This window comes from Chryseobacterium jejuense (assembly GCF_900100075.1).
GTDB classification, from domain to species: domain Bacteria; phylum Bacteroidota; class Bacteroidia; order Flavobacteriales; family Weeksellaceae; genus Chryseobacterium; species Chryseobacterium jejuense.
In genome coordinates this window covers 288357-403699 of record NZ_FNEG01000006.1, presented here as the reverse complement: position 1 = coordinate 403699, position 115343 = coordinate 288357, and the positions used below count along the sequence as shown (strand labels likewise).

The 115343-nt window shown below is 33.6% G+C and carries 111 protein-coding genes, 1 pseudogene and 1 riboswitch (2 of these 113 cut by a window edge); of the genes and pseudogenes, 87 read left to right on the top strand and 25 right to left on the bottom strand.

Going from position 1 to position 115343, the window contains the following annotated elements; translation table 11 throughout:
- Positions 1–1277: the 5' portion of a hypothetical protein gene (locus BLS98_RS19120; protein ID WP_089738448.1), read on the bottom strand. Its footprint begins 478 nt before the window's first position; 1277 of the gene's 1755 nt are visible here — the first part of the coding sequence; it begins with the start codon at positions 1275–1277; the stop codon falls past the left edge of the window.
- Between the two features lie 571 nt (positions 1278–1848).
- Here BLS98_RS19120 and BLS98_RS19115 point away from each other — a divergent pair.
- On the top strand, positions 1849–3273 hold the full coding sequence (locus BLS98_RS19115; RefSeq protein ID WP_089738447.1) for a tetratricopeptide repeat protein: 1425 nt from the start codon (positions 1849–1851) through the stop codon (positions 3271–3273).
- A gap of 84 nt (positions 3274–3357) precedes the next feature.
- Here BLS98_RS19115 and BLS98_RS19110 read toward each other — a convergent pair whose 3' ends face one another.
- The 10 genes from BLS98_RS19110 to BLS98_RS19065 form a co-directional block, all read right to left on the bottom strand.
- A complete protein-coding gene (locus BLS98_RS19110; protein WP_089738444.1) occupies positions 3358–3990 on the bottom strand; it encodes an HdeD family acid-resistance protein in 633 nt (210 codons plus the stop codon).
- A 360-nt stretch (positions 3991–4350) separates the two neighbouring features.
- Positions 4351–5454, bottom strand: coding sequence for an agmatine deiminase family protein (locus BLS98_RS19105; RefSeq protein ID WP_089738529.1), 1104 nt, complete (start codon positions 5452–5454; stop codon positions 4351–4353).
- 4 nt (positions 5455–5458) lie between these two features.
- Positions 5459–6073 (bottom strand): hypothetical protein, encoded by a 615-nt coding sequence (locus BLS98_RS19100; protein WP_089738442.1) that lies wholly within the window; start codon positions 6071–6073, stop codon positions 5459–5461.
- 104 nt (positions 6074–6177) lie between these two features.
- Positions 6178–6981 carry an AraC family transcriptional regulator gene (locus BLS98_RS19095; RefSeq protein ID WP_228425381.1) on the bottom strand — a complete coding sequence of 268 codons (804 nt, stop codon included), beginning with the start codon at positions 6979–6981 and terminating at the stop codon, positions 6178–6180.
- A 122-nt stretch (positions 6982–7103) separates the two neighbouring features.
- Entirely contained in the window at positions 7104–8063 is a 960-nt protein-coding gene (locus tag BLS98_RS19090; RefSeq protein ID WP_111994835.1) for a gliding motility protein GldB-related protein, read from the bottom strand.
- Between the two features lie 85 nt (positions 8064–8148).
- Entirely contained in the window at positions 8149–9567 is a 1419-nt protein-coding gene (locus BLS98_RS19085) for an amino acid permease (protein ID WP_089738436.1), read from the bottom strand.
- 246 nt (positions 9568–9813) lie between these two features.
- Entirely contained in the window at positions 9814–10740 is a 927-nt protein-coding gene (locus BLS98_RS19080) for a hypothetical protein (protein WP_089738434.1), read from the bottom strand.
- A gap of 181 nt (positions 10741–10921) precedes the next feature.
- On the bottom strand, positions 10922–11536 hold the full coding sequence (locus BLS98_RS19075) for a response regulator transcription factor (protein ID WP_089738432.1): 615 nt from the start codon (positions 11534–11536) through the stop codon (positions 10922–10924).
- Positions 11533–14502: a sensor histidine kinase gene (locus BLS98_RS19070; protein WP_089738430.1), complete on the bottom strand. Its 2970-nt coding sequence runs from the start codon at positions 14500–14502 to the stop codon at positions 11533–11535. Before BLS98_RS19070 ends, BLS98_RS19075 begins: the two co-directional genes overlap by 4 nt.
- Positions 14503–14782: 280 nt before the next feature.
- Positions 14783–15082 (bottom strand): helix-turn-helix domain-containing protein, encoded by a 300-nt coding sequence (locus BLS98_RS19065; protein ID WP_228425383.1) that lies wholly within the window; start codon positions 15080–15082, stop codon positions 14783–14785.
- A gap of 180 nt (positions 15083–15262) precedes the next feature.
- Between BLS98_RS19065 and ccoN the strand changes: the two genes are divergently transcribed.
- The 5 genes from ccoN to BLS98_RS19040 all read left to right on the top strand — a co-directional run bounded on the left by ccoN (position 15263) and on the right by BLS98_RS19040 (position 27036).
- The gene (gene ccoN / locus BLS98_RS19060) at positions 15263–17542 is read left to right on the top strand and encodes a cytochrome-c oxidase, cbb3-type subunit I (RefSeq protein WP_089738527.1); all 2280 of its coding nucleotides are present in this window, start codon (positions 15263–15265) and stop codon (positions 17540–17542) included.
- A gap of 18 nt (positions 17543–17560) precedes the next feature.
- Positions 17561–18448: a cbb3-type cytochrome c oxidase N-terminal domain-containing protein gene (locus BLS98_RS19055; RefSeq protein ID WP_089738426.1), complete on the top strand. Its 888-nt coding sequence runs from the start codon at positions 17561–17563 to the stop codon at positions 18446–18448.
- Positions 18449–18744: 296 nt separating this feature from the next.
- Positions 18745–23772, top strand: a complete 5028-nt coding sequence (locus BLS98_RS19050) for a translocation/assembly module TamB domain-containing protein (RefSeq protein ID WP_089738425.1) — start codon at positions 18745–18747, stop codon at positions 23770–23772.
- Positions 23772–26099 carry a translocation and assembly module lipoprotein TamL gene (tamL, locus tag BLS98_RS19045; protein ID WP_089738422.1) on the top strand — a complete coding sequence of 776 codons (2328 nt, stop codon included), beginning with the start codon at positions 23772–23774 and terminating at the stop codon, positions 26097–26099. The genes BLS98_RS19050 and tamL overlap by 1 nt, the downstream gene beginning before the upstream one ends.
- A gap of 1 nt (position 26100) precedes the next feature.
- Positions 26101–27036, top strand: a complete 936-nt coding sequence (locus tag BLS98_RS19040) for a YihY/virulence factor BrkB family protein (RefSeq protein WP_089738420.1) — start codon at positions 26101–26103, stop codon at positions 27034–27036.
- Between the two features lie 122 nt (positions 27037–27158).
- Here the strand turns inward: BLS98_RS19040 and argS are convergent, their stop codons facing one another.
- Positions 27159–28919, bottom strand: coding sequence for an arginine--tRNA ligase (gene argS, locus BLS98_RS19035; RefSeq protein ID WP_089738418.1), 1761 nt, complete (start codon positions 28917–28919; stop codon positions 27159–27161).
- A gap of 162 nt (positions 28920–29081) precedes the next feature.
- On the opposite strand from argS, the gene BLS98_RS23415 reads away from it, so the two are divergent.
- Positions 29082–29237 carry a bacteriocin-like protein gene (locus tag BLS98_RS23415; RefSeq protein WP_167356254.1) on the top strand — a complete coding sequence of 52 codons (156 nt, stop codon included), beginning with the start codon at positions 29082–29084 and terminating at the stop codon, positions 29235–29237.
- 87 nt (positions 29238–29324) lie between these two features.
- Here BLS98_RS23415 and BLS98_RS19030 read toward each other — a convergent pair whose 3' ends face one another.
- The 3 genes from BLS98_RS19030 to BLS98_RS19020 are packed head-to-tail and all read right to left on the bottom strand — an operon-like array spanning position 29325 to position 34225.
- Positions 29325–29771, bottom strand: coding sequence for a lipocalin-like domain-containing protein (locus BLS98_RS19030; protein ID WP_089738416.1), 447 nt, complete (start codon positions 29769–29771; stop codon positions 29325–29327).
- A 22-nt stretch (positions 29772–29793) separates the two neighbouring features.
- Positions 29794–31260, bottom strand: coding sequence for a SusD/RagB family nutrient-binding outer membrane lipoprotein (locus BLS98_RS19025; protein ID WP_089738414.1), 1467 nt, complete (start codon positions 31258–31260; stop codon positions 29794–29796).
- 4 nt (positions 31261–31264) lie between these two features.
- Positions 31265–34225, bottom strand: a complete 2961-nt coding sequence (locus tag BLS98_RS19020) for a SusC/RagA family TonB-linked outer membrane protein (protein WP_089738413.1) — start codon at positions 34223–34225, stop codon at positions 31265–31267.
- Between the two features lie 621 nt (positions 34226–34846).
- Between BLS98_RS19020 and BLS98_RS19015 the strand changes: the two genes are divergently transcribed.
- Positions 34847–35431 carry a ribonuclease HII gene (locus tag BLS98_RS19015; protein ID WP_089738411.1) on the top strand — a complete coding sequence of 195 codons (585 nt, stop codon included), beginning with the start codon at positions 34847–34849 and terminating at the stop codon, positions 35429–35431.
- Between the two features lie 84 nt (positions 35432–35515).
- Here the strand turns inward: BLS98_RS19015 and yidC are convergent, their stop codons facing one another.
- The gene (gene yidC, locus BLS98_RS19010) at positions 35516–37309 is read right to left on the bottom strand and encodes a membrane protein insertase YidC (protein ID WP_089738409.1); all 1794 of its coding nucleotides are present in this window, start codon (positions 37307–37309) and stop codon (positions 35516–35518) included.
- Between the two features lie 228 nt (positions 37310–37537).
- The gene (locus BLS98_RS19005) at positions 37538–39148 is read right to left on the bottom strand and encodes a CTP synthase (protein ID WP_089738406.1); all 1611 of its coding nucleotides are present in this window, start codon (positions 39146–39148) and stop codon (positions 37538–37540) included.
- 417 nt (positions 39149–39565) lie between these two features.
- Here BLS98_RS19005 and radA point away from each other — a divergent pair, with 417 nt between their 5' ends.
- The 5 genes from radA (at position 39566) to BLS98_RS18980 (ending at position 44081) form a co-directional block, all read left to right on the top strand.
- Positions 39566–40915: a DNA repair protein RadA gene (radA, locus tag BLS98_RS19000; protein WP_089738404.1), complete on the top strand. Its 1350-nt coding sequence runs from the start codon at positions 39566–39568 to the stop codon at positions 40913–40915.
- Between the two features lie 10 nt (positions 40916–40925).
- Positions 40926–42032, top strand: a complete 1107-nt coding sequence (locus BLS98_RS18995) for an AraC family transcriptional regulator (RefSeq protein ID WP_089738402.1) — start codon at positions 40926–40928, stop codon at positions 42030–42032.
- Between the two features lie 86 nt (positions 42033–42118).
- Entirely contained in the window at positions 42119–42787 is a 669-nt protein-coding gene (locus BLS98_RS18990) for a class I SAM-dependent DNA methyltransferase (RefSeq protein ID WP_089738400.1), read from the top strand.
- Positions 42784–43491: a VanW family protein gene (locus BLS98_RS18985; protein ID WP_089738398.1), complete on the top strand. Its 708-nt coding sequence runs from the start codon at positions 42784–42786 to the stop codon at positions 43489–43491. Before BLS98_RS18990 ends, BLS98_RS18985 begins: the two co-directional genes overlap by 4 nt.
- Positions 43488–44081 carry an acyl carrier protein phosphodiesterase gene (locus BLS98_RS18980; protein ID WP_089738397.1) on the top strand — a complete coding sequence of 198 codons (594 nt, stop codon included), beginning with the start codon at positions 43488–43490 and terminating at the stop codon, positions 44079–44081. The genes BLS98_RS18985 and BLS98_RS18980 overlap by 4 nt, the downstream gene beginning before the upstream one ends.
- 128 nt (positions 44082–44209) lie before the next feature.
- On the opposite strand, the gene BLS98_RS18975 is transcribed toward BLS98_RS18980, so the two are convergent.
- Positions 44210–45754 (bottom strand): hypothetical protein, encoded by a 1545-nt coding sequence (locus BLS98_RS18975; protein ID WP_139166160.1) that lies wholly within the window; start codon positions 45752–45754, stop codon positions 44210–44212.
- A 528-nt stretch (positions 45755–46282) separates the two neighbouring features.
- Positions 46283–46783 (bottom strand): DUF6702 family protein, encoded by a 501-nt coding sequence (locus BLS98_RS18970; protein WP_089738394.1) that lies wholly within the window; start codon positions 46781–46783, stop codon positions 46283–46285.
- Positions 46784–46853: 70 nt separating this feature from the next.
- Between BLS98_RS18970 and BLS98_RS18965 the strand changes: the two genes are divergently transcribed.
- Both BLS98_RS18965 and BLS98_RS18960 read left to right on the top strand, forming a co-directional pair.
- The gene (locus tag BLS98_RS18965) at positions 46854–47432 is read left to right on the top strand and encodes a HupE/UreJ family protein (protein WP_089738393.1); all 579 of its coding nucleotides are present in this window, start codon (positions 46854–46856) and stop codon (positions 47430–47432) included.
- 67 nt (positions 47433–47499) lie between these two features.
- Positions 47500–49884 carry a M1 family metallopeptidase gene (locus tag BLS98_RS18960; protein WP_089738391.1) on the top strand — a complete coding sequence of 795 codons (2385 nt, stop codon included), beginning with the start codon at positions 47500–47502 and terminating at the stop codon, positions 49882–49884.
- A 38-nt stretch (positions 49885–49922) separates the two neighbouring features.
- Here BLS98_RS18960 and BLS98_RS18955 read toward each other — a convergent pair whose 3' ends face one another.
- Positions 49923–50621, bottom strand: coding sequence for a LytR/AlgR family response regulator transcription factor (locus tag BLS98_RS18955; RefSeq protein WP_089738389.1), 699 nt, complete (start codon positions 50619–50621; stop codon positions 49923–49925).
- A complete protein-coding gene (locus BLS98_RS18950; RefSeq protein ID WP_089738525.1) occupies positions 50621–51649 on the bottom strand; it encodes a sensor histidine kinase in 1029 nt (342 codons plus the stop codon). The genes BLS98_RS18955 and BLS98_RS18950 overlap by 1 nt, the downstream gene beginning before the upstream one ends.
- A 229-nt stretch (positions 51650–51878) precedes the next feature.
- On the opposite strand from BLS98_RS18950, the gene BLS98_RS18945 reads away from it, so the two are divergent.
- From BLS98_RS18945 to groEL, 13 genes and pseudogenes are all read left to right on the top strand, one after another.
- Positions 51879–52571 (top strand): DUF2490 domain-containing protein, encoded by a 693-nt coding sequence (locus BLS98_RS18945; protein WP_089738387.1) that lies wholly within the window; start codon positions 51879–51881, stop codon positions 52569–52571.
- Positions 52572–52589: 18 nt separating this feature from the next.
- Complete coding sequence (locus BLS98_RS18940; protein ID WP_089738385.1) at positions 52590–53876, top strand: CitMHS family transporter; 1287 nt, start codon at positions 52590–52592, stop codon at positions 53874–53876.
- Between the two features lie 89 nt (positions 53877–53965).
- Positions 53966–55186, top strand: coding sequence for a cation:dicarboxylate symporter family transporter (locus BLS98_RS18935; protein ID WP_089738383.1), 1221 nt, complete (start codon positions 53966–53968; stop codon positions 55184–55186).
- An 82-nt stretch (positions 55187–55268) separates the two neighbouring features.
- A complete protein-coding gene (locus BLS98_RS18930) occupies positions 55269–55991 on the top strand; it encodes a DUF3108 domain-containing protein (RefSeq protein ID WP_089738380.1) in 723 nt (240 codons plus the stop codon).
- A gap of 162 nt (positions 55992–56153) precedes the next feature.
- Entirely contained in the window at positions 56154–56291 is a 138-nt protein-coding gene (locus BLS98_RS23410) for a hypothetical protein (RefSeq protein ID WP_167356253.1), read from the top strand.
- Between the two features lie 235 nt (positions 56292–56526).
- A complete protein-coding gene (locus tag BLS98_RS23695) occupies positions 56527–56661 on the top strand; it encodes a hypothetical protein (RefSeq protein WP_262483762.1) in 135 nt (44 codons plus the stop codon).
- A 180-nt stretch (positions 56662–56841) separates the two neighbouring features.
- Positions 56842–57120 (top strand): co-chaperone GroES, encoded by a 279-nt coding sequence (locus BLS98_RS18925; RefSeq protein ID WP_045500963.1) that lies wholly within the window; start codon positions 56842–56844, stop codon positions 57118–57120.
- 100 nt (positions 57121–57220) lie between these two features.
- Positions 57221–58846: a chaperonin GroEL gene (gene groL / locus BLS98_RS18920; RefSeq protein ID WP_045500964.1), complete on the top strand. Its 1626-nt coding sequence runs from the start codon at positions 57221–57223 to the stop codon at positions 58844–58846.
- A gap of 423 nt (positions 58847–59269) precedes the next feature.
- A complete protein-coding gene (locus BLS98_RS18915) occupies positions 59270–59893 on the top strand; it encodes a DUF6037 family protein (RefSeq protein WP_089738378.1) in 624 nt (207 codons plus the stop codon).
- A 376-nt stretch (positions 59894–60269) separates the two neighbouring features.
- The gene (locus BLS98_RS18910; RefSeq protein ID WP_089738376.1) at positions 60270–61658 is read left to right on the top strand and encodes a DUF3696 domain-containing protein; all 1389 of its coding nucleotides are present in this window, start codon (positions 60270–60272) and stop codon (positions 61656–61658) included.
- A 140-nt stretch (positions 61659–61798) separates the two neighbouring features.
- Positions 61799–62509 carry a hypothetical protein gene (locus tag BLS98_RS18905; RefSeq protein ID WP_139166159.1) on the top strand — a complete coding sequence of 237 codons (711 nt, stop codon included), beginning with the start codon at positions 61799–61801 and terminating at the stop codon, positions 62507–62509.
- A gap of 272 nt (positions 62510–62781) precedes the next feature.
- Entirely contained in the window at positions 62782–63738 is a 957-nt protein-coding gene (locus BLS98_RS18900) for a hypothetical protein (RefSeq protein ID WP_089738372.1), read from the top strand.
- A 276-nt stretch (positions 63739–64014) separates the two neighbouring features.
- A pseudogene (gene groEL, locus BLS98_RS23690) lies at positions 64015–64193 on the top strand (chaperonin GroEL); the annotation flags it as partial.
- 398 nt (positions 64194–64591) lie between these two features.
- Here the strand turns inward: groEL and BLS98_RS18895 are convergent.
- The 3 genes from BLS98_RS18895 to BLS98_RS18885 all read right to left on the bottom strand — a co-directional run bounded on the left by BLS98_RS18895 (position 64592) and on the right by BLS98_RS18885 (position 66930).
- Entirely contained in the window at positions 64592–65314 is a 723-nt protein-coding gene (locus tag BLS98_RS18895; RefSeq protein WP_089738370.1) for a hypothetical protein, read from the bottom strand.
- Complete coding sequence (locus BLS98_RS18890; protein WP_089738368.1) at positions 65307–66419, bottom strand: AAA family ATPase; 1113 nt, start codon at positions 66417–66419, stop codon at positions 65307–65309. The genes BLS98_RS18895 and BLS98_RS18890 overlap by 8 nt, the downstream gene beginning before the upstream one ends.
- Positions 66420–66672: 253 nt before the next feature.
- The gene (locus tag BLS98_RS18885) at positions 66673–66930 is read right to left on the bottom strand and encodes a helix-turn-helix transcriptional regulator (protein ID WP_089738366.1); all 258 of its coding nucleotides are present in this window, start codon (positions 66928–66930) and stop codon (positions 66673–66675) included.
- A 518-nt stretch (positions 66931–67448) separates the two neighbouring features.
- Here BLS98_RS18885 and BLS98_RS18880 point away from each other — a divergent pair.
- From BLS98_RS18880 to BLS98_RS18590, 59 genes are all read left to right on the top strand, one after another.
- Positions 67449–67973, top strand: a complete 525-nt coding sequence (locus BLS98_RS18880) for a hypothetical protein (RefSeq protein ID WP_089738364.1) — start codon at positions 67449–67451, stop codon at positions 67971–67973.
- 204 nt (positions 67974–68177) lie between these two features.
- Complete coding sequence (locus BLS98_RS18875; RefSeq protein ID WP_089738361.1) at positions 68178–68957, top strand: hypothetical protein; 780 nt, start codon at positions 68178–68180, stop codon at positions 68955–68957.
- Positions 68958–69130: 173 nt separating this feature from the next.
- The gene (locus BLS98_RS18870) at positions 69131–69628 is read left to right on the top strand and encodes a hypothetical protein (RefSeq protein ID WP_139166158.1); all 498 of its coding nucleotides are present in this window, start codon (positions 69131–69133) and stop codon (positions 69626–69628) included.
- Between the two features lie 160 nt (positions 69629–69788).
- Entirely contained in the window at positions 69789–70817 is a 1029-nt protein-coding gene (locus tag BLS98_RS18865) for a hypothetical protein (RefSeq protein ID WP_089738358.1), read from the top strand.
- Positions 70818–71199: 382 nt separating this feature from the next.
- Positions 71200–71607, top strand: a complete 408-nt coding sequence (locus BLS98_RS18860) for a helix-turn-helix domain-containing protein (protein ID WP_089738356.1) — start codon at positions 71200–71202, stop codon at positions 71605–71607.
- 34 nt (positions 71608–71641) lie between these two features.
- Complete coding sequence (locus tag BLS98_RS18855; RefSeq protein WP_089738354.1) at positions 71642–72262, top strand: hypothetical protein; 621 nt, start codon at positions 71642–71644, stop codon at positions 72260–72262.
- Between the two features lie 383 nt (positions 72263–72645).
- A complete protein-coding gene (locus BLS98_RS18850; protein ID WP_089738353.1) occupies positions 72646–73101 on the top strand; it encodes an NTF2 fold immunity protein in 456 nt (151 codons plus the stop codon).
- Positions 73102–73484: 383 nt separating this feature from the next.
- On the top strand, positions 73485–74390 hold the full coding sequence (locus tag BLS98_RS18845) for a Kelch repeat-containing protein (protein WP_139166157.1): 906 nt from the start codon (positions 73485–73487) through the stop codon (positions 74388–74390).
- Positions 74391–74539: 149 nt separating this feature from the next.
- The gene (locus BLS98_RS18840) at positions 74540–75376 is read left to right on the top strand and encodes a hypothetical protein (RefSeq protein WP_089738349.1); all 837 of its coding nucleotides are present in this window, start codon (positions 74540–74542) and stop codon (positions 75374–75376) included.
- Between the two features lie 40 nt (positions 75377–75416).
- Entirely contained in the window at positions 75417–76229 is an 813-nt protein-coding gene (locus BLS98_RS18835; protein ID WP_089738347.1) for a hypothetical protein, read from the top strand.
- Positions 76217–76837 (top strand): hypothetical protein, encoded by a 621-nt coding sequence (locus BLS98_RS18830; RefSeq protein WP_089738344.1) that lies wholly within the window; start codon positions 76217–76219, stop codon positions 76835–76837. The genes BLS98_RS18835 and BLS98_RS18830 overlap by 13 nt, the downstream gene beginning before the upstream one ends.
- A 76-nt stretch (positions 76838–76913) precedes the next feature.
- Positions 76914–77315, top strand: a complete 402-nt coding sequence (locus tag BLS98_RS18825) for an SMI1/KNR4 family protein (RefSeq protein WP_089738343.1) — start codon at positions 76914–76916, stop codon at positions 77313–77315.
- A 265-nt stretch (positions 77316–77580) separates the two neighbouring features.
- Positions 77581–78081 (top strand): DUF2004 domain-containing protein, encoded by a 501-nt coding sequence (locus BLS98_RS18820; RefSeq protein WP_089738341.1) that lies wholly within the window; start codon positions 77581–77583, stop codon positions 78079–78081.
- A 334-nt stretch (positions 78082–78415) separates the two neighbouring features.
- A complete protein-coding gene (locus BLS98_RS18815) occupies positions 78416–78823 on the top strand; it encodes a hypothetical protein (RefSeq protein WP_089738339.1) in 408 nt (135 codons plus the stop codon).
- A gap of 49 nt (positions 78824–78872) precedes the next feature.
- On the top strand, positions 78873–79397 hold the full coding sequence (locus BLS98_RS18810; protein ID WP_089738336.1) for a hypothetical protein: 525 nt from the start codon (positions 78873–78875) through the stop codon (positions 79395–79397).
- 168 nt (positions 79398–79565) lie between these two features.
- Complete coding sequence (locus BLS98_RS18805; RefSeq protein WP_139166156.1) at positions 79566–79784, top strand: exonuclease domain-containing protein; 219 nt, start codon at positions 79566–79568, stop codon at positions 79782–79784.
- Between the two features lie 135 nt (positions 79785–79919).
- Positions 79920–80426, top strand: coding sequence for a hypothetical protein (locus BLS98_RS18800; RefSeq protein ID WP_089738332.1), 507 nt, complete (start codon positions 79920–79922; stop codon positions 80424–80426).
- 99 nt (positions 80427–80525) lie between these two features.
- Entirely contained in the window at positions 80526–81035 is a 510-nt protein-coding gene (locus tag BLS98_RS18795; RefSeq protein WP_139166155.1) for a hypothetical protein, read from the top strand.
- Positions 81036–81115: 80 nt separating this feature from the next.
- On the top strand, positions 81116–81811 hold the full coding sequence (locus tag BLS98_RS18790) for a hypothetical protein (RefSeq protein ID WP_089738327.1): 696 nt from the start codon (positions 81116–81118) through the stop codon (positions 81809–81811).
- A 9-nt stretch (positions 81812–81820) separates the two neighbouring features.
- A complete protein-coding gene (locus BLS98_RS18785) occupies positions 81821–82372 on the top strand; it encodes a bifunctional (p)ppGpp synthetase/guanosine-3',5'-bis(diphosphate) 3'-pyrophosphohydrolase (RefSeq protein ID WP_089738325.1) in 552 nt (183 codons plus the stop codon).
- A gap of 5 nt (positions 82373–82377) precedes the next feature.
- Positions 82378–83079 carry a hypothetical protein gene (locus tag BLS98_RS18780; RefSeq protein ID WP_089738324.1) on the top strand — a complete coding sequence of 234 codons (702 nt, stop codon included), beginning with the start codon at positions 82378–82380 and terminating at the stop codon, positions 83077–83079.
- A 16-nt stretch (positions 83080–83095) separates the two neighbouring features.
- Positions 83096–83557 carry a hypothetical protein gene (locus BLS98_RS18775; protein ID WP_089738322.1) on the top strand — a complete coding sequence of 154 codons (462 nt, stop codon included), beginning with the start codon at positions 83096–83098 and terminating at the stop codon, positions 83555–83557.
- A 40-nt stretch (positions 83558–83597) separates the two neighbouring features.
- On the top strand, positions 83598–84257 hold the full coding sequence (locus BLS98_RS18770; protein WP_089738319.1) for a DUF2461 domain-containing protein: 660 nt from the start codon (positions 83598–83600) through the stop codon (positions 84255–84257).
- A 10-nt stretch (positions 84258–84267) separates the two neighbouring features.
- Positions 84268–84921 carry a DUF4919 domain-containing protein gene (locus BLS98_RS18765; RefSeq protein ID WP_089738317.1) on the top strand — a complete coding sequence of 218 codons (654 nt, stop codon included), beginning with the start codon at positions 84268–84270 and terminating at the stop codon, positions 84919–84921.
- Positions 84922–84950: 29 nt separating this feature from the next.
- The gene (locus BLS98_RS18760) at positions 84951–85637 is read left to right on the top strand and encodes a hypothetical protein (protein WP_089738314.1); all 687 of its coding nucleotides are present in this window, start codon (positions 84951–84953) and stop codon (positions 85635–85637) included.
- A gap of 55 nt (positions 85638–85692) precedes the next feature.
- Positions 85693–86151 (top strand): hypothetical protein, encoded by a 459-nt coding sequence (locus BLS98_RS18755; protein ID WP_089738313.1) that lies wholly within the window; start codon positions 85693–85695, stop codon positions 86149–86151.
- A gap of 47 nt (positions 86152–86198) precedes the next feature.
- Complete coding sequence (locus tag BLS98_RS18750) at positions 86199–87221, top strand: serine hydrolase domain-containing protein (RefSeq protein ID WP_089738311.1); 1023 nt, start codon at positions 86199–86201, stop codon at positions 87219–87221.
- Between the two features lie 51 nt (positions 87222–87272).
- Complete coding sequence (locus tag BLS98_RS18745; RefSeq protein ID WP_089738309.1) at positions 87273–87677, top strand: NUDIX hydrolase; 405 nt, start codon at positions 87273–87275, stop codon at positions 87675–87677.
- A 193-nt stretch (positions 87678–87870) separates the two neighbouring features.
- A complete protein-coding gene (locus tag BLS98_RS18740; protein WP_089738306.1) occupies positions 87871–89241 on the top strand; it encodes a hypothetical protein in 1371 nt (456 codons plus the stop codon).
- 9 nt (positions 89242–89250) lie between these two features.
- A complete protein-coding gene (locus tag BLS98_RS18735) occupies positions 89251–89676 on the top strand; it encodes a DUF1801 domain-containing protein (RefSeq protein ID WP_089738305.1) in 426 nt (141 codons plus the stop codon).
- A 32-nt stretch (positions 89677–89708) separates the two neighbouring features.
- Positions 89709–90005: a hypothetical protein gene (locus BLS98_RS18730; RefSeq protein ID WP_089738303.1), complete on the top strand. Its 297-nt coding sequence runs from the start codon at positions 89709–89711 to the stop codon at positions 90003–90005.
- A gap of 25 nt (positions 90006–90030) precedes the next feature.
- The gene (locus BLS98_RS18725) at positions 90031–90705 is read left to right on the top strand and encodes a hypothetical protein (RefSeq protein ID WP_089738301.1); all 675 of its coding nucleotides are present in this window, start codon (positions 90031–90033) and stop codon (positions 90703–90705) included.
- A 72-nt stretch (positions 90706–90777) separates the two neighbouring features.
- Positions 90778–91785, top strand: coding sequence for a metallophosphoesterase (locus BLS98_RS18720; RefSeq protein WP_089738299.1), 1008 nt, complete (start codon positions 90778–90780; stop codon positions 91783–91785).
- Positions 91786–91800: 15 nt separating this feature from the next.
- Positions 91801–92466 carry a hypothetical protein gene (locus tag BLS98_RS18715; RefSeq protein ID WP_089738297.1) on the top strand — a complete coding sequence of 222 codons (666 nt, stop codon included), beginning with the start codon at positions 91801–91803 and terminating at the stop codon, positions 92464–92466.
- A gap of 79 nt (positions 92467–92545) precedes the next feature.
- The gene (locus BLS98_RS18710; RefSeq protein ID WP_089738295.1) at positions 92546–93265 is read left to right on the top strand and encodes a phosphodiester glycosidase family protein; all 720 of its coding nucleotides are present in this window, start codon (positions 92546–92548) and stop codon (positions 93263–93265) included.
- Positions 93266–93363: 98 nt separating this feature from the next.
- Positions 93364–93903 carry a dihydrofolate reductase family protein gene (locus BLS98_RS18705; RefSeq protein ID WP_089738293.1) on the top strand — a complete coding sequence of 180 codons (540 nt, stop codon included), beginning with the start codon at positions 93364–93366 and terminating at the stop codon, positions 93901–93903.
- A 34-nt stretch (positions 93904–93937) separates the two neighbouring features.
- Positions 93938–94312 carry a VOC family protein gene (locus BLS98_RS18700; protein ID WP_089738291.1) on the top strand — a complete coding sequence of 125 codons (375 nt, stop codon included), beginning with the start codon at positions 93938–93940 and terminating at the stop codon, positions 94310–94312.
- A 48-nt stretch (positions 94313–94360) separates the two neighbouring features.
- Entirely contained in the window at positions 94361–95140 is a 780-nt protein-coding gene (locus tag BLS98_RS18695; RefSeq protein WP_089738289.1) for a hypothetical protein, read from the top strand.
- Positions 95141–95203: 63 nt separating this feature from the next.
- On the top strand, positions 95204–95707 hold the full coding sequence (locus BLS98_RS18690; protein ID WP_089738287.1) for a hypothetical protein: 504 nt from the start codon (positions 95204–95206) through the stop codon (positions 95705–95707).
- A gap of 18 nt (positions 95708–95725) precedes the next feature.
- Positions 95726–96058 (top strand): hypothetical protein, encoded by a 333-nt coding sequence (locus BLS98_RS18685; RefSeq protein WP_089738286.1) that lies wholly within the window; start codon positions 95726–95728, stop codon positions 96056–96058.
- Between the two features lie 8 nt (positions 96059–96066).
- Positions 96067–96744 (top strand): hypothetical protein, encoded by a 678-nt coding sequence (locus tag BLS98_RS18680; RefSeq protein WP_089738284.1) that lies wholly within the window; start codon positions 96067–96069, stop codon positions 96742–96744.
- A gap of 85 nt (positions 96745–96829) precedes the next feature.
- Complete coding sequence (locus BLS98_RS18675; RefSeq protein ID WP_089738282.1) at positions 96830–98215, top strand: serine hydrolase; 1386 nt, start codon at positions 96830–96832, stop codon at positions 98213–98215.
- Between the two features lie 66 nt (positions 98216–98281).
- Positions 98282–99892 carry a serine hydrolase gene (locus BLS98_RS18670; RefSeq protein WP_089738281.1) on the top strand — a complete coding sequence of 537 codons (1611 nt, stop codon included), beginning with the start codon at positions 98282–98284 and terminating at the stop codon, positions 99890–99892.
- Between the two features lie 194 nt (positions 99893–100086).
- A complete protein-coding gene (locus BLS98_RS18665; RefSeq protein ID WP_111994839.1) occupies positions 100087–100926 on the top strand; it encodes a hypothetical protein in 840 nt (279 codons plus the stop codon).
- A 97-nt stretch (positions 100927–101023) separates the two neighbouring features.
- Complete coding sequence (locus tag BLS98_RS18660) at positions 101024–101434, top strand: 5-carboxymethyl-2-hydroxymuconate Delta-isomerase (protein ID WP_228425385.1); 411 nt, start codon at positions 101024–101026, stop codon at positions 101432–101434.
- A gap of 32 nt (positions 101435–101466) precedes the next feature.
- Entirely contained in the window at positions 101467–101970 is a 504-nt protein-coding gene (locus tag BLS98_RS18655; RefSeq protein WP_089738276.1) for a DinB family protein, read from the top strand.
- A 221-nt stretch (positions 101971–102191) separates the two neighbouring features.
- Positions 102192–103250 (top strand): hypothetical protein, encoded by a 1059-nt coding sequence (locus BLS98_RS18650; RefSeq protein ID WP_089738274.1) that lies wholly within the window; start codon positions 102192–102194, stop codon positions 103248–103250.
- A gap of 19 nt (positions 103251–103269) precedes the next feature.
- The gene (locus tag BLS98_RS18645; protein ID WP_228425387.1) at positions 103270–104286 is read left to right on the top strand and encodes a DUF2268 domain-containing putative Zn-dependent protease; all 1017 of its coding nucleotides are present in this window, start codon (positions 103270–103272) and stop codon (positions 104284–104286) included.
- A 386-nt stretch (positions 104287–104672) separates the two neighbouring features.
- Entirely contained in the window at positions 104673–105662 is a 990-nt protein-coding gene (locus BLS98_RS18640) for a dienelactone hydrolase family protein (protein ID WP_089738270.1), read from the top strand.
- A 69-nt stretch (positions 105663–105731) separates the two neighbouring features.
- Positions 105732–106478 (top strand): CHM family subclass B1 metallo-beta-lactamase, encoded by a 747-nt coding sequence (blaCHM, locus tag BLS98_RS18635; protein ID WP_089738268.1) that lies wholly within the window; start codon positions 105732–105734, stop codon positions 106476–106478.
- A 183-nt stretch (positions 106479–106661) separates the two neighbouring features.
- Complete coding sequence (locus BLS98_RS18630) at positions 106662–107441, top strand: alpha/beta fold hydrolase (protein WP_089738266.1); 780 nt, start codon at positions 106662–106664, stop codon at positions 107439–107441.
- Between the two features lie 15 nt (positions 107442–107456).
- On the top strand, positions 107457–107807 hold the full coding sequence (locus tag BLS98_RS18625; RefSeq protein WP_089738265.1) for a DUF2200 domain-containing protein: 351 nt from the start codon (positions 107457–107459) through the stop codon (positions 107805–107807).
- A gap of 62 nt (positions 107808–107869) precedes the next feature.
- Positions 107870–108508: a DUF4272 domain-containing protein gene (locus BLS98_RS18620; protein ID WP_089738263.1), complete on the top strand. Its 639-nt coding sequence runs from the start codon at positions 107870–107872 to the stop codon at positions 108506–108508.
- Positions 108509–108583: 75 nt separating this feature from the next.
- Positions 108584–109552, top strand: coding sequence for a DUF2157 domain-containing protein (locus BLS98_RS18615; protein ID WP_089738261.1), 969 nt, complete (start codon positions 108584–108586; stop codon positions 109550–109552).
- Positions 109542–110618 carry a DUF4401 domain-containing protein gene (locus BLS98_RS18610; protein WP_089738258.1) on the top strand — a complete coding sequence of 359 codons (1077 nt, stop codon included), beginning with the start codon at positions 109542–109544 and terminating at the stop codon, positions 110616–110618. The genes BLS98_RS18615 and BLS98_RS18610 overlap by 11 nt, the downstream gene beginning before the upstream one ends.
- A complete protein-coding gene (locus BLS98_RS18605) occupies positions 110605–111093 on the top strand; it encodes a GDYXXLXY domain-containing protein (protein ID WP_089738255.1) in 489 nt (162 codons plus the stop codon). Before BLS98_RS18610 ends, BLS98_RS18605 begins: the two co-directional genes overlap by 14 nt.
- 1 nt (position 111094) lies before the next feature.
- Entirely contained in the window at positions 111095–111595 is a 501-nt protein-coding gene (locus BLS98_RS18600; RefSeq protein ID WP_111994842.1) for a toxin-antitoxin system YwqK family antitoxin, read from the top strand.
- A 200-nt stretch (positions 111596–111795) separates the two neighbouring features.
- Positions 111796–111921: riboswitch (FMN riboswitch) on the top strand.
- A 92-nt stretch (positions 111922–112013) separates the two neighbouring features.
- Entirely contained in the window at positions 112014–112661 is a 648-nt protein-coding gene (ribB, locus tag BLS98_RS18595) for a 3,4-dihydroxy-2-butanone-4-phosphate synthase (protein WP_089738250.1), read from the top strand.
- A 133-nt stretch (positions 112662–112794) separates the two neighbouring features.
- A complete protein-coding gene (locus tag BLS98_RS18590) occupies positions 112795–113793 on the top strand; it encodes a T9SS type A sorting domain-containing protein (protein ID WP_089738249.1) in 999 nt (332 codons plus the stop codon).
- 114 nt (positions 113794–113907) lie between these two features.
- Here the strand turns inward: BLS98_RS18590 and BLS98_RS18585 are convergent, their stop codons facing one another.
- A protein-coding gene (locus BLS98_RS18585; RefSeq protein ID WP_089738247.1) for an outer membrane beta-barrel protein crosses the window boundary here: on the bottom strand, positions 113908–115343 show its 3' portion. 649 nt of this gene lie beyond the right edge of the window; the window shows 1436 of its 2085 coding nt (coding positions 650–2085); the start codon falls outside the window, past its right edge — the gene reads right to left on this strand; it ends in the stop codon at positions 113908–113910.

Below are 115343 nucleotides of genomic sequence, written 5' to 3'. Positions count from 1 at the left end.
GAAGCGGGAATCCGCCATTCAGCAGTACCATTAGTATCAGTTGCCGTTAGTACAGCACCCACAGCTACAGAGCCGCTTGTAGCATTCTCAAATCTCCTTGTTCCGATGGTATGAAAATTAGCTTGGGGGTTAGTAGTTCCAATACCCACCCTTCCATTTTTATTTAAAGTCATCAGCGCATTTCCTATAGTTGGAACCCCCGCAAAAAGTTGTAAAACATTTTGTGCCGCTCCAAATCCATAAAAATCATCGCCAGCAGTACTGTTCCAAATCGCTAGTTTTTTTCCCTGAGAGGCACCCAAATCCAAAAGGTTATTGGGAGATGCAGTACCAAGGCCAATTCTGTTATTTCTTGCATCAACATTAAAAGTGGTCCCATCTACAGTAAAATGACTAGTTCCGGCTGTAGCAGTACTTGTAAATGCTAAAGTATTCCCTGCTTGTGCAACGGTTCGGTTAGCCGACAACGTTCCATTACTATTATAGATACTTGTATCAGTAACATTATCTTTCCATGTAGCCACACCATTAGCGTCTGAGGTTAAAACTTTATTGGCTCCCTGTGTTCCATCTACAATTTTAACGGCTCCGTTAATTGCAGAACGAATATCGAGCTTATGGGTAGGGCTGATTGTTCCTATTCCTATATTTCCAGAGGTGTTAACCACAATATCATTTACTTGCTGCGCAGATGTTGGAGCTGCATTAATATTATTATCTCTTGCTCCATCAATGTGAAACATTGCCTGGGGAGTAGCTGTTCCAAAACTTACATTTTGAAAATCTGAAACAAAAATGCCGGGACGTGCCGGATTATATGTATACTTCCCTGTTTGTGCAGCACCAATCGCTAAACCATCGGAACCATAAGTATTTCCTGCTTCTGTATTTTGTCTTATATAATATCCAAAAGTCTCCATATTCTCACTGAAAAGCAGTGAACCTCCTGAACCATCAGTATTTGCATTAGAATGAATTCTTAAAATTGGATTGGCAACACTCCCAAGTTGTGAGGATGTCCCGCCAACCCTCAATTCATCTCCAATAACCTGCAGGTTTGATTTCGGAATAGCAGCTCCGATTCCCACTTTCCCCGCATCAGTAATGGTAACCATTTCTGTATTATTTGAGTTATTGATTCTCATAGCTTTAGTAGCGGAAGTATTTCCTTTGCTTTGGATATCCAATGATGCTTGTGGATTAGGGGTATTAATACCTACTTGAGAAAAGGCAAAATTCGCGACAAATATCGCAGATGAAATTATTATTTTTTTCATTGTTTAATTTTTTCTTGTGTGTATTTAGAATCGTACTGAAAAACATGACCGGTCTGAAATCTCCAGTGTTCGAACTTGATGATGCAAACTTACAGCACGCAAACAAAAAAAAATCTACACCAAAGACACTTCAATAAACAATACTCTGTAAAACAAATAGTTACAACAAAGATGAAGTAACTTTGAAGTAAGTCGAAAAAGTGAATTATTAGTATTTTTGAGCAATATTCAGAGGAAAGAGGATAATTATAAACACTTTAGAACTCCAATAGTTCTCTTATTTAAAAAGCAGGGATCATCAATATCCCTGCCTCTAAACACAAACACTTTTCAAACGTGAAAGAATGAAAAAATTATTTCGTGATAAATCTATCAATATTATCTACACTAAGCATTACTTCAAATACACTTCACAACACAATGAATTAACAAACAATACTTTACTTATTTAAATGGAGTGTTTTTGAAGTACATTTTTGCTATATGTCAAAATAAAAAATTACATGCAGCTGATTAATTTCTTAATCATATTCATAAAAAAGTTATTTTTGTGTTAATAATTTTAAAAAATATGTTCCAAAATTTTAGAATTAAAATATTATATCTGATTTTCTTTTCCTTCTCAGTATTTTTTGACGCTCAGGACTTCTCTTTTCAACCCGAACCTATAAAAACGACATTAGAATATCGAAAGAGACTAGACGCCGAAGGAGCTTTAAAATACAATATTAACGCTCTTACACAATATGAAAAAAATGATGACACCAAGGGTGTTATTATGGTATATACCAATATAGGAAGCATATTATCCGGACTTGACAGGAATAAAGAAAGCCTTGAGTATCTTGACAAAGCTAAAAAAGAGCTGCTGCATAGTAATGATCCTTTTCTGAAGGCCAATTTATACAATGAATACGGAAGGAATTATACACGGCTGGGACTTTATGAACAATCCAATGCAGCCTTTGATCAGGCAGCATCTTATATAAAGAAAATTACCAATCTTAAACAGAGAGAATTTGCCCTGGCCTACAACTATTCATGGAAACAACAGAACTTTCCCAAAGATAAAAACCTTGATTCTTTACAAGCTATAAAGAAGAAAATACTGGGTTCAAAACCCAATATCACGTCTTATACAAGAACAGCAGATAAATTTATTGCTGAAAAAAAACATTTAGACTCTGCTGAATACTATATGAATAAGGCTTTTGCCTATTCTAACAATGCATCTGATATTGAAAAAGCCACTGCATGGTTCAGCTATGGAGATCTATATAATATAAAAGGAAATAAAGAAAAAGCACTTGAATATTATTTGAAATCGCTAGACGTATTTCAAAAAACGAAAAATAACCCAGGCTCCTTACTGACTGTTTATGACACACTTTCCAGTGTTTATAAATCTTTAAATGAAATTGAAAAATCTAATGAATTTCTAAGAAAATATACCCTTCTTCATGACGATATCAGTAAAAACGAAAAAGAAGCCGTAAATCTTGCCGTTAATACATTGATTGATTTAAAGCATGAGGAAAAAGGAAAAGAAAGAAGGATGTTCTACTTTATAGTCATGCTCATTGTAGTATCATTTGGCCTGTTATTATATTTCATCAGAAAAATCTATATTAAAAAAGCCCTGAAAAAGGACCAAATTCTAGAGAAAAAGATCATAGAAACGGATGTTCTTAAATTGAAAGTAAATAATTCATTTGATGAAATCATTCAGCTTATGGAGAGCAGAAGCCCTCTGTTTCTGGTACGTTTTAAAGAAGTATACCCTGAATTCTATGAAAAACTAATTACACATACTCCTGAACTTACAGAACATGATATAAAATTCAGTGCTTATATCAGATTAAATCTTACGAATAAAGAAATCTGCCAATATGAAAACATTAGTGTCCGTGGGATAGAGACAAAAAGATACAGACTTAAGAAAAAGCTTAAATTATCTTCGAACACTGATCTTCAGAAATGGATTCTGGACCTGTAACTTAATTTTATACAGAAAAATGCTGATAAAAAACAAAAAGACCTCTTATTAAGGTCTTTTTACATTTATAAATATAAGGTATACTTACTTTTTCACATGATCAATTTCATCCTGAATAGATTTAATCCGATCCCTCAGTTCCTGGCTCACTTTTCCAGGAATTTTTTTAACCTTTCTAAGATCTAAAGCCAGCATAATAGAAGCTATCCCCATAAAGATAAAAGAAACGCCGGTTAATGTCACCAGAGAAATCCCAGTAAATATGGGATTAAATATCAGCAGTAAAGAAAAAATAATTCCTCCTACACTTGCTAAAGCTACATTTCCCCAGCTCATAATTCTCATACTCTTCAAATCAAAAGCGAATCCTAACAACTGGAAAGAACGGAATAAAAGGGTAAATCCTACTACAAACGGAAGAATAGACATTGAAATCTGCGGATAGGCGATCAGATAAACTCCAATTGCTGTGGTCAGAAGCCCACTTACAAGGAACCAACCCCATCCCTGAAGAGATTTACAATTCTGTATGGAAAAGAAAATTTCCGTGATCCCCGAGAACAGGAACGAAACACTAAAAAATATGGAAAGTGTTACATACGTTGCAAGTGGCACACTGAATACATAAAAACCGCAGATCAGAAAGAGAATTCCAAAGATCAATGGAATATACCAATGTTTAACTGTGTTGGTAAGTGTTTGAAATAGATTAGCCATAGGTGTGTTTTTAGGTGTGCCTACTTTGTGATGCGGTGTTCGGCTTGTCCGCCGGAATTTCAAAATCAGATGACAATTTTCACCCGAAATTGAATAATACCGTCTTACTAATTTACGAAAAATTAATACAATACACCACTAAACACTAAGTAAATCAATGATCAGACTATATCATATTTTAATAACAAAATCTATCGAATAGCTACTTATTATATTTTTTTACTAGTATCTTCCACAAATACAGAAAATGAAATAAGTAAACCTATCTTTTCCGTAAAAAATCAACATAAAAAAAACATTATGATACCCCGAAATTCTAAATTATCGTTTGTACCATAATGTTTTACTGAGGTTTTACTATTACTTCATTAAATTTCCGGCAGGCTGCTGTTGGGTAACACAATGTACCATCCCTCCGTTTTCATATAGGTTTCTCACATCTATTCCTATCACTTTTCTGTTTGGATATTGCTTCTGAATAATCTGATTCGCAATCTGGTCATTAGGATCTCCATAATTAGGAACAAGGACTACAGTGTTGGCTACATAATAATTAACATAGGAACCTTTTTCATCCAACTGCTTTCCATAAGCTGTTTTTACTTTATTTTTGGTAGCCGGTAGGTATACTTTCTTATACTCTTTACCATCAACATTGGATGCGGTATACAATGTATTGATATCTTTATCGGAAAGTCCAAGCTCTGCAAGATCATCTTCCTTCATTGTAATCATGGTAGAAGAGTTGACAAACTTCATGAAACCATCAATGTGCATATCCGTAACATCTAATCCGGTAACCCCATCCAGCCATATCACTTTGGATACTCCATAGTAAGTTTCAAACATTTCTTCAGCTTCCTGTTGGGTAATTCCTTTGTTTCTTGTAGCATCTTTTTTCTGACTGATAACTGAACTTTTACAAGCCATCAGAACTCCGCTTCCATCTGTTTCCACTGATCCACCTTCATTAACCATTTCTTCATTCAGATCTATCACTTTTACACCCAGATCTTTTCCTATTCGTTGTGGAATTTCATCACAATTTTCAAAGTCGAACTTTTCACCCCAACCGTTGAACCCCCAATCTTCAATCAGTACATTCCCTTTGCCATCCTTTACGAAAATAGGTCCGTTATCTCTGATCCAAACATCATCGGTAGGATAAATTCTGAAGTCTACATTCTTCATCGGAACCTTATTGTCTTCTAAAAGTTTGATGATTCTTTTTTTCTCATCTACATTATAAGCTATAATGTGTACTTTTTCTCCTGATTGTAATCCTTTTGTCATATCAATCCAGGTTTGTTCTACTCTTTGGCGGTAAGTGGTACCATGTTGATAATGGTGAGGCCACTGCAGCCAGGTTCCTTCATGAAGTGAAGATTCTTCAGGAAAATGATAGGTTTGTCCCATAGTATACATACAACCTAATATAAAAGTAAGTGTGAATAATTTGTTCATATCGTTAAAATTTCTTTCCAATAAATACTCCAAAGTTGATATCAGTTTCATAGCTGCTTCCCGTCTGGGAAATATTACTTCCTATTCCAAACTGCATTTTCTTTCTGTTCTCCAGCCCGAGACGAATAACCTGACTGCTGGCTTGGTGTTCTTTGAAACTAAAATCAGATTCTACAATCAACATACTGTAAAAATTAAACCGTTCATTGATCTTTGGAGTGTATTCCAATAAGGTATATAAGCCTAATCCGAATTGTTTTGCATCTGTAGAATAAGTAAGGGCAGGAAATACATTGATTCCAAAAACTTCATTCCCTTTTCCATAAGCCAATCCTATGGATGGCATGATATCTTTATCTGAAATATGAACTCCTGCAGAAACACCTAAATTCTTACCAATTCCATAATTAATATTTTGATAGAGTTCAGGGTTCACTTTTTTCAGATCATAATCGTAGCCAATGGTTCCTGAGGCAAAATAATTCCATTTATTTCCAAAATCTTTATCATAGATTCCTAGTACCTCTGTTTCTTTATTGCCGGCATAAGCCTGAACAGAGATCTGCGCTTTACCATAGAAAGGAAGCAATAAGCCCAGGAGAAATATACTTTTTTTCATTATCCTTTGTCTTTTTAAGTGTTACATTAACAATTCTCGTTGTGGTCATTTACTGGTGCAAAATTAAAGACTCAAAAAAGCAATTATTGTCCTAAAAAGACATTTCACTCATACAATGGAAAATAAATATGGGTAAGCTCTATTTCTTCATATTCTTCAATAACATCAGAGTTATCCAGCAAAAACTGTTTTCCAGAAAGCCAGTATTGATAAAATGAGCGATAGGTTTCCAAAATATTTCCATAAGGACCATAATGGGTGAATTTTGCATATTTCCCACCAAAAATTTCATTTTTCACAAGCCCACTTATCACCTCATCAGAGATTACTGCGGCACCATATCTGCAATGTGAATGACTGGTAATTAAAGGCTGATCGCGAATAATTCCGTAGGCAGCTTCAAATATTCCTGCATCGGGTTCAATTTCATTCCACAATGCATCAATTTCTTGGTTATTATAATCTTTAGCCTTAATAAATTTACAGTAAACTGATACTGCATCTTTATATTTGATCTCTACTTTCAGATCGGCATGATGGCTTTCTATGAATTCTTTGAAGATATCTTGTTTCTGTTTTCTCGCTTCAGCAGGAGAAACTGAATATTGTTTTTTGAATGCTTTTGAAAAGGATTGAATATTGAAATATCCTACTTGCCAAGCAATTTCAGAGAGGTTATCTTCCGTGTAGATGAGTTTTTTATAAGCATTCTCAAGACGCAGACGTTTTTGAAACCCGGAAATAGTCTCATTGAAAAGTTTGAAAAAAATACGCTGGAAATTACGGTAAGAATAATGAGAGATAGACTCTATCTCATGAGCAGTGACTTCCCTATCAAAATTGATTTCAATATGGTCGATAATCTTTTGTATGTCACTAAAATTAGCCTGCATATCACAAAATTTCATTCTGAAAATGGTTTTGATCCACGAAACTATTTACACTGAAAGCTGTAAACAAGTTATCTTTTTAACCTTATCAGCAATATATTTCATTACTAAGGTAAGAAAAAAACAAACCTATCCAATATTTACTTAACGTCAGTTTTATATCCTGACTGTTCTAAAAAATTTTCTGTTTCTGCTGCATTGCTAAAATCCAGATTCATCATGATGTTGATTGCAGATTTCTTATCTTCTGATTTTTCATACAATTTCTTGGTAATTATATACCCCATAAAATATCCCAGATCTGCAGGTCTGTCTTTTATAGTGGCCGTATTGGACAACCAGTTTTGATAATCTTCACTACCCATTTCTTTTTGAAAATCATTCCACAAAGATTTCTGATGCTGCATTCCATATTCAATATAAGGAGCTTCAACCTTTTTTCCTGTTAAAAGTTCAGCTATAAAATCAGCGGAACCTTCTTTTAAGCAGAGCCCTAATAAATTCGTTTTGATGTCTTTTAAATTTTGTTGAGTATGCACCAACTCATGAGCCGTAAGAAAAATAACCCCTGAATTAATCTTCATCCTGTCCTGATAGTTTTTGGAAAGTTCCAAATAATCCACTGTTGCATCGGAAGCTGCTAATTCAGAACCAATGATTAGATTTCCGTTAATGACCGTTCCACCACCTTTAAGATTCCCTATTGTAAAGTAGATCTTTGGCGGAGAAAAATCAGCATATAAATGGCTGAAATTTTGATAAAGATTTTCTATATTTTTAAAATCTTTTTGAATCTTCTTAGTCTTATTTCTAATCGATTTCCAGAACTTTGGTTTTGAATCAAAGGATTCAATCCATTGTTCAGCGGTAAAATTTCTGGACCTGATAAAATCCTTCAACCCTGGACTTGCTTTATCAACATACAGCTTTTGAAATGTAGATATCTTTTGTTCCGAATTATTAATCTTCTGAGCCTCATCATAAGCATTCCAAAAGTTTCTGATATCGGAAGTCTCAATATAAATAGTAAAATCATCCTTCTGAGCAACAGCTGAAACTGAAAACAAACAAATAAACAGAAGACAAAATACATGTTTCATCAATCGTACTTTTTAAAATAAAATATGGTTTTTGTACCACTAAAAAGTTTCCAAAAACCATATTCTTTATTGTATTTAAAACCTGTTAATTCGGTTTATATAATTTATACATAGCAAATAAAAATCCTATCCAGACCGGAATCAGGACTACCTGAATTTCCATTCCTGTAATACTCATCAATCCTAAAATCAGCACTAAAAATATAATACAGATGTAATTGGAAATCGGATAAAATATAGATGGAAATTTCGATTGAACACCTTCTTTAGTGATGGATTTTTTAAATTTCAAATGCGTGTAACAGATCATCAGCCAGTTGATAATTAATGTAGAGACTACCAAGGCCATCAGATACTGAAATGCTTTTTCCGGCACCAGTTTATTAATGATAATGCAGATTCCTGCAAAACAAGAAGAAATAAGGATCGCATTGATAGGAACTGAATTTTTATTCAATTTCTTCAGAAACTTAGGAGCATTTCCTTGCTGAGCCAACCCGAAAAGCATACGGCTATTACTATAAACACTACTGTTATACACTGATAAAGCAGCCGTTAATACAATAACATTAAGAACATTTGCAATCAAAGTATTGAACTGAATCACTTTACCAAAAAGACTGAATTCCAATCCATTCAAGTTTTGAAATACCATTACAAACGGGCTTGAACCTTCTGTAATTTCTCTCCATGGACTTAACGAGAACAGGATTACTAAAGCTCCTACATAAAAAATTAAAATTCTATAGATCACCTGATTGGTTGCCTGTGGAATTGTTTTTTCAGGGTTTTTAGCTTCAGCAGCCGTAATTCCGATCAGTTCCAATCCTCCGAAAGAGAACATAATCATGGCCATTGCCGCAAATAATCCGGAAAACCCGGTTTCGGTTTTATTGAATAATCCTTTCGGGAAGAAACCGCCATCATTCCATAAATTGGTAACCGTTGCTTTTTCTCCTCCAGTTCCACTTATCAACAGATAAACTCCAAAAACAATCATTGCAATAATAGCTACTACTTTAATGATGGAGAACCAGAACTCAGTTTCCCCATACACTTTTACAGAAGCAAGATTAAGGGCAGTGATGACTACAAAAAAGAATAAACTGGACACCCAAAGTGGTATTTCCGGCCACCAGAAATGGATGTAATGGCCAATGGCTGTAAGTTCAGCCATACTTACAAGGATATACAGAATCCAGTAGTTCCATCCTGAAGCAAAACCTGGAAAATTTCCCCAATATTTATAGGCGAAGTGACTAAAACTTCCCGATACCGGTTCCTGAACGACCATTTCACCAAGCTGACGCATGATAAAGAAGGCAATAATCCCGGCTAAGGCGTACCCTAAAATTACTGAGGGCCCAGCCAGTACTGCTGCCGGCCCGATTCCCAGAAATAATCCTGTTCCTATGGCACCTCCAAGGGCAATTAATTGTATATGTCGATTTGTTAATCCTCTAACTAAAGTCTCGTTTTGTCCTGTATTTTTTTCGTTGCTCATTGAATGAATTATTCGGTCGCTAAATATATAAAAACTTTTCAGAGAAATTCACATTCCATGGGGCAAATTGAGAATTCAGACTTCAATAGCATGATCTATTTTCTACTCTAACCCTAATTGTCTTTAATTTGCATGGACTATATAAATAACATTCTCACCGAAAACACCACTGTTCAATCTCACAAAATAAGTAGCCGATGCCTGAGTTCCTTCAACAACATTACTATGCAAACTCTATTTAATCTGTTAATTGGCTATTTTATAACCATAAATAGAAGTGGCAGTTACCTGATATTGAGATCCGGCATTAGTTAATCTGGCAGCTGAAGCCATACTTACTGTCTCATCCTTATTCAGATGAACAACCGCTGAAACAATACCAGATGCAAAAACACCGGGATTAGTGTGAAAATTCTGCACAAGCTGGTTGTTGGGAGTCGTCAAAAAGTTCTTTACAAGATACAATACACACCAAGCAAAACCCGGCTGTCCGGCAATTTCTGAATTATCAAACTGGGCAGAACCGTAGATCATGTAAAACCCATCTGTAGGCGCTTTAAATCTTCCTGATAACCCATCGAATGCACTCCCTGTGTTAATGGCCATACCTTGGTTGTATTTAATCTCTTCATTCTGCCATGCTGGTCCTGTGGTAGCCGGGCACGTCTGTTTAAATGCATTTTGCTGTGCAGACGAAAAAAGATAAGTTTGATTTACAGAAGGCATACTGTTAGAACTCGAAAACAATACAAGCTCCCATGTTGTTCCTGTAATAGTACCCTTATTGACCAAAAATGCATAATATCCTGTTGGAATGGTAATATTAGGAGCTCCTGTTCCGTTTTGAGTATCAATTAACTCTGCACCATTAGCTGCAATAATAAGATTTCCGGCTCCTGTATTTTTAAAATGATAGGTTCTTCCAGCAAAATTACCTGCTCCACTAATGGCTGCCGGCAAGGTTAAAGTTCCATTACCTGCTGAATTATATGCGGTATAATAATCATCCGCTCCTACAGTTCCGCTTGCAGACACTGTTTTATACGTTGCAGCAAAGGAACCATTAACCGTCAGGCTACTGGTAGGATTAGGAGTATTTACCCCTACTTGGGCATTCACCGTCAAACCAGTTACCGCTGCTAAAAAAGCAGTGAAAAATAAAATTGTTCTCATAATCAAAAAATGTATTTAGAATCTAAAGAAATTGTAAGTACCAATATAGCCTCCCAATTGTTTATCAGATGGGATTTTCATGAGACTAACTTACTGTGAAAAATAAAGATTCCGTTTACAGGCTCTGTACACATTTTTCCACAAAACTGTAAGAGTTTTATGACATGATAAGTATTATATATTAATGGATTTCGTTGTAAATTTCCAACAGTTCAACAAGGTTCGTGATTTTTAATTTCTGATAGACTCTTCTTTTGTAAGTTCCCACAGTGGATTCTTCAATATTGAGTGCATTAGCTATTTCAAGATTTCCGTTTCCTTTTGCCAGGAGATCAAAGACCTGCAGCTCTCTTTCGGACAGAATTTCCAAAGGACTTTTCTTGTGCATTCGTACGACCATTTCATTGAGTACTTCAGGAGTATAGTAATAACCATCTTTAAAAATACCTTCAATTGTTTTCACAAACGTTTCCGGGTTGCTGAGTTTATTTAAAAAGCCATTCACTCCCTCTTGAATATATTGCATCGCGACGGTTTCTTTGTAAGAGGTAAAAATTAAGATCAGAGTATCTTCCCTAATGTTTTTAATTTCTTTAACCATTGACTTGAAAGTACTTCCCGGAAGCTCAATATCCAATATCACAAGGTCAAATTTTCCAGTCTCCACTTTCTGCTTTACCTCATCGTATGTTTCTGCAAAATCAATTTCAAATTCATTAAAATTCTTTTCCAGAATCAAAGCAGTTCCGATTCTTACTACATGATGGTCATCTGCAATTAATATTCTCTTTGTCATAGTGTAATATGGATTTTAATGAGTGTTCCCTTCGGTATATTTTCATGAAAAGTAATTTCTCCATTGATTTTCATCATCAACTGAATAACCATGTGTAGGCCCAGTCCATAATTTTTAAAAATAAGATGCTCACTTCCCTTTTTTCTGGAAAGCTCAGAATAATAAGTTCTCTGTTCGGCAGACATTCCACTTCCTGTATCTGCAATATTGATTTCTACATACTGCTCCGAAGATGCTGAGGTAATAATAATTTCTCCATCTGAAGTATTTTTCACTGCATTATCTATAATATTATGAAAAACGGCAAGAAGAATATTTTTATTGGTTTTTACAGTAAGATGATGATCACAGAAATTATAGATGAAAGTATGTTTCTGAGCAGCAATCTCTTCAAACAGTAACTTTTTAGTTTCAATCAAATCATAAATCTGATATTCATCTTTCATATTATTTTCCTGTTTGTAGAGCTCTGTATATTCTTTTAAACTTAATGTAAATTTATAGAGCTGTTCCGAGGTTTTATAAATACTGTCAAAATACTTTTTTTGAGTTTTAGCATCATCAGATTGGGTAAGTTCTTGCGAAAGAAGAGCAATAAATTTAACCGGAGTTGTAATATCATGACTAATACTTTCTACCAGTTTTTTTTGATAATCGGACTCGCTTTTAAGCTTATTATTGGTTTCCTGCAGTTCTTTATCCCTGTGAACCAACGTATTTTCCAGCACCTTATTTTTTAATCTTAAAAAATTGGTTCTGATCTGTATTCCAATCACAAAAATTAAAATAATCAATCCAACAACCAGGATTTTAAAAGATAAAGTCTGATAAAAATAAGCCTCAACTTCTATAGGAAAGCTTTTATACACAAATTTCCCTGTTTCTGAAGATAAAAATCTTATGAGTAATTGATATTTCCCTGGTTCTGTATTGGATAATCTGAATTTTCTGTCATTTTTAATATTGATCCATTGGCTATTCTCTTCGCCTATTAGCTTCGCCTGCAGATAAATATTTTCCAGATTAGAATAGTAAGGAATATCAATATATATATCTGCATTTTTATAGCCACATTCCAGAAGAAGGTCATCTTTCAAACGAATCATTTTACCATCTACTTTTGCTCTTTCCACATACAGATCGTGTGCTGCAGGAAAATACGCTTTCACATTCTGAGGGGTAAAAAACACAAACCCTTCCATGGAAGGAAATACAAATTGTCCATCCTCAAGAATATTGGCATCAGGATCAGCACTCCCGTTGAATTCATTATTCAAAAAGCCATGTTCTTTGGTATACCGGTAATAAGTAACAGGCTCCTGGGGAGCTTTCAGGGATCTCAAAATTTTGGTCTTATTAATTTTAAATAATCCGTTATTAGACGAAATCCATAAATTTGAATTTTTATCTTCCAGGATATGGTGAGCATTAGCCAAAAAATCATTTTTATCTGCAGGAATCCTGATAACTTTGTGATCTTTTAATAAATACATTCCTTGGTTATACGTCGTAAGCCAAATATTTCCATCCTTGGTTTTTATAATTTGCTTTACCGGAAGATTCTGCCCAATTCGTTCTATAATTTTATTTTGAGAAAGGGAAAAAACACCTATACCATTACTCCCACCTAAATAAAGAAGATCTTCATTATATCTGAGAATAGTATCTATATTATCTTCACAAGGAATAATTCTCTCCGTTTTCTTAAAATTATCGCGGTCAAATATATAGAGATAAAATTTATTTCTGTCCGAAACAGATACCATATACAGCCCTCCATTTTTATACAACCCGTCAATTTCTTTCCTGTCAAAAGAGATAGAATCATACTTTGTAAATCCTGTATTTTTATACCTTATATGAATGGAATTATTTTCCCGATACACAAGATTTCCCGAGTCATCCCAAAAAATATAACGTTTATCATAGGATTGAGGAGCCTTATATAATTTTTCCGATCTATTATTATAATATCTGATACCTTCCTGGGTTAAAACAGAATTTTCACCAAAGGGAAGAGCCGCATAGCAAACCTCATCCTGATAAGGTAAATTCTTTTTGGAAACTGAAAAATCAGATAGACTTAGAATTTTAAGACCATTAATGGGACTGCCAATATATAATTTACGGGGAGCGTCATCATAAAACATTGCTCCCGATATTTCTTTATCTATATTCATATATTCCAACAGATAGGTAAGACTTAGTTTCCCTTCTGAAAATTGGCTTCTATATATTTTACCATGGTTAATCATGAAAACCTGCCCCGTAATCTGCTGCCAATATATCTTTGTTTCAGGATCTGTATACATAGCAGCTGCATCAACATAAGAATACTTCCCCCGATACAGTTGAAGAAGTTTTTTATTCCGGGAATCGGCAACAAAAATATTTTCTCCATGAACAAACAGACGTTTTAACCTGTTTCTTGGAAAATCAAGATTAAGTTTTATCCGTTGATTACTTTTCCGGTCAACGTAAATAATGCTGTTGTTTTCAAAATAATAGATTCCTGTCTTCAACTGAACAAAATAAGAATCTATAAAAGAAACATATCTGACAGTGACGTTATTTTTAACAAGTCTTTTATATATCCCAGTGCCACTAGGCCCATCCGGATAAGATTCTTTTTTATGAGAAATAACCTTTGGTTGTCTTCGAGAAATCAGGAGATTTTTTTTTTCAGAATTATTGAAGACAACCATACTGTCATTATTGATACTTCCATAAAAATCACCAAAACTCAGATTATTAAGTTTAAAGTCTTTATATCGAACAAAATTGCTGCCGTCATACCGTAGAATTTGCCCTTCCATGGACAGCCATATGAAACCATACTTGTCTTTTACAATATCTTTGATACTGTTTTGAGGCAGCCTATTATCCATGGTATACCGTTGCATAGTATAGCTTTGTCCGTTGCTACATAGAAACAACAACAATACAATAAGGGACAAAAGCTTCATTCCGATTAGGCTACATTATTTTCATGACAAATATATCATAGAAAATCAAAATTATTGTAAATATTTATCCACAAACATGTGATTTTTTTTCTACATAATTATTTATGAACATTTTATCCATTATAATACATTTGAAATACTCAAGGCTTGTTCCTTCATCACAGTCTTTATCATCAGGTTCATTACTAGAAACACAATTTTACTACAAAAAAATAATGGCCTTCTCAATTATATCGAGAAGGCCATTATCATATGTTGATAGAATGTAACACTGAAAATACTAAAGAAACTCTTTCGGAATCGAAATATCATTCTTTTTCATATACTCTACAAGACCCTGATATTTATCTTCATAACCACCATCTGTCCCACATTTATGAGAGATACTACAAATATCGGAAGGTTTGATTTCTAAAATATCTGATATTTTAGTCAGGATTTCAAGATTGATTTTCACTTTGGAATTTTCAATATCGGAATATGCCTTTTGGGAAATCCCCATTTCGAAAGCCATATATTCCTGCGTAAGATCTTTACCCCTCCGGATTTTCCTGATATTTTGTCCACATATTTTCATCATTTCTGTTTTAGTAGTTTTCGGTATATTTTAGAAGTTTAGCTATTAGCCTCCAACAAAGTTAATAAATACCTTTGGCAAAACATTATACACGTTACATGATATTTACTTTTAACATAGAAAATGGAGAAAAATAAACCCTTTTCAAAGCAAATATCACTTCGGTAAACACTATTGGAATTTATGGAGACGCAAAAATTTAATTATGACAATAATATTGTCAGGGCATTCCTCTATGCAACAGTTGCATTCGGACTCGTCGGATTTCTGCTTGGGCTTACTGCCGCATTGATGCTTTTTTATCCTGAGTTACCAGAATTTTTATTCGGTACAGATGATACAACTATTAAAAGTTTAGCTTCGGGCAATATTCAGGGATTAATTAACACTCAGGGAGCAATGGGATTCGGAAGAATCAGAATGCTTCACACAAGTGCCGTTATTTTTGCTTTCGTTTGTAACTCCTTTTTCTGCGGTGCTTACTATAGTATGCAAAGATTGCTGAAAACAAGAATGTATAGTGACACCCTTTCATGGATTCACTTCTGGTCATGGCAGTTTATGATTGTTACTGTAGTGATTACATTCTTAATGGGAATCAATACTTCTAAAGAATATGCTGAACATGAATGGCCTATTGATATATTAATTGCCTTCTCATGGATCGTATTCGGAATCAATATGTTCGGAACTATTGCTAAAAGAAGAGTAAGACATTTGTATGTAGCGATCTGGTTTTATCTTGCCACATGGATTGCTGTAGCAATGCTTCACATCTTCAATAACCTTGAAGTTCCGTTATCTTTCACAAGCTGGAAATCTTATTCTGTATATGCAGGTGTAAAAGATGCATTAGTACAATGGTGGTATGGTCACAATGCAGTAGCATTCGTATTAACTACCCCTGTACTAGGTCTGATGTATTACTTTATGCCAAAAGCAGCTCAACGACCGGTATTCTCATACAAATTATCCATTATTCACTTCTGGTCATTAATCTTTGTATACCTTTGGGCCGGGCCTCACCACCTGCAATATACAGCATTACCGGCATGGGCACAGGCTGTAGGAACCGGTTTCTCTATCATGCTGATTGCTCCATCATGGGGAGGAATGCTGAACGGTCTCCTTACCTTAAGAGGAGCCTGGGATAAAGTAAGAGAAAACCCGATCCTTAAATTCTTTGTGGTAGCAATTACCTGTTATGGTATGGCCACCTTCGAAGGACCTTTATTAGCAACAAAATCTTTAAATAAAATTGGACACTATACTGACTGGGTTATTGGTCACGTACACTTAGGAGCTCTTGGATGGAATGGTTTCATGGCCTTCGGAGTGGTATATTACCTGGTTCCGATCATGTGGAGAACTAAACTATGGTCTGTAAAACTCGCTAACTGGCATTTCTGGTTAGGAACATTAGGAATTATTTTCTACGCAGTACCCATGTATATTTCAGGGTTTACCCAGGGATTAATGTGGAAGCAGTTCAATCCAGACGGAACATTATTGTGGAAAAACTGGTTGGATACAGTAACTGCGATTATTCCTTACTTTAAAATGAGATTCTTAGGAGGTATCCTATATCTTTCAGGAGCAATCTTAATGGTTATCAACGTTATCAAAACCATTAAAGTGGGTTCATTCCAGAAAAATGTACCTGCAGAAGCACCTGCATTAGCCAATATCGGGGGAACAAGAAAAGAAGGAGAAGGCGTACACCTTTGGTTAGAAAGAACACCTACCCTACTTTCTATCCTGGCCTTCATTACCATTGCGATTGGTGGGTTAGTGGAAATTGTTCCTACACTATCACTGAAGCAGAGTGTTCCTACTATCACTGCAGTGAAACCATACACCCCATTGGAGTTGGAAGGAAGAGATTTATATATCCGTGAAGGATGTAACTCCTGCCACTCTCAGATGATCCGTCCTTTCCGTGATGAAGTAGTAAGATTTGAAGGAAAGAATGGGCAATACTCAAAAGCTGGGGAATTCATCTACGACAGACCATTCCTTTGGGGCTCTAAGAGAACAGGACCGGATCTTCACAGAGAAGGAGGCAGAAACCCGGATTCATGGCACTTTAAACATATGTACAACCCAAGAATTACCTCTGCAGGTTCTATCATGCCACGTTTCCCTTGGTTAATTACCAATAAACTGGACCGTACTCAAATGGTGGATAAAATGAAATTAATGAAAAACACATTTGATGTTCCTTATACAAAAGCTCAGATTGATTCTGCCAACCAATGGGCAGACAACCAGTCAAAAGCTATTGTACAGAGAATTTACTCCGAAGCTAATGATGTAAAAGATCAGATGGTAAAAGAAAAAACTGCAAAAGGAGCTTCTTATGTACCGCTTGAACAAAGAGAAATCGTAGCAATGATCGCCTATCTGCAAAGATTAGGAACCGATATTAAAACAACGCAGATCCAAACCGCAAGTGCAGAGTAATCATTAAAAATTGATGTAATGAAAACGAGAACCCCAATTTCAATATATATCGCAACAACGATAGGCTTAACAATTATGGCCTTTGAAATGTTCGCCAGTGATTCAGGATATTTTTCCTCACCCTTTTTCTGGGCACTGATATTGATTGCGATTATCCTTCTGATGATTATGAACTCCATTGGAGATATGATTGAAAACGAAAGTTTCAGCAGACTTTCCGAGGAAGAGAAGAAACAGTATCTGGAAGAAAAAAGTGTTCCTTATTATCAGAAACTATGGAATTCTGCTTTCAAAAAGCAATCTGCTACTGAAGAAAAAGATATCCTGATCGACCACGGTTTTGATGGAATTACAGAGCTTGACAATTCTCTTCCAAAATGGTGGATAGGCCTATTCTGGTTCGGATGTATTTTCTGTGTAGTGTATTTAATGGCCTTTTCTTTCACAGATTATGCCCACCCGGAAGCAGAATACACAAAAGAATCTAAATTGATGCTGGCTTCTATAGCAGAATATGAAAAAAGTGCTCCGCAGATCAATCTAGAGTCAGCAAAATACAGTGCAGATAATATCGCTGAAGGTCAGGAATTATTCAAAACCAACTGTGTAACCTGCCACGGAGATGGAGGAAAAGGAGGTATTGGTCCTAACCTTACCGATACACACTGGATCAACATCAAAGAAAAAAGTTTATTTAAAAATGTTTTCTGGATGCTTGAAAACGGATCTCCAAATAATCCTACAATGAGACCTTTCATTAAAGAAGGAACCATTACTGGAAGAGATGCAGAAAAAATTGCAGCCTATATTTATCATATCAACCAGGAAACTGCTCCTATTACACAGGCTCAAGGTGGTGCTGCACCACAGGGAGAAGACGTGAAATGGGAAAACGAAAATAACTAGAAAATTATTATCTGATTAATACAAACCATGCCAAGCCCCCTTTGCAACTATACTAACATTTGAATTTTCATTTTTGCTAACTAACCTTTTCAACATTCAAAAAATGATATAAAGGGGGCTTTTTAAAAAATAAAATCCGCACCTTGGCTCGTCTTACTCAACTATTCACTTGACAACTACACAACTAAAAATTCCATAATAAGGCAGCCAAGGCAGGATTTTTGTATTCATAAGGGATACCACAACAAAGACTGAATCAAATAGTATTATTATCTTTGTTACAAACCTCATCGCTTTTGAAACTGAAAATCAACACTACAAAACTTTTAAGGCGTATTGTAATAACCTTTATTTCAATATTGGTAATTCTTACCCTGTTGATCCTAAGCTTAAGACTTCCAGCCGTTCAGAACTTTATTAAAGACAGACTGATTGTTTATCTGGAGCAAAAAATCAAAACCAAAGTAAGCTTAGAGCGAGTCTATATTGCATTCCCCAACAGTCTTGTGATGGAAAACCTTTATCTCAAAGGACAAGATGTAGACACACTCTTAGCTGTAAAAAAACTGGATGTGGGCTTACACATGCTAAAGCTCATCAACTCAACAGCAGATATTACCTCTGTAGATTTGGAAGGCGCCCGAGCCAATGTAGTTAGAAAACCGGATGGCAAATTCAATTTTGATTATATTATTGACGCCTTTGCCACTACTGATAAGGAAGAAAGCACTTCCAAACCATTCATTATTTCCCTTGATAAAATTAATTTAAAAGATGTTGGCGTTACTTTCAATGACCAGCAGTCGAAAAATGATATTAATCTTTATTTTAAATCTTTTGATACCAGAGTAAAGAAATTCGATCTCAACAAAAATACCTATGCTGTTAATGATATTAATCTTGATGGATTAAAATTAAAGCTTAAGCAGGGTATTGTAGAGGAAGTTTCCAAAAAGGTTGAGAAAAAAGTAGACTCTCTTAATGATAAAAAGCCGATGAATATTGGTTTAAGAGGAATCAAGCTTACTCACTTTGATATTGATTACGGTGACGAGAATACCAAAACTTACGCTAAAGTTTTATTCAAAGAATTAAGCACAAAAATCAACAAGCTTGATCTGGAAAATAATGCCTTCAACGTTGGTAATGTATTTCTTTCCGGGGCAGATATCAATGCCAATCTTTATCTTCCGGCTCAAAATGCCAATCCGAAAAATAAAAAAGAACCGGAATTATCCAAAGTTTCCGATCAGGATAAGGCTATGAATCTCCTTTTAGGAAAATTGGTTTTAAATGATGTAAAAGTAGCTTACAACAATACTGCGATTGCTCCTACCCAACAAGGAATGGATTTCAATCATCTGAATTTTTCCAAAATGAATGTTGAGGTGAGAAGTTTCAAAATGGAGAACAACACTTTCGCGGGAACGGTTAATTCAGCAGAAATTCAGGAGGCAAGAGGATTGAATATTCAGAAATTCAATACAGATTTCGTGTATGCAGAAAAAGAAGCGTATCTGAAAGACCTGTATCTTCAAACTCCAAAAACTTTATTGCGTGATGAGGTTATTTTAAACTATAACTCCATCGATCAGCTGACTTCCAATTTAGGTGCTGTAAAGATTTCCGCCAATATTAAAGATTCCAAAATCGGGTTTTCCGATATTTTAAATTTGGTTCCTACTTTAAAAAATACAGTTCCATTTAATAAATATCCAAACGCTATCCTAAACGTTAATGCCAATGTGAAAGGAAGTGTGAATGATCTTTTCATTCAGGATCTTAAAGTTTCAGGACTGGATCAGTTAAGAGTGAATGCATCCGGAAGAGTTAAAAATGCAATGAATCCCGAGCAATTATATTACGATCTAAGAATCGGGGAATTCTCTTCCAATGCTAAAACGATTTTCAACTTAGTTCCGAAGAATACCATTCCTTCCAACATTTCCCTGCCATCAAATTTTAGCCTTAAAGGAAATGCAAAAGGAACAACTAAAGTGGTGAATACAGACCTCAGCCTCTACTCTACTCTTGGAAATGCAGCGATTGTTGCCCATGTGGATATGCGTAGAAAAAATCATGAATTATACGATGTAAAAGCCAACCTTCAAGTCGTACAGGTTGGAAAAATCATTCAGAATAAAGATATCGGCTCTATCACCGCTCAAATTTCCGCCAAAGGAGAAAGTTTTGATTTCAAAAATGCCAATGCTAACGTAAAAGGGCATGTTGCTTCTGCAACTTACAAGGGCTACCGATACCAGAATATGAACGTAACGGGTAAGATCAACAAAGGGGCTTATGATGTTATTTTAAATTCAAAAGATCCGAATGCTCATTTACTGTTAACCGCTTCAGGAATTTATGATGAAAAAAATCCAACCGTGAAAGTAAATGGAGAAGTCATCAAATTGGATGTCAATAAGCTTGGATTCTACGAAAAACCAATGATTCTTGCCGGAAAAATTGACGGTGACTTTACTAATCTGGATCCGAATAACCTAAATGGCTATTTAAACCTTAAAGACTTTGCTTTTTCAGATACCAAAGAAGTGTATCCGGTACAGGAAGTTCACTTAAAAGCCTCTTCCACTAAAGATTCTACACAGATTATTTTCAATTCTCAGATTGCAGATGTTGAACTGAAGGGTAAATATAAACTTACGCAGATTTTTGGAGCTTTAACACAGACCATTAATCAGTATTATCAGTTCCAGAAACCGAATAAATCTCAAAAAATTGATCCAGGCCAGCATTTTACCTTTACAGCAAAAATTAAAAATGATGATCTGATCAGAAAATTTGTTCCGGATCTGAAAAGCTTCGAAACCATTAATTTGGCTGGAAACTATGATGCCGATTCTCAAAAAATTGAAATTGACGGCCAGATTCCTCAATTACTCTATGGCGAAAATACCATTGAAAAGGGAGCTTTAAAAGTGACCAATGAAAACCAGGCTTTACAATATAACCTGAATGTTGCCGCTTTAAAAAGTTCAAGCTTTTCATTGAAAAAAATCAATATTGATGGTGATGTTGCTGATAATACAATCAACTATAATATCACTACAAAAGATGATAAAGATGTTACCCAGTTCCTGATTGCAGGAAATGCAAAATCATTGAATGACATTACAGAAATTTCCCTGAATCCAAATGGTTTAAAACTCAACTATGCCGATTGGAATGTTGCTAAAAACAATAAAATTCAGATCAGCAGCAAAGGAATTTTAGCAGATAATTTCAGATTAAGCAATGATGGAAACGAAATTTCCATTCAGTCCGAAACTGAAAGCCCAAGCAGCCCTTTGAATATTGCGCTTAAAGATTTTAAAATTGAAACCATTACGGAACTTATCAAAAAAGATACGGTTCTGGCCAGAGGAACTATCAACGGAACCGCTCAGCTTAGGGATGTGATGAAGGATATGACTTTCACTTCAGATTTAAATGTTTCCAATCTTATTGTGTATGGAAGCCCTGTTGGAAACCTGGCTGTAAAAGTGAACAATTCTTCACCGAAACTTTTAAATGCTGACATAGCCCTTTCCGGAAACAACAATGATGTAAGAATTCTTGGAGATTATAATACGGCTTCAAGTTCTTTCGACCTGAATATGGCCATCAATCAGCTTCAGATGAAGAGTATTCAAGGTTTCTCTATGAACGCTATTACCAATACAGAAGGCTATCTCTCAGGAAACATGAAAATCACCGGAACCACAGACCAGCCGAATATTCTTGGAAAAGTAAAATTCAATGATGCAGGACTTGAAATTGCAAAAACGGGAAGTGATTTCAGGAAGCTGAATGATGAGATAGATTTTACCAACCGTGGTATTGAATTCAATAAGTTTAAAATTAAAGATAAAGATGGAAATGCTCTGGTGGTGGATGGGCAGGTTCTTACCCAAACTTACAGAGATTTCGCGTTCAATCTTAATGTCAACGCCAAAGATTTCAAGGTGGTCAACTCACAGAAATCAAACGACGCTATGCTGTATGGAGTTCTGGCTATTGATGCGGGCCTTCATATCCGTGGAAACCTTGATCTTCCCAAAGTAGATGGAAAACTAAGTGTTGCTGACAATACGGATTTCACATTCGTTCTTCCTCAATCTAACCCTTCATTACAGGAAAGAGACGGGATTGTAGAATTCGTAGATCAGGATCAGGTAGTGCTTAATAAAACGATTAAAACAGATTCTCTTAATGCCCAAAGCCGCATCAAAGGAATGGATGTAAGTGTTAATATCGAAGTAAGCAAAGAAGCAAAACTATCCATCGTCATCGATAAGGCGAATGGAGATTTTGTACAACTTCAGGGAGAAGCGGAATTAACCGGTGGCATTGATCCTTCAGGAAAAACTACATTAGTTGGGGTTTATGAAGTGAATAAAGGAAGTTATGATCTTTCAGTAAGCTTCCTGAAACGTAAATTCGATATTCAGAAAGGAAGTACCATAACGTGGACGGGAGAACCTACTACGGCCATCATGGATATTACGGCAGTGTATAAAACCGAAGCACCGCCTATTGATCTTGTAGAGCAACAGATTGGTAGCGAAAGTGCTTCCATCATGAATCAGTTTAAGCAGAGAGTTCCTTTCAATACACTATTAAAAATGAAAGGAGAGCTGTTAAAACCACAGCTGACATTTGATATTACAACTGATGAAAAGAACAATGCTGTATCATCTAACGTTAAAGATGTTATCGATCAGAAACTGGCCCAGTTGAGAACTCAGGAATCTGAATTGAATAAACAGGTTTTTGCATTACTTCTTCTTAACCGTTTCATTGGAGAAAATCCATTTGAAAGCGGTGCAGGAATGTCTGCTGAAACGATGGCGAGACAGAGTGTGAGTAAAATTCTTTCTCAACAGTTGAATAATCTTGCATCAGGACTTATCAAGGGAGTAGATCTTAATTTCGGTCTGGATTCTTCAGAGGATTACTCCACAGGACAGAAAAATACAAGAACCGATCTGAATGTAGACATCAGCAAAAAATTACTGAATGACAGACTGAAAGTAACAGTAGGAAGTAATTTCGGATTGGAAGGCCAAGCCCGCCAGAATGAAAACATGACCAATATTGCTGGAAATGTTTCTGTAGATTACAGCCTTTCTAAAGATGGAAGATATATGCTGCGAGCTTATCGTAAAGATGAATATCAGGTAGCTCTTCAGGGACAGATCATAGAAACCGGAGTTGGATTTATCATCACTCTGGATTATGACAAATTCCGTGAGATTTTCCAAAAATCCAAAGAAAAGAAGCCTAAAAAGAATCAAAACAATCAAGTGGTAGAATTTAAATAATGAGTAATATATTCCCAACATACTGTAAATATCTGTTGATTTCCGGATTAGCTTCGGTAGTAGTTTCCTGCAGCAATACCAGGTTTTTGAAAGAAAACCAGATGTTGTATACAGGTGCTGAGGTAAAGATTGAAAGTGACACAATTTCCAAAAAAGAAAAAAAAGACCTTCAGGCTGCTTTGGAAGCCAATCTTACTCCAAAACCGAATTCTACATTTTTAGGAATGCGTCCCAAGCTTTATTTCTACAATATTGCGAAAGAGCCTAAAAAAGATAAAGGATTCAACTACTGGCTTAAGTATAAAATGGGTGAAAAACCTGTATTATTAGGAGATGTAGACCGTGAATTCAATAAAGATATTATTGAAAACTATTCTGAAAACAAAGGATATTTCAATGCCAGAGCTACTTATGACACCATTTCAAAAAATAAAAAGGCTAAAGTAATTTACACCTTAAAACCTGGAGCTAGATATTTAGTTGATGGAGTTAAATTTCAAAAGGATTCAACTCTTATTAATCAGGAAATTCAGAATGTAGCTGGGAAAACACTTCTTAAAAACGGAAGGCCATTTGACCTTGATGTGATTAAAGCAGAAAGAGAAAGAATTGATAATAACTTAAAAGAAAGAGGCTTTTATTATTTCCATCCGGATAATATTATTGTACAGGCAGACAGTACAGTCAACAAAAATCATAAAGTAGAACTCAACGTAAAGCTTAAGGATAACACTCCTGATCTGTCAACCCAGCAGTTCAGCATTGATAAAGTTATTGTATTCCCGAATTATAATATTCAGGATGTAAAAGCAGGAAAATATAGTGTTCCAATGAACAGTGATTCTTTGAGTAAATATGCATTTGATGATATTTACGTTATTGATCCGCAGCATAAATTCAAACCAAAAATCTTCGACAGAGCTTTATACTTTAAAAAAGGAGATCTATACAATCGTTCCAATCACAACCTTACCTTAAACCGATTAATCAGTTTAGGGGTATTCAAATTTGTGAAAAATGAATTTGTAACCTCAGATTCTTTGAACCATAAGTTTGATACTTATTATTTACTAACCCCAAGGCAAATTCAGTCTTTGCGTCTTGAGGCATTGGGAAGAACCAACTCAGCAAGCTATGCAGGGAGTGAGCTTAATCTGAACTGGACCCATAGAAACTTCTTTAAGGGAGCAGAACAATTTAAAGCATCCATCTATGGAGCTTTTGATTTCCAGATGGGAGGTGCTCAGGATGCGAATAATATTTTCCGTGCCGGAACCAATGTTCAGCTTTCTATTCCGAGAATTGTAGCTCCATTCCGTTTTCATTCTTCAAGCGAGTTTGTTCCCAGAACAAATATTACATTGGGATATGAATTCCAAAACAGAACAAAATTTTATACGCTTAATAATTTCACGGCCTCATTCGGATATCTGTGGAAAGAAAATGCCAGAAAAGAACATGATCTGAAAGTCATAGATATCACGTTGGTTTCTCCGGAAAAGGTTACTGCAGAATATGAAGCTAACTCAGCCAAGAATCCAGCTATGAAACGAATTGTTGAAAAACAGCTTATCTTTGGTCCCACTTATTCATATACCTACACCAATACTATGCTTCCGAAGAAGAATACCTTTTATTATAAAGGTACCCTGGATCTTGCAGGAAATCTCACTGGTTTGGTTACAGGAGCGAATGTAAGAGAAGATAAACAGAAAAAGATATTCGGCATCCCTTTCAGCCAATATGCTAAAATTGAAAATGATTTCAGGTTTTATCATAAGCTTACGGAAAAATCATCATTGGCTACAAGACTTATTGCAGGCATTGCCTATCCCTATGGAAACTCAGAATTCGTTCCTTTCTCCAAACAGTTTTTCTCAGGAGGAAGTAACAGCATTCGAGCTTTCCGTGCAAGAACACTGGGTCCGGGAAGTTTTGACCCAAGAACGGTAACGGCGGGAACGTATTTCGACCAATCTGGAGATATTAAGTTGGAATTAAATGCAGAATACCGTGCCAACCTATACAAATTCATCAATGCTGCAGTATTTGTAGATGCCGGAAATATCTGGCTGCTCCATGATGAAGAGGCTAGACCTGGAGCTAAATTTTCAAAAGATTTCCTGAATGAAATTGCTGTAGGAGCCGGAGTTGGTCTAAGACTTGATTTTTCCATATTGGTTTTAAGACTGGACTTAGCTATGCCGTTGAGAGTACCTTACTATGAAAAGGGAGACAGATGGGCTTTCGATAAAATTAATTTCGGAGATCCAAGCTGGAGAAAAGACAACCTTGTTTTAAATATTGCCATCGGATATCCTTTTTAAAATGATTAATAATATTAAATTTTTCTGGGAAGTCCTCAAGGACACATTTACAGAATGGAACAGCTCTTCTGCATCCAAAGATTCAGCGAGCCTTGCCTATTATGCGATCTTTTCTATCCCGGGGTTATTGATTATTATCATCTGGGTATTGGGTAATTTCTTTGGGGAAGAAGCCATCCGCGGACAGATAAGCACCCAAATCAGTGGAATAATGGGTGCTGATGTAGCCAAGAGTATTGAAGGAATGCTTGCCGGAGCATTAATTGATAAGCAGAATATTTTCATGAAAGCAGTAGGGGTAGGAGCCTTAGTTTTTGGTTCCACTACTCTATTCTTTCAGCTTCAACATACTTTGAACTCACTTTGGGATGTAGAGTCTGCTCCTAAAAAAGCGTTACTTAAATTTTTACTGGATAGAGCGAACTCTCTTGGAATGATCCTTATTCTTGGCTTTCTCCTGATGATTACCATGATCTTATCTTCACTCATCAGTCTTTTTAATACTATTATTACCCAATATTTTGGATTTGAAACCTATCTGCTTGTTGAGGTTGTTAATTTTTCGATTGGGTTTGGGCTCGTCATGCTTTTATTTGCCCTGATGTTTAAAGTTCTACCTGATGTACAGATCAGCTGGAAATCCGTTTGGCGAGGAGCATTTTTAACAACCGCATTATTTACGCTGGGAAAGTTTTTATTGAGTCTTTATTTTAATCAAGTTAAACCTACTTCAGCATTTGGGGCTGCCGGAACCGTGATTCTGATTATGATGTGGATTAACTACTCCTGTATGCTGATATTTTTCGGAGCCAAATTCACTAAAGTCTATACCTATAAAAGAGGCTATAAAGTCACTTTGTCCAAACACGCCCGATGGAGTGCTGCCAAACTCTATGCAGATAGTCTAAAGCAAATGCATGAGGAGAAGACTGAATGATTGTGGTACGGGATATGAATTATGTGATTTGAGATTCTAGATTCGTATTTTAAAAAATCAAGAACTTCTAGATCATTAAGCATAAATACAAAAAAGCCTCCTGATTTCAGGAGGCTCATTTTTTACATTCTGTTTACAGTTCCTATTCCCAGCAACTCTAACGATTTTTTGATCGTTTTTGCTGTAAGGTCTGATAGATTTAAACGGAATTGTTTGATATTTTCATCATCCTGATTCAGAATTGGATTATTCTGATAGAAGGAGTTATACGATTTTACAAGGTCATATACATAGTTTGCAACCAAAGCAGGACTTAATGTTTCCGCTGATTTAGCTACAACGGTTTTAAAGTTAGCCAATTGCATAATCAATTCTTTTTCAAACTGGTTCAATACAATATCTGCCGTTTCTTTATATCCAAATTCAGCTTTAGTTAATAAAGACTGGATACGAGCATATGTATATTGAATAAACGGTCCTGTATTACCATTAAAATCAATACTCTCAGCAGGGTTGAAAAGCATTTTTTTCTTAGGGTCAACTTTCAGCATGAAATATTTTAAAGCTCCTAAGCCTACCGTTTCATAAGAAACTTCTTTATCTTCTTCAGAAAGGGTTTCAAGTTTTCCAAGTTCCTGAGCTTTAGATTTTGCGGTCTCATACATTTCCTGCATTAAATCATCAGCATCTACTACAGTTCCTTCACGGGATTTCATTTTACCTTCTGGTAATTCAACCATTCCGTAAGAAAGGTGGAATAACTGATCTGCCCACTCGTATCCTAATTTTTTCAGAATCTTAAATAAAACCTGGAAGTGATAATCCTGCTCATTCCCTACCGTATAGATAAGTTTCTGAATATTGTTATCTTTAAAACGTTCTACAGCCGTTCCTAAATCCTGAGTCATATACACTGAAGTACCGTCAGAGCGTAGTAATAACTTCTGGTCAAGTCCTTCATCTGTAAGATCACACCAAACAGAACCATCTTCTTTTTGATATAAAACTCCTTTATCTAAACCAGCCTGGATAAGGTCTTTTCCTAAAATATAAGTATTGCTTTCATATTGAACCTGGTCAAAATCAACGCCTAATCTCTTATACGTTTCATTGAATCCTTTGTATACCCAAGAGTTCATTTCTGCCCAAAGATTTCTTACCATTTCATCTCCATTTTCCCAATCCAGAAGCATTTTCTGAGCTTCTTTTATGATAGGTGCATCTTTTTTAGCCTGTTCTTCTGTTGCTCCCTGAGCTACAAGTTCAGCAATTTCTTTTTTATAGTTTTTGTCAAATTCTACATAGTAGTTTCCAACAAATTTATCGCCTTTTGTATTGGTAGTTTCAGGAGTTTCTCCGTTTCCGAATTTCTCCCAAGCCAACATTGACTTACAGATATGAATTCCTCTATCATTGATGATCTGAGTTTTAACAACATCATATCCGGCCTCTTTCAAGATCTGAGCTACAGAGAATCCTAACAGATTATTTCTGATATGCCCTAAGTGAAGAGGTTTATTGGTATTGGGTGAAGAGTATTCTACCATTACAGTAGCATTCTTTTTATCTATTGTTGAAAAACCATTATGTACAGATCTAAAGTTATCTACAAACAGTTGGTTTTTCACTTTAACATTAAGGAATCCTTTAACCACATTAAAGCTTTCGAAAATATCCGTCTGCTCTGTTAATGCTTCTCCTAATTCAACCCCAATACTTTCAGGATTTTTCTTTAATTGTTTTACCAACGGAAAAGTAACGATTGTAAAGTCACCTTCAAATTCCGTTTTATTTTCCTGAACTTCCAGCTTAATGTCTTTTAATTGATATACATTTAAAATGACCTCCGAAAGTTTTTGTTCTATAATATCTTTAATATTCATCTCAAAATTTAAAGTACAAATTTAGTGAAATAAAAAAGACAAGTCTACAATGCAAAGGCAGACATTCAATTATTTAGAATATTTTTGAATAATTATTTTGAAAATCAAAGCTTTGTCTATATTTTTCATATATTTATTATACTAAACAAACAAAACTTTATTATGAAAAATCTAAAGAAAATCTCAAAAACCAGCCTAAAAAAAATTACTGCCGGAAATGCACCTTGCTGCGAACCATGGGGAAGATGTCCTGATGGCTACAAACAATGCCAGGAATGGGGAGCTTGTGTACCGAAATCTGTAAATTGCGGTGGATAAAAAAAGAGGTCATAAAGACCTCTTTTTTTGTATAGATATAATGAAAAATAAAAACCGCCCGAAGGCGGTTTTATCTTATAAGAATATTTATCCTTTTCTAAAAACTAATATTCCTTCATCATTTCCAGGCACATTGTCTAAGTTTTTACTGTTATCAAGTATTCTGAGTTCAGTTTCTGAGAATGTATCAACTTCTTTTTTTAATGTTTTAGAAGTACCTGCTTCTGTATACGTAAGAGTAAGAATATGGCTCATCTTATCATAGCTCCATTTCCCCGGATAAGATTCAACTTTATTACAGTTACCGGTTGGTTCTACAATAGTATACCTTTCATATACACCAGAGAAATCTGCATTAATCCCCAACTGTCCTTTACGATCACAGTCATTGAGTTGTACATCTTTACCTCTGTATTCATATTTATATGGCGTCCAGTTCCCATTAATCTGCACTTCTTGTTCAATTACATTGGCATCATCACTTGAGCATGATGCAACTCCCAATACAAGCAGAATTCCTATAAAAAGCCTCATATTCTATATTTATGTTATTAATTTAAAATTTGTCCCAAAAGATTTTTGTAGTTACTTTATCACCGCCAATTTTAGCAGCAGCAGCTTTAACATTACTACTATTTACCAGATATTCATCAACAGGATAAAACATTCTGATAGGAACTCCTTCCACTCTTGAACCTGCAGGATTTACAAATACAGGGAAGTCTAATCTTCTAGTAAAATTCCAAGCCTGGAATCCTTTATTAAACATTGCTACCCAAGACTGCTCTCCGATAGATTTTTTCCAATTCGCAGCGTTATATGGATTATTAGCAATAATTGTAGTAACAACAGTATCAGGATTCGCCATTCCGTATTCTAATACAGAAGCCTTAATTGCTTCTTTATACAAATTAGCAGCAGTATCACCTACACTAAAGTTTCTTGCAGCAGCCTCTGCTCTCAAAAATGTAATTTCAGTATAATCTAATAAAAATCCTTGAGCATTTTCACCTGAAATAACATCTGTAAAGTGAGAATAGTCATCAAAAACGTTATTATCTCCGAAAGGTCCACCTACATAAGCTCCTTTAAGCTTGGTAAACCAAATATCTCTTCTTGGATCATTGGTAGTATTCATAAAATTAACCAATACATCTGAAGGTAAAAAGTCATTTCTACCAGACTGAATTACATCCTTAAAAACAGGGTTGGATAATAATCCTGAAGGGAAAGTCTGCAGTCCAAAGTTATCATCCTTTCCAGTGAATAATCCTCCATTAAACGCAGCTTCTGCATAAGTTTTAGCAAGCGCCGGCTCTACATCTGCTAATGTAACAGCCATTCTGAATTTTAAAGAGTTAGCCATTTTCTTCCACTTAACCATATCTCCTTTGTAAATAAGATCTTTATCATATCCTTTTACAGAAGTGTCCATCATCGCAATAGCTGCATCAATCCTTTTGATAAGATCCAGATAGATTGTTTTAGCATCATCATAAGGAATCTCTGCATTACCCGGATTTTCCGCTGTAGCTTTTAATGCTCCAAAGTAAGGAATATCGCCAAAAGTATCTACTAAATTAGCCCATGCATACACATTTACTAATTCAATCATTGCAATGTTATTCTTTTTCATTACAGGGTCTACACCTTCATTTTCAAGAAATCTTCTGGCATCTCTTAGGGCAGATAAAACTCCTGGAGAAGGGATTGTAGCTGAAGCTGATGCCATCATACGATTGTAATGGTTACCAGGAATTGGCCTTGCCGTCATATTATAGTTAGTTTCATCCGGATAAGTTGTTTCAGACCATTGCTGAGTAAAAAATCTGGAAATATTACGGTTTACACTTGCTGATAACATCTGATCCATTAACGCCTGTTCAGCACTTGCAAAAAGTACTCCTGAAGGAACTTCCGTTGGGTGTTTTGGATCTTCATTCAAAGAAGTAATGTCTCTTTCACACGAAGTAAACGTTAATGCTAATGAAGAAAGTCCTATGATTAAAAATATTTTTTTCATTTTTTTAGAATTTTAAAGTTAAATCAATACCAATATCACGAGTTGTTGGCAGCGATCCAATCGACTGTCCTTTAGCAGCCAATCCGTTACCAGTTCCCGTTTCCGGATCTGCATAAGGTAAATTTTTATGGATTATCCAAAGGTTTCTTCCTACAATAGAAATTTTAGCATCTCTGATACCTGTATTGGCTAAAATTGACTTTGGTAAATTGTACCCGATACTAGCTTCTCTTAATTTCACATAAGAAGCATCATATACAAATCTCTTATTAGGCATTGCATTATACCCATCTACACGTCCTCCGATATGAGGCTGAGCTGTAGGTGTTGTATTTACATTTCCGTTTGGATTCACCCCTGGATTCACTACACCGCTTTCTCTGTAATCGGCTGTTTCTACATACAATCCGGTTGCAATTCCATATCCCATATCTGGAGAGAAAACATCTCCACCTTGTTTAACATCAATAAGGAAGCTTAAAGAGAAATCTTTATAACGGAAACTGTTTCTTACCCCTCCAACCCAGTCAGGTGTAACATTACCGATAATTTGATTTTCATTTTTTAAATATCTCCCGTTTGTAGCACTTACAATTTTTTCTCCGTTAGCGTCGTAAAGATAATCTGATCCTACAAGTGCACCAAAAGCTTCTCCTACTCTAGCATTAAGAGTAACACCATTTTGATATCTTGCTAATAGGTAGTTTTGGGAATTCCCGTTCAATGCAATTACTTTATTTTCATTCTTAGACCAGTTAACGTTAACTTCCCATGTAAAGTTATCTGACTTAAATGGTACACCATTCAATTGTACTTCAACACCTTTATTATCAATCTGTCCTGCATTTACCAAGAATGTTCTATATCCTGTAGCTGGAGATACTGGTAAGTTGATGATCTGATCAAATGTTTTTGTTTTATAGATCGCAATATCAAATCCTAATCTGTTTTTGAAGAATTGCGCCTCCATACCAAATTCGGTTTCTTTTGATCTTTGAGGTTTCAAGTTCGGATTAGCAAGGAAAGACGGCTGGTCAAATAACCCTTCACCTCTTGCTTTAAATGTATTCACCAATCTATAATTATCCGTAGAAGAACCTACTTCAGCATAGTTTGCTCTTACCTTCCAGAAACTTAACCATGGTTGTTTCACTAATTCAGAAAGTACCACAGCTCCCGTTACAGATGGATAACCATAGCTGTTATTGGCTTTAGGTAAGTTTGAAGACTGATCACGACGATAAGTAGCATCTACGAATAAGAAATTCTTATATCCAAAAGATGCTGTTGCATAGAAACTTGAAGTTACCCATTTTGAATAATTTTCATCCGGAGGAAGTATTGTTCTTACTGAATTGGAGATTGCAAACAATCCAGGTTTTGATAAACCACCTTCAGTACTCATATATATGTTATCAATAGTATTTCTTCTAACGTTTCCTCCAGCAATACCGCTCACATTTAAGTCTTCAGTAATATTGAATTTATAGTTGAAGAATAAATCGAAGTTTAATTCGGCATTTTTCACGTTAGTTCTGGCATACCCAGAGCCTACATTCAGCCCAGATGCTCCAAATACCTGTGGTAAAGATCCGTTCATTAATCTTTCCTCTACAACCATTTGTAAATCATCATAGGATAACTTACCTGTAATTCCAAAATTCTTGGAAATATCATACTTTAACTGTGCGTAGCTGAATATTCTTGTTCTGTTATCAGACTGATAGTTTTGATATCTTTGGAAATAAGGGTTATTCCAGTACTGAGGCGTAGCTGTATTGGATGACAGTCTATTCCATGAGAAATTACTACCACCATTATTCTGGTAAGCATCTCTTAATGCTAATACATCCACGTTGGTTTGCCACCATTGTCTGAAACCTGAAATAATATTATCAGAATATCCTGTTTCATTTCTACCTTTCGTATCCTGCAACGTTAAAGTAGTGAAAACGGAAGCATGTAATTTATCTGTAAAATCGTGATTAAATCTTGCTGAGATTGTATTCTTTCTCAATTCTGAGTTTGGCATCAAACCATTGGAAAGCATATTAGAGTAAGATAAGGAAAGATTTGAGGTCTTATTTCCTTTCTCTACAGTAACTGTATTAACATAAGTGATTGGTGTTTCAAAGAATTTAATTGGTCCATTCTTAGCAGCAACCCAAGGCGTTGCTTTACCAAAATTAGGTGAATGAGGATCATAGGAATCCCATTGATACACCAATTGACTAGGATCAAATCTAGGACCATAAGATGCATCATCTACAAAGTTTGCATAGTTATAACCTCCAGGGCCTGGATCTTCATTCCAAGAATCTCTTACATAACCAGCACCATATTTATTTTGATACTTAGGGAATGTAGACTTATCAATAAACCCAGCTGTAATTCCTGAAGTTAAAGTAACTCCCCAGCTGCCATCATCATTTCCTTTTCCACTTTTAGTAACAATTAGGATTACCCCGTCACTACCTCTTTCTCCATAAAGAGCGGATGCTGCTGCACCTTTCAGAACGTTGATGGATTCAATATCTTCCTGATTAATATCAGACAGGAAGTTCCCGTAGTCAAATGATGCCCCTGTTGAAACAGTTGTATTATTTACTGGTGATCCATCAATTACAATAAGCGGAGATCCTCCTGATAGGGATTTATATCCTCTAATCAAAAGGTTGGATGATCCACCAAAGTTGTTATTCGTATTTACCTGTAGACCGGCTACCTTCCCTGATAGAAGAGATGCTACGTTTCCTGTATTAGTAGTTCCGCCAGTTAATTCCGCTGCTTTTACTTCCTCCGAAGCATAACCCAGTGATTTTTTTTCTCTTTTAATACCAAGAGCGGTTACTACTACGCCCTCGATTTCTTTTGTTTTAATAGTGTCCTTCTTTTGCTGAGCATTTGCAACGGCAATAGAAGAAGTCAATACTAAAACAAGAAGACCTGTTGTTAGTTTCTTCATATCAAATTAATTTTGTACCCTACAAATTTGTAAAACTTTCCTAACAACACAAAGAATTTTTTAAAAAAAATATTAATTATTCAACAATCAAGAATTAAAACAAACAAGAAACTATTAAATTAAGTTAAAAACACTCTTTTTAACAAAAACAAGGAAATTTAATCGATATTTTTTTTTGAATACATCAATGACATCAATTATTGATATTTTCTATATTAATATTTGCTGTAAACCGCAATAACACTTTGGTTTACAATAATATAAATCACCATCGCTGGAATAAAATTCATGTTTTCAGCCTACATACAATGTTGTGCATATATTTTTTTTGCTCCCAAAAAAGACTAAAAACGTCGAGCAAACAGCGAAAAACAGACTACAGTTTCAGTAAAAAATATGAATAAATTAATATAATAAAATCATAAATAAAATCCTTTCATGAAAACCGTTTTATATTTTCCAATATCAGTCTGTTTACCGGTATTCAATACAAAATTCAGTTTTTGAACTTATACTCAACTGTCTCTATTTTATTCTTAGATGTTTTCATAAAAACAACCAAAATATGAAGTTAATACATTCGTTTTTTTTAATTTTACACCTCGTATATCATATATAAACATGGAATTATTACATAAATGGACAGACAATTACATCGAAGCTGGATGTGATGAAGTAGGAAGAGGTTGCTTAAGCGGGCCGGTAGTTGCGGCAACTGTCATTTTAGATGATAATTTTAAACAGAATCTGGTTAACGATTCAAAAAAACTAACGTTTAAAACCAGGATGGATCTAGACAGCTATATTAAGGATAATGTAAAAAACTATGCTATTGCGGAACTATCCCCGGCATTCATTGATGAGCATAATATTCTTAATGCAAGTATTCATGCCATGCATCGTGCATTAGATCAACTCACAATAACGCCGGAACTTATTCTGGTAGACGGAAATAAATTCCATCCTTATAATTTTATTCCTCATCAGTGTATCATTAAAGGAGATTCAACAGTTTTATCTATTGCGGCAGCCTCTATTCTTGCCAAAAATTACAGAGACAGGTTAATGATTCAACTTCATGAAGAATTCCCCGAGTACGGCTGGAATACCAATTTCGGGTACGCTACAAAAAAGCACCAGGAAGCGCTCATTAAACATGGGCCAACAATACATCATAGACAGTCGTTCAGACTAAAATATGATTAACTGAGAAATTAGAACCTGATATAAATAAAAAAAGAGAAGCAAATTGCTTCTCTTTTTTATGATAGATTGACAGTGGCTAGTCAATTATTTCTTTTTGTTTTTTTCCTGAGTTTGCTGTTGCTGTTGAGCTTGTTCCATCATTTCTCTCATCTTCTTCTGGAATTTACCTTCCGTTTTCGGCTTTTCTTTGTTAGCCTGAATCTGAGCATGGATTTTCTTCTCATCCAGAATTACATATTTAATCACTAGAATGATTAGAATGTTGATCGCATTCGATACAAAATAGTACCATGAAAGACCAGATGCTGAAGTATTCAGGAAGAATAAGAATGTAATCGGGAAGATATACATTAATACTTTCATATTCGGCATTCCTTCCTGTTGTGGCTGCTGCATGTTTCCTGATGTCATTACTGTATAAATCAAGATAACAATTGTACAAGCCAATGCAAAGATACTTAAGTGATCTCCAAGGAATGGAACTTTAAATGGTAACTTAATCAAATCATCATAAGCTGTTAAATCCTTTGCAAACCAGAACCCCTGTCCTCTCAAGTCAATAAAGTTCGGGAAGAAACGGAATAATGCATAGAAGATTGGAATCTGCACCAATGCCGGTAGACATCCTGCCATCTGATTTACTCCTGCTTTTCGGTATACTTCCATTGTTGCCTGCTGTTTCTTCATTGGATCTGCATCCTTGAATTTAGCATTAACCTCATCAATTTCCGGACGAATTACCTTCATCATTGCACTCAGCTTATGCTGTTTGTACATAATTGGAGATAAGATCAATTTTACAATGATCGTCATTACAAAGATTACCCAACCTGCAGATAATCCCCAGCCTGCAATAATTGCATATAACCACATAAAGAAATAACGGTTCATTGCTCCAATGAATGACCAACCTAAAGGAAGAATTTCATCAAAGTTTTTATCGTAAGATTTCAATAATGGTAAATCCAATGGCATAAAATACCATGTAAAGTCTTGGTTTAGCTCACTTCCGGTCATCTGAACGAACCCTTCATAATTAAGTTTCTTCAGATACTCTCCTTCTTCTACATTTTCCTGATTACCTTTACTCTGAGTAAATCCATTCTTAGCTTCAATAACAGAAGTGAAGAACTGTTGTTTTACTCCAATCCAGTTAAGAGTCTCTTTCTCCTCCTCCATGGTAGTTCTTCCATCATAATCATAATCTTTATAATTATTGAAAGCATAAGAGAATTCTGAGTGAGATTGTTCCTGAGCTCTACCTTTTTCAAGGTTTCTTACACTATAATCCCAGATAAAATCTGCTTTGTTATCAGAAGTAACCGCAGCAAGACCTTGAGTTCTTACTTTAAAATCAAGAGTATATTTCGGAAGTAGTGTATAAATAAACTGAATAACAGCACCATTATAGTTAGCCGTCATGGTTACAGCATTTCCATTAACAGTAGGCGAGAAAACTAAATCTTTAGTATTAATAACCTTTCCTGTTTTGTCCTTAAACTGAAAACCGTAGTTTGAATTATTTTTATTAATAAGATAAAGCGGAAGGTCAGCCTGATCCGTTTTATTGTTGTATGCTTTGTATTCTGAAAGCTGAACTTTAGAAACTTGTCCTCCTAAACTTGAAAATTCTATATTCAATTCTTTGTTAGACAAATTAGCTGTCTGAATCGCATTAGGAGTTACATTTGGATTGATATTGGTGGCCTGAGTTTGTTTTACGGCATTTTTCACCTGTTCCGTTTTCTGCTGCTGAGCTTTTAACTCTTCTTCTTTCATCTGCTTGTTCTGGAAATAGAACATTGCACCGAAGAGAACCAGGCATAAAACCGCGAAACTAATCATCTGCTTCTTATCGATTCCGTTGTTTTGTTGCATTTTATTTTAGATTAAAATTTTAAATTTAAAATCTACATACATCGTATGTAATTTGAGCTGACAAAAATACTGTTTTTTTATCAAAACTCTATACTATAATACATTAGTATATAATAAACTCAGGCTGAGAAAAATCAACCTGAGTTTATATCTAGACGTTTATGGTAAAAAATTACCTTATTTGTTTTCGCAGGGTTGAATATTACACTCTTCCCATACTAAAATTTCCTACTTAGATGTTTCACAAGCTTTGATAAAAGCTCTGAATAAAGGATGTGGTGTTGCTACCGTACTCTTATATTCCGGGTGGTATTGTACCCCAACATAGAATGGATGATCTGGTAATTCCAACGCTTCCACCAATCCTGTTTCCGGGTTTGTTCCTGTAGCTAAGAAACCATTCTTTTCAAACTCCTGAAGATAATCACTGTTGAATTCATAACGGTGACGGTGTCTTTCAGAAATATTTTTGCTTCCATAGATATCGTGTAGCTTAGATCCGTTTTTCAAAGCACACTTCCATGCTCCAAGACGCATTGTACCTCCTTTATCAATTACATTCTTCTGTTCTTCCATGATTGAAATTACAGGATCCGGAGTTGCAGTATCAAATTCCATAGAGTTTGCTTTTGTATGTCCTAAAACATTTCTTGCAAATTCAATCGTCATAATCTGCATTCCTAAACAGATTCCCAACATTGGAATTTTGTTTTCTCTTGCATATTTAGCGGTAAGAACTTTTCCTTCAATTCCTCTGTCTCCAAAACCTGGAGCTACAAGGATACCACTTACACCTTTCAGTGTATCTTTAATATTTTCTTCTGTGATATCTCCACTGTATACCCATCTTACTTTTACTTCAGTTTCAAGGTCAGCTCCTGCATGTTTGAATGCTTCGGCAATAGAAATATAAGAATCCTGTAGGGATACATATTTTCCAACCAATGCGATCTCAACAGTTCTTTTAGGATTCTGGAATTTTTTCACAAAAGTTTTCCAGTCTTTCAGATCAGCATCTTTATCGCTTTTCAGATCCAGCTCTTTTAAAATTACATCATCAAAGTTTTGCTTCTGAAGATACATTGGAACTTCGTAGATTGTTTCCATATCCTTACATTCGATAACGTTTTCTAATGGAACGTTACAGAACTGAGCCAGTTTTGCTCTCTGATCTTTTGGAATTTTGTGTTCTGTTCTACAAACCAATACATCAGCCATAATTCCGCTTTCCATCAACTGACGAACGGAGTGCTGAGATGGTTTTGTTTTTAATTCTCCACTTGAAGCCAAATAAGGCAATAAAGTAAGGTGAATAACCATAGAATTGCTCTCTCCCAGTTCCCATTTCAACTGACGAACAGTTTCAATGTATGGTAAAGATTCAATATCTCCTACCGTTCCTCCGATCTCAGTAATGATGATATCGTAGTTCTGTTTAGAAAGGATTTTAATTCTACGCTTAATTTCGTTAGTAATATGAGGAATTACCTGCACTGTTTTTCCAAGGAAGTCTCCTTTTCTTTCTTTTTCAATTACAGTTTGGTAGATTTTTCCTGTAGTAACGTTGTTGTTTTGGGATGTAGGAGCATCAAGATAACGCTCGTAGTGGCCTAAATCCAGATCCGTCTCCGCACCATCTTCAGTCACATAACACTCTCCGTGTTCATAAGGATTCAAAGTTCCCGGGTCGATATTGATATAAGGATCAAGTTTTTGGATCGTTACGTTAAAACCGCGTGATTTTAGCAATAGTCCCAGAGAAGCAGACACGATTCCTTTTCCCAAAGATGAAGTTACACCTCCTGTCACAAAGATGTACTTTGTATTCTTTTTACTCATTAGATTAGGTTTGTGCAAAGTTATGGGAAAAAGAGATACAAAGCAATCTTTTAGATTTTGAAAATGAGAAAACATCCTTCAAACAACTATAAAACCTGAGTAAATTTTTTATTTATGTTTTGAATAGATAAATTTTGTCAAGCTAAAATTTTCATGATTCGCTATATAAACTAAGTCCAAAATTCAAATAGCTACTTATTCCGTTTTGTTATTTTTTTTAAAATAAGAATAAGATCACAGCCGATTAGGTACAATAAGTTCAATCTTATTATCAGTCATTATAATAAATATGAAAGATCATGAGATAATAAGCAATATGATTTAATAAATCACCTCTATCATTGATCTATTTTATTCTTTGAATATTTTAATCCATTTAAATCTCAGAAAAAAAATGCTTTTTTATAACTTCGCAGTATGGCAAAATTGAAAACGGCATATTTCTGTCAAAACTGCGGCTCCCAATATTCCCAGTGGATGGGACAATGCAAAAATTGTGGAGAATGGAATACTCTTGTAGAAGAAGTAGTGGAAAAGCCCAATAGCAAAGCGGTACCCTTCTCAAAAACGAAACAACATGTCATCAATATCATTGAGGTAGAAACCAGTGAAGAACCGAGACTTAAGACGCCTTCAGAAGAACTAAACCGCGTCTTAGGAGGTGGAATTGTTCTAGGTTCCGTTACTTTAATCGGGGGTGAACCAGGAATTGGGAAGTCTACTCTCTTGCTTCAGCTTGCCTTAAAAATGAAGAAAAAAATCTTCTATGTTTCCGGGGAAGAAAGTGCTTCTCAGATTAAAATGAGAGCCGATAGGCTAACAGATATTCAAAATCCGAACTGCTTCCTGTTTACAGAAACCTCACTTGAAAAAATTCTTCATGAAGCTAAAAAACTGGAACCGGATTTCATGATTATCGATTCTATTCAGACGCTTCAATCTCAATTGATCGAAAGTTCTCCCGGAACGGTTTCTCAGATCAGAGAATGTTCCAACGAGATCATTAAATATGCTAAAGAAAACAGCATTCCTGTATTTTTGGTAGGTCATATTACCAAAGACGGCCAGATTGCGGGACCAAAGGTATTGGAACATATGGTAGATGTGGTTTTAAACTTTGATGGAGACCGAAATCACCTTTTCAGATTACTGAGAGCGAACAAAAATCGTTTTGGTTCTACTTCTGAAATCGGAATTTACGAAATGATCTCTCAAGGATTGAAGGAAATTAAAAATCCTTCAGAAATCCTTATCACCAAGAAATTTGAAGAACTTTCCGGAAATTCTGTTGCGGTAACCCTGGAAGGAAACAGGCCTATGCTTTTAGAAATTCAGGCACTGGTAAGTACAGCAGTTTATGGTACTCCTCAAAGAAGCTGTACCGGATTTGACTCCAAAAGGCTGAATATGCTTCTGGCAGTTCTTGAAAAAAGAGCAGGTTTTCAATTGGGAGCTAAAGACGTTTTCCTTAATATTACCGGAGGAATAAAAACAGATGATCCGGCTTTGGATTTAGCAGTAATAGCCTCTGTTCTTTCTTCCAATGAAGATATAGCTATTTCGGAACATTATTGTTTTGCAGGAGAGGTTGGGTTAAGTGGAGAAATTCGTCCGATTGCCCAGGTTGAACAAAGAATTACTGAAGCTGAAAAGCTGGGCTATGAAAAGATATTCGTTTCCAATCTTAATAAAATTCCAAAAAGAAAATTTGGAATCAAGATTGAAGAAGTAAGTAAAATTGAAGATTTCCACGAAAGACTTTTTTAAAATGTAAATAATGCAACTCGAAAACATTCAGAAGTTTGTCCTTATATTACTTTATGGAGGATTAACCTTACTTTCATTTACAGTATTGATTAATCCTATGCGGGTTAATAAAAAGGCCAACTTCTTTTTCGGGATGTTTATATTACTCTGGTCCAGCTACTGGCTCCTTGATATTTTGCATTTTTGTGGAATTTCACCAGATTCTTGGTTCATCTTTACTTTGTATGCTCTACAAATCTTCACACCGATTTTTCTATTTTTCAGTGTTGTCTTTTTTATCAATCCTGATTACCGATTTAAAAGAAAAGATTTCATTTGCCTTATTACTCCTGTGATCTATTGGATACTCCTTTTCAATATGGAAAATAATCCAATCATCCGAAGCATGGTAATGCTCATTGATGTATCTCACAATCTTCCCTATATCGCTCTTATTTATTTTAAAATCAGAAAACATCAGAAGAGAATTGAGATAATTTCCTCCACTACGGAAAATATCGATTTGCAATGGCTGATTAAATTAAGTTTTCTTCTTTTTGTAACCATTATCATAACTGTTGGCTATGAACTTTTCAACACTTTTGTGTATAAAATGCATCAGCATTTGGTGATGGATCTCCTGTTTTTATTTATCCTTTACAGTACACTCTATTATGTTCTCAGACAAAAGGAAATCTATCCTGTGAATAAAAGTCAGCGTGAAGAACTTCTTTCTATTGAACTGGAAAATGAAACGGAAGAGACCTCAAGAAAAAAAATAATTCCTGATGATGAGTTTGAATCATTAAAACAAAGACTAATCACTGTAATGGAAACAGAAAAACCTTATCTGGATGGAGAACTCAATTTATTGAAACTGTCTGATCTTATTCAGATTAATGCCCATCAGCTTTCCTATCTCCTCAACACTGGATTTCAGGAGAATTTTTTCTATTTTGTGAATAAATACAGAGTTGAACATGCCAAAAAGATGCTTACCGACAGCTCTTTTCACAAGCTTTCTATATTGGGCATTGCATTTGAATCCGGGTTTAATTCAAAAACGGCATTCAATACTATTTTTAAAAAAATGACGGGTATGACTCCTACCGAATTCAGAAAAGAACAATTCAACTAATCTGCTCTGTTAAAAACTTAATAAACCTGAATAAAAATTGTGGAAGTCAATAAAATTAAAGATCTTAACAAAAGATTTTTCAAACGATGAAAACAAGTATTCTGGAATATTACAGCAACCTCGCTGAATCTTATGATGAGAACCGCTTCGGAAATTCTTATGGAAAGTATATTGACCATCAGGAAAGAGCTTTTCTAGCCTCTTTTTTCAAAGATAAAAAATATACAAAGGTTTTGGATCTGGGATGTGGAACTGGAAGGTTATTAAATTTTGCTACCCACGGAACAGATTTCAGTGAAAACATGTTGAAGGTTGCCCATCAAAAACATCCTGAAAAAAAACTGGCTGTAGGTGAAATTTCAGGAATCCCTTTTCATGATGAGTTTGACTGCATTTTCTGCTTTCACGTTATCATGCACCAAAATCAAGAAGAAACGAAAGAATTTTTAAATGAATGCTATCAGAAGTTAAACAAAAATGGAACTCTGATCTTCGATTACCCCGTAAAAAGCAGAAAAAAATCTGTTTCTCCACAAGAAGACTGGCATGCCGGCAATAGCTTTTCAATTGCAGATATTACAGAACTTTCAAAAGGCCAATGGAACGTTAAAAGTACCACTGGAATATTATTTTTTCCTATTCACAGATTACCGAAAGCCATTAGAAAATTCTTTCTGCCGCTGGATATTTTTCTTTGCCGCACCTTTCTGAAGAATTGGGCATCTTATCACATTAGTGTTTTAGAAAAGGTATGAAACAGCAATTGAAAAACTGGATTCCTCATTCATTGAAACTGCAGATTAAACTTTTGCAGCGCTATTTGGATGAACAAAAAAATAATTATACGTATCCCAAGGAATATCGTTCAGAAAATATTGGAGAATATTCTGTTCAACTCAAACAGGTTATCAAAAGCGGAGCTTTTCATCATAATAAAATTCACAATTTAAAAGTTGTAGGAGATAAAATTCACAATCTTATCATTCATCCCGGCGAAGTATTTTCTTTCTGGAAAATGGTTGGAAAACCAAGTGCAAAGAATAATTTCAAGGAAGGACGAAACCTCATCAACAATACCATTTCCAGTGATTTTGGTGGCGGAATCTGCCAATTTTCTTCTATTTTATATTATCTGGCTCTTCAATCCGGCTTAAAGATTTTAGAAAGACATCCACATTCTATGGATATTTATAAAGAAGAGGAACGTTTTACACCCTTGGGTTCGGATTGTACAGTTGTTTATGGTTACAAAGATCTACAGATTCAGAATTCTTTTCCGTTTCCAGTTCAGTTTAAATGCGAAATCAAAGATGATGAACTTTGTCTGAGTTTGATTTCCCCGGAAGAAGTGATCTCAAACGAAATTGAGTTTAAATATCACGAGATTGAAAAAGGAGTATGGGTGGAAACAGTAAGCAATAGCCAAACTTTATTTAAAAATTTTTATATTCGTTTATGAATTATCTGGCTCATTCTTTTCTCACTTTCACTGACGGACAAATTGTTGGTCAATTTTTGGAAGATTTTATCCGAAACAGGGATCGCTTTTCTTTTCCTAAGGATATTCAGGATGGAATTACTTTACACAGAGCTATTGATACTTTCACAGATTCCCACCCTGCCATTCATGAAGCTAAAAAAGTATTTGCTCCCTTGGTAAGGCTGTACGCAGGTGCATTTGTAGATGTCTCTATGGATTATTTTGTGGCTAACGATCTTTCTCTGAATTCCCTTAAGGAATGGAAGTATCATTCTTTACGCGTCTACAAAGTTTTAAATGCCAATGAAGAATGGCTCCCGGAAAATTTCAAAAAAATGCTGGTTAAAATGGAACAGGATGACTGGCTTTATAATTACCGTGAAGATTGGGGCATTAAATTCAGTATTCAAAATGTATTGAACAAAGCAAAGTATCTGGATAAGGATATTCCTGTTTTTGAAGCTTTTTTAAATAATAAAGATTTTCTTCAAGAATGCTACAACGATTTCTTTCCGGATCTGCTGGCTCATGCAAAAGGAATTAATACACTTCTTCAATTGGAAAATTAATTATTATACAATAAAAAAACACCTACATAAGTAAGTGTTTTCTGTGATTTGTGTTATTAGAATTTTCGCCTGTATTTTGGATCTTGGTAAAGAGAAACGTTTACCCTACCCTATTTATCAATTTATATTTAGTCTCCAATTCTGAATACTAAAAGCTGAGTTGAAGCTGCAGCAAGTGTCATCCCCGTACCACTACAATTTCCGGACTGACCTCTGCCCAAACGAATCGGCCATGTTCTCCCAGCAGGAACAGTAGTAGCATAGGTAATGGTTCCTCCATGATTGGATAAAGCACCTGAATTATGGTATGCTGTACTATGAATCCTCTGAGTACCTGCAGCACCGGTAGGAAAATCAACAATATATGAACTGTTTCTGCATTTATCAGCCTCTACCGTGGTTCCGTTATCATTATTATGAATCGCTTCATATACAAAAGTTATCTGATATGTTCCGGCAGGAAATGTAATAGTACTGGAACCTGCATTATAAGTCATTCCCGATATTGAATTTTTTACAACAGACATTGGAACAGTGGATGATCCTCCTGCTGCAACACCGTTAAGAAAATCTGCCTGAGCCGTTTCTAATCTGAAAAGCGCAGGATTGGGAATAGATAAGGCTCCAAGTGTTCCAATCGTTTTTACAACACCAGTAGCATCCAGAACCATCAGTGGGTCTGTAGTGGTGTTTCCAGCAGTTGTTCCCTGCAAACGTAGAGGATCAGCCGTAGCATTCACATGCAATTGATTGGTAGGAGCATTAGTTCCTATCCCAACAAGGCCTTGTACAATTGCCCCATTAGCAGGTGCCGCAGTAGTTATATAACTATTGCCAATAGTGGCATTTCCATTTACAGAAAGGTTACTTCCCGGATTTGGAGCAGCATTGATTCCTAACTTTCCAGAACGTGTAAGGGTTAATATCTGACTTACCGCTGTACTTGCATCATCACTCACCGTTTGAAAGTTTAAAATTGGCTCTGTGCTATTCAAGCTATAATTAATTTTTAATAGTTTTGATCCAACCGGAGCGCCTACATTCTCCAAATAAAATCCCGGTCCACTTATACCAGCAGCTGCACCAACTCCTGTAACAGCCATTCCTGAAATAAAACTGGTTGTCATACCACTATTTGAACCTGCTTCAACAATATGTAGCTGCTGCTTTGGTGCTATAGTCCCTAGTCCAAGCCGTTTAGTTGCTGCATCTACTGAAAATGTATTCCCACCTATCGAAAAAGCATTGGTAGAATTTGCTGTAAAGGATAATGTATTAGCTCCTTGAGTTACAACTCGGTTTCCAGTAAGAGCTCCATCTGTATTATAAATATTAGTATCAATGGTATTCGCAGGATTATGAAGCTTTACCCACACTGAACCGTTATAATAATAGTAACCTATCGCATCAATATTAACCGCATTCCCTCCCAGTGAACCATTTGCAATACCATTCACATAAATCAGCGTAGAAGTTGGAATTCCTGTCATACTCTGGGCTCTCAATCTATCCACACGCGGTACCAAAAGACCATCTACAGCAGTAGATGCACCAGTTGCGTTCTTTGCAGTAACATCTAATGTTGAAGTTGGATTGGGAGTATAAATACCTACCTGTGCTAACGCGAAACTACTGAAGGTAAGCAGTACCATTGTAAGATTCTTTTTTTTCATTTTCATATTAATTAAGTTATTTAATAGTGGGATATCCCTTTGTTTTTTTATTGATAAGCTATATAATGTCTAATTACTTTTATCCAAAAAAAATCCTATGAAATTATACAAGGTTTCGATACATCAAATTAAGATTATCTCAACGAGAGAAAATAAGCAATTGGTAAAACAGCATATAAAAACAATTACAAAATATTATTAAATTAATCATTAAAACATAAAATAATTATCAAATACACACAAATAATTCAACATTAACAATACGCAACATATATAAAATAAAACATTGAAATATATACATATAAATACATTACACTATAAAAATAATAAAAACAATTAAAATATAATTAAAAAATTGATAATAATTTAAAATTATTATTTATCAATAAACAAGTAAAAACAAAATTAATCAATATTAAGTGAATTAATATTACAGAATTCCCATTTCCTTTTTGAAAAAGAAAAAAAGCAGAAACTATGGTTCCTGCTTTTTACTTTATATTCATCTTTTATACCTTCAATTCCAGGCTAAAAAGTTTTAAAAATATATCGATTAGGATAAGACAACTTTTCACTTTTCCTGTCTCCATTTACAATGATATGAACAATATTAATCTGGTCATCAAAAAGGTTATACAGGAAACTTACAGCCGCTTCTACTTTTTTAGGATTGGCAACCGGCTCTGATTCTAAATAGACATTTACAGACTCCTGGTCTTCTTCATATCCTATATAATTAATCTTGAGAAATTTATTGTCTGCCTTCAGTTTAAAATAATCCTGACAATACTTGGACAGTGCTTCATTAAGTTTTGCCTTATACTTGTTATCATTAAAATGAAAACTCCCCCCATACTTTTTCCCAAGACCATTCTCCAGATCATCAAGAAAGAATCTTCCTGTTACTTCAAAGGTTTTAGATTTAGAGCTGTAATTAATTTCTACAGATCCTACATGATAGGGATGCCATACTTTTGTAAAAGACAATAAAAAAACAATTGGGAGCAACAATAGCCATAATTTCTTCATAAACCCTGACTTTTAAATAATGTGTACGAAATTAATCATTATTTTCGTACGCATTATATTTTACTTTATGATGCAGGATTTTCTATTTTATTTAAACCTTGGATGGGAACACATTATTTCCCTTGATGCCTTAGACCATCAACTTTTTGTTCTGGCTCTAATTGCCGTTTATTCCTATAGTGACTGGAAAAAAATTCTTATCCTCGTAACGGCGTTCACTATTGGACATTCCATTACATTAGCTTTAAGTATTCTGGATGTTTTCAGGGTTCCTTCGGATTGGGTTGAATTTTTAATTCCTTTAACCATCGTTCTGACCTCTTTGGATAATATTATTATGAAGAACCAGAAACAGACGTTAATGCGGGCCAATTACTACCTTGCCCTTATTTTTGGATTGGTTCATGGGATGGGTTTTGCCAATACAGCAAGGGTAATGATTGCCAAGAGTCAAAGTATTGCTGTTCCATTATTAGGTTTCAATATCGGATTGGAATTAGGACAAATTGTTATTGTGGGAGCAATTTTAATATTGCTGTTTATTCTGCTTACCCTTTTTAAGGTGAATAAAAAAGATTGGATCCTTTTTGTCTCATCCGGAGTCTTTGCATTGTCCTTAAAAATGACATTAGAAAGAATTCCTTTCTAAATGTGAAATATTTTTATTATTTCAACTGCTTATTACTATCTTTGATAATTATTAAATCATTTCGGTTATGAAACTAAAAGTTGTTATACTTTCACTTTCTGTATTTGCATATGCAGGTTTCACCGCACAAAATATTCAGAATAACCCGGGCAGCAATCATGGAAACAAGTTTGAACAGCTGGGAACTATTCTACCAACACCCAATATTTACAGAGCAGCTTCCGGAGCGCCAGGGCATGCCTACTGGCAAAACAGAGCTGATTATAACATTACAGCCTATCTTGATGAGGATAAAAGAAATCTGAAAGGCACGGAAACAGTTACTTATTACAACAATTCTCCTGATGAACTGGATTATATCTGGCTTCAGCTGGATGAAAATGAACATTCCAGCATAAGAAATGCAGGATATGATAATTCTTCAGTACTTCGTCCATCAACAACCGACCAACAACTTAAGGTTACGGAACTCCCAGTAAAGGATAATGGTTATGGGGTGACGCTTGAAAAAGTAACTGATGCTTCTGGAAGTCCTTTAAAATATACCGTCAATAAAACTATGATGCGTATTGACCTTCCAAAAGGTTTGAAAAAAGGAGAAAAATTTGTTTTCAAGGTAGACTGGAATTACAATATTTCCAATAGAATGAAAATGGGTGGCCGCGGCGGTTATGAAAACTTCCCGGAAGATGGCAATGACTTATACACAATGGCCCAATGGTATCCAAGGATGTGTGTGTATAGTGATTTCCAAGGCTGGCAAAATCATCAGTTTACCGGAAGAGGAGAATTTGCACTGGTTTTCGGAAACTATAAAGTTACTATGAATGTTCCTGCTGACCATATTGTAGGCGGAACAGGAGAATGTAAAAACTATGATCAGGTGTTAACTTCTGATCAACTTTCAAGATACAGAAAGGCAGAGAATGCTTCTGAACCTATAGAAATTGTAACTTTAGACGAAGCTAAAAAAGCAGAGAAAAATCATTCGAAGCAAAGAAAAACATGGGTTTTTGAAGCCAATGATGTAAGAGATTTTGCATGGACCTCTTCCAGAAAATTTGTTTGGGACGGAATGCGTGTTACCATTCCTGAAAACAACAATAAAGTAATGGCCATGAGTTTTTACCCTAAGGAATCTTACGGACTTTACAGAAAGTTTTCCACAAAGGCAGTAGCTCATACGATTAAGACTTATTCGGAATTTACAATTCCTTACCCATATCCGGTAGCTCAATCTGTAGAAGCGGCCAGCGGAATGGAATATCCTATGATCTGCTTCAATTTCGGAAGAACGGAAAAAGACGGAACTTATTCTGAAGGAACTAAAAACGGAATGATTGGGGTAATTATCCACGAAGTAGGTCACAACTTCTTCCCGATGATCATCAATTCTGATGAAAGACAATGGGCTTGGATGGATGAAGGCTTAAATACCTTCACAGAATATCTTACAGAGGAAAAATGGGATAATAAATTCCCTTCTAAAAGAGGTCCGGCGTGGACAATTGTAGATTACATGAAGCTTCCAAAAGATCAATTGGAGCCTATCATGAGTAATTCCGAAAATATTGTTCAATATGGTCCGAATGCTTATTCAAAGCCTGCAACAGGATTGAATATTCTTCGTGAAACCATTATGGGAAGAGAACTTTTTGATAAAGCATTCAAGACTTATGCAAAAAGATGGGCTTTTAAACACCCTGAACCTGCAGATCTTTTCCGTACAATGGAAGATGCCAGTGGTGAAGACCTTGATTGGTTCTGGAGAGGATGGTTCTACGGAACTGATCCTGTAGATATTGCTATTGATAAAGTAACAGTAGCAACACCTAACCTGGAGACCAATCCTAAAGCGGCTGAAGAAATAAAATATCAGGTTGACAAGCCTTTGGTAAATAGTTTTGAGGACCTTTCAAAAATCAGAAACAGAGAAGATAAGAATACCACCTTCTATGTTGACCAGGATAAAGAGGCTCAGGATTTCTACTATAGATATGACAGAGGTCAGGAAAAGGCTAGCACTAAAGAGTATACAACTAAAGTGGATGCTACTCTACCTCTGGATGCTAAGGATAAGGAAAAATTCAAAAATATTACAGCTTATCAGATCGATTTTGTGAACAAAGGTGGATTGGTAATGCCAATTATTCTTGAATTCACTTTTGAAGATGGTTCAAAATTATATGACAAGTCTTCTGCACAGATCTGGAGACTGAATGAGCAAAAAGTTTCCAAAACGTATTATTTTGACAAGAAGCTTAAATCAATTCAGTTAGATCCGATGAGAGAAACTGCTGACATTGATACAAACAATAATCTATGGACCAATAATGGCTCAAGTGGTGAGACTTCAAAATTCCAACTCTTTAAACAGAAACAGGAAGGAGCTCCTGTAAGAGGAAGCTCGAACGGCAAAGTAAATCCGATGCAGGCCGCAGGAAAAATATAATTCTAAATAAAAAAACAGCTTTAAAGCTGTTTTTTTATTTAACCAAAGTATTCTTTCAGGTGTTTTTTATAAGTTCTTCCCAGTGGAAGCTGCTCTCCATTTTTCAAGTAAATCGTATTAGAATCATATGAACTGATATGGGAGGACAGTACAATATATGATTTGTGAATTCTGATAAACCCTAAATTCTGATAATTTTCTTCAAAATTGGACATCCGTTCCAGAATCATATATTTTTTCAGATGGGTCATCAGGATAATATATTCTCCAAAACCCTGAATCCATTTTATATCTTTAAGAAGGACTTTATTCATAATATAATTCGACTTAAACATAATAAAATCTTCCTGCTTTTTATCTTCTGCAGACTGTTTAAACTGTAAGAAATCTTTTGCTTTATACACTGCTTTTTTAAATGTTTCAAAATCTACAGGTTTCACAAGATAATGCACAACATCCAGTTCAAATGCTTTAACCGCATACTGTGTTTCCAAAGTAAGAAATATACATAGAGGCTTATAAGGTAATTGCAGCAAAAGATCAATTCCATTGATATAAGGCATATTGATATCCAGAATAACAAGGTCTACCCTATTCTTTTGTAAGTATTGAAGGGCCTCTTCAGGATTCTGGAAGGTTTCCAGCAATTCAACATCTTCTATCCTTGCACAATAATGCCGAATAAGTTCTAATGCGGGATATTCATCATCCACTCCTACAATTGTCAGGTTAGCCATTATAATTTAATTTTTAAAAAAGTCTCGTATGTATTATTTTCAGCTGCTTTGGATATAAAAGTAAATCTCTCAGGGTAGTATTTTTCCAGAATACTGATCACAGCTTCATTTCCTAATCCATTATCATTGGAGTTTTCCATAAGATTTTTATTTTGTGCTACAGAATTTTTGATTTCAAATACAAATTCCTGATCCTGGATCTTGTAATTGACTTCTATAAAGCTATCTGCCTCTATTCCTACTGCTGAATGTTTCAGAGCATTTTCAAATAATGTCAGACAAACGGAGGGTGGGATTTCAATAAGTTCCAGAGTTTCTTCATCATCAATATCAAAATTAATATCTAATACATTATGATACTTCAATTGATAAAGCCCAATGAGCGATTTAATGGATGAAAATTCCTGTATAAGGGTAATTTTCTCTTTATTGGTATCATAAATAACGTACTGAAGCAATCTACTGAGCTGTAAAATAGATTCTGAAGTATTTTCAGAAGGATTAAAGCTTTTAGAATAGATATTATTAAGGGTATTCAGCAGAAAATGTGGATTTAATTTGGACTTCAAAAGAGCAAGATACAGCTGATCTTTTTCCTCACCTAATTCTTTAAAATCCTGTTCAATCAAAAATTTATCTTTTGTAATCCCAAGAAATGAGGCTACCAAAATCACAATCCCCTGCGCCGTATAAACGTTATATAGAAACTTTGTATTGGATAGGGTCTCGTTAAACTCCATATTGAATACTGCCGGTTCCAGTAAAATTCTAAAAAGACTTGATACCAAAAAACAGATAAAGGCATACAGAATAAATTCAGGATACTTATTGGAAAGATAAAATCTGGGGACGAGATAAAAATACACCAAATGGTAAATCCCAATATTGAAAATAATCACAAATAATACCGACCAGATGAGTTCCGGAACATCTAAAAAGTAATTTTCGGTGAAAAAAATGATGATAAAAAAGAATAAAAAGAATAAAACATGCTGAAATTTCAGCAAAAACCCCCAATGATATTTCATCAGCTTTTCCAAAACCTTACCATTTAGTAAAATCCTAAAAACCAATAATATAAATACAATATTGATAATAAAAAACATCTAAAATATCCAATTTTCAATCTTTCAAATATAAGACCTTTTTTTCCTGGGATTGCAGTTCACTGATAAAAACTGTCATTGATTGAAAAATAAATTCATGGCTCCATCTTATAAATATATTTGAAACATCAGGATATTAATTCAGTTTTACATGAAAGTTAAATTATCATTAATCACCATTTTTTTATTGGGGTTTAGTCAAGTGGTCTGTGCACAAAGCCGTGACAATTACAATATGTGGTTTCAGTATCTTATGTCTGCAAGATTGACAGACAAAAGTACTTTAACTGCTCTTTCACAGTATCGGTCCTTTGATCTGGCTTATGACACCCGTCTTTTTCTGGTCTCTGCCTATGTAGATTACGAGGTAGCTAATGAAGTAAAGCCTGCCTTGGGAATGATGTTTCTTATTTTGGACTCCTATAAATCTGATAACACCAAAAGAGAGAGATACGAAAAAAGACCTTTTCAACAAGTGAGCCTTGGGGGAAATATCGGAAGAACTTCTATCTCTCATCGGTTTCGGGTAGAAGAACGTTTTATCAGTAATCCTAATGAATTTATTGTAAGACTTCGATACCTTATTTCTTTGAGAATTCCATTCAACAAAACCGGAGAAAAAGAAAAATTCTATGGTATTCTTAAAAATGAAATCAGAATGAATATGGTGAAAGAAGAACCGTTTGACAGTAACCGATTAACAGCCGGAATAGGCATAAAAGTCGGAAAAAACTCAGCGATAGAAGTCGCATTTATCAATCAGCTTGAAACAGGCTCTACAAGTAACTATGCTTATGTGGGTTACCGAAACAGTTTTGACTGGAGAAAAAATAAAAATAAATAACCTCAAATACATTCACCTATGCTTACCCTCCTTGGATTTCTTATGATTATCATTTTTATGGTACTCATCATGAATAAAAAAATGACTCCTCTTACCGCCTTGGTTATTATTCCTGTAGCAATAGCATTAATAGCTGGTTTTGGTCCAAATCTGGGAGAAATGATGAAAAACGGAGTAAAAGAAATTGCCCTTACTGGCGTCATGCTCATTTTTGCCATTCTTTATTTCAGCTTAATGATAGACACTGGGCTTTTTGAGCCCTTAGTGAATTTTATTTTAAAAGCTGTGGGAGATAATCCTGTAAAAACTACCATAGGAACAGCCATTCTCACTACCTTGGTTTCTCTTGACGGCGACGGTTCTTCTACTTATATTATTGTTGTAGCCGCTATGCTTCCTTTATATAAAAAGCAAGGAATGAATCCGCTTACCTTAACCTGCATTATCATGCTGGCCGGAGGAATTATGAACATCTTACCTTGGGGAGGGCCTACTGCACGAGTGATGAGTTCCCTGAAACTGGGACATACAGAAATTTTCGTCCCTATGATTCCTATTATGACTTTAGGAATTCTTTGGGTGATATTTGTGGCGTATATCTTAGGAAAAAAGGAGAAAAAACGCATTGCAAAATATGGAAAACACATTCAATATAGTACGAGCGACATTAGTGGAGAGGCTGATCCTAAACTGCTTCGCCCAAAGCTGATCTGGGTCAACCTTTTCCTGACGCTCATCTTGCTGATTGTTATGATACTGGATATTGTTCCCCTAGGAATTGCTTTCATGATTGCATTTTGTATCGCATCGGTTATCAACTATCCTAAACTGAAAGATCAGCAAAAAATAATGTCAAAACATGCCGGAAATGCTCTGTCTGTGGCAGGAATGATTTTTGGAGCTGGTATTTTCACGGGAATCCTCAACGGAACGGGAATCATGCAGGCAATGGGAAACAGCATGATAGAAATTGTTCCTAAAAGTTGGGGTAGCTATCTTAATATTATTACAGCCATTTTCAGTGTTCCGCTTACTTTCTTTCTTACTAATGACGCTTATTATTTTGGAATATTGCCAATCATTGAGGCTACAGGCCGTCAATTGGATATTGCTCCGGAAATATTGGGAAGAGCCAGCCTTGTGGGGCAGGCCTCGCATTTGCTGAGTCCGCTGGTTCCTTCTACCTATCTATTGGTATCATTGGCTGGGGTGGAATATTCTGACCATCTTAAATACACATTAAAGTGGGCAATCGGATCATCAATCATCATGCTTCTAGGAGCGCTGCTTCTCGGAACGATATAATTAGAATTTGATGAATAATGAGTATCTTCAACTTCATAAATAATAATCAAGCCTAAAAATCTGTTTTGTAAAGACAGTTTAATTTCCAGATGAATTTCCTACAGTCCAAAAAAACATTCACCGGCAAATACCTCAAAAACCTTACTTTGTATGTGTTTACTGCAATGATATGCGGTGTACTGGTAGGGCATTATGCTGCTGAAGAAAGTATAAAACTAGGAGTAGTAAGCAGGTATTTTTTTATGATTCTGGAAGCCTTTATTCTTCCGGTTATTTTTATGGCTATTATTTACGGGATCTGCCAACTGTCCGAAATTAAAAATGCAAGTAATATTGTATTGCAAACCATTTTATATTTTTTGACCATAAGCACAATAGCCATAATATTAGGTCTTACCTTTGGTTTAGTCATGCAGCCCGGTTCCGATACCGGAATTGATGTTACCCGCATCAACACTGCTCTTCCCAAGACTTTTGAAATAAAAGACGGAGATATTTCCACCGTTTTATATCTCAACAGACATGGTATTTTTCTTTTTCTATCCATTTTGATAGGAGTAACGATGAACTTTTCCTCAAAAAAGGAAAAGTTTCTGAAACTCTTGGATAGAGGGACAGATTTGTTTTACACCGTTATTAAATACCTTTATATTATTCTTCCTTTTATTATTTTCTGCAATATTGCTTATGGAGTTGCGGTGTATGGGATCAATACTCTATTACCATTAAGTAAAGTGGTAGCCACTGTTTATCTTGCAGATATTGTATTTATTTTTGGTGTCTTAGGTTTTATCTCTTACCTATTCAGATTCAATTTGTGGAAATTTTTACTGGATATTAAGGAGGAAATTATTCTGGTCATCACCACTTCATCTTCAAAGACCGCCTTTCCTTTAATTTTTGAAAAAATGGAATCTCAAGGGTATAGCAGAAAAATTTTAAGATTTATTATTCCTCTAGGGTATAATTTTAATCTTGCGGGAGCCTGCATTTATATTTCGGTAACCTGCTGTTTTCTTGTTCAGTTTTATAATATTTCTTTGAGCTTTAATGATTATGTATGGCTTTTTGTTATTATTTCCATTACTTCAAAAACAGCATCCGGTGTACCCGGTTCAGGGTTTTTAGCCCTTATCTTTACCTTGAACAGGTTTGGAAAAATTCCATTAACAGATATTGCCCTTCTTTATACTGTAGACCGTTTTATGAATGAAGCCAGATCGGTAACCAATTTTATTGGCATTGCGGTTTCAGGAGCTATTATTTCTAAAGTAAACCTGCATCAAAAAAGTGAAATACCTTCTGCTTAATTTGACTCCACACTTACCTAAACTATTAATGTTCAACCATGTAACTTTTTAAAGATTAGAATAACTAATTGATAAAAAGACTATGAGAACATTTATTTTTCTTTTATTGATAAGCAGTACTCATTTTTTTTCACAAGAACTGCTTTCTCCACAAAATGCAGCCATCAATTCAAAATTGATTAAAGATGAAACATCTGAAGCTCTATGGTACGCTGATAATGCAGGATCAAAAACAGAAATCGGAAATATTATTACGGAACTTAAAAAATTAAACAAAACAGATCTTTTAATCAGAACAACTGTAAAATTGAAGCAGGCTCCGGATGCAAAATGGACAGATTCCACTCTTGTAAAAACCTCTGATTTCACTCCAATCTATCATTCATCTTACAATATGATGAGAGATATGGTCCTTAAATCCGGTAAGGATAAAGTCAGCGGATATTATCTGGATAAAAAATCTCAGAAAAAAGATAGTATTGAAATCCCTGCCACCCATTATTTTGACAGCAGCAGTTATGCTATGCTGATAAGGTTTCTTCCTTTAAAAGAAAACTATACAACCGAAATTTCTATTTTCGACTACAACCCAAAATCTGAGAAAAAAGGAATAATGAAAGCCTACATTCTGGATACTCAAAAAGCAGAATACAAAGGGAAGCCGGTTTGGACTGTAAAAACAAATGATGATATAAGCAACAGAGCTTCTATTGTCACTTATTATATTGATCCCGAAACAAGAAAAATTGTAAAACAGGAAATGGATATGGGTGGAAGAAAAATGTTTCTAGAGATGATCCCGTAAAAAATTGAACTTCAAAACACCAACTCCTACCCTTTGTCTACAAACAACTTAACAACCTGTATTAAAAACACTTACCTTTGAATCAATACTAAAACACCAGTTGTCAAAAATCCTGATTGACATTAAATATTCAGGAATCAAAAAAACGAAGGTATTACACATATGAAAAATGCTAAATTATTAAACAGAGACAGTCAGAAATCCATTCATGGAGGATCTGCTGCAAAACTTGTTTGTTGTGATTATGATGACAACATGAAATGTATCCGTTGGATTGGGCCGGGGCAACAATGTCCATAAATATGTTCTACATCACAAATAAAAGCCGGAGATTTTTCCGGCTTTTTCTTTTTACACCCCATCCACCAAAGAACAACTATCAACTGATAACCAACAAATTATACTTAAAATTATTAAATAAATATATCACATATTAAGGAAAAATACTATCTTTGATATAATCTTAAACACCAAATGTCAAAATCCTGATTGACTTTAAACGTTCGGGAAGTATACAAATTAAATATTATTAACTATGAAAAATGCAAAATTACTAAGCAGAGATGCTCAGAAATCAATCAACGGCGGAGCGGCAGGACGTTTTTGCTGTGAGTACAATTACAAAGGACAATGTATCCTATGGATCGGACCGGGGCAACAATGTCCATAAAAATAGTATTCAAAAAGTTAAACACTTACAATAAAAGCCGGAAATTTCCGGCTTTCTGTTTTTTATTTTTCTGCCAAATTTTCACATTCAGGAATAAAACTCTGCCATTTCAGCCACCAATGTCTCATGGCATACATTTAGAGAATTACAACACAGAAATAATTAAAAAATAAATATATTATGTCAGTAAACTTTAAACCATTAGCAGACAGAGTTCTGGTAGAGCCAATAGCAGCAGAAACTAAAACAGCTTCAGGAATTATTATCCCGGATACTGCAAAGGAAAAGCCGCAAGAAGGTACTGTAGTGGCAGTAGGTCCTGGTAAAAAAGATGAGCCTACAACTGTTCAAGTAGGTGACAAAGTTCTTTATGGAAAATATTCAGGTTCTGAATTGAAATTAGAAGGTAAAGATTACTTAATTGTAAAAGAAGCTGACTTATTAGGAATCATCGGATAAGCATACATCTTACTATTTTATCCAATAACTAAATTTAAAAATCAAACTTGCGACTTGTAAAAGCCAAAAGCTAAGAGCCAGTCGCTAAAAGCTAAACAATATGGCAAAGGAAATAAAATTCGATATTGAATCAAGAGACGCTCTAAAGAGAGGAGTTGATGCATTAGCAAATGCAGTAAAAGTAACTTTAGGTCCTAAAGGAAGAAACGTAGTAATCGAAAAATCTTTCGGTGCTCCACACGTAACTAAGGATGGTGTTTCTGTTGCAAAAGAAATCGAACTTGAAGATAGAGTAGAAAATATGGGTGCGCAAATGGTAAAAGAAGTTGCGTCCAAAACTAATGATATCGCAGGAGATGGTACTACTACCGCTACTGTATTGGCACAAGCTATCGTAAGAGAAGGTCTTAAGAACGTAGCAGCTGGTGCTAACCCAATGGATCTTAAAAGAGGTATTGACAAAGCTGTAACTGCTGTTGTTGAAAACCTTAAATCTCAATCTAAAACGGTTGGAGATTCTACAGAAATGGTGAAGCAAGTAGCTTCAGTTTCTGCTAACAATGACGAAACTATCGGTGCTTTAATCGCTGAAGCTTTCGGAAAAGTTGGAAAAGAAGGTGTAATTACTGTAGAAGAAGCTAAAGGTATCGATACAACAGTAGATGTTGTAGAAGGTATGCAGTTTGACAGAGGTTACCAGTCACCATACTTTGTGACTAACCCTGAGAAAATGTTAGCTGAACTAGAAAATCCATATATCCTTTTAGTAGAGAAGAAAATTTCTTCAATGAAAGAATTACTTCCAGTTCTTGAGCCAATTGCACAAGGTGGTAAATCTCTATTAATTATCTCTGAAGAAGTTGAAGGGGAAGCTTTAGCTACTTTAGTTGTAAACAAACTAAGAGGTTCTCTTAAAATTGCTGCTGTAAAAGCTCCAGGATTCGGAGACAGAAGAAAAGCAATGTTAGAAGATATCGCTATCCTTACAGGTGGACAAGTGATCTCTGAAGAGCAAGGTTTCACTATGGAAAACATCTCTTTAGACATGCTTGGAACTGCTGAGAAAGTAACAATTGACAAAGACAACACAACTGTTGTAAACGGTGGTGGTGACGAAGCTAAAATCAAAGGAAGAGTAGCTCAGATCAAAGCTCAGATGGAAACTACAACTTCTGACTACGACAGAGAGAAACTTCAGGAGAGATTAGCTAAGTTAGCTGGTGGTGTTGCTGTATTGTACGTAGGTGCTGCTTCTGAAGTAGAAATGAAAGAGAAAAAAGACAGAGTTGATGATGCACTTCACGCTACAAGAGCAGCTGTTGAAGAAGGTATCGTAGCTGGAGGAGGTGTTGCTTTAGTAAGAGCAATCTCTGCTTTAGATAACCTTACAGGGATCAATTCTGACGAAACTACAGGGATCAAAATCGTTAAGAGAGCTATCGAGGAGCCATTAAGACAAATCGTTGCTAACGCAGGTGGTGAAGGTTCTGTAATCGTTGCTAAAGTAGCAGAAGGATCAGGAGACTTCGGATACAACGCGAAAACTGACGAGTATGTTCACATGCTTGAAGCAGGTATCATTGACCCAACTAAAGTAACAAGAGTTGCTCTTGAAAACGCAGCTTCTGTATCTGGAATGCTTCTTACAACTGAATGTGTTATCACTGAAATTAAGAGTGCAGAACCAGCTATGCCAATGGGTGGTGGAATGCCAGGAATGATGTAATAACGTCGTTGAGACAAATTTAATATATAGACCGCTCTGCTTTTGTAGGGCGGTTTTTTTTATCTATAAGTTTTAGACAAAGGTGCCTGTATTGGTATCCTTGTCAAGGTTTTAAACCTTGACAAGGATATGCAACAAAAGTAACAAGAGTTGCCCCTTGAAAACGTAGCTTCTGTATCTGGAATGCTTCTTACTACTGAATGGTGTTATCACTGAAGTAAAGAGTGCTGAACCAGCTATGCCAATAGGTGGTGGAATGCCAGGAATGATGTAACGGTCAGCGACCGAGGCAAATTAATATCCTAACCTCTCTACTTGTAGGGCGGTTTTTTTGTTTTTATGGTTTCCCATAAGGAAGTAATATTTTTATATTTTAATTTAGTAAAAATATATTAAGGAAATTCTCTTAAAAACGTTTACTATATGAAAAATACACATCTTTTACAAAATCTGAAACAGCTTAAAGAAGATATGGAAAACAAAGGCTGGGTTATTGAAGCCTTTACATTCAATTATAAAAGTGAAAGTTATACAGTTCTTGTTAAGTTGTATGTTGAAAATGAAAAAAGACCTGAATATGCACTTTTAAAACTTGAATTTATAAAAGCAGATGACCCTGGTCATACTTTAACTGCTCCTGCCAACTCAACTCAAATTATGATTTCCGCTCAAAAATTAAGAGAGTTTTTTAATATTAGCTATTCATCAAACTTAGGAAATATTTTAGAACAGTTTTATCAGCATTTTTCTAGTTTTATTCCTACTCAAATAAATCCAAATCATCCTGAGAACATAAGGAGATTAATGGTTTCTTCATTGTCTAAAAGTGACAGTAAAGACCCTAATAAAATATATTGTTATACAGTAAAACGAAATCCTGACAATAAAAAAAGATCACCATTCAATGATAATAAAACTCAATTACTGAGGCCCACATTATATTCAAAATTTAAAGGAGAACGTACAATAAGCTTTTGCTATTCTTTAGATCAAAAAGATGAAAAAACTGATGAGGAAATACTTTTGAGTTTTGGAAAGAGAAGATAAGGTTCCCTAGGTTTCTGTACTTCGAAAAGCAGAATATGTATTCGTACTTGAAAAGCTTTCTCTTGAAAACGTAGCTTCTGTATCTGGAATACTTCTCACAACTGAATGTGTTATCAATGAAGTGAAGAGCGCTGAACCAGCTATGCCAATGGGTGGTAGAATGCCAGGAATGATGTAGTAGCGTAAAGCTTTTATAATATTAAAACAGCTATACAAAAGCAGAGTGCTTTTTTGATTTAGAAAAAGTTTAATAGAGGAGCCAGCTTAAGTATTAGAAAGGTTGTATTATTTTTAATTAATATTTATTGTATTTTCGTTTGGATGAAATAGAAGCTCAAAAACATTAGCAAAAATTAAATAATAAAATTATTTTTTAATGAAATTAAACATACATAATTTTAGAAATTTCGATGATCAGGATTTGAATTTTTCGAGAGTAAATATTCTTATTGGCGAAAATAGTGGAGGTAAAAGTTCACTACTAAAGTTTTTATTATCTCTCAAACAAACAATTGATTCCCCGTTGGAAAGTAACTTAAAGCTCAGAGGTGACTATACTGATTTGGGTAATTACAATGAGGTTGTAAGAGGGAAAATTAAATCTAGAAAAATTAGATTCACATTCTCTGAAACTGATAAATATTTAGAATTTTTCTTTAAATTTATAAATCGTTTTGAAAAAGAAGACCCTGAAAAAGAGGACAAAATAATTGCCGATTTAATACATGGGATATCTAAAAGTAAAAGTGAAACGAAAATCAAATTTGAGATAAGCTCTCTTTTAAATAATCACAAAAATATAAATACAGTTATTTCAAATGACCAATTTGGTGAAATAATAATTTCTAGTAAAAAAAGAGATTTATATGACACCGAAAGGGAATTATCTTCAAATATGATTGTTAAATTGTACAGTCACGAATTTGTACTGGAGAATTGTACAACAATCAAAGAAGGTTTTTTCACATTATTTGAATCTGAAATTAAGAAGAAAATTTTTTCTCAACAAATAGAAAATCATTTTGAAGTATATTATAAAATTATTTTTTTACTTATTTTTCAAAATTATATATTTGATTACATAGAAGGACTCAGGTTTGTTAATCCTATTGGTAATTCTCCAAAAAGATTATATTTTCAAGAAGACAAAAAATCTAATTACAAATTAATTGACATTGAAAAATTCATTAATATTCTTGGAGATCCAAGTCTCTCAAAAAGAGAGTTTTCTAGTAAAATATCATTATTAAATAATATAATAAAGAAATCAGGAATTGCAGAAGAAGTGAATATCGTAAAAGATCAAAATTTGCCTGTCTTAGCACTTAATGTCAAAACGAAAGGTTTTTGGGCAAATATTACAGATGTCGGATATGGTGTCTCACTACAAATACCTATATTATTTCAAGCAATTCTTTCTGAAAATTTCACACAAAGTAAAGAAACATTACTTATCGAACAACCTGAAGTACATTTACATCCTTCATTACAAGCAAAATTTATTGATACATTATTAAGTATTGGTAATAAAAATCAATATATAATAGAAACACATAGTGAACACATTATTAGAAAATTACAAGTACTAGTAAAAAATAAAGAGCATAATTTAAAACCTGAAGATATAACAATTCACTATTTCAAAAGGTCAGATAAAAAATTTGAAATTACAGAACATCAGATTGATAAGAATGGAAAATTATTTCCAAATTTTCCTTCAGGATTTTTTGATAATACATATAATCTTGTTAAAGAATTACTTTAATGACTATACTACCTTCCATAGATATCTTCGAAAAATACATCTCAAATTCGAGAGACATATCTTTTAGTGATATAAACTCAATATTTTTTAATGAAAATATCGACTTTCTTTTAACTTCCAACTATTTAGATTTCTTAGAAATGAATTTCGGAGAAAACGAAATCCTACAGTCATTAATAGTAGAACTTTCTGATACAAATAGAATTTCTGTTAATGCTAAAGATAATAATTGTGATGATATTTATGAAAAATTGTATGTGGATAATGTCGAAGAAATTGACTGTTTATTTGCAATTTCTTTAGATAGCGAACATACGATTGACCATTTCAAATATTCGAGAAAGAGTAAACAAACTAAGAATAAAGAATATATCCTCTATGAATTATTAAAAAAATGTAATATTACTTTTTATCATTATGATTTTAAGAGCAACACTGAAATTCAAAATTTCATCAAACTTATTTTTAATTTACCAAAAAAATTAAGCCAAATATTAATTTATAATAGGTACTCTGAGTACAATTATTTTCAATTCCTAAAAGGAAAATCAATACAATATTTTAATTTAATTCCAAAAAATAAAACAAGTCAAAGAAAATTAGAATATATTCGAATAAATTCTGATTTAAAAACCAATTTAGGTAGAAATCTAGTATTAAAAACAACAGATGATCTAAAACTCTTGCATGAAAGGCAGGTTTTTTTCAATTATTTTATTTTACATACGGATCAAGCATTTGATAACCTTCTGATAACTGAACTAAATTGGAAAATCCAAGTAAATATTGACAGAAAACAATGTTTAAATGAGTGGTCGAAAAAGAATAGGCAGTTTGTAAATCTTAATTAACACCAACCGGATAGCAAAAATTTGCAATCCGTGACAATTTTCCCCTCGCTACCACACGATTGTATCATGTGGTTTTGGCTTTTAGACTATATTATTAGAATGTTTAATTTATAAAATTTACACCACACGAAAGGATTCGTGCGGGAGCAGGGGAAATAGTACATTTATATTTTACATTTAATGATTAATAAATAGATCGCTAAAACCAAAACAATAGTAGCGCAATGCGTAAATTTGGATGTTGTACGATATTTTGACCGAAAAAAAGAAAAATGAAAAACATATTAATTTTTGCTCTAATTTTTAATGTTTTATCTTGTAAAGCACAAGAATTTGAAAAATTATCTATTTCAAAAACAGATGATTCCGAACTGTACATTAATGATGATGATTCTACAGAATTATTTTATTATAAATATGTACCAAAAAGTAGTATTAAAGGTGTTTTAGTAATTATCCCTTCTGGTGGAGAACTCGTTGAAAATACATTAAAACAAATAACTCTGCCAAAAATAGCAGTTGAAAAAGGAATTATGGTCATTGTTCCATCAATAAATTGGGGAACAGATAATCGAGAAGCAGAATTCAAATTACTTGATAAAATTTTCAGTGAAATTGTCGCAAAGCATAAAGTACCGAAAGATAAATTTATAATCGGGGGACTTTCAAGTGGCGCAATGATTTCTTTAACTTACGCTGAAAAGGCAACTAAAAATCCGGAAAAGTTTTTTCTAATACCAAAAGGAGTTTTTGCCTTAGACGCTCCTTTAGACCAAGCAAGATTTTATAAATATTGCGAAAGAGAAATCGAAAGAAATATTTACAAGCCTGCAGTAGAGGAAGCAAAATGGATAAAGAATAATTGGGACTGTATTTATGGAGGATCTCCAGATAAATTTCCAGAAAAATATCTGGAAAATTCTATTTATTCTTATGGAGCAAAAGATGGCGGAAACGCAAAGTATTTAAAAAAAATGCCTCTTTTAATGTTTACTGATTTGGATACAGATTGGTTAATTAATCAAAGACATCGTGACTTACATGATTGGAATGGAATTGATATCATCTCAATGATAAACCAATTAAAAATAATGGGAAATGAAAACGCTAGAGTAATAGTTAGTCAAGGAAAAGGAGTTCGATTAGACGGAACGAAAAATCCACATTCTTGGTCAATTATGGATTCCGAAGTTTGCCTGAATTGGCTACTAGAAACATTGGAAAAATAAAAATATCGCGCAACAGGCGTTTGGCAAGATTGCAAATTTTGTAGTAAATTCATGTTTACAGTTCGCGAAAAATTTCATCTTTGATAGAAAATAATCGGTTGTGTATAGAACAATTGAACACCCTTAAAGCACAAGGCAAACCCTTCGAATATACTTCTTTTCCTCAACTGGGATACAATACTTCCTCCAGCAAAGATACAGCCCCTGTTGATACTGCCGTCCAATGAATACAACAGAAAGATTTCAATAGCCAAAAATCTAAATCTTCAAAATAGAGAATGCGTAAACATGTTTGAAACAGAAATCATAGCCCCAACTAAAGTAACAAGAGTTGCTTTTGAAAACGCAGCTTATGTATCTGGAATGCTTCTTACAACTGAATGTGTAATCACTGAAGTGAAGAGCGCTGAACCCTAGCTATGCCAATGAGTGGTGGAATGCCAGGAATGATGTAATAACGTCGTTGAGACAAATTTAATATATTAACCGCTCTGCTTTTGTAGGGCGTTTTTTTTATCTGTAAGTTTTAGACAAAGGTACCTGGATTGGTATCCTTGTCAAGGTTTAAAACCTTGACAAGGATATGCAACAAAAGTAACAAGAGTTGCCCTTGAAAATTCTGCTTCTGTATCTGGAATGCTTTTAACAACTGAATGTGTTATCAATGAAGTGAAGAGCGCTGAACCAGCTATACCAAGAATGATGTAATAGCTTCTCTCTGAGACAATTTAATACATTAACCGTTCTATTTCACAGGGTGTTTTTATTTAGAATATGATTTTTTTTTAGTAAAAAAATAATCTATGATTCTTCCCAATTTTCATCATTTGTAATGATAAAAATTAAAACAATATTATTTTAATAACTTCTTCAATTTCTCATTGCCATAATAATCATGAATAAAAACCGGAAAAGAATTTAGTACAGATACTTCTGAATTTACATTTATATAATTTTTTCTTTGATTATTAAAAACATCTAATTGGGAATATAAATCTCTAGGATATGTATAACTATTATTTACAATATAATTTCCTTTTTTTAGATGTTCTCTAATTATCCATTTCCAAGTATTTTTATTATATGAATTAAAATCAATAATTTTCCTACTACAATTTGCATTTACAATTTTCTTATATTGTATATTTTCCTTGCATTTTACTTTTAAGTTCTTAAAACAACCTCTTTGGGGAAAATGTTTCAAAGATTCAATCATAGGATAGCTAATATAAAGTTTTCCTTTTTCCGTTTCCTCATCAAAAAAATTCAAGAGTTTTTCAAGCTTTTCGTCACTCGCTATAGGATCATGACCATCATAATCAAAAAACAAATAGATTTCCGCAAAATTTGATGTATTATATTTTTTTAATGATTCTTCATTTTGTTTTCTCTCTCTCAATAATGTAAATGTATCTAAATCTTCATCTTCTTTAATCTCTTTATAAATTTGATAAATAGTAGAACAAAAAGCACAAGTAATAATAGTATTTTCTTTGATAAAAAATTTCCTCAAATTTTTCACAATACTTGCTTCTGTTTTTTCACCTTCAAAAACAAACAAAATATTCTTAGCCATTGAATGATCCTGCTTTATACATTTTTTCAATATTGTGAGCTTCTCTCAACTCTTTAGATGATCTTTTAGACAAAGACCTTATGCCTTTTTTATCTAGCAAGAAATAGCAATCAGGTCTCAAAAGTTCATTAGTAATAATTGATGTGTTATGAGTTGTTAAAACAAATTGTATTCCTGTATTCTTTAATTGATTAACAATTAAAGCTGAAAGTTCATGATGATAAAATGCATCAAATTCATCAACAAAAATGAATCTTATTTTCGTTTCATTCGTTACTTTCTTAAACCAGTAATAAAATAATGCTAAAGCCCTTGTTCCCTGTGATGCTATACTAAAAAATGGGATATGCTTACCATTAAAATCAAAAACTAGAGTCTTTTTTTCTAAACTTTCTATTACGTCTAATTTACACTCGATTCCAGCCTTATTAAAAAAAGTCTCAAGTTCTTTTATATCATACTTTTCAACAAACTCATCATGCACATTTTTATTACCTAATTCATATCCTAAATACTGATTTTTTTGTAAAGATCTAAAAAATAACATGCCTTCAATAAAATCAAAAAACTTATTAAAAATCTTATTATTTTCATTATCTTCTAATGATGTATTATTTTTAACATATTTGAGTATTGATAATTCATTATTTTTTATCTCTGTCCTAAGGTTTTCAGCACCTTCAAAATTAAAATTTGCATTATCAGATAAGGTTCTATCGATAAATGCCAACTCCAAATCATCAATCGAAAATCTTTCAAAAATTAAACTCTTATAATCTGTCTTTTTGTATTCATATACTACTTTTTTACAATCGATTAAAAATTCAAAGTAAAATTCAGCGCAATCAGCATCATTGTAAGCATTTAAGTAATAAGAATACTCAGACTCTGATTTATTTTGATCAGTTAAGTGTTCAATAATATCAAATAATGCTAGCCCAACATTTGATTTGCCTACACCATTATGTCCATAAATTAGAGCATTATTAACTATGCCATTTACTACACATCCATCATTAAACGTATATCCATTTGTATCTGTTAAGTCAAACGAAAAATTTTTTTCAAAACTTTTAAAGTTTGAGACTTTAAATTTAGCTAACATATGATTCTTAATTATATTTCAAAGATAGTGAAAATTACAATCCGTAATTTTTTTACGGATACTTTTTTACAATAATTAATATTTGTTACTCAAACTAGGAAAAGTTTGTACAAATAAAATCATCATATCATTTACCTATCCCTATTTTCTATCCCAAAATTTTCCCCCTGCGGTGCAAAGTCTCCTGACTTTGAACCAATAAAAATAATCCTTAAAAAATAAGCTCCAAAGTCTTCAAAATTCGGAGCTTATTTTATTTATCTAATTCAGAATAATATTCTTCAAAATCAAAAACAATATCAAATAATTCCTTTGGGTGTATTCTTAATCCAGTTGCAATTTCAATAAGAGTACTGAGTTGACAATCAATCTTATTATTAGCAACATCACTAATCCTTGCAGCCGTAACATTACATCTTTCAGAAACCTTAGAATATGGAGTTTCTCCTTTTATTTCTTTTATTTTTTCTGAGACCATTCTTTTGATTTCATCAGTCTTAAACTCGTTCATAATCGCACTGTTTAGTGCAAATTGTAATTATTAGCATAAATTATCATTACCGAATTCGGTAATATAAAGATATTTTTATTATATTTGGAAAAGATTACTCATTAGAGTAATTTTGCGATACTTCAAAGAAATATACAAGCTATTGCTTAGAGTCTTGTCATAGAAAACTGGTAATTTTTAAAGCAACAAGATGATAAGTATGAAGCTCACGACCTAGGCGTGGGCTCTCTTATCTGTTGCACGGTATACCAGTACCTCTATGACGGATATTGTAGAGTCTCATGCCGTTTTTATTTTCATGCTGTTCTGCCTTTCTACAATCATCTTTTTCTAAGCCTGCTTTACCACATAAAGTATTATGATACGGTACAATGGGGTGTACAATCCATTGCGGCTTTAGGGCTTTTAGAAAACACAAATTCTATTATATTCATTCGGCTTGTATAGACAGGAAGTTCAGGCATTGCAGAACTTACTTCTTTACTGCCGTAAAATCGTACAATAAAAAATACACACTCATGAAAAAAAACAGAACAGACTTTCAATCCCGGCTTGGGAAAAGCCGGAAGAAGCATTATAGCTTACAGCAGATGGAAATATTTTTTCAGCTCAATGATCTGGTAGCCACCAAAGAACTGTTAAACAGCATTATGAGCTATGCCCTTAAAAGAAATAGCTGGATAAAAGAGGATCCTTCCGTCATTTACCATTTTCATCAGGCGATGCGTTCATTCATCCGTACAGGCTACTTCATCATGCTGAAGGAAAAGAAATTGGTGGTCAATACTGAGTTGAAAGAGGTATCTCCGTTGGTTCTTGGGTTGCTTTCTGAGAGAGAATACCAAAACCCTATGTTGGTGTTTAAAAAAGCATTCAAAGAATACAGCATCAAAGAATTTGATTATTTTATTTCCGGAATGGTTTATTTCTCAATGGGAATCTATGATAAGCTACCAGAAAGGAACATGATAAACCCATACATTCATCTGCTTAAAATGCTGGATGCAGCGTATCTTATTATTGAAAGGAGAGGAAAAGAATAAAGGTAGTCTTGCTACGCGCTGCACAAAATCTCCTTGCTACTGCACAAGTGTATCGTTTGGCTTTCACCTTTAATTTATATTATTATCATGTTTAATCTATAATACTAAAACCGTTCTTTTCAGAACGGTTTTTCGTTATTCATTATTTTAGCATAACCGGAACTTTTATATCTTTGAGAAATAACCGTGTACGAAAACTAATTTATGGGACTATTTGACCTTTTCAGGAAAAAAGAAAAAATGCAGACTGAAGAACAGCCAGCACAAAAAGAAACCGAATCTTATCTCGGCGATTTAGACAAAACCGATATTGTATACAAACTTATTCAAATGCCTCCAGTAGAAAGAGACGAAAAGTGGCAGCAAACATTCTTAGAAAATATTGGTCATGCAAGTTTCCGCTGCGGAGATCCGCAAGTTGTTACAGGGCCCGACGGGTTTCCTTATTTTCAACTTTTCTTACCGGAACCTAACCAGCCTTTTCAATGTTATGTTATTGACAATATGAAGGATGATTTCTTATTATCATCAGGTTTTGGCGTGGTAATCAATCCAACCGAAAATAGAGCAGATTGGGTGTTATCTTACGGTGATATTCTGAATTTTTATTTGAATAAAACCTTTTACACAACAACAGCATCCGATTTCTCAAATGGAACACGCACCGAGACAATTACGGAAGATGAGAAAGTAATGGTAGGTCAGCCATCAGAAATTCTTTTACCTCAACAGACCAGACAGCTCCTTGCAGATTTCCTGAAGGCTAATGGCATAGTTACTCCTAAAACATTGCTCATGATGCGGCAGAAAAAGGATGGAACAGGAGTTTCACAAGATCTTGTTTTCAATGTAACACCCCATCATTTTAAAGATGAAAATACGTACAGAAGTGTTATGCAAGCAATCAGCTGGTATCTACCTAAACATTATTCATATATTGGTATGGATGAAAATAGCTTAGGAGCTGATTTTATATCATTATAAATTCTAGATTAGAACAAAGGAATAGATAGACCTAATACGAGAAGTCTCCCAACTTTGAGCTACAAAACAAGTTATCCTAAAAAAAGAACTGACTCAATAACAAATCGTGATTTTGCACTCTTAAAACCTTACGAACTAAGACTAAAATCCGTTACCAAAATATAGAAACAACCATGAATTTCATAAAGAAACACTTCTCAGAATCAAAAAAGAAGATATCCATAATTTTAACCTTACAGATTTCGGAATCAGATTTAGACAGTTTTGAATATGTAAACTTTAAAATTATAAATTGTTTTGATATGCCCGAAAAGTATGAATATCATTCGTCAAAAGAATATCAACTCAAGAAGCTTGAATACATTTCTGACGAGATCATGAATTCAGAGGGCAATATTTTAATCTGTAATACGGGATTAAGTATTACAGACTTTGATACCCTCTCTGAAATGCTAAAACTGCACGAATTAGCCATCAACAAAATTTTAATACCCAACGAATCCAAAAGAAATAAAAAACTGGCTGATGGACAGGAAGCATATAGAAATCACAGTCGCTGGCTCCATTTTTACCCCGGAGAAATTGAGGATATATATAACGAATTTGAAGCAGAAATTAAAAGCTTAAAAACAAGGTGTGAAAATACCGAAACGAAAATATTGGAAATATAAAACCCGTCTAGAGTGACAACACAGAACACTACTAATAAATAATTTACAACAAACAATAAGATATTATAAAAAATATAAACCAATAAACACCATCATAATCAAAACTATATGTAAATTTGAAAAATTTCAACAAAATAACCATATAAAACTTAAAAGAACAATGAAGAAATTGATCTTAATGACTTTTTTAACGTTCTCGTTAGTAAGTCACGCTCAGGATTTGAAAAAAATTGAAAAAGAAAAAGCAAAGCTTCAACTTTTTGAGGAAGAAAAATTTCCTGAAGCCTTCAATGAAATCTACAAAAAGAATGTTGGAAAAGTTTTGTTTTCCAATACTAAAACTGAACGAGCACTTCCCGCTTCAGCATATATAACAACATTTACCTTAGGAGACAAACTATTTCTCCGAGGATTCTATGAGCACTCTATTTCAAACAGTATATTATTGCAATTGGTAGAAAGTGGCATGAAGACCAAGGACATTAATGGATGGAAAGATTCTTTTGATTCCCAGACCAGATTGATATCAAACCTTTATTTTGATGGTCAGTTCATAGCTTCTTCAGGAAGAGATGAATATTTAAATGAAGAGGATTTGACAAGGAAAAACTTATCAATGAAACATAGCCTCAACGATGGTACGGAAACTCTATGGAAGGGAGAAATTCCTTTTCAGGAATTGTTGGGCAGACAAGACTTATTGACCCCAGGGAAGCACACACTAAAGATAGTACAGGTTCCTTTAAAGACCTTTGGGAGTGGTTCCGAGTTTCAGTATAAACCGATAGCTACGGGTGAGATTGAAGTCATTGTACCCAAGGAAATAAAATTCAATGAATCCGATTGTTTTCCAAAAGCAGCCCTCAAGGATGTAAAGATGGAAGCAGAAACACTTAAGGCTATAAAAAAATTCTATAAGGACGGTGCCCCTAATGCATTCAAAGTAATCTTAACCAGCAATGAAATGAAGATCATCAGACAAGAATACACTGGTGTGATCCTTAGAAAAGCTTATGATGCAGCTGTGGTTTCAAAAAAAGGAGACGAAGTATGGTATAATTATTACACATTCCACAAAGAATATAATGGTTCAAAATATGAAGAGGCAGTCGTAAACGATGATGTAGCAACCTCCATACGAGGCGGTGGAAAAGTAGTGAATAAAGGCTGTCTTAAGTTTTTAAAATAATAAAAAAACATCAGTAAAATATTAAACTAGCTAGGAAAGATCTCTCAGCTTTGTACTCATAAACAATCCGAAGTCATAAGGCTTCGGATTTATTTTTAATAACAAACCGATGTGCCCCTGCTCTGTTCCGCAAAGTCTCCCGACTTTGCGGAAAAATAAATAATCCAGAGTCAGATTTAGTACAATAAAGTACCTCCAACCTCTTCCATACCCTGCTCCGCAAAGTCTCCCGACTCTGCGCTCAAAAAATAAATAATCCTAAGTAGTAGACTTCGGATAACAAACAACAATATAGCTTTTTCTCCTTAGATAAAATACCCCCACTCCCCCATTTCCTATCCCCCAACTTTTACTTATATTTGTTTCTATAACGTACACAAATATGCAAAACAAAAAAATACATCAGGGAAGGAACATCAAGCGTTTTCGTGAGATGCTGGGCATCAAGCAGGAGGCTTTGGCTTTTGATCTTGGTGAAGACTGGAACCAGAAGAAAGTTTCTCTTTTAGAACAAAAAGAAAAAATTGAAGAGGATAATTTAGAAAGAATTTCCGACATCCTGAAAATTCCGGTGGAAGCTATTGAGAATTTTGATGAAGAAGAGGCAGTGAATGTAATTGCAAATACTTTTGGGGATCACAGTATTGGATACCAGAAAAATGACAACCCTATTTTCAATCAGATTGAACAGGTACTTAAATTACACGAAGAAAAAATTGCACTGTACGAAAGAATGCTAAAAGAAAAAGATGAGATGATGGCCAGACTAGAACAGCTGATTCAGAAATAATGATAAAAACTCTATAAGCCACATTATTTCATTAATGAAACTGTCAATAACCATTACTATTTTTGCTACAATAATTTTAAGCTCTTGTTCAGAGAAGTTTCAAAAATTATCTTCAAAAGAATCTGATCCAGAAAATCTGCTCAAAAAAATAAAGCCCAATAACAATGTTTCATATTGGCAGGTTGAATATTTCCCAGATTTTGTAGATGAAACAGAAGGCCCAAATATCATATTTTCAAAAGGTAATTATTCAATTGAAACCACAGTTAAACCTCCCAATAATACAAATGATTGGAATGGTTTCTTCACCGGATGCCAGCCATTATTTTGTGCCTATCGAATAGTATATCTGGAAAATGATATCTGGAAAACAGCAAAATCAGAAGAAGATCTAAAAAATTTTATTGGCATCATCGATAATGAATATGAAGCCTTCTTAATTGGAAAAATAAATGACTATGAAATAGATTCTTATTCTCCCGAAGGAAACGGCTTTATAAAAGACAAAAACGGCTATAATGTAAAGATGATGAAATACAATAGCTGCCCTGAGTCAAAAGAAAGTTTTACTCTTTTTATTAATAACTCTGGTAAAATAACTGCAACTAAAAGCAATGGTTTTTATTTGAAAAGTAAAAACTGTATTGTATATTAAAAATGTCCCCTCGCTGCCACATGATTGTATCGTGTGGCTTTGACTTTTAAATTATATTATTGGAATGTTTAATTTATAATACCACACGAAAGGATTCGTCCGGTAGCACGGAATACCAGAAATGATGTAATAGTATATGGCAAAGACAAATTTAATATATAAAACCGCTCTCCTTTTGTAGGGCGGTTTTTTGCTATCTTAATGCAAAATATAGTTTACCCTTAAGAGAATATATTTAGATATTTTAAATGAGTAGAAAAAGATAAACAGTAATGTCGTTCTATAGTTGCAATAATACATTAATAACTATGTGTCTATAATATTTCCACAATGTGTAAATTTGGAGGTTAGCTGCAACTTTAGACCAGACATCACTTAACAAAATGGATTTCGACAAATACATAGAAAACACTTTACCAGACACTGATAGAACATCAATGGACACCATTATTGAGTTCGTAAAAGTTTATAACAAATGGGCTAACGACTGCCATAATTTGGTAAAAGCAGACCGAACTAAATTAGATGAACTCACAAAAATAGATAGTGTAGCAAGAAAAGTTTTGCAGAGCATTTACAACAAATATTGCACTTCAAAAAATAGACAATATCAAAGGGAACATACAGGTTATTTTTTCTATGGTGGGACTTATAACTCAAGCTCCGAAATTGTAATTTGCACAGCATTAACAAAAAATAAAGTAGAAATACAAACGGCAAAAATTAAAAACATAGCAACGTCGAAAAAATATATCGTAGTTAAACAAGGACAAATTTGGAAAATTGACACCGTGGAAAGTCTAGCAGGGAACAACAAATGGACACCTGATTCTTTATAAATTTTTGACAACAGAAATGACGAAGATATTTACTTTTATCAAATTGTTTGACAAAAACGCAACAGCTAAAAAGAGGATTGGCAATAGTTGAAGATAACGTTCACTGATTCCTTTGGCTTTTAAATTATATTACTGGAATGTTTAATTTATAATACCACACGAAAGGATTCGTGCGGTAGCGCGGGGACTTCGGATAGCTGTGTAGACGTACCCAATGATGAAATGCAGAACATAAATGAAACCATCCTATTTATAACAAAAAACTTTATATTCATTTGACTAAAAGCAATTTTAAAAAATTCTCTTCAACTTTTTCCTATCTTTAAACCACACTATTTAATTAAAGAAACTTAAATAAAAACAAATACTAAGTACTAACACTATTGAAAACAAAATTATTATTCCTTTCACTGTTGGGTTCATTCTTAGCCCACTCACAAACGCTTCATTTTAAAACTCTCGCTAATATGTCTGCAGGTAGAGGTGCGGTAACCAGTGTAATAGTAAATGATAATATCTATGTGAGCAATGGGTATCAGGAAAAAGGAGGTGACGCGAAGTATATTGAGAAATATAATATTACTGATAACAGCTGGAGTATTCTCAATTCTACTCTCCTTACCAAAAAATTTGCTAATTCGGAGACTTACGATAATAAGATCTATATTTTTAACGGTTGGGGAAACAGCCATCTTGAAATTGTAGACCTTGCCACCAATACCATAACGAAGGGAGCTGTTAATCGTTCCTATACAGGAAATGCCGGTTCTGCCATCTATAATGGTAAAATATATGTATTTGGTGGCAGCGGATTAAGCGGAGCCAAAAGCACTGTATTTTCTGATAAATTTCAGTATTATGATATTGCTTCAAATACATGGAATTCCTTACCCAATATGCCCACAGCCAGAGAAACAAAGGGCAAAATTGTTAATGATAAGCTTTATGTGATTGGAGGTTTTAACGGTACCCCATCTCGCCTGATCAATGTTTACGACCTCAAGACTAATCTTTGGGTCAATCAATATACAATGCCTTCCGGTATAGCTGGACACTCATTAGCTGTATACGACAATAAGATTTTTATTGTAGGTGGGGTGAATAATCAAAATTTTCTGGCCTATTTTGATACTACAACCAATACATTACATCAATTGTCATCCAATATGATTCCCCGAAGACACGCTACAGCGGAAGTATATAACAATAAACTATACATCATCGGCGGAAGTACAACGTCTCTCACCAGCTCAGCTATTAAAAGCATACAAGTGGCAGATATTGACTAAAAGGTACTTTCTGCAACTATGAATCGCTTTGGCTTTTAAATTATATTATTAGAATGTTTAATTTACAATACCTTAGCTACATGAAAGGATTCGTGCGGTAGCGAGGGAGAAACTAACATAACTGTCTTAAATATATATTCCACACATAAATGAAAATACAATTCCTATTTGTTCTCCTATTTAATATACTATACATAAATGCTCAGAAATCACTTTCTGAAACAATGCATTTAAGACTTTTTTCATCAAGAGAAAAAAGTTTTGAAGTTATTATAAGTCCCAACAGTAATGAAATTAAGTTTTCCGCAGAAAAAACAGTCTACTTAGCTGATTCTATTAATTCGGAGACAACTTTTTTCAAAAAAATGGATAGCACAAGAGTAAATTTAATTAAAAACCATATTCAAACTGATGATATTTTCTACAAATTGGTAAATTCCCAAACAAGGAATAAACTGTATAATAGTATCAAAAAACTAAATACATGCAAAACTATAATTAATAATAAAGAGCAGGGATTAATTTACATTGCCTACAGCAATATTAGTATCAAAAAAAATAGGTACTGTCAATATACATTTGATAGTAAAAATGATTATCCAAATGACAAAATACTTTTTGATCTTTTATCCGAAATAGAAAAAATTTTCCCTGATAATTCAGTCGTAAAATCATATATTAATAGTACGAGAGTCTACTTCAAAAACTCAAGTATAAAGATAGTGAGTCCTGAACCATTATTAATTAAATTATATAAACTTCCTCCCTATCATTATCCAATATACACAAGTTGTGAAAAGCTAGCTGAAGAGATCAATCAGCTACCAGTTTCAAATCAAATTTTTATAGATATCACAGAATATACTGGAAATTTTGATCAATGTGTTATAAGTTTATTGAGTAAAAAATATAAACATTTAAGATGGATACAAAACAATATGTTTGATACTTTTAATTCCATAGAAAATATATCCCCAAAAAAGTAAATCAAAATAATAAAATATTGTAAAGCATAAAACATATTCCATGAGAACAGCAATATTCACTTTCTTAATAATCGTTGAAGTTATTTTCTCCAATACATTTGCCCAAAATCAGATTCTGATAGACTCTTATCAGAAGAAATTAGAGCATGCTTATAAAAATAAATCTACTTCAGCGCTGAATGTCTTTTTAACAAAGTGGAATAATTGTTTAAAGCCCAACTTTCCAACAAATAATTATCCTAATGATACCATTAGAAATATTCATGAAATTTATCGCGAATTTTATAAACCCTTTGATTTGTTAAAATTGGGAGATTGGGAATGGGGAAATAAATTAAATTCCAAAAGTAAGTTTGCTTTAATTCAGCACAGACTTTATTATAACATAGTGTCTTTGGATAGCTTAAGAGAAGGTGAAAACAAATTTAAATTTGAAGTTAGAAAAGAAGATATCTTAAAAACAGATTCTATAATAGGCTTTCGCCCCAACCTAACTTTTGAAAATCATAAAATTTTGTATCTCACACCTGAATATAAAATAGGATTGAATAAATTTTTAGGAACTCAGTCTAGTAAGTTTGGAAAACCTAATATAATGTATGTATCCAGACCCAAAAAACAAAGTGAAAAAAGATATCAATTTATAAGACCTTATTTACCAATACTACATGGACACTGGGGTGGATACTGGCATTTTGAAACAGCTCCAAGAATTTATAAATTTTACCTCAACAAAACTTTTGACCAAGCTAAAATATTATATGTTGTAGGATATCAAGGGGGAGAAGCTTTTCTTATAAAAGTGAACAATAAATGGATTTTAAAAGAAAGTAAAGCTACATGGATAGAATAAAAACGGACACCCTCGTTGAGCAAAGTCTCCCTATTTTGTGCCTACAAAATAAATCTTTCAAAGTCAGTAGATTTCAGAAAGTTAAGAAACTTGTAAAAGCATTTGAAAATTCAAGAAGTCAAAAAATATTATACCAAAAAATAATTGATTGGATATCATTCTACAACACAATGAAGACTTTCAGTCCAATTTTAATTTTGTTATTTCTATCGTCATGTCACTCACAAAAAAGACTGTTTGGAATTTATAAATCTAAAACAGCTGATCTAGGCTTCTTCATCACTAAAGTGGAGTTAAAGAATAATAATGAGTTTAGCTATGACTTTTCTGGGGATCTTCAACATACACAACTTTCTGGAGTTTTTCAACTGAAGGATCATAATCTCTATTTAAAATTCAATAAGAATAAAGGAGAAATAGAATCACAGAATGATTCTCTTACAATCTCTGAAATATTATCAGGTAACTATCACAACTATGATTTGAAAATTGAAAATGGTATTAAATATCATTTGAAATATAAAATTAGGGCGAATAAACTTTTTATCTACAGAAATGATAATAATAAACTCTCAAAAATACCGCTATACAAAGTCTCTCAATTTTGAGCAAATAAAACCCTAAACTTCAGAACACAACAGCTATTATTATATTTTATCATAATCCATCCATAGAATCACATCAATGCTGACTGAAACCATTATAAAAAATTGGACAAATGAAAACATCAATCTTAACCCACCTGCAACACGAACCGCCATTAAAGTTACAGAAGAAATTCTCGAATTTCAGTTTCCTGATGATTTTAAAGAATTTTATTTACAACTGGATGGCTTCGTAGATTGGGACTGGACAAAAAATATGTTTTCCATCTGGCCACTAGCTAGAATACTGGAGGAGTACCATAACGAAAGTGATAAAAGTTTCATCGTATTTGCAGACTATTTAATTAATGCACATCAAATCGGTTTTATGAAAGGAAAAGATGGAGTATTTAAAAATACAGGCGAAACACCTGAGTTAATCACAGATACTTTTTCTGAAACAATCTTTCTTATCAATTCAGATGCAGATATTTTGTATTGATACACCTTAGTAGATATGAGTTACTCAGCAAAGCAGCTCGACTTTGCGTAAATAAAATAAGTAATCCAAAGTCAGAAAACTTCAAATAGTGAGCTATTCTTGAACTCTTTATTCTTTATTCCTTTAGCAATAAGCATATGACAAAGATTCCACGAAAAGAAATAGAGTATATTGAAAAAATAAATTCTATTTTTATCGGACAAAAAAATTGAGCCTGAAAACAAACTTAAAAAATAAATACACCTATTAACTATAAAAAATAATCATGGCAAAATACACATTACCCTATTTTGGGCAACTTTCAACGGACAACATAGAAGAATATTATGATGTTACCATCAATTTCAATGGGAATGAAGTTCAAATAGATTTAAATTTTGAAAATGAGAATACTGATGCAGCAAAGCTTGATCAAATAAAAAACTATCTTGAAAATATTGAACCCTTTAATAAACTAGCTAAAAGTTACATTCTGGAAGATTATCACAATGAAGAGGGTGATACTGTAAAATCATATTTGGAGCACCATCTTGAAGAAGTTGAGCAGGACGAACTTTCAACACTTATCAACTTTGATGATTCAACAACAGAACCGGAGCAACAACTTTTAACAAAATTAGAATTGGTTAGAATTGGACTTTATCCTGACAATGAAGACGGTTTTGCTATTTTAGATTATTCAATCGGAAAAGAGATCACCGATTATTTAGTTGTCATCAATACAGATCAAAATGGGCAATTGGATTATATGTCAATGGAAAGCTAAATATTCCCCTATTTATAAAGAATTTATTAATGCTAAACCACTTTGATTTTCAGAGTGGTTTTTTATTCTATTTTTGCTCACATCTGTAACATAATGAACTAAAAACAGATCTGAATGGAAAGTACAGGATGATTGATTTGCTGCACCCAAAAGCAGGAAACTTTGTGCAAACAAAATAAATAGTCCAAGAACCAACAGGCTTAGGATAAAAAGAATTCTAAAAGTTCTTGCCTTCAGAAAACATTATAAAAAAAGTAAATTGAAATAAGTAAATTACAATTGGTAGAAAGTGAAATGATAACGTTTAACTGAAAAGATTAATAATGATACTCAAATGATTAAGATTGAAACACATACTCTTGCAGGACAACTTGATATTGAAATCAAAAGAAATGAAAATAATTATTTTCTTTTAGTTATTGTATCCAAATCCCAATATTTCAAAGAAAACGGCAAAGTCTGGAACTGCAAAATAATGAGAACAGAAAAGCTTTTTGACATAATAAGCCTTATAAAAGAATGTTATAAAAAGACATCTGTACCTACAAAAATAACGATCCTTGATGGAACATTAAGAAAAATCAATTTAAATGATGAGGAATCACAAATTGTATTGCACCTGATAGATATTGATGAAAATACAAACGAATCTGAACTGTTACAAAGCATTAAAGAGTTCGTAAACGAAGTAACAGACAATGATACTACGCTACAATTTTATTTAGATCATTTTATGGGCTAATCTTCTGAATTTTGCCTTTTAAAATAATTATATTACTTAATCTCAAAATATGACCTACAACAAATTTTACGATAGCATCAATCTTAGACATCTTTTAGAAAACAGAGATCTTGAAACTTATCTTTTAGCTTTATTAAAACTGGTGGAACAGGAAAAAAAACAAACCTTAACCGCTGATCTATTATTAAAACTCTTACATGACGCCTGTACTTCTGAACCCCAAAAAATTGATAATGAATGGCTTAAAATTATAAAGGCACCTGATGAGGAAGCTGTATATAAAAAAGTTACCAATAATTCTTTAAAGGATATTGGAATTTATTATACAATTGCCGTTTTACAATTTCAGATCGCCGAATTGCATAAAATGAAAGGTAAACAGCTCAATGATGAAGGCCGGTCTTTTGGAATTGATTCTGAAACAGGAAATAGATGGTATAATTTCGATCCCTACTCTATTTTAGAATGTGGTATGCGATGTTATTTAGACTATTGTGAGGATGATGAACAGGAATTTGAGGTAAGCTGGCAAACTTTGGGTGATCTATTAGAAATGGGCAGAATATATGAGTAAAAATTAAATTCTGTTGTTTTTATCGATCATTAAAGAAAAAGTATTTAGGTGTGCTAATAGATTGCGTAGTAAACAAGTAGCTTTACAAAAGTTATATATATCAGATTGTCGCAATACGTTAATTTGAAAAAATTAGTGACTGGCAAACTTAAAACACCCAAAAACTATATGAAATTTTCAAGTGACTTAGTAATCTATGATTTAGAAGGAAGCTGCAAAACTTTTGGAAAAAATGAAATATCTGAAACTAACATCATAGAAATAGGAGCTGTAAAATTAGACAAAAAAACTTTTGAAATAAAAAGCGAATTTTCAATTTTAATAAAACCAAAACATTCTGTAAACAGATTTTTCCGAACCATAGAAGATGTATTTTATTTTCTATGATTCGGAAAGTTGGTAAAATAATTCCACTAAATTTCAGAAGACTTCGGAGAACGGTCATAAAAAGGAAAAAAATAATATGGATTTTTAAAACAGCTAAAATATACAGCTGTAAAACCAATAAAAGAGCTATACACCATGAGCAATAAGCAATTATTTCATATCATCTGGACCACACATCATGAATATCCTGTATGGGATAAAAATGGAAATTGGCAAAAGCTTGTGAATGCTTACACAGAATTGCAAAAGTATACTATCAGCTGCTACTTATCACATGTATTACCTATCAGATATGTTAATAAAAGTTCAAAGAATGAGCTGCTCTTACTCAATGAAAAGTCAATCAATCAGTTAAAAATTGATATTGAAAAGCTTTGCCGTAAGAATGGAGACCGAATTATTGATGGACTTGAAATTAAAATGCTTAGAATTAATGAATCAAAAGTCGAAATACTTGCATTTTCCCCTGCAGTATCAATACTTCAAAAAATTTCAAGATTAAAAAGCAAAACATCCTCACTTTTAGGGACAAAATATCCAGAGGAATTTCCGGAGAATAAAATCTGGGGAAAAGGATTCTGGTATTCAAATATTTTAAACAAAGAAGATTTGGCAGTTTCAATAATAAAAAATCATAACTAAGCATTATTGAGAGCCTGTTGAGATAAAGCAGAATATATTTATTATTTATAAAAAGATAGCCTATTAAAACTAAAATCTCTAACTCCTCAAAAAAATAAAATGGAAAGAATTTCGAACGATATACAAGTTCTTATGAACGCCGTTGAACTTAAAGTAGAAAACTTTGAGTTAAAATCAGGAGAAAAAATCATAGCATATCTCTCCGAGTTCCCAACCATTAGTGGATTTCCATATAAAATAATTTTAGTTGAAGCCTCGGATGGAAATATCCATTCAAAATTCAGGCAATGGGATACTTCATACAATATCTCACAATGGACGCATGGAATTTACAACCTGGACAGGCTAAAGATCATCATTGATGAGAAAATTCTTTCCATAGCAGATCAGACGATATTAAAAAACGAGTTGTCAAAGTTGACTCAAATAAAATTACCAGAAAGCATAAGAGATGAAAAAGCAATGATTTTGGATGGTTCCAAATGGAAATTCGGAATCAGCTTGGCCAATAAAAATGTTGATTATGTCTGGACAGCATCAACAGAAAAGATCAATCTGTTCGTTCCCATAATTGAACTGATAAGAAAACAATATTTGGACAGAATTTAGCGCAAAGAGTGAAGAGAAATAGCAATATCTAATTTTTCTTTTCTTTTATCTTCCTAATAAACAAAAACATAAGATTAAAAATGGGAAATCTACATCATGTATATCAGCTTAAACCAAAAATTATTTACGGTGGTGCCATTCTACAAGTCCGCAAAGACAAAGAGATTATTTTTTCCGGAAAATTTACGGTCATCAATGAAGTTCAAGATATCAACAATATATTGTACATTTTTGAAAATACATTCATCATAAACTCTCAGGATGGAAAGGTCATCAAATTCGAATGGTACGAAAATGACAGAATAATAGATTTCGGGAAAGCAGGCATCTACATTTCCATCCAAGGATCTACGAAATATGGTTTTGACAGAGATTTTAATGATTTCCTTAGTGATATATCTCCTTATTTAGAAGACACCTTATTTTATGTAACTCGGGATGAAACCATTAGTCGATATGAAATTATTAATGGAACATTACATTATAGAAGTACTCATGATTTCGGGCGTTGGAACTACTTTATTGAAGAATATGTAGTAGCAAACTATTCATCTTCCAAACAACTCATTGCTGATTTACATGTTGAAGAAACCAATGAAATGATAGTACGTCATAAGGAAAGAACCGAATACGAAGAAAATCCAAATGAATATTACGACCCGGAAGATTATGAAGATTTATTAAATAAAATTAATAATTATAAAGAGTACATTTCAGTTGAAAAATTCACTAAACTGGAAGACTGGCTGAAAATCCAGATTAATTATTACAACTAAAATAAAAAAATGAACGATACTTTTACTATTGATGATTTGCAGAATATATGGCAAAAAGTAAGTATTCTCCATAACGGACAAACGTATGGAGGTCAAAATAAAAACGAAAAAATTGAATACATCAATCATATCGGAAGTGTGGTATTTGAAATCATGAATGCAGCTAAAAACTCTTCTGATTTTAATGTAGAACTTGCTGTAAAATGTGCTTTTTTGCACGACACCATAGAAGATACCAGCTTGAATATAGAAGCTCTTGAAAAAGAATATGGTCAACAGGTTAAAGAAGGTGTTCTTGCATTAACCAAAAATACATATCTTGAGAAGCATGATCAGATGATGGACAGTTTAGACCGGATCAAAGCACAACCCAAAGAAATATGGGCAGTTAAAATGGCTGATAGAATTTGTAATTTGTATGCACCACCTTATTACTGGAACCAATTGAAGAAAGAAAAATATCTTGAGGAAGCCAAAATGATTTATGAACATTTAAAAGATGGTAATGATTATTTAGCCAAAAGATTATCAGCAAAAATTGAAATGTATAAACACAAATAAAAGATATGACAGCAATAGAAAACGGCGTTTTTGAAAATTCTGAAGAAATCATCAACTGGACTTATCCCGGAGCGACATTATACTATAAAGACTGTGATTTAAAATCTTCTGTAGCTGAGAAATTTACAAAAGGACAGCTCATCAGAAACGGTTATTTCCTTGATGTAAGCAGTAGAGGCGGCGGAATGAAATTTAATACAAGATTTTTAATAGCCTCTGCAAAAGCAGCAAAACTCTATCAGGTAAATCCTGACAATGAAAGGTTTGGACATTGTTGTTTAAATCTTGACAGCTATCTCAAAGTTCTTGATATTTATAAAATTGGAGATAAAACACAGATTTTTTTACTACACATTCCTGCAAAAGGGTTAAAATATTTTGAAAGTGTAACTTCAAACTGGGATGAAGATTTCATAAAAAAAGCAAGACAAAGTCTTGATGATAAAATACACATGGAACCTATAAGTGATTTGCTGGAACCATTTTGGTTAGAAAGAACCAATTTTCCGGTTGGAATGACCGCCGCTAACAAATTTTACCCTCTATCCTCTGTAACCACCATTACAAAAGAGGTAAAGGATTTGTATAGTGGAATTAAAAATCTGACTAAAGATAACAGTGACATTAATATTCCGACTCCTTTTTCCAACGAACAGAAAAGTGGATCTAAAATAGGCTTGTTTTTGAAAAATGTTTTTGGAAAATAAAAACTCATTATAAAAGATGGTTGCACATAAAATTTCAGAGATTAAACATATCATTGAAAAAGACAAGAATACAGATGGTGACTATTGGCTTAATGTTGGAAATGAAATGATATATAAAATTCTGGACACCTTTAATGAGTCCGACTGGAAAGAACTGGAAAAAGACCTGATCAATTTTAAAGATGCTGAGCATTCCATCTTTGCAAGAGCCATATTACACTATGATGAAAACAGAATAGTAGATATTGATCATTATCAATTGTTCTTTAAATCATTTATTTTATTAAAAGATTACGAGGATTGCGATTGCTTACTCTTTGATATGATGTATATCGAAAATATTAAAAACCCGGATTTGGAATTATTCAACAACATCAAATCTAAAATAAAACTTCTGGAAGACTCCGGTTTTGCCACCAACGAAGATATTTTGCATTCTGCCTATAACAGTATAGAAAAAGCAATAAAAAATTTCTAACTTCGGGCAAGGGCTTATTGTCTGATATTTCTACAATACTATGAAAAAAGCATTCGAATTTCTTACTCAGTTAAACAAAAATAATAATCGTGAATGGTTTACCAGACACAAAACGGAATATGATCTGGTTGTGAAAGAAAATAAAGTATTTTTCAATCAGGTGTATACTGAACTTCAGGAACATGACAATTTAAAGGGAATTCATATTTTCAGAATTTACAGAGACGTTCGTTTTTCCAAAGATCAGACGCCATATAAAACCAATTTTGGAGTTGGATATTCCCGTTCTAAGCCCATGTTGAGGGGCGGATATTATATTCAGCTGGAGCCCGGCAATAGTTTTGTAGGAGGTGGTTTTTGGGGACCTGAGGCCAAAGATCTACTGCGTATCCGTAAAGAATTTGAAATCAGTACGAAGGAAATCGAAAAGATAATCACTAATGAAACCTTTGTAAAATATTTCGGAGAACTTAAAGGTGATGCTGTAAAAACAGCTCCGCGAGGTTTTGACAAAAATCATACTGCAATAGATTTAATCCGGAAAAAACAATTTGTAGTGATGCGAAAGTTTACTGATAAAGAGGTCTTCGCAGACAATTTTCAAAAAGAAGCAGTGCAAACGTTACTAACTATGCGTCCTTTTTTTGATTATATGAGTGAAGTGCTGACAACGGATCTTAATGGAGAACCTTTAATTTAAAATCAAATAGATGAGAAAATATATCCTTTCAGGTATTTTAATTTTAATATTTCAAACATTCTATACCCAAATAAATACTGACCTGATTAAAAAAAACGTCACCGAAAATCCACAGGAAAATTTTTATAAACTTTTAGACCTATTCAAAACAAACCCTTCCGAACTAAATCAAGACCAACTAAATCAACTGTATTACGGAAGTAAGTTTGTGAAAATGGATTATACTTTTGTGAATTATAATCGTGAATCTGACACATTCTGGAAACCAGCTCAAAAAAGATTATCAAAAAGCAAAGCAGAAAAAATAGTTACTGAAGCAGAATCAAAATATTCAATCAATCCTCTACATAAAAATTTATTAGATAGGATGATGAATATTTATCAGGCATTGGATGAAAATCAGAAAAAAGAATTATGTTCTCAACAAAAGAACTTAATCATTCAAACGATAGAAAAAAGCGGAGATGGGAAAAGTGAGGAGACCCCTATTTGTGTTTTAACACCTGCAGAAGTTTTACAACAGCTTGAAAAACTAGCTACATCTGGACCAAGAGCTGAATTTAGTCAAAAAACGAAACAACTTTCGGATGGAAGCCTACTCACCGTTTATAAAATTGGTAATAGAGAAGTATATGTAAAATTAGTTGGCGGATTTTTGCTGTAAAATAAATCACCTTTTCACCAATTACAACAATGAAATACTATTCAATTTTATTATTATTTATTTTTACTGATTTCTTTTTTTCCCAAAATACTGAAATCAGTCAGTTTAATTTGGCTGAATACAAAAAGCTTATTAAGAAATCCTGTTACTCAGACTGTGAAGTCAAAACATATGGAAATCAAAATTTCATTCAATTTAAAAGAAATGATTCCACAATAAGTATGTCTTATCAAAAAAATCATATTTCTTCAATAATAAAGACCATTGATAATTATTATATCGTTTATGAATTTCATCCAAATTTAAATATAAAGTCTAGGGTAGAAAATATTGGTGGAGTGAGTCAAATGCTTCAAACTCCTATTGGTATTGAAACGAGGTTTGATATGAATGGTAAAATCATTGAACAAATAGATTATGACAATATTCCTTATGATGAAAACATTCCTACACCTAAAAAAAAATATCATGATATTATTTTAGCAGTAAAAAAAGATTTTAATTTCGATGTTTTCAAAGATAAATCTCTGTTTGGTATTCATTCTTTTTATGATGAAAAAACAAAAAAAGTAAACTATAAAGTGATTAAGTTTTTAGGCGACGAAAATAATATCTTAAAACTACTGATCTTCGAATATGATGGTGAAACAGGAAATTTCGTCAAACAAGAAAAAAGTGAAATGCAACTTCCCGACGGAGGATTACCACATTATTAATAGCTTTCATTTAAGTTAATAATTCATACTAAACAAACGATAACAACCCACCAATATGGCATCAGGATTTATTACCCTTCCCAATGGAAAAAATTGGTCTGCACGCTGGTCTCGCTATGATCTGACACTCAAAATCATTATGAATAGACTGAACGAAAATGGTGATGAGGGATATTTAAAAAAGTGGTTACATTTTATTCTTCCCACAGAAGATGACATAGAAAGCGGATATTGTTTTTTTAGAGTATTTTCAGAAGATCCTTATGATTCAGATAGTATTGTAAGATTCATTGATACCAGATATCTTCACCCTAAATATTATGAAATATTCTGGCAAACAGTGGAAAATCTGAATAATGAATTAGACATTGAAACATCCATTGGGTTTCTGATGAATGATTTGTATGAATGCTTCCAACACAATCAGCTGCCAACAGGGGAAAGTATCCCTGAAATTGAAGATAAAGATGATATTGATATTTTCTTTATGAATGGTTTCAATATGGGAGCATAGTTTCAATTTCAAAAGAATAAACAAGTAAGCAAAGCAAAACTTAAAACATGTACTACTATAAAAAACTCATCATAATTTTCACCACTCTCCTACTTTTAGCCAATCATACATTTGCCCAGACGAAGCAAATCGCTCAAATAGACTCTTTACTGAAGGCAGCCAATCAAGCAGGAGTTTTTAATGGAAATATTCTGGTTTCAAAAAATAATAAGGTTATTTATAATACATCCTTCGGTTTTACGGATGCTTCAAAAACAAAAAAGCTAACTCCTGATTACCGATTTAATATTGGTTCCATCACCAAAGAATTTAGTGGTGTAGCATTGCTGCAATTGCAGGAACAGGGTAAATTGAAAATTGAAGATCACGTTTCCAAATATATTCCGGAATTACCAAAATGGGCTCATGAAGTGACTATAAAAGATTTATTACAATACACAAGCGGACTACCCAATGTCAATTGGAAAAAAATTAAAAGCAATAAGGATGTTTTCGATGATTTAAAATTAATCGACAAACTTGATTTTGTTCCAGGAACTCAGTACGACTACAACATGAACAATGTTTTCCTAAGACAGTTTATTGTTGAAAAAATTACTGGAATGGTTTACAAAAATTATGTAAGTCAAAATATTTTCAGACCATGCAAAATGAATTCATCTGAAATCACACCTATTGTTGATGAAAAATTTATGGCAAAAGGGTTTAATAACAAATTAACAGAGGATAAGCCAGATTTTTTGATGGGTGGAACTTTCTTAACAACAACTGATTTACTGAAATTCGTGAATTGTCTTCATTCAAAAAGATTAATCAATGAAAATTCCTTGTTTGAATTGGGACAACATTTTAATCTGCCAGATACACAATCCTCTTTAGGTGAAGCCCAATTTAACAACAAAAAATTAGTAAACCACGCTCACGATGGAAGAGCCGGAAACTATGAAGCCCTTTTGATTTCTGATCTGAATGTAGAGTTTACCATTATCTTATTAGGAAATAATTATAATGGAAAACTATTTGAAATTTCCGATGCCATTACGGCCATTTTGAAAAACGAAAAATTATAATAGAATTTCGGGCTAAAAATAAACCAATAGCCTTTAAAAGTTAAATTTGCAATGACACATAAAATAATTGATAAGCTTGCCTGGATAGAATTAAAAGATAAATCTATTCTTTCAACCAAAAGCTATGGTAAAGATAAATACTATATTCCGGGAGGTAAAAGAGAAGCTGGTGAAACCGATGAACAGGCACTCATCCGTGAAATACAAGAAGAATTAAGTGTTACCATAGATCCTGGGACTCTCGATTATGTGGGAACTTTTGAAGCACAAGCCCATGGACATACGGAAGGTATTATCGTAAAGATGACCTGTTATTCGGGGCAATACTCCGGAGAATTAAAAGTCAGTTCTGAAATTGAAGAAATAAGATGGCTCAACTACTCAGACAAGGATAAAGTCTCTGAAGTAGATAAAATAATTTTCGACAGTTTACATGAGAATAATTTATTGGACTAGCATCTGTTATTCTTTGCCCGGATTCAATACAATTCACCATAAGATACAGACCACATCGTTGTTGTATCTGGAAAGAACTTAGCATGGAACATACAATATTACCTAAAATGGAACTTTTGTTATTTCAATACAGAAGTTAAATCATATTTGAACGAATTTTGATAAAAATAAAAACATAAGCTATACTACTGCCATGAAACAAAAATTTTTCGCCTTATTTTTTTTGCTGTCCTTCTGGGCATTTGGACAGAAGGTTAATTTCAATATCAAATATTCTGAGCAATTGGCTGTATTTGTTTTTATACAGAATCTTTCTGAACATTATCCTGAAAATGTTTTTAAGACAGCATTCTCTCAATCAAAGTATAATACTCAAAAGTATAAGGATCTTATTGTAAAGTTCGAGAGACTGCCTATAGATTACAGTTATTCATTTGATGAATATCCCTATGGCTCAAAAATACCAATGCAGTCCAGAGATATCCTAAAAAAGAATCTGATTGAAACAAATAATTTAAATGATTTTAAGCTCCGCTCTATTGGAATTCTGCCTAATGTAAGCCTTCAGAGTATCACTGAAGTTATTTCAGCATTTACGCCTATTTATAATGAGCTTATTTATATTCCAAACAAAGGCCAGTTTGAACCACAACTAAAGGAAATCAGCAGATATTCCAAGGAAAAAAATATGGAATATTATTTTCAGAGAGGTTTACAGTTTTATGATTCAAACTGGGATGTTTCCATCCCTTTTGAAATAGCAATGTATCCTTTACCTAATTCAACGGGGTTTACAGCACAGGCTTTTTATAATAACTTTATAAGCGCTGTTCAAACCAATTTAAAAGATTATAAGAGTTTTTTCAGTGTTATGCTGCATGAAACCTACCATATTATTAATGACGAACAGTCTCTTGCTGTGAAAAAAAGTATTGCAAAAGACTTTAAAGATAATCCATCAAAATATAGCAACTATGCTTATCAATTAATGAACGAGGCCCTGGCAACTGCTCTTGGAAATGGATATGTGTATGAGAGCTTGAGTGGAAAAACGGACTCCAATGATTGGTATTACAGCAAATACGTTGATCTGATGGCAAAGAAAATATATCCTACGGTAAAAGAATATATAGCTCAGAAGAAACCTATTGATAAGAATTTTATTGATACTTATATCAAAATTTATGAGGAAAACTTCCCTGGATGGATCAACGAACTTGACCATATTATGACCTACAGGTATATTCTGTCTGAAAATAGAAAAGATTTTAATATGATAGGTCAAATGTATCCTATGCGTTCAAGTGAGGAATCTGAAACACAAATTTCCATGCTCAGTCTAGAAAAAATGAAGAAGACCCCTCTAACAAAAATAATTATCATATCTCAAAATAATAATGAAAAACTTAACCTGGTTAAAAGCCAGTTCAAGGAATTGAAACAATGGAATTTCACTCCTGACAAAGAATTTCAGTACAAAGTTCTTTTGGACGACAAAAGTCAGCTTTTGATCATTAATCAACATCAATCTGCCCTTCAGAGTTTTTTCACAAATTTCAAATAAAAATCAGACATGAACATTCAGGAACAGATCAACGAATACATTGCGACACAATCTGATCAGAAACGCTCCGATCTGCAAGAGCTTCATTATCTCATACAGGAGCTTATGCCAAATAGCAAATTGTGGTTTCTGGATGGTAAAAATGAAGAAGGAAAAACCGTTTCCAATCCGAATATCGGATATGGCCTTTGTACAATTCAATATGCAGATGGTAAAACCAGAGAATTTTATCGGATCGGTATGAGTGCCAATATTACCGGAATATCAGTTTATATTATGGGAATAGATGATAAAACCTATTTAACCAGAACATTTGGAGAAAAAATAGGAAAAGCAAGTGTAACTGGATATTGTATTAAGTTTAAAACTCTGAAAGACATCAATATTGAGGTTCTTAAGGCAGCAATACATTATGCCTACCAGCAAAAACCTTAATTTTACGCTAATATTCATTAACACTATATACCATGGAGCCATCTCATAAACCAGCCAATAAGCTTACTCTATTTCTCATTTTAGGAATCTTATCTCTTATTATCGGTTTATTTTTTTCTTATACGGCATTCACCAGTGTTTCCGCAGTAGATGGATTGGCAGGAATGTATATAGTATTGGGATTAATTCCAGTTGTTCTCCTCATCATTGCAGACAGAATTTGTGTCTGGAAATTTGGGGCAAAAAAAGTGAATAAAGTACAGTTTTATATTGCAGGAATATTGGTCTTACTCTTTATCCTGAACTGGATAAGATTACAGGCTCAATAAACAGATTAAAAAATGACTAATAAATATGAAACAAGCATTTAAAATTATAGGAACCACTCTTGGGATCCTGGTATTATTTCTTATAGCCAGCAATTTTATACAGATCAATGAAAGAGAAACTCTTCTTTATAAAATTCAACAATATGCAACATATGGTAAAGAAGACTGGAAGAATTATGAAACCAATCAGAAAATTTTGGCAGATAATCCAGTCGCATCATCTCAAACATCCGCTGCAGCTGTACCTGTAAAAGATTTTCATCCTTATAATATTGATTTATTAACTGAAAGTGCTAAAAAAGAAGAGTTAGAAAAAATTGAGAATGCTCATTTTGAAAAGTTAGTTCCTGCAAAAAAAGGTCCGGATGATGAAGATGCTCAAATCGCGCTTATCAAATTTACCCAAAGACGCTTGACAGATGTTATCATCAATCAAAAGCTAAGCATCAAAATCGGAAAATGCTATGAAAATCCAGATAAAGGAGAAAATTACAGTTGTGTAAGCTGTATGATCTTATTGTACAACAGAGAGAAAAAAGATTGGCAAGAAGCTCCTGATGGGGAAAATTTTCTGGATAACTCTTATGATTTCTATCAGACCTCTGAAGGTGGAGATTGGGAAGCAAAAGAGTTATCAATGTTCATCCCTTATGATAATGCCCTTTTTAAGAAATATGAAAAAAGTAGACAGGTCAATTAAATAAAACTTAATAAGCTACACTTACTTTTTCACAGCATTATTTATTATAATTTCACAGTAACAAACAAATCCATGAGAACCTTTGTAATCGGAGACATCCACGGTTGTTATGATGAGCTCATAGCACTTACACAAGCCATTAATTTAAAAGATGAAGACCTTTTGATCTCTCTAGGAGATCTCGTTGACCGAGGCAATCAATCTAAAGAAGTTTACGAATTTTTCAAAAACCGTCCAAACTCTGTGGTGCTGATGGGTAACCATGAAAGAAAACATCTGAATGGAACCCTAAGTTACGCTCAGGAAATTGTAAAAGTCCAGTTCGGGGAACAGTATTCTGAATTTATTGATTGGATAAAAAACCTGAATTATTATTACGAAACGGAAGATGCCATCATCATTCATGCTTTTTTTGAACATGATAAAAGACTGGAAGAACAAAAAGAAGAAGTTTTATCCGGTACTACTTCCGGAGACCGGTATTTAGAAAAAAAATATCCCGAAAATACATACTGGAATGAATTCTATAAAGGTGAAAAACCTATTATCTACGGGCATCACGTAGTAGGAGATTGTCCTAAAATTCTGAACAATACTTATGGAATAGATACAGGAAGCTGCCATGGAAATTATTTAACAGCCATTGAACTTCCATCATTTCAAATTCATCAGGTAAAAGCGCAGAAAGATTATTGGATTGAAGAGCAGAGAAAATGGCAGATTCCGGTGTTAAAAAATAAAAACTGGAACGAAATGACCTTCACAGAAATCGATAAACAACTTGCAAAGCTTGCCTACATTCAAGAGGAGGAAATTGTTGGTTTTCTGAGTGGTTTACAGGAATGGAAGACTCAACTACAAAACTCGTTGAAGGAAATAAAAAGAATAATTGATGATACTACCCGTTCTATTGTTGAAAAAAATCCAGAGACATTTCCTCTAGAAGCTCAAAAATACTCTTTCAGCGGGTATCTGTACAAAAGCAGATCCAACCGTCTGGAACTAAAAGACCTGGAAAAACATATAGATACTCCACAAAAGGTTATGAACATGCAGATGGAACTTAAAAAAGAACAGTAATCCGTATTAAAAGTAATGAAATATAAATTTCTTCTATTAACCTTTTTTCTTCCACTGCACATTTTTGCCTGTAAATGTGCCAATGAACCTACGATAAAAAATTCTTTTGAAAATGCATCTCTTGTTTTTATAGGAGAAGTTTATGACATTTTGGAAGTTCCCAATGGATTCAAAACTTCTCAGAATACATTGAGCAAAATAAAAATTGACAAAGTGTATAAAGCAGATCATTCTGATGATTTCTATAATGAAACTGCAACTCTTTTTCACTCTCCACTCATGTCATGTCATATTTTGTTTGCAGAAAAAGGAAAATACTTAGTCTTCGCCTATATTGACAAAGGTACTGGGCTACTCTATTCTGAACACTGCTTGCTACAAAAAAGATGGGAAGATCTCACTCAGCAGGAATTAAAAGAATTACAAAAGCTAAGCAATGATTATCAACTCCAATTAAAAGCTCAGGATACTCCAGTTAAAATAGTTGAAATTCTTGATGATGATCCGGAAACAGCTAAAAATATTATAAAGAAACTTGATAAAGAGATTTCCAATATCAACAAAGAAAATAAAAGGATAATGATTATAACAACCTCTTCAATCATTATCATTTTTATACTTTTAATCGTAGTTTTGGTTTTACGTAAAAAGATACGTGTATTGAAAAAACAATCAGATTAATGCAAGACTGAACTAAAAGCAATGAGAATTGAGATATGAACAACCCAGATTTTACTACTATAAATTAAGATTCATCCAAATGCTGATAAAACATAATTATCTACTTATCCTTCTGTTGCTGCTTTTCGTCTCCTGTAAAGAAAAAATACAGCATGATGAAAAATTTGTTATTTATCAGGTGAATCCTAAAAAGCAGACTGTAAAACTATATTGGAAGAATAGTAAAGATGACATCCTGAAAAGCATCAATAATCTGAAAAAGGAAGCAGAATCCAGCAATGAAAAATTAGTTTTCGCTATGAATGGCGGAATGTTTGAACCAGATAACTCACCCAAAGGACTTTATATTGAAAACTTCAAAACCCTAAAATCGATAGACACACTGCAAGGTTCTGGAAATTTCTATCTTCAGCCCAATGGAATATTTTATATCACCCAAAGCCATCAACCCGGCATTATTGAAACTAAAAAATTCAAACCCAATAAGACAATCCAGTATGCCACTCAATCCGGACCAATGTTATTAACTGAGGGAAAGATAAATCCTATCTTTCAAAAAGATTCTAAAAATCTGAATATCAGAAATGGTGTTGGTATTTTGGAAAATGGAGAGATTATTTTTGTGATGTCTAAAAAAGAAATTAATTTCTACAGTCTCGCTCAGCTTTTTAAGGAAATGGGCTGTAAAAATGCGTTATATCTTGACGGCTACGTTTCCAGAACCTATCTTCCTGAGAAAAACTGGATTCAGATTGATGGAAACTTTGGAGTGATGATAGGAATTACAGATTCCAAATAGAATTTATTCTCACAAAATAAATAGTTATCAACAGGTAAAATATACTTACCTTTCTCTTAAATTTTAAATATCAATAACCATATCATTCCCTTTTAAACATGAAAAAAATCATATTAGACCTGGCAACAACCCTAGACGGATTTATTGAAGGACCCAACGGAGAAATCGATTGGTGCATTATGGATGATGATATGGATTTTGATGGTTTTATCTCAGGAATCGATACTATTTTCTACGGAAGGGTAAGTTATGATGCATGGGGAAATTATCAGCCTGATGAAAATGCAGCTCCAGAAGACCTGGAATTCTGGAAAACCATTCATGCAAAGAAGAAATTCGTGTTTTCAAGCCAAAACCGCGAAGATGAGAGGGCCACCTTCATCCACTCTGATCTTATAGAAAAAGTTTCAGACATAAAAAAACAAGGTGGAAAAGATATCTGGCTGTATGGTGGAGCAAGTCTTATTAAAACTTTTATTCAAAATAATCTGATTGATGTTTATAGAATCTCTGTGCATCCGGTTGCTTTAGGAAACGGGAAGCCTCTTTTTGAAGATTTAAAAGATAGGTTAAATTTAAAACTTGTTGAAACGAATGTCTTTAAATCTGGAGTTGTACAACTTATCTATCATCCCTAATTTGTAATCATCAACTAAAACATTTTCGTTAGCCATGAATATAAAATTAGACTCCATCATTCTGTATGTTCAAAATATCAGTCTGCTCAAAAATTTTTATGTTGAAAATTTTAATTTTAAAGTCATTGAAGAAGATGCTGTATGGGTTTTAATGAATGTAGGTTCTGTAAACATTGGGCTTCATAAAATAGGAGATCAGTATCTTGAAAAAATAGAAACCGGTTACCAATTTGACAACAATACCAAGCTTGTTTTTGAAGTGGATACAGATATTGAATCAGCAAGAAATGAACTACTGTCAAAAAAAGTTGAGATGAGAGCTATTAAAACTTTTGAAAACTACAATTTCTGGTTATGTGACGGCACAGATCCTGAAGGAAACGTATTTCAGCTGAAATGTAGAAAATAGCAGCTGAAGCTAGATTTTTAACTTTTTAATCCTATTAAAACTCATACCATGAAAACAAAGAATATACTCGGATTTCTATTTTTACTCCCCGCCCATTTTTTATTCGGCCAAAATATATCTACTATTGAAAAACAACTGAATGATGCGTTTCAAAAAATTGATTACTGGTCTTCCGAAGGCAGAGATCATGAAAAGTCTTATGATTCTTTAGCTTCTGCCAACACAAAATTTGAAAATTTATTAGTCAGATATACATCTTCTCATCCTCAGACTCTCCACTATGATTTTAAATCTTTAGCGAAAATCGGACTCTCTGTTGCCACTTCAGAAGATGGTAAATTCCGAATTTATTCATGGGATACATGGACAGGCGGAACCATGCATTTCTTTAAGAATGTGTACCAATATGAAGCAGATAAAAAAGTATATTCTAAAGCAGTAGAGAGCCAGGGTGAAGGTGATCCGGGATGTTATTATTACCAGATCAACGATATTATTTCAGAAAACAAAAAATATTACCTTACCCAAAGTAAAGCGATTCTAAGTACCGGCATGAGTTATCATGCTATAAAAGTTTTTTCTATTGATAATGGGCAGTTGAATGATAAAGCTCAACTCATCAAAACCCAAAGCGGTATCAAAAATCAATTGAGCTATGAAGTAGATCTTACTGCTTCAGCCAATAGAAATTATGAAGGAAGAGATTATGAGATTACGTATGATTCTCAAAATAAAATCTACAGTATTCCTTTAATACAGGCAGATTCTAAGGTCACAACCAAGAAGATTAGGTATCAGTTTAAAGGGAAATATTTTGAAAAGTTATAACAGACTTTTTAGCCACATCGATAGTTTCTCTGTTTGCATTAATTTTCGAAAAAGATTTGAAAAATGCCAGTTATCATTGAAATAAAAACCAGAACCAATTGGTTGATAACCCTTATCATGGGCTTAGCATTAATAGTATGTCTTTTTATCATTTTAATTCTAATGCCTTTGATGTCCATAGAAGAAACTTATTTCTTATCTATATTCAGCTATATCACTAAAGTAATTCCTTTTGCAGCATTTTTCACCCTTTTCTTATATTTCTGGCTCTGGAATACCTTTGGAAAGACCGTTATCAGTATTAAGCCTGACTCTATAAGGGTAAGATATAAAAATAAATTATTTACTAGTTCAAAAACATTCCTGAAACAGGAAATTAAAGATATTCAGACGATAGACTTTAGAATAGAAAAGACTCAGTTAGGTACCCGCTATCATTTTTCATGGGTAGATGCTACTTATTCTGTCGTATTGATGAATAAGGATGGTGAAATAAGAATTATTAACTGGGTTACAAAAGAAAACGCAGATGAAATCATTGGTAAAATAAAAAAAATATGGAATTAATTCAAATAGTTTTAAACCATGAAAAATATTTTTAAAGAGCCAGCAGCCCCCTTTGCACTGTTCAATTATTCAGACTTTTTAATTCTAATTATAATTAATTTTATTCTCTATTTATTTATCAAAAAAAGAATAATCAAATGGACTAAAATAAATAAAATCATTTTTGGATTTTTTTTATTTATTATCATTCCCATTCTTTCCTGTGAGATTGAACTTAATAATGTTCATCATAAATTTGAAATTGTAGATGGATTCAATGTTTTATATATCCTCTTTAAAATTCCATTTTGGTGGATGATCGAAATTTTCATGATTTATCTTATTAATTTAAAAACAAAGAAGTTTAAATAACCCAACACATGTACATTAAATTCTTTTTAACTATTTCTATTTCTATTTCAGCTTTCTGTTTTTCCCAAAGATCAATAGAAAACAAAAAACTATACATTTTCATTGGTAAGAAAATAAGTGTTAAAGAGTTTAACCCTAATCTACAGCAGGAAAAAAGCAAAACAAAAGAATTAGATCCAGAAACAGGAGATACCTTAACTGTTACACATCAATCTTATATCATGGACAATGCATTTCATTGTATATATTTAGTAATTAAAAATTTAAAGAATCATCTGATAAAAGAAAATGTTGAATTCAATGCCTATGATCATTATGACCGTCCTGGTTTTGAAAAATATGAAAATGTAATCCTCTATATTTCTAAAAATAAAAATGGCAATTTTTTCCATCAAAAATACATGTATGATCCTGTGTATAAAATTAATGGAAAATGGGTTGGTATATTAAGTTTTATCTTTCCCAATAATAACTTGAAACAATGGAAGAAATTTAAAACAATAAATATCAATAAAAGCTACACAATAAAAGCAGAATTAGGGTCATGTGATAAAGACTGTCAAAAAATATATTATCCATCACCCTATTTCGAAATTAAGAATGGATTTGCCTATCCAAAAAAAGCTTTTGAAATCAATGATATTATTTCTTACCGAAAAAAAACTACACTTAAGGCTAAAGATTAAACCTACTAAATGTGCTAAATAAAGTTTATATTTTTTTGTAATTCTAAGTCATTAAGATTTATATTAGACCTCTAAAACGATTCCCATGAAAAGGCTATTTTATATCTTGATTTTAATGATCTTAAGCAGCAACCTAAATGCTCAAACGGAAAACTATACCATTAGTTTTGAACAATTTCAGAAGAACTTCAATACCGGAAAATATGATGAAATTTTCAACAGCTTTTCCTCCGAAATGAAACAATCATTGCCCATTGAAAAGAATAAACAGTTTTTGTCTGACCTGAAGAATCAGTTGGGAAATGTGAAAAGTACAGAATTTACAGGCTATCAACAGTCAACGTATGCCGCTTATAAAACGCAATTTGAAAAAGGAATTCTGGTGGTTAATATTTCATTAGATTCTCAAAATAAAATCAATGGTCTATTTATTAAACCTTATGAAGACCCGAAGAAAATAATCAATGTACTTAGCTCTTATCCAAAAGAAATAGCAGAAGCCATTTATGCTACGGCAGCCAAATTTCCTGAAAATACTCAGCTTTCCATTGCAGTGATTCAAAATGGAAAAACAAATTATTATGGTATTATAAAAGAGCATGACTCGATAAAGCCCATTGAAAATCAAAATAAGATCTTTGAAATTGGTTCTATTTCAAAAGTATTTACATCTACTGTTCTTGCGTCTCTGGTAGAATCTAACAAGATAAAGCTTACAGATCATATTAATTCATATTATTCATTTCCTTTTAAAGAGAATAGAAAGATTAGCTTTGAAGAACTTGCGAATCATACCTCCGGACTTCCTAGGTTACCTCAAAATCTTAATTTATTAAATTTAAATAATCCTTATCAGGGATATCACACACAAGAACTTGAGGATTATCTTAAAAATTTAATGACCATTGATCATACAATCTCTAAAAATTTTTCTTATTCTAATCTGGGCGTAGGATTATTAGGATATACTCTGGGGCTGTCACAAAAAACTACATTTCAGAAGTTATTGCAAAAAACAGTTTTTGATCAATATGGAATGAGTCAGTCTTTTACCACTTCCCGGAATCTGGATGAAACGCTTATCAAAGGTCATAACATCAATGGAGATCTGGCTTCCAACTGGGATTGGGATGTCCTTTTCGGAGCTGGTGGAATTTTATCTACAACCGGAGACCTTGTAAAATTTGTTCAGGCACAGTTTAATCCTAAAAATAAAGAATTAGCTTTAACCAGAAAACCCACGTTTACCGTTAATGATAAAACAAAAATCGGTTTAGGCTGGCATATTATTACCACCAAAAACAATAAGGAAGTCCTGTTTCACAATGGTGGAACCGGCGGTTATTCTTCTTCACTGACCCTTGATATGGAGAATAAAACAGCTGTCATTATTCTTTCCAATGTTGCTTCAATCAATGAATCTGTTGATCATCTGTGCTTTGAACTATTAAACCCAACCACAAAAAAATAACTCTTATTTTTCTTACAACCGAGTGTAATACTATGTTGCGTTCAATTGTCTTATAATAAAAATTACATGAGAACTATTTTAGCCTGCCTCATTATACTCTTGGCAGCCCATCCTCTTTTTTCACAAAAGGCAAAACAACTGGACCAATTATTAGGAGCTTATGACAAAGCAGACCAATTCAGCGGTACTGTTCTTGTTGCTGAAAAAGGAAAAATTATTTTTGAAAAAAGTTATGGCTATAGAAACGGTCCTAAAAAAGAAAAAAACACCAATAATAGCCTTTACCGAATTTTCTCCACCACAAAAATGTTCACAGCCACAGTTATTCTGAAGCTGGAAGAGGAAGGAAAATTATCTATTAATGACAAACTTTCCAAATATTATCCGAACTTTCCCAAAGGAGATAGCATTACGATAGCCAATCTTCTTTCCCATACCTCCGGAATCCCTAATGATACAGACTCAGAAAACACCATCAATGAAGAGACATTTATGAAGTTCATTGCGGCAAAACCTTTGAATTTTTCTCCGGGTAAACAATGGGATTATTCCAATTCCGGATATTATATTCTGGGATATATCATCAAAAAAGTAACCGGAACAGACTATGAAAAAGCTATTGACAGCTATATTCTAAAACCTCTGCAAATGAATCATACTGGTTTTAATTTTAATACGGTTACTGATACTAACAAGGCTTTCGGATATGAGTTTTTATCGCCTAATACTTCCAACGAAGCTTTACGTTTTAAAACTGATCACCCTTTTGCTGCGGGAGCCATGTATTCTACCGTTGAGGATCTTCTCAAATTCAATGAATCTTTTAAAAATAATTCCATTCTTAAAAAGGAAACCATTGAAAAAATGTTTACCCCTTATCTTAATGACCATTACGGGTTGGGGAGTAACGTCACGCTTGCTGACGGAAAAAAAAGAGTTGGTCATGATGGCGGCGGCCCAGGTTACCGAAGCAGGTATTATAGAATATTGGAAGATGACATCTGTCTTATTGTAATGTCAAATTCTGATTTATCATACACAGATACTATTATTCCAAAGATTGAAAATATACTCTACAACAAGCCTTATAAAATTCCTACAATCGTAAAAATTAATCCACAACAATTAAAAAACCTGGAAGGAATTTACTCTACAGGAGCTACTGATTTTTATGTAACGGTTGTGGACGGACAGGTTCTTTTCAGGGAAAAAGGATATCCAGTATGTTCATTATTCCCAGTTAGCAATACATTATTTCAATTTGATGAAAATATCACTTTTACTTTTAAGCCGGACGAAACAGGAAAAATCAATTCATTAACAGTTAAGTTCCGCGATGGAAATGTAAAAACAGGAACAAGAAAAGCTTCTAATTATCTTTGGGGAATCATTGGAAACGCCACTCCAGGCGGCTGGGACGGAAAAGATACTCCATTACAAGTAGATCAAAAAAATCCAACACTCTATTTTCTCAAAAATTTCCACTTGAAAAAAGGAAACCTGAAATTCAGAGTTGATAATGATTGGGGATATAACCTTGGCTTAAATAATGATGGAAAAACCATTGCTCTTAATGCCTATGATTTTCCAATAGCCGAAGATGGCCAGTATGATATTGTTTTGGATATGTCTGATCCTATAAAACCCCAGTATAGTATTAAAAAATCTGTTTTGTAAAAAACAACTGTAATAATTCTATTGAATAAGCCTGAATGATATCATTCAGGCTTATTCATTTATTATACAAATCGTAGAACTACTACATTTTTAAAGATTTATGAAAAAATTCAATATGTAAACAAAATAATATTTCTAAATTAAGAGAATTAAAAACACTTATTATGAGAATTTATAAAAAAAAGGTACATACTATGAAAAACATTCTATCTGTTTTCATTATTACATTCTTAGTTCTTTCATGTAAGGGACAAAATAGTTCTAACCAATCCAAAAATGATTGGGCATTACACAAACTGGCGGGGAAAGTAAAAAAGATTAAAGAGATTATGTATCTTGGGGACGGCCTGTCTAAATCGATAAAAGAGGCATCAGAAACCAGCTATAATGAAAATGGATATATTATTCACGCTTATTCCCATGGAACATTTGATAAAGCGGCCTCCACTACCTCCATTTCTTATGATCAAAACAATAAGATAAAGGAGGCTAAAATGTTTGATCCAGACAATAATGAAATAATGAAAGTCACCTATGGCTATTCTAAAGATGGAAAAGAAATCGATACAAAGGTGGAAAATAAAAGTATAAATATCACTTATTCCGAAAAAATAATCAACACCTATAATAACGCCAATCAGCTAGTGGGTACAAAAACCCTACAAGATGGAAAACTCCGTTCAATCATAAGCATTAAAGATAGTGCTAACCAAAAAATAACAGAAGAAAAATTACTTGATTCTGCTGGAAAGCTAAAATCAAAAACTATAAAAAAATTTGATAAAAAAGATAATCTGCTGGAAAAGTCTGAATATGGAGGACCTGATGCAAAGGATTTAGAATTTAAAGTAATTTTTAAGTATAATGAAAGAAATCATCCTGTAGAAATAACAAAATATAATAATGACGGAAGTACAGAGTATAAAGATTCATCAGAATATGTATATGACAAAATAGGAAACTGGATAAAAAGAACAGATTTTAGCGATGGTGAAATTGATACAGTTACGGAAAGAAAGGTTGAATATTACTAAATGGATATAGAATATTTTCAACAAAATAACATATAAACCGTTCTATTTTTGAGCGGTTTTTATTTGAAATAGAGATTCATATTTTTCTTATTTTTACATGACAAAAATCATATCACAAACGTTTATGCCTCATTTTATCATAGAATGCTCGCAGGATATTCTTCAACAAAAAACTCCGGATGAAATCATGGACGCGGTATATCATGTGGCTGAGTCAACGGGTTTGTTTGCTGTGAATGACATTAAAGTAAGACTGCAACCTTATCAGTATTACCGATTGGGAAAAAATAAGAACAATTTTCTGCATGTCTTTGGATACATTATGGAAGGCCGCAGCACAAAACAAAAAGCAGATCTTTCCACACAGATTTCTACCCAGCTTACAGTATTACTTCCTGATATTTCTTTTCTCTCCGTGAATATCACCGAATTTGAAGCTGCTACTTATAGCAACAAAGCCCTCATCAACCCTGAAAACTCCAATCATAACCGCCACTTTGGACTTTGAATTTCCAGTTTACACTACAAAATATTAATATTATGAGCTTAAAAACTTTAATCAGCAAAACCGTTCAGTACAACAATTGGGTAGTCAATAAATACATTGACTGGCTATCTACAAAATCTGATGAACAGCTTAATCAGGAAGTTATTTCCAGCTTTCCTACTATTTTAAAAACCCTGCACCACATTTGGCAGAGCCAGGAATATTGGTGGAGCCATATTTCTGAAAACAATGATTTCGATTTTGCCAAAACCACTGCTGAAACCAGTAAAGAAGAAGTCTTCAGAAACTTAAAAAATAATTCTCAAAAGCTGGTGGATTATGTGGAAGGTTTATCTGAGGAAGATCTCACTAAAAATGTAAAAATAGAATCCCAATGGTTTCAATGTGATTTTTCAAAATATGAATATATCCAACACGTAATTCTTCACGGAACCTACCATAGAGGACAAATTGTAACAATGGGCCGCAACGTAGGAATCACCGATGCTCCTATGACGGATTTCAACTTCTGGAATATTTACAAAGACAAAGAATAGACCTTTTGATCTTTAAAAATTAATAAAATGGGACAACTTTTTGGGCTCATATCCTGTTACGCCCATGAAAAACTTAATGAATAATACATCGTAAGTTAATCTGACTCTATTTTTTCGTGGTCTATCTTTCAGAAATACCATTCGGATAGAAAATTCAACGATTGGGGGAATAAAATTTCTTCCAATTCATTTTTTATAATATTTTAGTCCAAAAATAAACCATGAAAAAACTTTTTAAATTCTTCAAATACTTTTTACTTACTGTATTTGCTATCATTTTAATTTCCATTCTGTATATATTGATCAGTAATAAAATCTTTATTGGTGGAAAGGATTCTGAGTTTACAGACTATCTGAAAAATAATCATATTACTGTTGATGATAAAATAGACGGTAAATTATTTGATGATAATTTCTATAATTCTCAGGTTTTTCTTTTGGGCGAAATTCATGGATATGCAGACAATCAGAAATTAGATCTTAATGTATTGAAGTTTTTAAATCAAAAAGAAGGTGTTAAATACTATATTGCCGAAATGGACAGCATTCATTCTAACAAGCTGAATGTTTTCCTTCATGGAAAAACAAAAGATCAGAATCTGCTTAAAGAAGTTGTATTGGCTGTGAAGAAAAGAATTCCACAACAATCCAGTAAAGAATTAATGGACAAGTGGAATAGCATCTACGACTATAATCAAACGCTAAAAGACTCTTTAAAAATATCCGTAATTGGGGTTGATACAGATTTCAATGAAAACTCCCGTAAAATTTCCAGAGATTCAGCCATGATCGTAAACTTTAAAAACGCAGTAAAAAAACAGCACATTGAACATGAGAAATTCTATGGACTTTTCGGATTTTATCATGTACTTCAGCATGGCGTAAAAAAAGATAAGAAGCCTTTTGCGGAAGAACTTAAAAACTCTGGTTTTAAAACATCAAGTATTGTAAGCTATCCTTTAGACAGTGAAATGTATCTTCCAAAAAATCCACAGTTCCCTACTCCCGAGGATGAGAAAATAGATTGGATTAATGCTGATGGACCATTCATGCTGGTAAAAGGAATTAATGATTTCAAAGAATTTGCAAAACCTAATTCTATGACATTATTCAAACTTAACAGTAACAATTCTCCTTATCAACAGGCTGATAAATTAATCTCTGTAAAATCCAGAATGTTTGGAGAAAGCTTCAATCCACAAAAAAACACCCATACTCTGGATTATTTCCAATATGTGGTGATTACCAGAAACTCAAAAGCTTTAACACCTATACAATAATCATCTGAAGTTTTTTTCAATGAAAAATAGTATCCTGTTTTTATCAGCATTTGTCATGCTTTCTTGCTCTACAAGAACACCATCCGCTGTTGCGAATAAAAAATTTGACTATAATAGATTAGAAAAAGTTGCCGATAGTGTGAAGGTTGAAAATATTGTCATTAAAAACCTGTTCAAGCATCAGCTTCTTGCCCATAAAAATCAACAATATGATTCTGCAAGGATCGTTACAAATGTTTACCTGCCTCATAAAAAATTATGGGACAGCTGCTATGGGGTCATTTTCGGGGATGAAAATGCTCATCTTTTCAACAATCCTAAAGGCATGATTGCCTGGAACAAGTCGTTGTATGAAAAAAATAAGCAGGAGTTTGAAAATAAGGCCAATATTATTTTAAGTATTAACCTTAAAAAACATTTTCAGAAAACCCTTAGCCAATTCAATAAGTTGGTTCCCTATAAACCTAAGGCCAAAATAAGTTTAATATTCACTCCTATTACCGGAATTTCATTTGGTGGATGCAACGCCGAACAATTTGCATTAGAACTCAACAATAAAGATGTTAATATCCTATATTCTCTTGAAAAGGCTCTTCCCCATGAATTAAATCATCTGGTATATGAACATTTCAGAAATACTGACAGCAATGGCGGATCTGCTTTAAGCCAGACAATAGATGAAGGGTTTGCGTGTTATTTCACTTATGTCTTCTTTACCCGAAAAATGGAAAAGTATGAAGCCGTTGAAAATATGTCAGAAGAGAATTGGAACTGGTATATCAACAATGAAAAACAAATCTTCACAAAATTAAAGCCTTATTTTGACGATAACTCAGGAAATAATCCATTACTGAGAAATGATAAGCTGAAACTTTTTCCGGAGGCTCCAAAATCTATGAATTATTGGCTGGGATTCAGGATTATTGAAAAGTATGTTGAAAAAAATGGTCCAGATTCATGGAAAGATGTTTATCACTTAAGCGCTAAAGACCTGTTGGAAAAAAGTGGCTACGAAAAATTCATAGAAAGTTTGTAGATTTTTTTGTTTTTAAGGCTATTCAAAGGCATGCGGATTAATCCTATCCGCTAGGGTTTTCATGGTTTATCAAAATGCTAACAAAACATGTGGATAACTTTTCCACAATCCTCAAATCACTATTTTTACAATGTGGATAACTTTTTAAAAAGACTTGAAAACAATATACAAAACACTAAAAAGCAATAAATTAAATAGAATATATTATCCACATAAAATTATCCACATTCAAAAATAAATGTTGATAATTTTATGTGGATAACTTTTTTTTAGTCTGTAAAATTCCTTTTTTGTAAGTCATTTTCACCTTTCATTTTCATTGTAAACTAAATTGTTTAAAAATTCATATTTTTACATGAAACACTAATATCCATCAGCAAAAGACTATGAGAAAAATATTATTCGTAATTCTGTTTTTCCTTTTTCAATGGAGCTTCTCACAGAGCATTCCATCTTATGAACATTTTAAGCATCATTCCATCTTCAAAAAGAATGATACGATCAATTATTATGTTTATTCTCAGAATGAAATCAGTAACACAACAGGAATTCTGTTATTTATACAGGGATCAGGAGCCTTTCCAATGTTTAATGTGACTAAAGAAAATAAAAGCACATCGGTAGTTTCCACAATCCCTTTTGATCTGGAGAAACTTCCAAAAGATTATGCTTTTATTGTGGTGGCTAAAAAATGCGTTCCTTTTGTAACCATTAACCAGGACTATCATCCATCGAAATGTTTTTATGAAAATGAATCCCTGAATTATAGGGTCTGGCAATATGACAATGTACTTAACGACTTTAGTAAAAAGATAAAAACACCTAAAAACATAGTAGCCATTGGACATTCTGAGGGAAGTGATGTAGTCGCAAAATTGGGAACCGTTAATAAAAAATTAACGCATATCGGCTTCTGGTCCGGAAGCGGAAACAGTCAATACAATGATTTTGCTCTGATGATAAGAAAGGAAGTCAGTGAAAAGAAAATTGATGAAAAAATGGCGACCATGAAACTGGACAGTCTTTATCAAAAACTGAATGATATAGAAGCTCACCCGAATGATATCAATCAATTCTGGATGGGCAACACTTATAAAAGATGGCATGAATTTTCAGAACCTGCCGTTGAAAACTTATTAAAGGTGAACATTCCCATTTTTGCAGCAATTGGAACCCAAGATCAGGCCGTACCTATTGAATCATCACTAATTATCAAATCGGAATTTATCAGAAAGCACAAGAAAAATCTAACCTACAGAATATATCCGGATTATGATCATGGATTTGAGACCGTTCCTTCTAACCCTGATGAAGAACCAAAGGATATGTGGATGAGCGTCTTTGATGAATTTATGAATTGGGTTGAAAAAAAATAAAAATACTTCATCATATTCATTTACAGATATTTTGTAATTTCATCTACAGATAAAAAAGCAATCAGAATCATGAAAAGTATATTCGTTATCTTATTTTCTTTCATCATCTTGAGCTGCCATTCTCAACATAAAAATAACTTTAAGGCTAAGGAAATTTACAAATCTGAAAACCTCGTCATCACTCATATTTCAGAGAATTCTTTTATCCATACTTCTTTTAAACAGACCAATGACTTCGGAAATGTTCCCTGCAATGGACTGATTGTAAAAAACGGCAGTGAATCCATTGTATTTGATACTCCAATAAATGATAAAAGTTCAGAAGAACTCATACAATGGATCAACAAAACGCTTCATTCAAAAATTAACGCGGTGATCCCGACTCATTTTCATGATGACAGCGCAGGTGGCTTACAGGCATTTCATAACCATAATATTCCTTCGTATTCGTACATTAAAACCATTGAATTAACCAAAAAAAATAATTTTGTCGTTCCTCAAAACAGCTTCAACGATTCATTGATTTTAAAAGTAGGCACTGAAAAAACGATTACAAAATTTTTCGGAGAAGGCCATACAAAAGATAACACTGTAGGATATTTCCCAAGTGAAAATATTCTGTTTGGAGGCTGCCTGCTAAAAGAATTGGAAGCCGGAAAAGGGTATTTAGGTGATGCGAATGTTAAAACCTGGTCTAATACTGTTGAAAAAGTGAAAAAGGAATATCCTCATGTAAAAATTGTTGTTCCTGGCCATGGTGAATACGGAGATCAGAAATTGCTTGATTATACCATTGCATTATTCAAAGATCAGTAAAAACATCAAATTTTCTGAATAGACATTTAATCAACTGAAAAATTCAGGCCTTCTATTTTTATTCAATGAGCCGTCCAAAATGTATAGAAAAACAGACCACAGAAAGAAATATCTTCACCTTCTGTAGGCTTTTTGTACCTTAGTTTCCTTATTTTTTTACACACCAACATAAAATCTAATTCTATGGAAAAATATGCAGTCTCTTCAGATGGCCAAAAAATTCATTACAAGGAATCCGGAAACGGAAATACAGCAATAATGTTGATCCATGGCTGGCTTGGAAATAGTGAATGGTGGACTGATCAACAAAAATATTTTGCACCCCATTATCGCGTTATACAAATTGACCTTGCCGGACACGGAAAGTCTGATTCTTCCAGAAAAGACTGGACCAGTTCCCGATATGCTGACGATATAAAAGCGGTAACTGATACTATAGATTCTCAGGAAATTATCCTTGTGGGACATTCAATGAGCGGAGCTTACGTTCTTGAAGCTTCCTTAAAAATTCCAAACGTAAAAGCTTTGGTTTTGATAGACACATTGAAAGACCTGGATGAATCTTTCACTGAAGAACAGGCAGAAGAAATCATGTTTACGCATTACAGAAAAGATTTTAAATATGCTGTGGAAAACTTTCTTCCCCAATATCTTTTTGCAGAACAAACCCCAGCTGCTGTGAAAGAGAGATTACAGTATGAGTTTCTTCAAAACGAACCGGAAAAAGCCATCCATGTACTCCAACCCTTATACAAAACAGATTTCAGAGGCTTCGCAGAACAAGTTCAGATTCCGGTAATCGCTATTAATTCGGATGCTTCGCCTACGAATCTTGAGACCAACCGTAAGTATTTAAAAAATTATGACTACGTAACGATTACGGGAGTTGGGCATTATCCTATGCTTGAAAAACCGGAAGAGTTCAACATCATTCTTGATGGCGTATTAAAAAAATTAATCTAATCTTCACAAAAAGCCATGCAGAATACAAAAATCTTCACTACAGCTTTTGCCAGTGTTTATCCACATTATATTCAAAAAGCAGAGAAAAAGGGACGAACAACATCTGAAGTTCATGAAATTATTCAATGGCTGACCGGTTATGACGAACAAGGTATTCAGGAACAGCTGGAAAAGAAAACTGACTTTAAAACTTTTTTTGAGCAGGCTCCAAAAATGAACCCTAATGCTGCATTAATCAAAGGTGTTATCTGCGGATACCGCATAGAGGAGATAGAAGATGAACTGATGAGAAATATCCGGTATCTTGATAAACTGATTGATGAACTAGCCAAAGGAAGAAAAATGGAAAAGATAGTAAGGGAATAATTTTAGCTAATCATAGTTCACCACCAAATATTATTTTAAACTAGTAATCATATTCAATACAAATGACCAGAAAAGAAAGAACGGAAGAAATTCTTAAAAAGGAAGGCATTACAATTAATTTTAACCTGCCCCATATAGAATCTGAAGAAGAAACTACATTGAGAACCCCAAAAGAGATCGCAGCAAGGGTTGCTATTCTTGGAATCACCAATTTTGTTGCTTTTGACACGATAAATTCAGAAACAGCAACAGATTATATGATAGAGTATAATCTTTGGGAATACATTACTCCTAACGAAAAAGACTTTATATCTGAACCTACGGAAGATAAAAAGTTTCAGGAAACCTGGAAATGTGAATGTATTTGGGTTTTACTGTGGGCTTTAAAAATAGTAGATATATTGCCCTTCCCTAATGAATTATGTGATCTCAATGATGTTCCTTTTGAAAAATACCCTGTAGGCGGAGACAGGAATCCGAATGATTTTATTAATGGCAACCATGAAATCCGCTCAAAATCTGAAATTCTTGATGCTAACGATTTATACTACAGATACGATTGGGCCTGTGTAGACGCAAGAATCAATAACAGAGAAATGACACAGGTACATCCCGGAATCGTCTATGAAAGGCACTACGCTCTCAATTGGCTGATTAATTATATGGATCAGGAATGGGATCATATCTCCTGTGATACTTAAGAAACGCTACAACTCATTACAATAAACAGCAACTTATTAAATATAGCTACACTTTCAATACTTAATACACTTTAAATGAAAGATATACAAAAAGAAGATATTCAAATCCTCAGCAGGCATAGCAACCTCAGCGAAAAGGAGATCGATACTCTTCTTAAAAACAATATTTATAGCAGCCAGGAGGCCTGGCAGAAATTTCTTAAATTATTCCTTATCAGCCTGGGAATCGGGTTTACAGTATCCGGAATTATTTTCTTCTTCGCCTATAATTGGACAGAATTACCAAAATTTGCAAAAATCGGATTAACTGAAGCCTTAATTATTGTCACTACAGGTTTAGCATTATTTCCTAAAATCAATGCTAACATCAGGAATATTATTCTCACCGGAGCTGCAGCACTCGTAGGAGTTTTGTTTGCCGTATTCGGACAGGTTTATCAAACCGGCGCAGATGCTTATGATTTCTTTTTAGCCTGGACAATTTTTATCACACTTTGGGTTATCATATCAGACTTTGCTCCTTTATGGCTTCTTTATGTAGTTTTAATGAATACTACACTTATTTTATATTCAGAACAGGTAGCCAAAGACTGGGATGAAAGTATCATTATCCTTCTTCTTTTTGTTCTTAATGCTGCCATTTTGATAGGATCTATCCTACTTTCTCATTATAAAAAGCTCAGCATTCCCAATTGGTTTACCAACGTTTTATCACTGGCAGTGGTCAGTATATCAACCTTTGGGCTCTGTCTTGATTTTGTAGACAGCCACCAAACTTTATTATCTTTTTTAATTCCGCTTAGTATTATTACCTACGCTTTAGGTATCTGGTATGGTTTTAAAACAAAAAACAGTTTTTATTTTGCCATTATCCCTTTAAGCCTTGTCATTATTATCTGTTCTTTATTATTTAGAATAGGAGACGATAAAGATATATTAAATGAAGGTACATTCTTATTAGTATTCGTTTTCGTTATTGCGAGCATCACCCTTATTATTAAAAATTTGATGAACCTTCAAAAAAAGTGGAAAAATGAGAAATAAAGAAAATATAAAAGAGCTGATGGATCATCTTCATTCGGCAAGTGACCGGGAGATTCGCTTTGATGAAGAAGCAATTATAGCTGCCTATGAAGAAAAAAGCTCCAATCATCAATCATTGTCTATCAAAATATTATCTGTTTTTGGTGGAATTATGGCCTGTCTTGCCTTTTTAGGCTTTATTTTTATGGTTCAGGTTTTCGATTCACAAATAGGAGCAGGAATATTCGGAATTATCTGCATTGCAGGTTCATCTTTTATCAGCAGAATATCCGGGAAAACAATTGTAGATACCTTGAGTGTTTCCTTTTTCATTACCGGTTTCTCACTTCTTGGTATAGCTCTCTCTACAGAAGGCGATATTATCTATCCAATATTCATTGTCTTGGCTTTATGTATATTATTTCTGGTTCAAAGCTATATTCTTTCCTTCATTTCTGTATTGATTATCAATGGAAGTCTATTTGCATTTGCTGAGATTAATCAAGCCTTTGCTCTTACATGTACTATTATTATTCTCCAGGCAGTCTTCACCACTTTTCTGTTCTTGTGGGAAGCAAAAATAATAACCAAAAGCAAAGTTTTATCTCAACTGTATGATCCGGTTCGAACAGGAATGGTTTTTGCATTCATATTTACTCTCGGTTTTTTTGGATTCAAATCTTTTTTCCGAATTGAAGATGGAGTGTATTATTATAGTTTAATTCCATCTGTTGTTATTGTTATAGCCATTCTTTATGTTGTTTCCCATCTGTTCAAGACATTACAGGTTGCCGATACAACTTATAAGATTCTTATGTATATTCTTACTGTTTTATTTTTATTGCCTACTTTATTAACGCCAACTATACCGGGCGCAATTCTCATCATTTTGCTTAGTTTTTTAGTCAACTACAAAACCGGATTTGTTTTAGGAATCATTGCTTTACTCACCTTTATCGGGAGGTTTTATTATGATCTTAATTTCACTTTATTAACCAAATCCATACTTCTGTTTACCTCAGGAATACTCTTTCTGGCAATCTATTTCTTCACCCGCAAAAAACTATCAGCACATGAAAAAATATAAATGGCTTATCATCATTGTCAATCTTGTTCTCTTATTGATCTATTTCAATTATTCAGTGGTGGAAAAAGAGACTTTGCTAAAGAATGGACAACCTATCTTATTAAAACTGGCTCCTGTTGATCCCCGTTCACTGATGCAGGGAGATTATATGAGCTTACGATATGATATTTCCAGTAATATTAATGCTGAAAAGATCCCTAGCCGTGGATATTGTGTAGTAACACTTGATCCCAAAGGTGTGGCTCAACGGGCTCGTTTTCAAAAAGACGCAACCCCATTGAAAGCCGGTGAATACCTCATCAAATATACTTCACCCAATCAATGGAGCATTAATATTGGGGCAGAATCTTTCTTTTTTCAGGAAGGACACGCTCAAAAATATGACAAAGCTGCTTACGGCGGGATCAAAACAGACAAACACGGAAACAGTGTATTAGTTGGATTATATGATGAACAATTAAAACAGATTCAATAAAATGTATAAAACACTTCTCACCTCAATTTTAGTTCTTTTCATGAGTACAATTTACTATTCTCAAAATATAAATTTAGATGAATACGAAATTTATCTTGGAGATACTCTAATTTCTAAACAGGATTTCATGGAGCATAATAAAGCACTTAGTGAAGAACAGGCAAAAATACTTCAGTTCAAACCTATTACGGATGGTTTAAAAAAGGCATATTATCTAAATGGAAAATTATCCTCAAGTGGAAAAATGGAAAATTTAAAAGAAAATGGAATATGGGAATACTGGCATCCTAATGGACAGAAAGCTCGTAAAGGCGAATTCATTAACGGAAAACCCAATGGACAGCATGAATATTGGTATCAGAATGGAAACCCCAGAGCTATTGGAAATTGGAAAAACGGAGTATATGAAGGAAAATGGGAAATATATAATGAGGACGGAACACAAAAGATTATTAAGAGTTATGAAAATGGAAAAGAGGTTTTAGAAAAAAAATCTGAATAAATCTCTCATTCAAAAAAATAGACTAAAAACCACTCCTACTTGTGAGTGGTTTCTTATTTTAAAAACCAACCCATCATTGAAAAATCCAATCAAAAAATTCTTTTCTATCTCAAAAAAACTCCCGAAATTAGCGACTTGTGCATTAAATGTATTCAATGAAATAAAAATTTAAATTAATACATACAGTAAAACTTAGTATAAGTTTTCTTCGGGGCAGGGTGAAATTCCCTACCGGCGGTTACAGTCCGCGACTCCTTTCATTTGAAGGGACTGATTTGGTGAAATTCCAAAACCGACAGTTAAAGTCTGGATGGGAGAAGAAAATGAGACGTACGGTAAGGTCCTTCACAGGCCCTTATGGTATCGTATTTCATTTCCATGTACCGAAGACTATTTTAACTTTTAAAAGTAAAATAACATGGAAAAATTATTAGAACAATTCGGAGCAACCTCCAAAGAACGTGTAGAAAAAGCACTTTCAACATTACAACAGGGAAAAGGTATTCTTTTAGTAGACGATGAAAACCGTGAAAACGAGGGCGACATCATCTTTCCCGCTTCCACTATTACAGAACAGGATATGGCTCTTTTGATCCGCGAATGCAGCGGTATCGTTTGCTTATGCATTTCCGAAGAAAAAAGTAAGCACCTGAACCTGCGTCCGATGGTGGAAAACAACAATTCAAAAAATCAAACCGCGTTTACCATTTCTATTGAAGCCAGAGAAGGAGTAGAATCCGGAGTTTCGGCAAAAGACCGTGTAACAACCATCAGAACTGCTGTTGCAGCAGATGCAGTGGCTGAACATATTGCAAGCCCAGGACACGTATTTCCTCTGATCGCTAAAAAAAATGGGGTATTTGAAAGACGTGGACATACGGAAGGAAGTGTAGATCTTGTAAAAATGGCTAATCTGGGTGATGATGCTGTACTTTGCGAATTAACCAATGAAGATGGTTCTATGGCAAGACTTCCGGAAATTGTAGACTTTGCTATGAAAAAAGGAATGAGCGTGGTAACCATTGAAGACATCTATGCTTACCGAAAAATGGTTATGAGTAACTAAACATCAATCCATTTAATGCACAAAATAGCCGCCCGACCTTGTTGGGCGGTTTTTTATTTAATTATTTCATTAAAAACAAGTTAACATAAAAATTATTTCATCTTTTTAACTAACTTTAATAAAAAATTTGGCCATGAAAAAAATTATCCTTTTTCTGTTGGGAACTTCTGCAGTGTTTTCAGCTCAGATCACGCTTACCAAAGCGTCCCATGATCCTATCCTCAATGATATTGTGGATAACAGACTTATTACCGGAACTGTGGATAACTCTGCAACCGGAGCCAACGTAACATTTTCAAACGGAAGCCTTACTTTGGGAATACCTGCACTTGTTAGTTATTTAACGCCTGCAGCCAGTGAAATAAGTACTTTTCCCGGCTCCAATATTAAAATGGTTGAAGGAGCAACCGCTATACTCTACAAAGCCTCGCCTACAAAATTAGAGATCACAGGAATTGTAAATCCCCAGGTTACGCTGAACTTAAGTATGGATAATGGAACTTACATCAACTATCCTACCACCTTCGGGCCTGTACAGAATGATACAGCCAAGGGAACATTTACTTCTTCTGTAATTAATGGAATATGTGTAGGCACAACATCTACAGAAGCTGATGCTTATGGCACATTAATTCTGAATAGCCAGACTTATAATAATGTTCTTAGAGTAAAATTTACACAAAATTTCAGTTTACATTTACCTACCGACTTAACATTTGCTAATCCTTTGGGTACTGTTACCAATACTGCATATTCTTATTACGATGCCAGTCACAGATATCCGTTGCTCAGTTCTACCAACTTAAATATTTCGGTACCTATATTGGGGATTAATCAGACGACTTCAACTGCAATGGCTTTAAATATGGCAACACTGGCAGTAAGTAATACCGTCAAAAAAGAAAGCTTCAGTGTATATCCTAATCCAGCTCAGGACTTCATTAGATTCAAAGGAAATACAGAAGGGTATTCAAAAGCGAATATCTACGGTTTGGATGGAAAACTCATTAAAACAGCTGATGTAAATTCAGGAAATATACAGATCTCGGATCTTCCTCCTGCTCCTTATTTCATTGAAATCAGTGGAAAAAATTCTGAAACGAAAAAGAATCTAAAATTCATCAAGAAATAACATAAAAAATCTCGTTCAAAGTTGATGAACGAGATTTTTTTTGATCCGTCTGGATTTAAAAGAATAGCTATATTTACTTTTATATCTCTAAATATCCTCCCGCGTCCATTCTCTTTAAAAAGTGGCAGCCGGGGCAGTATCGTTATTCAGCTTTTTCTGAATTTCAGTTTTCTTTCCTTTAGAAAAATCATAGCTTATCCCCAGTACAAACATTGATTTATTATTCATGATCTGTGTATGAAGTCTATAATCTACTAAGCTTTCAGATAAACTTTTTGTCTTATATTCGGACGGCATTCCTATCCAGTACATTCCAGTGGAAAAAGTAAGGTTTTTATATTTATAGCTAATAAAAATATTATTCTGGTTTTCATTGGTATTCAGAAAAGCTCCGCTTAAGCTATACGTTGGAATATTGAACTGATACTGCGCTGAAAAGTTTTTATATTCTGAAGACAACACAAAATAATTTCCAAAGTAATCATTTTTAATCACCGCACCGGTACTGGTCTTTACCATTTCGAAAGTAGGAGCGAAATTAGCTTTTATCACCAGCAGATTATTCCCGAAGGGCTTATAAGAACCTGAAATAAAAGCTCCCACCTGCTGAGAATACTGCCCGTTTTCATAAGTCAATGCGTATCCTCCAAAAGTATCGTCTAAAATATAATACTGATTGATGACCCGATTTGTGTAAGAATAGGATACATTCAAATTAAAATCAAAATACTTGTTGTTCAATGAATAAGTCAGATTATTGGTCCATTTCTGCTGAGACCTAAGAAAAGGGTTTCCTTTCTGCACAATATTGGGTGCCAGCTGCACAACATTACTACTGAGAGCACTGCTCACAGGGCTTATAGGTTTATAACTGCTTGTAAAACGGAGACTCTGATTATTTTTAAGTTGATAAGCCAGTACTACTTTCGGAGTAAATGACCATTCATCAAAAGTATTCTCCGCACTTTTATTATGAATATTCGTAAGTCCCAAGCCGATACGATAACTGAACTTATCTATTTTCCCAGCAAATTCACTGTAAAGATATTGCTCCAGATAAGTAACTTTATATTGAGAGTATCCTGAAAGATTATTCAGATCATTGGATATTGAAGAGTTTGAAATACGATATCCTGATGAAAGTTTCCCGGCTGCAAAATCATGGGTATGCGCCAACTCTCCTACAAAACTTGTCTGCTTTGCTTTTAAAACCATATCATTATCATACACGGATAGACCAGTTCCTGTTACCCACTCTTTAGCCGTTTCTGAAGAATAGGTAGTATAATCAGAAGCTACTACATTAATGCTTAGTTCATCCTTCATTCCTATTTTTTTAGAATAATACATATCCAGTTTAGGAGTTACATACTCTGAACCATTATTTTTAAACATAGAATGCTCTTCGGAAGAATTGTCTACGGTAAAAATACTTTGCCCCGTTCCTTTTGAAAAACGGTTGAAAATATTCATATTCAGTTTTACCTGAAAAGCATAATCATCAGGAACCAGCCGGGTATAACGCAATGCTACAGTCTGAAAAGTATATC

Bases quoted from the DNA above. Each gene is read 5' to 3' on its own strand.
- BLS98_RS18820 (WP_089738341.1), top strand. From the start codon at position 77,581: ATGGCAAAATACACATTACCCTATTTTGGGCAACTTTCAACGGACAAC.
- BLS98_RS18850 (WP_089738353.1), top strand. From the start codon at position 72,646: ATGGATTTCGACAAATACATAGAAAACACTTTACCAGACACTGATAGA.
- BLS98_RS18705 (WP_089738293.1), top strand. From the start codon at position 93,364: ATGAAAAAAATCATATTAGACCTGGCAACAACCCTAGACGGATTTATT.
- BLS98_RS18745 (WP_089738309.1), top strand. From the start codon at position 87,273: ATGACACATAAAATAATTGATAAGCTTGCCTGGATAGAATTAAAAGAT.
- BLS98_RS19100 (WP_089738442.1), bottom strand. From the start codon at position 6,073: ATGAAAAAAAGTATATTTCTCCTGGGCTTATTGCTTCCTTTCTATGGT.
- BLS98_RS18925 (WP_045500963.1), top strand. From the start codon at position 56,842: ATGTCAGTAAACTTTAAACCATTAGCAGACAGAGTTCTGGTAGAGCCA.
- BLS98_RS19030 (WP_089738416.1), bottom strand. From the start codon at position 29,771: ATGAGGCTTTTTATAGGAATTCTGCTTGTATTGGGAGTTGCATCATGC.
- BLS98_RS18760 (WP_089738314.1), top strand. From the start codon at position 84,951: ATGAAATACTATTCAATTTTATTATTATTTATTTTTACTGATTTCTTT.
- BLS98_RS18700 (WP_089738291.1), top strand. From the start codon at position 93,938: ATGAATATAAAATTAGACTCCATCATTCTGTATGTTCAAAATATCAGT.
- BLS98_RS23415 (WP_167356254.1), top strand. From the start codon at position 29,082: ATGAAAAATCTAAAGAAAATCTCAAAAACCAGCCTAAAAAAAATTACT.
- BLS98_RS18800 (WP_089738332.1), top strand. From the start codon at position 79,920: ATGAGCAATAAGCAATTATTTCATATCATCTGGACCACACATCATGAA.
- BLS98_RS18940 (WP_089738385.1), top strand. From the start codon at position 52,590: ATGCTTACCCTCCTTGGATTTCTTATGATTATCATTTTTATGGTACTC.
- BLS98_RS18890 (WP_089738368.1), bottom strand. From the start codon at position 66,419: ATGTTAGCTAAATTTAAAGTCTCAAACTTTAAAAGTTTTGAAAAAAAT.
- BLS98_RS19105 (WP_089738529.1), bottom strand. From the start codon at position 5,454: ATGAACAAATTATTCACACTTACTTTTATATTAGGTTGTATGTATACT.
- BLS98_RS18730 (WP_089738303.1), top strand. From the start codon at position 89,709: ATGGAGCCATCTCATAAACCAGCCAATAAGCTTACTCTATTTCTCATT.
- BLS98_RS18950 (WP_089738525.1), bottom strand. From the start codon at position 51,649: ATGAAATATCATTGGGGGTTTTTGCTGAAATTTCAGCATGTTTTATTC.
- BLS98_RS18750 (WP_089738311.1), top strand. From the start codon at position 86,199: ATGTACTACTATAAAAAACTCATCATAATTTTCACCACTCTCCTACTT.
- tamL (WP_089738422.1), top strand. From the start codon at position 23,772: ATGAGTAATATATTCCCAACATACTGTAAATATCTGTTGATTTCCGGA.
- BLS98_RS18830 (WP_089738344.1), top strand. From the start codon at position 76,217: ATGGATAGAATAAAAACGGACACCCTCGTTGAGCAAAGTCTCCCTATT.
- BLS98_RS18670 (WP_089738281.1), top strand. From the start codon at position 98,282: ATGAGAACTATTTTAGCCTGCCTCATTATACTCTTGGCAGCCCATCCT.
- BLS98_RS19065 (WP_228425383.1), bottom strand. From the start codon at position 15,082: ATGATGAAAATATGTGGACAAAATATCAGGAAAATCCGGAGGGGTAAA.
- BLS98_RS19005 (WP_089738406.1), bottom strand. From the start codon at position 39,148: ATGAGTAAAAAGAATACAAAGTACATCTTTGTGACAGGAGGTGTAACT.
- BLS98_RS18740 (WP_089738306.1), top strand. From the start codon at position 87,871: ATGAAACAAAAATTTTTCGCCTTATTTTTTTTGCTGTCCTTCTGGGCA.
- yidC (WP_089738409.1), bottom strand. From the start codon at position 37,309: ATGCAACAAAACAACGGAATCGATAAGAAGCAGATGATTAGTTTCGCG.
- BLS98_RS18990 (WP_089738400.1), top strand. From the start codon at position 42,119: ATGAAAACAAGTATTCTGGAATATTACAGCAACCTCGCTGAATCTTAT.
- BLS98_RS18960 (WP_089738391.1), top strand. From the start codon at position 47,500: ATGAAACTAAAAGTTGTTATACTTTCACTTTCTGTATTTGCATATGCA.
- BLS98_RS18810 (WP_089738336.1), top strand. From the start codon at position 78,873: ATGACCTACAACAAATTTTACGATAGCATCAATCTTAGACATCTTTTA.
- BLS98_RS18815 (WP_089738339.1), top strand. From the start codon at position 78,416: ATGATTAAGATTGAAACACATACTCTTGCAGGACAACTTGATATTGAA.
- ccoN (WP_089738527.1), top strand. From the start codon at position 15,263: ATGGAGACGCAAAAATTTAATTATGACAATAATATTGTCAGGGCATTC.
- BLS98_RS18790 (WP_089738327.1), top strand. From the start codon at position 81,116: ATGGGAAATCTACATCATGTATATCAGCTTAAACCAAAAATTATTTAC.
- BLS98_RS18720 (WP_089738299.1), top strand. From the start codon at position 90,778: ATGAGAACCTTTGTAATCGGAGACATCCACGGTTGTTATGATGAGCTC.
- argS (WP_089738418.1), bottom strand. From the start codon at position 28,919: ATGAATATTAAAGATATTATAGAACAAAAACTTTCGGAGGTCATTTTA.
- BLS98_RS18775 (WP_089738322.1), top strand. From the start codon at position 83,096: ATGGTTGCACATAAAATTTCAGAGATTAAACATATCATTGAAAAAGAC.
- BLS98_RS18590 (WP_089738249.1), top strand. From the start codon at position 112,795: ATGAAAAAAATTATCCTTTTTCTGTTGGGAACTTCTGCAGTGTTTTCA.
- BLS98_RS19115 (WP_089738447.1), top strand. From the start codon at position 1,849: ATGTTCCAAAATTTTAGAATTAAAATATTATATCTGATTTTCTTTTCC.
- BLS98_RS18835 (WP_089738347.1), top strand. From the start codon at position 75,417: ATGAGAACAGCAATATTCACTTTCTTAATAATCGTTGAAGTTATTTTC.
- BLS98_RS18770 (WP_089738319.1), top strand. From the start codon at position 83,598: ATGAAAAAAGCATTCGAATTTCTTACTCAGTTAAACAAAAATAATAAT.
- BLS98_RS18600 (WP_111994842.1), top strand. From the start codon at position 111,095: ATGTATAAAACACTTCTCACCTCAATTTTAGTTCTTTTCATGAGTACA.
- BLS98_RS18970 (WP_089738394.1), bottom strand. From the start codon at position 46,783: ATGAAGAAATTATGGCTATTGTTGCTCCCAATTGTTTTTTTATTGTCT.
- BLS98_RS18625 (WP_089738265.1), top strand. From the start codon at position 107,457: ATGCAGAATACAAAAATCTTCACTACAGCTTTTGCCAGTGTTTATCCA.
- BLS98_RS18870 (WP_139166158.1), top strand. From the start codon at position 69,131: ATGAATTTCATAAAGAAACACTTCTCAGAATCAAAAAAGAAGATATCC.
- BLS98_RS18900 (WP_089738372.1), top strand. From the start codon at position 62,782: ATGAAAAACATATTAATTTTTGCTCTAATTTTTAATGTTTTATCTTGT.
- BLS98_RS18855 (WP_089738354.1), top strand. From the start codon at position 71,642: ATGAAACTGTCAATAACCATTACTATTTTTGCTACAATAATTTTAAGC.
- BLS98_RS18995 (WP_089738402.1), top strand. From the start codon at position 40,926: ATGCAACTCGAAAACATTCAGAAGTTTGTCCTTATATTACTTTATGGA.
- BLS98_RS18690 (WP_089738287.1), top strand. From the start codon at position 95,204: ATGCCAGTTATCATTGAAATAAAAACCAGAACCAATTGGTTGATAACC.
- BLS98_RS18665 (WP_111994839.1), top strand. From the start codon at position 100,087: ATGAAAAACATTCTATCTGTTTTCATTATTACATTCTTAGTTCTTTCA.
- BLS98_RS18910 (WP_089738376.1), top strand. From the start codon at position 60,270: ATGAAATTAAACATACATAATTTTAGAAATTTCGATGATCAGGATTTG.
- BLS98_RS19090 (WP_111994835.1), bottom strand. From the start codon at position 8,063: ATGAAACATGTATTTTGTCTTCTGTTTATTTGTTTGTTTTCAGTTTCA.
- BLS98_RS18965 (WP_089738393.1), top strand. From the start codon at position 46,854: ATGCAGGATTTTCTATTTTATTTAAACCTTGGATGGGAACACATTATT.
- BLS98_RS19080 (WP_089738434.1), bottom strand. From the start codon at position 10,740: ATGAGAACAATTTTATTTTTCACTGCTTTTTTAGCAGCGGTAACTGGT.
- ribB (WP_089738250.1), top strand. From the start codon at position 112,014: ATGGAAAAATTATTAGAACAATTCGGAGCAACCTCCAAAGAACGTGTA.
- BLS98_RS18710 (WP_089738295.1), top strand. From the start codon at position 92,546: ATGCTGATAAAACATAATTATCTACTTATCCTTCTGTTGCTGCTTTTC.
- BLS98_RS23695 (WP_262483762.1), top strand. From the start codon at position 56,527: ATGAAAAATGCAAAATTACTAAGCAGAGATGCTCAGAAATCAATCAAC.
- BLS98_RS19055 (WP_089738426.1), top strand. From the start codon at position 17,561: ATGAAAACGAGAACCCCAATTTCAATATATATCGCAACAACGATAGGC.
- BLS98_RS19040 (WP_089738420.1), top strand. From the start codon at position 26,101: ATGATTAATAATATTAAATTTTTCTGGGAAGTCCTCAAGGACACATTT.
- BLS98_RS23410 (WP_167356253.1), top strand. From the start codon at position 56,154: ATGAAAAATGCTAAATTATTAAACAGAGACAGTCAGAAATCCATTCAT.
- BLS98_RS18915 (WP_089738378.1), top strand. From the start codon at position 59,270: ATGAAAAATACACATCTTTTACAAAATCTGAAACAGCTTAAAGAAGAT.
- BLS98_RS18865 (WP_089738358.1), top strand. From the start codon at position 69,789: ATGAAGAAATTGATCTTAATGACTTTTTTAACGTTCTCGTTAGTAAGT.
- BLS98_RS18620 (WP_089738263.1), top strand. From the start codon at position 107,870: ATGACCAGAAAAGAAAGAACGGAAGAAATTCTTAAAAAGGAAGGCATT.
- BLS98_RS18725 (WP_089738301.1), top strand. From the start codon at position 90,031: ATGAAACAAGCATTTAAAATTATAGGAACCACTCTTGGGATCCTGGTA.
- radA (WP_089738404.1), top strand. From the start codon at position 39,566: ATGGCAAAATTGAAAACGGCATATTTCTGTCAAAACTGCGGCTCCCAA.
- BLS98_RS18780 (WP_089738324.1), top strand. From the start codon at position 82,378: ATGACAGCAATAGAAAACGGCGTTTTTGAAAATTCTGAAGAAATCATC.
- BLS98_RS19095 (WP_228425381.1), bottom strand. From the start codon at position 6,981: ATGAAATTTTGTGATATGCAGGCTAATTTTAGTGACATACAAAAGATT.
- BLS98_RS18655 (WP_089738276.1), top strand. From the start codon at position 101,467: ATGAGCTTAAAAACTTTAATCAGCAAAACCGTTCAGTACAACAATTGG.
- BLS98_RS18980 (WP_089738397.1), top strand. From the start codon at position 43,488: ATGAATTATCTGGCTCATTCTTTTCTCACTTTCACTGACGGACAAATT.
- BLS98_RS18605 (WP_089738255.1), top strand. From the start codon at position 110,605: ATGAAAAAATATAAATGGCTTATCATCATTGTCAATCTTGTTCTCTTA.
- BLS98_RS18735 (WP_089738305.1), top strand. From the start codon at position 89,251: ATGAACATTCAGGAACAGATCAACGAATACATTGCGACACAATCTGAT.
- BLS98_RS19110 (WP_089738444.1), bottom strand. From the start codon at position 3,990: ATGGCTAATCTATTTCAAACACTTACCAACACAGTTAAACATTGGTAT.
- BLS98_RS18795 (WP_139166155.1), top strand. From the start codon at position 80,526: ATGGAAAGAATTTCGAACGATATACAAGTTCTTATGAACGCCGTTGAA.
- BLS98_RS19070 (WP_089738430.1), bottom strand. From the start codon at position 14,502: ATGAAGCTTTTGTCCCTTATTGTATTGTTGTTGTTTCTATGTAGCAAC.
- BLS98_RS18880 (WP_089738364.1), top strand. From the start codon at position 67,449: ATGAAAAAAAACAGAACAGACTTTCAATCCCGGCTTGGGAAAAGCCGG.
- BLS98_RS18825 (WP_089738343.1), top strand. From the start codon at position 76,914: ATGCTGACTGAAACCATTATAAAAAATTGGACAAATGAAAACATCAAT.
- BLS98_RS18785 (WP_089738325.1), top strand. From the start codon at position 81,821: ATGAACGATACTTTTACTATTGATGATTTGCAGAATATATGGCAAAAA.
- BLS98_RS18610 (WP_089738258.1), top strand. From the start codon at position 109,542: ATGAGAAATAAAGAAAATATAAAAGAGCTGATGGATCATCTTCATTCG.
- BLS98_RS18840 (WP_089738349.1), top strand. From the start codon at position 74,540: ATGAAAATACAATTCCTATTTGTTCTCCTATTTAATATACTATACATA.
- BLS98_RS18615 (WP_089738261.1), top strand. From the start codon at position 108,584: ATGAAAGATATACAAAAAGAAGATATTCAAATCCTCAGCAGGCATAGC.
- BLS98_RS18680 (WP_089738284.1), top strand. From the start codon at position 96,067: ATGTACATTAAATTCTTTTTAACTATTTCTATTTCTATTTCAGCTTTC.
- BLS98_RS18645 (WP_228425387.1), top strand. From the start codon at position 103,270: ATGAAAAATAGTATCCTGTTTTTATCAGCATTTGTCATGCTTTCTTGC.
- BLS98_RS18695 (WP_089738289.1), top strand. From the start codon at position 94,361: ATGAAAACAAAGAATATACTCGGATTTCTATTTTTACTCCCCGCCCAT.
- BLS98_RS18985 (WP_089738398.1), top strand. From the start codon at position 42,784: ATGAAACAGCAATTGAAAAACTGGATTCCTCATTCATTGAAACTGCAG.
- groL (WP_045500964.1), top strand. From the start codon at position 57,221: ATGGCAAAGGAAATAAAATTCGATATTGAATCAAGAGACGCTCTAAAG.
- BLS98_RS18685 (WP_089738286.1), top strand. From the start codon at position 95,726: ATGAAAAATATTTTTAAAGAGCCAGCAGCCCCCTTTGCACTGTTCAAT.
- BLS98_RS18975 (WP_139166160.1), bottom strand. From the start codon at position 45,754: ATGAAAAAAAAGAATCTTACAATGGTACTGCTTACCTTCAGTAGTTTC.
- BLS98_RS19085 (WP_089738436.1), bottom strand. From the start codon at position 9,567: ATGAGCAACGAAAAAAATACAGGACAAAACGAGACTTTAGTTAGAGGA.
- BLS98_RS18895 (WP_089738370.1), bottom strand. From the start codon at position 65,314: ATGGCTAAGAATATTTTGTTTGTTTTTGAAGGTGAAAAAACAGAAGCA.
- BLS98_RS18945 (WP_089738387.1), top strand. From the start codon at position 51,879: ATGAAAGTTAAATTATCATTAATCACCATTTTTTTATTGGGGTTTAGT.
- blaCHM (WP_089738268.1), top strand. From the start codon at position 105,732: ATGAAAAGTATATTCGTTATCTTATTTTCTTTCATCATCTTGAGCTGC.
- BLS98_RS18660 (WP_228425385.1), top strand. From the start codon at position 101,024: ATGACAAAAATCATATCACAAACGTTTATGCCTCATTTTATCATAGAA.
- BLS98_RS19015 (WP_089738411.1), top strand. From the start codon at position 34,847: ATGGAATTATTACATAAATGGACAGACAATTACATCGAAGCTGGATGT.
- BLS98_RS18805 (WP_139166156.1), top strand. From the start codon at position 79,566: ATGAAATTTTCAAGTGACTTAGTAATCTATGATTTAGAAGGAAGCTGC.
- BLS98_RS18935 (WP_089738383.1), top strand. From the start codon at position 53,966: ATGAATTTCCTACAGTCCAAAAAAACATTCACCGGCAAATACCTCAAA.
- BLS98_RS18875 (WP_089738361.1), top strand. From the start codon at position 68,178: ATGGGACTATTTGACCTTTTCAGGAAAAAAGAAAAAATGCAGACTGAA.
- BLS98_RS18860 (WP_089738356.1), top strand. From the start codon at position 71,200: ATGCAAAACAAAAAAATACATCAGGGAAGGAACATCAAGCGTTTTCGT.
- BLS98_RS18755 (WP_089738313.1), top strand. From the start codon at position 85,693: ATGGCATCAGGATTTATTACCCTTCCCAATGGAAAAAATTGGTCTGCA.
- BLS98_RS18640 (WP_089738270.1), top strand. From the start codon at position 104,673: ATGAGAAAAATATTATTCGTAATTCTGTTTTTCCTTTTTCAATGGAGC.
- BLS98_RS18955 (WP_089738389.1), bottom strand. From the start codon at position 50,621: ATGGCTAACCTGACAATTGTAGGAGTGGATGATGAATATCCCGCATTA.
- BLS98_RS18675 (WP_089738282.1), top strand. From the start codon at position 96,830: ATGAAAAGGCTATTTTATATCTTGATTTTAATGATCTTAAGCAGCAAC.
- BLS98_RS18905 (WP_139166159.1), top strand. From the start codon at position 61,799: ATGAATTTCGGAGAAAACGAAATCCTACAGTCATTAATAGTAGAACTT.
- BLS98_RS18765 (WP_089738317.1), top strand. From the start codon at position 84,268: ATGAGAAAATATATCCTTTCAGGTATTTTAATTTTAATATTTCAAACA.
- BLS98_RS18715 (WP_089738297.1), top strand. From the start codon at position 91,801: ATGAAATATAAATTTCTTCTATTAACCTTTTTTCTTCCACTGCACATT.
- BLS98_RS19020 (WP_089738413.1), bottom strand. From the start codon at position 34,225: ATGAAGAAACTAACAACAGGTCTTCTTGTTTTAGTATTGACTTCTTCT.
- BLS98_RS18650 (WP_089738274.1), top strand. From the start codon at position 102,192: ATGAAAAAACTTTTTAAATTCTTCAAATACTTTTTACTTACTGTATTT.
- BLS98_RS19075 (WP_089738432.1), bottom strand. From the start codon at position 11,536: ATGACAAAGAGAATATTAATTGCAGATGACCATCATGTAGTAAGAATC.
- BLS98_RS18630 (WP_089738266.1), top strand. From the start codon at position 106,662: ATGGAAAAATATGCAGTCTCTTCAGATGGCCAAAAAATTCATTACAAG.
- BLS98_RS18930 (WP_089738380.1), top strand. From the start codon at position 55,269: ATGAGAACATTTATTTTTCTTTTATTGATAAGCAGTACTCATTTTTTT.
- BLS98_RS18885 (WP_089738366.1), bottom strand. From the start codon at position 66,930: ATGAACGAGTTTAAGACTGATGAAATCAAAAGAATGGTCTCAGAAAAA.
- BLS98_RS19025 (WP_089738414.1), bottom strand. From the start codon at position 31,260: ATGAAAAAAATATTTTTAATCATAGGACTTTCTTCATTAGCATTAACG.